We start from the raw sequence: 115,343 nt of genomic DNA, 5'->3' as shown, positions 1-115,343 counted from the left end.
GCTTCGACCTGATGCTCAAGGCCTTTGAACACACCGCGGCCTACGACGGCATGATCGCCAACTACATGGGCACCGTGAACCAGGCTGCCGAGACCCTGAGCACAGAAGGCCGCAGCGAGTTCCCGCGGACCTTCAACAGCCAGTTCATCAAGGCCCAGGAAATGCGCTACGGCGAGAACCCGCACCAGAGCGCGGCGTTCTACGTGGAAGCCAAGCCGGCCGAAGTCGGCATCGCCACCGCCACCCAGCTGCAAGGCAAGGAGCTGTCGTACAACAACGTGGCCGATACCGATGCCGCGCTGGAATGCGTCAAGAGCTTCGTCAAGCCGGCTTGCGTGATCGTCAAGCACGCCAACCCGTGCGGCGTTGCCGTCAGCCCGGACGCTGAAGGCGGCATCCGCCAGGCCTATGAGCTGGCTTACGCCACCGACACCGAATCGGCCTTCGGCGGCATCATCGCCTTCAACCGCGAGCTGGACGCAGCCACTGCCAAGGCGATCGTCGAGCGTCAGTTCGTTGAAGTGATCATCGCCCCTTCCGTGACTGAAGAAGCCCGCGCCATTGTTGCTGCCAAAGCCAACGTGCGCTTGCTGGCCTGCGGTGAATGGTCGGCTGATCGCGCTGCCGCCTGGGACTACAAGCGCGTCAACGGCGGCCTGCTGGTACAGAGCCGCGATATCGGCATGATCAGCGCCGATGACCTGAAGGTGGTGACCAAGCGCGCACCTACCGAGCAGGAAATCCACGACCTGATCTTCGCCTGGAAAGTTGCCAAGTACGTCAAGTCCAACGCCATCGTCTACGCCAAGAACCGCCAGACCATCGGGGTCGGCGCCGGCCAGATGAGCCGCGTGAACTCCGCCCGGATCGCCGCCATCAAGGCCGAGCACGCCGGTCTGCAGGTAGCCGGTTCGGTAATGGCCTCCGACGCGTTCTTCCCGTTCCGCGACGGCCTGGACAACGCCGCCAAGGTCGGTATCACCGCGGTGATCCAGCCAGGCGGCTCGATGCGTGATGCCGAAGTGATTGCCGCTGCCGACGAAGCCGGCATCGCCATGGTCTTCACCGGCATGCGTCATTTCCGTCACTAAGCACTCGCCACAGTAGGAGCCGGCTTGCCGGCGAAAGCGGTCCCGCCCAACAAGCGAGGCGCCCCGATCGCCGGCAAGCCGGCTCCTACTTTTGCTTTCCTGAATTAGCGTCATCCGAGGTTTTTGAAATGAATGTACTGATCATTGGTAGCGGCGGTCGTGAACACGCCCTGGCCTGGAAAGTCGCTCAGGACCCACGGGTTCAGAAAGTGTTCGTTGCCCCGGGCAACGCCGGCACCGCCATCGAAGCCAAATGCGAGAACGTCGCCATCGACGTCCTGGCCCTGGAACAGCTGGCAGATTTCGCTGAGAAAAACGTCTCCCTGACCATCGTTGGCCCGGAAGTGCCGCTGGTGGCCGGCGTGGTCGACCTGTTCCGCTCCCGTGGCCTGGACTGCTTCGGCCCGACCGCCGGCGCCGCGCAGCTGGAAGGCTCGAAGGCCTTCACCAAGGACTTCCTCGCGCGCCACAAGATCCCGACTGCCGACTATCAGAACTTCACCGAGATCGAGCCGGCCCTGGCCTACCTGCGGGAAAAAGGCGCGCCGATCGTGATCAAGGCCGATGGCCTGGCCGCCGGCAAAGGCGTGATCGTCGCCATGACCCTGGCCGAAGCCGAAGAGGCCGTGCGCGACATGCTGGCCGGCAATGCCTTCGGTGACGCCGGCTCGCGTGTGGTCATCGAGGAGTTCCTCGATGGCGAAGAAGCCAGCTTCATCGTCATGGTCGACGGCAAGAACGTGCTGCCCATGGCCACGAGCCAGGACCACAAGCGCGTCGGCGACGGCGACACTGGCCCCAATACCGGTGGCATGGGCGCTTACTCGCCAGCACCGGTGGTCACCTCAGAAGTACACCAACGGGTGATGGACCTGGTGATCTGGCCGACCGTGCGCGGCATGGCCGAGGAAGGCAACGTCTACACAGGCTTCCTCTATGCCGGGCTGATGATCGACAAGGCCGGTAACCCGAAGGTCATCGAGTTCAACTGCCGCTTCGGCGACCCAGAGACCCAGCCGGTCATGCTGCGCCTGCAATCGAGCCTGGTGCTGCTGGTGGAAGCCGCCCTGGCCCAGGCCCTGGACAAGGTCGAAGCGCAATGGGATCCACGCCCGAGCCTGGGTATCGTGCTGGCCGCTGGCGGCTATCCTGGTGACTACGCCAAGGGCGCAGCGATTACCGGCCTGGACGCCGCCGCTGAACTGGAAGGCAAAATCTTCCACGCCGGCACCGCGCTCAAGGACGGTCAGGTTGTAACCTCCGGCGGCCGGGTACTGTGTGCCACCGCCATGGGCGACAGCGTGGACGCAGCCCAGCAGCAAGCCTACCGCCTGGCGGCCAAGGTCGATTGGCAGGGCTGCTTCTACCGCAACGACATCGGCTACCGTGCCATTGCTCGCGAGCGTGGCCAGGAGTAAAGCCTGCCCTGACTCCGGCAAGGGCCTTGCGCCCTTGCCGGGCGGTCATTACGCCGCGCATAGTTATAATCAGGCATCAACCAATGAAGGGATTTCGCCGTGCGCTGGCTCAGGACTGCCCTAGGTCTCACTGTCACATTGCTGACTCTGCTCTGCTTGAATTCGGCCCTGGCCGCTCAAGGCAGTGGCTGGGCGGTTTTGCTCGACGAACAGGCCGACCTGCAACTCAGTGACATCCGCTCCCCACGCTACATCAACCAGTTCAGCCCGATCGAACTGGACAAGCTGACCGCCGCCGAGCCTGACGGCGCCCTGTGGTTACGCTTCAAGCTCCAACCAGGGACCCACGAGCAGATCCTGCGGATCTTCGCCCCCGACCTGTCCCACCTGAATCTCTACGTGCTCGACGGTGACAAGCTGATCGAGCAAGTGAACACCGGTTCCAGCCAGGCACAAACGGAAAAGCCCCTGCCCAGCAGAGACTTCATGCTGCCGTTGCCGCAAAGCGCCAAGCCGCTGGATGTGTATGTACGGCTAGTGTCCGAGCACGAACTGCGCCCCTACATCACCCTGCAATCGGCAGTGATGAGCGCCGCCAACCAGAGCCAGACGCTGATCTACGGCCTGCTCTTCGGCTGCCTGGCAATGCTGATCCTGCACAACCTCACACGCTTCGCCTACACCCGCTCTCGCAGCAGCTTGTGGCTGGCGGCCTGCGAGGGCCTGCTGACCCTCAGCCTGTTGATGCTGCTGAACCTGCTAGGCCCCTGGCTACCAGACTTGCAGCCGCTGCAGACCCCGGGAGCCTATGTGGCCCTGCTGCTGACTGCGCCCTGCGGGATGATGTTCGCCTACCGCTTTTTCGCCCCGCTGGGTCCGCACCCGCTGAATCGCCTGCTGCTGGGCAACATCCTGGTGATCGGCCTGTTCGGCCTGTTGCTGCTGTTCGTCAGCACCCTGCCGCTGAACATCATCACCTATGGCCTGGTGGCCCTGGCCGGCCTGAGCATGCTGTTCGTCGGCGGCTATCACTGGCACAAGGGCTATCGTCCGGCCCGCTTGTTCGTCGCCGCAATGGTGATCTTCAACCTCGGTACCCTGGTGATCCTCCCGGCCCTGCTGGGCCTGACCCTGGTCGCACCGCAAGGGCTGATCATCACCCTGATGAGTGTGGTGTGCATCGCCGGCCTGCTGATGAGCATTGCCCTGGGCGAACGCCAGCGCAACATCACCGAGAACCGCTTCAGCGTCAGCCGCGACCTCGCCGCCAGCACTGCCGAGGTCAATGCCAAGGCTGAATTCCTGGCCAAGATCAGCCACGAGATCCGCACCCCGATGAACGGCGTGCTGGGCATGACCGAACTGCTGCTGGGCACCCCGCTGTCGGTCAAGCAGCGCGACTACGTGCAGACCATCCACAGCGCCGGCAACGAACTGCTGACCCTGATCAACGAGATCCTCGACATCTCCAAGCTGGAATCCGGGCAGATTGAACTGGACGACGTACAGTTCGACCTCAATGCCCTGATCGAAGACTGCCTGAGCATCTTCCGCGCCAAGGCCGAACAGCAGAATGTCGAACTGATCAGCTTCATCCAGCCCCAGGTGCCGCGGGTCATCAGCGGCGACCCGACGCGCCTGCGCCAGGCCCTGCTGAGCCTGTTGGAAAACGCCCTGAAGAAGACCGACGAGGGCGAAGTGCTGATCGTCGTCGCCCTCGACGAACGCAGCAGCAAGCCGCGCCTGCGCATTGCCGTGCAGGACAGCGGCCAGCCGATGGACGCCGAAGAGCGCGACGCCCTGCTGCACACCGAGCTGCACAGCAAGAACTTCCTCGCCACTACCCGCCTGGGAGGCAATCTCGGGCTGGTGATCGCGCGCCAGTTGATCCTGCTGATGCACGGCGAATTCGGCATCAAGAGCGGCGCTCAACAAGGCAGCACCCTGTGGCTGACCCTGCCCCTGGACGCCGAGCGCCTGGAGCAACCCACCGCCGATCTCGACGGCCCGCTGCAAGGTGCCCGGGTGCTGGTGGTTGATGACAACGACACCTGCCGCAAAGTCCTGGTGCAACAATGCAGTGCCTGGGGCCTGAACGTCAGCGCTGTGCCTTCGGGTAAGGAGGCGTTGGCACTGCTGCGGACCAAGGCCCATCTGCGGGACTATTTCGACGTGGTCCTGCTGGACCAGAACATGCCCGGCATGACCGGCATGCAACTGGCGGCGAAGATCAAGGAAGACCCGAGCCTGAACCACGACATCCTGTTGATCATGCTCACCGGCATCAGCAATGCGCCGAGCAAGGTGATTGCACGCAATGCCGGGATCAAGCGCATCCTCGCCAAGCCGGTGGCCGGCTATACCCTCAAGACCACCCTGGCCGACGAACTCAGTCAACGGGACAAGGCACCCGCCGCGCCCTACAACCTGCCCTTCAATACCCCGCCGAGCCCGGCGCCGGTCACTGTGCCCAGCGACTTCCGCATCCTGGTGGCCGAAGACAACAGCATCTCGACCAAGGTCATCCGCGGCATGCTCGGCAAGCTCAACCTGCAGCCCGACACCGCCAGCAACGGCGAAGAGGCCCTGCAGGCAATGAAAGCCCAGCGCTACGACCTGGTGCTGATGGATTGCGAAATGCCGGTGCTGGACGGGTTCTCCGCCACCCAGCAACTGCGCGCCTGGGAAGTCGGCAACCAACGGGTGCGCACCCCGGTGGTGGCCCTTACCGCGCACATCCTCGCCGAGCACAAGGAGCGCGCGCGCCAGGCCGGCATGGACGGGCACATGGCCAAGCCGGTGGAGCTCTCGCAACTGCGCGAACTGGTGGAACACTGGGTCACCCAGCGCGATCTGCGTGAGCGCAGCGCCGCACACACCAGTTGAGCCGACAGCCCGGGCGGCGCCTGTTAAACTCTGGCTCGCCCTCCTTAGTCGTGAGCTCCCACCATGCTCCACGTGCTGTTCAGCGTTTACCTGAAGATGCTGGTGCTCTATAGCCCATTCTTCGTGCTCTCGTGCTTCATCAGCCTGACCCGCGGCTATTCCCCCAAGGAGCGGCGGCGCCTGGCCTGGAAAGTCGCCTTGGCGACCCTGGTCTCCAGCATCCTGCTGTACCTGTTCGGCCGGGTGATCTTCAGTGTCTTCGGGATCACCGTGGATGCCTTCCGCATCGGCGCCGGCAGCGTGCTGTTCATCTCCGCCCTGGGCATGGCCCAGGGCAAGTCCGCGGTCCAGACCGACAACGTGCAGCAGGACGTGACCATCGTCCCGCTGACCATTCCCCTGACCGTGGGCCCCGGCACCATCGGTGCGCTGCTGGTGATGGGCGTCAGCCAGCCCCACTGGGACGACAAGCTCACCGCGATCCTGAGCATCGCCCTGGCCAGCTTTACCGTCGGCGTGGTGCTGTACCTGTCGAACCGCATCGAAGGCATTCTTGGCGAGCAAGGCTTGCAGATCGTCAGCCGCCTGATGGGGCTGTTCGTCTGTGCCCTGGCGGCGCAAATCATCTTTACCGGGGTTCGAGGGTATCTGGTGCCCTAGGCAGCCGGGATGCCCCCAGCGCCCTTACATGGAATCACAGGCAACGGAATGCAGATGCCCCAAAGACCTCCCGGCAAGCACCGCTCCCGGATGCCGTGCTCAGCTCTGGCCCCCCTACGATTCCTGATCGACCAGCGCCTGGGTTACCTGCTGGCATTGCTGGTATTGCTCGCGCAGCCGGCCATGGCGGCAGACCTGCCAAACGCAGAATCGAAGAAGCGCCTCGACTACCTCAGTGGCTACAGCGAGCAGTTTGGCGACTTCCACGTGTTTCGCGGCAGATCCTCCATCAGCACCTTGGAAATCACCTACAAAGGCCGGCCCTACCGGCCACTGAATGCCTGGCAGATCACCGATGTCAGGCCCACCGGCGCGATCCAGGGCGGCCAGCCGGTGCTGCTGGCGACCACTATCGAATGGATGGGCGTCGGCACGGTGGTGATTGCCGTGCAGAACGACACGCCGCTGGCCCGCATCCTCAGCCCGGTCAAAAGCGCGAGCGAACCCGACTGGGGCCAGCCGCAAGCAGGACGCAATGATCTGCTGCTGTTCCCCGAGGGCGCACGAGCCTTCGTGCCATCGACCGGGCAAGTGCTGTGGTTCGACAATCAACTGCCCGGCTGGGGTCTCTCGCACCACTCCATGCTGGTATCAGTCGCGCCGGACAATCGCAGCGCCGCGTTCCTGGGCAAGGAAAGCTTGCTGCTCAGCTCGGTGGACCAGGGGGTCTATGCCCATTGGCCGATCAGCAAGGAGCTGAATGCGAGTCAGATCTGGCCGCTGTTCAAGGAGTCCTACGCCCGTGCCCAAAAAGCCCTGGAGCAAGGTCGGAGCATCGACGGGAGGCGCCTGCAACATGCCCTGGAAGTGGATTGGGTCGCGCAGAATTTCAGTTGGCAAAAGGTTCAAGGGGTCTGGCAACTCAAGGGCCTGGGCCTGACCTCCAGCCCTATCAAGGGGAGCAGTGAGTGATGCCGAACCTTCTACCTCGACCTTTTGCATGGTCCACCCAGCGCCTGCTGCAGCTGGTTGTCGTGGCGCTCCTGAGCGGTTGCGCCAACCATGGTGCCGAACGGCCCAGCGATATTCGCACCGAAGACGCCAAGACCACGCAAGCGGTCCTGGAACTTCAAGTGACCTTCGCCAAGGCACCGGACTACAAGCCCGATACCTCAGGCCCCTATGCGTCCAGCAAGTACGTGAAAATAGACGGCTACCCGAGCATCCAGATTCCGTTCTACCAGAAGGGCATCGGTTTCGAACTGGGAGTACTCGGCGACCCACGAGCGCTGCTGGCGTTGCCTTATCCCTCGCCCAAGAGCGATTCGGCCACCAACTCCCTGCGGGTCATGGGCCAGAAACTGGACCCCACTCACTATCGCTTCCTGGTGTTGCCGATGTCGGGCTGGAACAGCCTCAACAGCTTCGAGGTGGCCTTCGCCCACAACGGTCGGCAAGAAGCCATGACCTTCAGCTACAGCACCAAGGACGTGTGCGAGAACAGCTTCGCGGTGACCACCCCGACCTATGGTTTCGCCCTTTCCGTGGCCGCGCGCTTTCCTGGCAACGCCCGAGGTTGCCTGAAACCCTGCGATGCGCGCCCAGGGTATGCGGGGCATTGCGCCTACTACTCCGGTTTCTTGCTGGTACCGAGCCTGTAAGCAAAGCCGCCCGTGCCCTCCTGGAAGGATAAGGAACAACACAATGCCCTACAGCGCCGACGCTGCTTTCGTACAGGAGCAATGGCAGGACGAGTGCTTCCCACGGGGAAACGCCCTGATCCTGAACAGCGGTTTCTACTGCCTGTTCGACCTGCCCTACGCACATTCCCAACCGCTCAACAAAGTCTGGATTCCGGCCCTGGATTATCCCCGCCCGGATGAACCTGACTTCGTCACGCCCCTGGGATTTTCCGCCGACGGCCCGCAGCCTTTTTACGCCAAAGGCGGCGAGACTGCCGGCTATGGCGGCGACGGCTTCCTGGCATTGCAGGAAAAGGGCTCGGACAAACTGATCTGGTTGATTACCTTCCGGGACACCAACCCCTTCAGCCGGGTAGAAATCCACGACCAGCACATCCAAGCCGAGTCGACATCCGGGGTCAGGGTACGAATCCCCATCGAGCGGCCCGACCAGTTGACTCTGGTCTGGCCATAAACTGAACACCCAGGCCGAGTGCCCATGGAAAAACTTACCCGCCTCGCCGCCATCGACCGCTTGAGCCGACAGCGCCTGCTGTCCCTCTCTGCGCTAGAGCGCTACGACCAGCTCTTGAACAGGTGGAGCATCGATGACGGCGACCCTGAGTTCGCAACGCTCCCGGCAACCCTGCGCCAAGAACTGTTGCAGCATCAGGAGCCCCCCGAAAACGTGCAAGACCCGCACTATGACCCACTGATACTGCTCAACCTGCGCGCGGAATACCGCAGCGTCACCGCCCAGTACTTGACCCGCTGCCTGCTTGAAGCCGGCTGTGGCGAACACCAGGTCGACGAGCCAGTCGAGCCGCTGCTCGCCTGCCCTTGCTGCGGTTATCTGACCTTGGGCGCGCGCGGCGAGTATGAAATCTGTGACCTGTGCCACTGGGAAGATGACGGCAGCAATGCCGCCGATGCACTGAGCGGGCCGAACCACATGACCCTGCGCCAGGCTCGGGAACAATTCGCCCGAAGCCGGGATACTTTACCCTTGGACAAATGGCCACGGGCCAGCGAGAACGCCCGATGATTCCCAAGCAACTGATGGCATTGATCGAAGCCCAGCCAAACCCCAGGCCCCGCATCGAAACCGCCAAGGTGACCCACGCACTGAAGACGCTGGGCATTGCCCTGGACAGCGAGTTCGCGCAGATCTACCTGGCCTGCCACCCCGCCGACTTCGAAAGCCGGGCGAGCTACGAAGTGCTGATGGACATCGCCGAGCCCACCGAGCAGATCCTCATCGGCACTGAATTCATCCATGAAGTGTGGGAGCTGCCAAAGAACTTTATCGCCTTCACCTCATTGCAAGCCGAAGGCGGCTACTTGCTGGACAAGGACTCTGGCGGCGTCTGGGATTTTGGCCTCGAGAACTGGGAGGACTTTGTCGCCGGACGCATGCCGGCCAGGTGGGGCAGCTTCTTCGAGTTTGTCACCTGGCTGCTGTCAGCCGATGCTCCGGATGATGACTAGCCCCTCCGCCGTACCGTAGGAGTCGGCTTGCCGGCGAAGGCGACCGCCAGATCGCTATCGCCGGCAAGCGGCTTCCAGCAGGGCTGAGTTCAGGGCTTCTGGCCGTACCAGCGCGGCGTGTATACCCACTCGCCGCCTTCTGCGCGTGGAAACACACAGGTGGTGGACGAGCCCACCAGCACCATGGTGCGCATATCCACTTGCTCCGGAGTCAACTCGCCCAGGGTGATCACCCGCAGGGTCTGCCCCGGACGGCCGATATCGCGCCCCAGCACCACCGGGGTTTGCGGCGTCCGATGCTGGCGCACGATTTCCAGGGCCCGCCCCAGTTGCCACGGCCGGGAGCGGGAGATCGGGTTATAGAAGGCCAGGGCCAGGTCAGCCTGGGATGCCAGGTCCAAACGTTTCTCGATGATCTCCCAGGGCTTGAGGTTGTCCGACAGCGACAGCACGCAGAAGTCGTGCCCCAAAGGCGCACCGGCCTGTGCAGCGGTGGCCAGGGAGGCGGAGACACCGGGGAGCATTTCCAGGTCGACGTTGTGCCAAGCCGGGTCGCTGGACTCGTGCAGCGCTTCCAGTACCGCAGCGGCCATGGCGAATACGCCCGGGTCACCGGACGACACCACCACCACTGAGCGGCCTTGAGCCGCCAGTTCAAAGGCATGCCGCGCGCGCTGCATTTCTTCGCGGTTGTCGGTGCAGTGCATGACCTGATCGGCGCGGAACGGGCCAGCCATGCGCACGTAGGTTTCGTAGCCGAGGATATCGTTGGCCCGGGCCAGTTCGGCCTTGACCGCTGGCACCATCAACTCCGCAGCCCCAGGGCCGAGACCGATCACCGCGAGGCGGCCACGCGGACGGCCGATCTGCTCGGGGTCCAGAGGCTGGCTGGCCACGGCAATAGCGATGTCGTCGCTCACGCTGAGGGCCGGCAGCAGTTGTGGCACGGCCTGTTGTGCCAGTTCCACAACGCTGCCCGGCGCCGAGGAAAAACGCAGGGGCACGCCCAGTTCAGCAGCGGCTTGATGCAGGGTGCGGTTGGCCATGTCGCTATCAGGGGCCAGCAAGCAAGCGAGGGATTGCACGGCAATTGTCTTCTGATGCAAGGCATCGCGCAGCGCATCGGCGCCGGTCAGTTTGCCGTTGCAGGCAATCAGCACACTGCGCGGGTAGATCAGCAGCTCATTGGCCGCAGCTTCACGCTCAGCGGAGCCGACGCGGATGGTCAGGCGTGCTTGCTGGTCTTGCGGCAACTTGGCTTGCGCCAGCCACGGTGCAGCGCCTTCGATGCGCACGCTTTCGCCGCCCAGCAGGTCGGAAACAAAGCGTTTGCCCAGTTCCAGATCGCCCAGGGCATAGCCACTCGGCGGGTTCAACAGGCAGGTGCCAAAGCGCAGTTCACCGCTGGTGGTGATGGCCGCCGCCACCCCCAGGCCCGCGGCGATTTCCCGGGCCATGAGGTTGACGCCGCCCAAGCCGCCGAGCAGTGGCACCACGGCACTGCCGTCTTCGGCCACCGCCAGTACCGGCGGCTCGGCGCCTTTTTCCAGCAGCAGCGGCGCCAGGGTACGGATGACGATGCCCGCCGCACACAGGGCAATGATCGGCGTGTCCTGTTGGTACAACTGGCGCAGGGTCGCACCAAATTCGGCGTAGACCCGGTCCGCGCCTTCGACCCGCTCCGCCAGGCCGTAAATCAGCGCATCGGGATACAGCTGCTGGATCTGACGCGCGGTATTCAGGCTGCCTTGGCCAAGGATCACGATGGCCGGAATCAAACGGGCCATCAGCCTTGCCACCTTTCGCCGGGAACGATGATCAGCGAGAAGTACGGCGAAGACATCGGCTCCACCTCATCCAGGGGCACGATCTTCTGGTTGGCCATGGTCGCGCGCTCGACATACAACGCTCGCTGCGCCAGACCCAGCTCCTGCAGTACCTGGCGCACCTTGGGGAAGTTGCGCCCCAGCTTCATCACCACCGCCGCATCGGCATCCGCCAGGCGCCGCTTGAGCTCGTCATGGGGCAGCACGCCGGAGAGCACCGACAGGCTCTGGTTGCGATACACCAACGGGGCGCCCAGTACCGAGGCACCACCAAGCATCGAACACACGCCCGGCACTACTTCGGCCTGATAGCGTTCGGCCAGGCGGTCATGCAGGTACATGTAGGAACCGTAGAAGAACGGGTCACCTTCACAGATCACCGCCACATCGCGGCCGGCGTCCAGGTGTACCGCCAATGCCTCGCTGGCACTGTCGTAGAAATCGCTGATTATCTGTTCATAGGACAGCGGCGCCTCCAGCACTTCGGTGGTCACCGGATACACCAGCGGCATCAAGGTCTGGGCTTGTTGCAGGTGCGCCTCGATGATACCGAAGGCGTTGCCCTTTTTGCCCTTGGCGACGAAATACGCCACCACCGGCGACTCACGCAGCAGGCGCAGGGCTTTGACAGTAATCAGTTCCGGGTCACCGGGGCCGACGCCGAGGCCGATCAAACGTCCAGGTTGCTGCATCATTCGATCTCCGTGGCCAGGGCATTGACGGCGGCGGCGGCCATGGCGCTGCCACCGAGGCGACCCTGCATGATCACGAAGGGCACGCCCCGGCTGTCCGCAGCGAGCATCGCCTTGGATTCGGCGGCGCCGACAAAACCCACCGGGAAGCCGAGGATCAGTGCGGGTTTCGGTGCCCCGGCATCGAGCATTTCCAACAGGTAGAACAACGCGGTGGGGGCGTTGCCGATCACCACCACGCTGCCTTCCAGGTGCGGGCGCCACAGCTCCAGGGCCGCCGCCGAGCGGGTGTTGCCCAGCTCCCGGGCCAGCTCCGGCACGCTGTCGTCGCGCAGGGTGCAGATCACCTGATTGTTGGCGGGCAAACGCGCCCGCGTGATGCCTTCGCAGACCATCCGCGCATCGCAGAGGATCGGTGCACCGGCGGCCAGGGCATCGCGCCCGGCCTTGCCTGCGCCTGCCGAGAACTGCAGGCCGTCGATGGCCTCGACCATGCCGCAGGCGTGGATCACGCGCACCGCGAGTTTTTCCAGGTCGGCAGGAATGCGATCGAGCCTGGCTTCTTCGCGGATGATCGCGAAGGAGTTGCGATAGATCTCCTGACCGTCGCGGATGTAATCAATCATCAAGGTGACTCCGTGGGCGGGCTTCAAGTACAGCCTCTGCCGCTTCAATAGAAAGGTTACGTGCGTGCAACGTGCCGAAACCCGGCTGCGCGGCATCGCGAAAATAAACGTCATAGCGCCCGGGGGCCACGGCCAGCAAGGTGGCCGCAGCCACATGGGCGGCAGCACAGGAGCGCGAACAGGCCGACAGGTGCACATCCAGGCAGCGGCCGTGACGTTGCAGCAAGGCTGCCAGCCTGACGGCATCGCCCTTGGTCTCGGCCAGGGCCTTGCCGCAACCATTGGAACCGGTGCAGGCAATCAGATGGGCCAAGGCCTGCCCAGGGCTGCACAGCAGGCCCAGTTGACTCAACTGCGCAGTGACTGCCGGAGCGTCCGCCAGGGCAATGAAGGGCAGCAGCAGGCTCTGCCAGGGGGTGAAACGCAGGCTGGCGTCGCCGTAACGCTGCGCCAACTGCGCGACGCCCTTGAGCATGTCGGGATCGAGGCGTCCCAAGGGCGTGACCGCGCCGACATACACCCGCCCGCTGTCGCTCTGTGGATAAGTTCCCAGGTGCAGGCCTTCGGCGGCGGCCGGGCGCTGCCAGCCATCGATGTTCAACAAGGGACGACTCAAACGCTGATCCAGCAGCGCGACAAAATCGCTCACCGGCATTTGCGCCAGCAAATGACGCATGCGCGTCTGCTCGGGCAGGGCCTGTTCGAGGAACAGCTCGAGCACCGCCACCAGCAGCTCGTGGCCCTGCTCCAGCGGCACCGCGGCTACAGGTTTATCCACAGGGCAACCGGCCAAGCCAAAGGCCAGCAGCAATTGTCCGTCGCGCTCAAGGGCCGCCAGCCACAGATCGTGGTGATGCTCGAGCATGGCCAGGGCCTCGCCGCCGTCGAGTTGCACGGCAAACTTGGCCGACAACTCGTGGAAGCGCGGATGGCTCTGCAAGGTCTCGAGGATCTGCCCGGCCAGGGGCCGGGTGTCCAGCAGCCGCAGCGGGTCAATCCCGGCGCTGGGGCTGAGCATCAGGTTGCGCACATCGTCGCCGGCGGCGGAGGTCGGTCCCAGGCCGGCCGCCAGCAGTTTGGCGATCAACGCCTGATGCTCCGCACCAATGCCGCGAATCTGCAGGTTGGCGCGATTGGTGGCCTCGATCACCCCGCCGGCATAAGCCTGCGCTGCATCGGCCACCGCCAGCGCCTGGGTCGCGCTGATGGCCCCGCCCGCCAGCTTGATCCGGCAGATGCCACCGTCCAGCGCCGGGACGATGCGCAGCAACCCCGGGCAAGCCGAGGGACGGATGGCAGTGGACATCGAGCGTTCGTTCAAAGGGGTGGCCGGCAGTGTGGGAAAAGCGCTTCGTCAGCGAAGGCGCGGTATTATGCCTGCTTTGTCCGAAGGCATGAAAAGCCTGCCTGTCGGAACATCAGGTTTTATGTTCGAGGAAAAGTGATGTCGCCCTGGCTGACAGTAGTGGGAATCGGTGAAGACGGCTTCAAGGGCCTGGGCAGGAATGCCCGTCACGCCCTGCTGGGGGCCTCGCGGATCGTCGGCGGCCAGCGCCAGCTGGATCTGCTGCCGGCGTGCATCCGTGGCGAGCGCCAGCTGTGGCCCAGCCCGTTTTCACTGGAGCCAGTGCTGAGCCAGCGGGGCACAGCAGTCTGCGTGCTGGCCAGCGGCGACCCGATGCTGTTCGGCGTCGGTGCCAGCCTGGCGCGGCAACTGCCGGCGCATGAACTGCAGGTGCTGCCCTTCCCTTCCGCTTATTCCCTGGCTGCCGCACGCCTGGGCTGGCCGCTGCAGGAAGTGGTCACCCTGTCGGTGGTGGCGCGGCCAATCGCCGCGCTCAATGCACAGCTGTTCAGCGGCGTACGCCTGCTGGTGCTGAGCAATGACGGCCACAGCCCGGCGGCCATCGCCGGTCTGCTGCGTGAACGCGGCTTCGGCCCGAGCCGGATCAGTGTGCTGGAGCACCTGGGAGGGCCACTGGAGCGACGGGTAGATGGCACTGCCAATGACTGGAGCGATCCACCGATTGCCGACCTGAACCTGCTGGCCATCGAATGCCGGGCCGAGCCCAATACGCTGCGTCTGTCGCGCCTGGCCGGCCTGCCTGACGCAGCCTTTCAGCACGACGGCCAACTGACCAAGCGCGACGTGCGCGCCATCACCCTGGCGCGCCTGGCTCCGGTGCCCGGTGAATTGCTCTGGGATGTGGGGGCCGGCAGCGGCTCCATCGGCATCGAATGGATGCGCGCGCACCCTAGCTGCCGAGCCCTGGCCATCGAGGCCGACACTGGCCGCCAACAGTTGATCGAACACAACCGCGAAGTGCTTGGAGTGCCCGGACTGCAACTGATTCGCGGCAGCGCACCCCAGGCCCTGGTCGGGCTGGAGCGTCCGGACGCGGTGTTCATCGGCGGCGGCGTGACCCGTGACGGCGTACTGCAGGCCTGCTGGGAACAACTCAAGCCTGGCGGACGCCTGGTGGCCAATGCGGTGACCCTGCAAAGCGAAATGACCTTGATGGACTGGCGTGACCGGCACGGCGGTGAACTGACCCGCATCCATATCGCCCAGGCCCAGCCCCTGGGGGAATTCGACACCTGGCGCCAAGCCTTGCCGATCACCCTGCTGGACCTGCAAAAACCCCAGGAATTGCCATGACCCTGGTAGCCGCGGGCTTGCCTGCGAACGCGTCCTCGTGCGGGTGCGCAAACGCTTGTTCACGGGCACGCTCGCCCTTGCAGGGTGTGCGCTATGCGTGAGGAAACGGCTGAGCAGCCCACGCCCCTGCGCAGTGGCCTGACCACCGGCAGTTGCGCCACCGCCACCAGCCTGGCCGCTGCTCGCCTGCTGTTGGCGGGCGTCAACGCGGATGCGGTGGATATCGTCCTGCCCAAGGGCAAGCAGGTACAGATGCGCCTGGAGTTCTGCCGCCACACCGTAGACGGCGCCGAAGCCGGAACCCTCAAGGACGCCGGCGACGATCCGGATGTTACCCACGGCGCCCTGCTGTACTCCCAGGTGTGCCTGACCCGCGAACCGGGAATTCGCTTCGTCGCAGGCTCAGGGGTCGGCACCGTGACCCGCCCCGGCCTGGTCCTGGCAGTGGGCGAGCCGGCGATCAATCCGGTACCGCGGCGGATGATCAGCGAGCATCTGCAGCGACTCGCCGAGGAGCAAGCCTACGCCGGCGGCTTCGAAGTCACGGTGAATGTCGAGGGCGGTGAAGCCCTGGCCCTGAAAACCATGAACCCGCGCCTGGGGATTCTCGGTGGGTTGTCGATCCTGGGCACCAGTGGCATTGTCCGGCCCTTCTCCTGCGCAGCCTATATCGCTTCGATCCACCAGGGCATCGATGTGGCCAAGACCAATGGCTACCAGCACATCGCCGCCTGCACCGGCAACGCCAGTGAGGACACCATGCGCCGGGTCTATGGGCTGCCGGAAATCGCCCTGATCGAAATGGGCGATTTTGTCGGCGCAGTGCTCAAGCACCTGCGCAAAGTGCCGGTGGCCAAACTCAGCCTGTGTGGTGGCTTCGGCAAGATCAGCAAGCTGGCGGCCGGGCACATGGACCTGCACAGCCGCCACTCCAGCATCGACTTGCCACAACTGGCGCAATGGGCTGCTGAAGTGGGCGCCGATCCGGCCCTGCAACAGGCCATCCGCGAGGCCAACACCAGCCAGCAGGCGCTGGCCATGGCCAGCGCTGCCGGGGTCGCCCTGGGCAACGCGGTGTGCCAGCACGCCCTGGACTTCGCCCGCAGCGTGGTGCCGCCCCAGGTCCAGGTGGAAGTCTTCGCCATCGATCGCCAGGGCGGCATCGTCGGCCACGCCGGAGCGTTGCAATGACCCGCATCCTGTTGTTGGGCGGGGTCACCGAGGCACTGGCCATCGCCCGCACCCTGGGTCCGCAACATATCTACAGCCTGGCCGGCGTCGGCCGGGTGCCCAGCGACCTGGCCTGCCAGGTGCGGGTCGGCGGTTACGGCGGTGCCGAGGGCCTGGCAGGCTTTATTCGCGAGCAACGGATCAGCCTGTTGCTGGACGCCACTCACCCCTATGCCGCGCAGATCAGCGCCAATGCCGTGGCCGCTGCAGCGCTCAGCGGCGTGCCCTGCTGGGCCCTGCGGCGCCCCGCCTGGCAACCCCAGGCGGGCGATGACTGGCGTGAAGTAGCCGACTGGTCACACCTGGTACAGACCCTGCAGCCATTCAAGCGCCCCCTGTTCACCCTCGGCCGCGAACCCTTGCAGCACCTGGATGAAATCCCTCCCGAACAGTTCTGGACCCTGCGCGCCCTGGAGGCGTACCCCGGCAACCCGCGCTGTGAAGTGATTGGTGCGCGCGGGCCGTTCCTGATCGCGGACGAGCGCGAACTGTTCGAGCGTCGGCAAATCGATGTGCTGATCAGCAAGAACAGCGGCAGCAGCGCCACCGAGCCCAAGCTGGAAGTGGCTCGCGAACGCGGGGTACCGGTCCTGGTGCTCAAGCGCCCCGACCTGCCCGAGGTCGACCGCAGCTTTGCCAGCGTGACCGAGGTCCTGGCCGCCCTGAGTCAACTGGCCTACGCCTGACAGACAAAGGCGTCGTACCCCACACACTCTTGGGAAACCCCTGGCAGCGACTGGCCCGGCAATATTTTAGCCTCCTTGGAAAGGTTCAGCAGCGACCGCACCCGCTTCAGGTCCGGTCGTCGCTCCACTGCGTTTAAGTCTGGCGAATGACTTGCCAGCTCGTATCCCAAGGAATACAGTCGCCATGTTCATCTTTGAGCAGACTCAGGAGTTCACCCGCTGGCTTGTACGTCTGAAAGACCCCCAAGGAAAAACCCGCGTGCTGGCCCGGATCAGGGCTGCACAACTGGGCCGGTTCGGCGACTGTGAACCCGTGGGTGAAGGTGTTCATGAGATGCGCATTCATCGCGGCCCGGGTTATCGGGTGTACTTTTCGCGCCGCGCCCAGACGATCTACCTGTTGTTGATCGGTGGCGACAAAGCCACCCAAAGTCGCGATATCCAACGGGCCAGGCAGCTGGCTCACGACCTCAAGAGCGAGGGCTGAAACATGCGTACCCCAGTGAGCCGCTTCGACGCGGCAGAATATCTCAAGACCCCTGAAGACATGGTCGCCTACCTCGACGCCTGCTTCGAGGAAGACAGCGGCGATGGCGTACTGATCCGCGCCGCACTCAACGACATCGCCCGAGCCCGGGGCATGACCCAGGTCGCACGTGACACCGGCCTGGGCCGCGAGAGCCTGTACAAGGCCCTAGGCAGCCAGGGCAATCCCGAGTTCGCAACGATCATCAAGGTCATGAAGGCCCTGGGGCTGAAGCTCCACGTCAGCCCTGCCTGAGCCGGCACTGCGACACCACACCGCACACGGTGTTTTTTTACTTATCCACAGCGATCAGGCTAAATACCCACCTGATCGCTCAACCGACGGATCGTCCATCATGTCCCGACAACGGCTCGCATTTGCCTGGATCGCCTGCTTCGCAGTGCTGTTCAACATGCTTGCCATGCCGCTTTCCGGGGCCATGCAGCGCACTGGCCAAGGGCTGGACGAACAACTGCTGTGGGGCAGCTTCTGCTCGGCCAGCGGCACCAAGCTGGTGGCCATTTCCCTGGGCAAGCTTGAGCAGAATGCGCCACAGAATGACGACCACTCGAACATGCAGCACTGCTGGTGCTGCTCCGGTTCGGCCCCTCTGGTGGCCTTGCCCGGCCATCCGCCCCAGCTGAATTTCGTTCGCTTCGCCGCCCTGCCGGGCGCCCCGCAACCGAAGATCGAAATGCTCACGCTGCGCCAGCAATGGCCCAGCCTGAACCCTGGTGCCCCACCTCTGGCATGATTCCCTTTCGCAAGTGATCTGCGTTTTTGAATCGTTCTGGAGAACCGCCATGTTGAAACCGTCCCTGGTCAAGCAATCCCTGCTGCTGGCCGCGTTGCTGCTGCCTGCCTGTTTCGCCACCGCCCATGACTACAAGGCCGGCGAGTTGCAAATCGCCCACCCCTGGTCCCAGGAGCTGCCGCCGAACGCGCCGACCGTCGCGGCCTACTTCGTGGTGCACAACCCGGGCAAGAATGCCGACACCCTGCTCAGCGTCGACTCCCCGATTGCCGGCAGGGCCGAGCTGCATGAGCACGTCATGCAGGGCGACCTGATGAAGATGCAACAAGTGGACAAGGTTGCCGTACCTGCCAACGGCGAAGTGAAGTTCGCCCCCATGGGCTACCACGTGATGCTGATGGAGCTTAAGGACCGCAGCCTGCTCACCGATGGCAAGCGCTTCCCGCTGACCCTGCACTTCGAGAAGTCCGGTGAGGTGACCGTCGAAGTGGCAGTGCAGAAGCAAGCGCCAGAGACCACGCCAGAGCATAAGCACGCCCAGTAAGTACTGACCGGCCTCTACCGTGAACGCCCCGCGTATGCCTGGCGTCAGGTGCCCCGTGCCGCGTCGAGACTCGCTCCGAGTCCGCCGCGGCAGCTGGCTCAGCCTGTTCGCCATGTTGATGATCTTTATCGGCCCGCTGATTTCCCAGTCGATGCCGATGGATCACGCGATGCCGATGAACATGTCCGTTGCGATGGACATGGGCGACAGTGCGCCCGGCTGTCACGGTGAAGCCCCGCAGCACTCGGAACACGGCAAGTCCCAGGGCGAGCAGCATGTGCTCTGGGAGAAATGCGGCTACTGCAGCCTGCTGTTCAACTGCCCGGCGCTGCCCTCGAGCCTGTCGTTCGCAGCCCTGTCGGCGCCCCCTACCCAGTCTTTCCTGATCCCCGCCACGCGCCTGGGCCACACCCGGCAGACCGTGTTCCCCGGCGCACTGACCCGCGCCCCACCGATCATCGCCTGAGTCTCCCGCTCAACTCACACGGCCGGCTGTCATCGCGACAACCGCGTATTCGCGGCCGTGTCATTCAAGACCGATCGATGGAACATCTATGTTTTCTGCTAATACTCGCCTGGGCGTTGCCCTGCCTTCCAAGTCCTTTGCCCTGAGCCCTTCGCGCCAGGGTTTCAACCGTGCCCTCGCCGTGTTCTGCGGCGTGTTGCTGACCCCCCTGGCCCTGGCCGACGACGCCCCGACGGACCATTCCCAACACATCAACGAACTGAGCCCGACGGTGATCACCGCCATCGCCCCCAGCTCGCCCCTGACCGTGGTCACCAACCCCAAGGACCCGCGCCAGCCGGTCCCGGCCAGTGACGGCGGCGACTACCTGAAGACCATCCCCGGCTTCGCCCTGGTGCGCAACGGCGGTACCAACGGCGACCCGGTGCTGCGGGGCATGTTCGGCTCACGGCTGAATATCCTGACCAACGGCGGCATGATGCTCGGCGCCTGCCCGGGTCGCATGGACGCCCCGACGTCCTACATTTCACCAGAAACCTACGACAAGCTGACGGTGATCAAGGGACCGCAGACTGTGCTCTGGGGCCCAGGTGCCTCCGCCGGCACGGTGCTCTTCGAGCGTGAGCCGGAGCACTTCGGCGAGCTCGGGACCCGAGTCAACGCCAGCCTGTTGGCCGGTTCCAACGGGCGCTTCGACAAGACCCTGGACGCCGCCGCTGGCGGGCCCCTGGGTTATGTGCGGGTGATCGGCAACACCGCACATTCCGACGACTACAAGGATGGCAACAACGACACCGTGGCCTCGCGCTACGACAAGTGGAACGGTGACGTGGCCCTGGGCTGGACCCCGGACGCCGACACCCTGCTGGAGCTCACTGCCGGCAAGGGCGATGGCGAAGCCCGCTACGCTGGCCGCGGCATGGACGGCTCGCAGTTCAAGCGCGAAAGCCTGGGCCTGCGCTTCGAGAAATCCAACCTCGGCGAGGTGCTGGACAAGGTCGAGGCCCAGGTCTACTACAACTACGCCGACCACGTGATGGACAACTACAGCCTGCGCACTCCGTCCGGCACCGGGAAGATGGCCGGCCCCATGGCCTCCAACGTCGACCGTCGCACCCTCGGCGCGCGGATCAAGGCCACCTGGCGCTGGGCCGATGTACAGCTGATCAGCGGCATGGATGCGCAGACCAGCGAGCATCGCAACCGCGCCAGCAGCGGCATCGATACCTACAAGCAACTGCCACGGACCAAGGACGCCGACTTCCACAATTATGGCGTCTTCAGCGAACTGACCTGGTACGCCGCAGAACGGGATCGCCTGATCACCGGCGCCCGGGTCGACCGCGCCTCGGCCAAGGACTACCGCCAGAACATCGGCTCGGGAATGATGAGCCGCCCCAACCCCACCGCAGGCGACACCCGCGCCGACACCCTGCCCAGCGGTTTCGTGCGTTACGAGCATGACTTGGCCGACAGCCCGACCACGGTCTATGCCGGCATCGGCCACACCCAGCGCTTCCCCGACTACTGGGAGCTGTTCTCACCGAAGATGGGCCCGGCCGGCTCGGTGAATGCGTTTGATTCGATCAAGCCGGAAAAAACCACCCAACTGGACTTCGGCCTGCAATACCAGACCGCCGACCTGGAGGCCTGGGCCTCGGGCTACATCGGCCAGGTACGCGACTACATCCTGTTCGACTACCGAACCGCAATGATGGGCATGACCATGTCCAAGGCCGAAAACATCAACGCGCGAATCATGGGCGGCGAACTGGGCGCGGCCTACAAACTGACCTCCAACTGGAAAGCCGACGCGACCCTGGCCTATGCCTGGGGCAAGAACAGCAGCGATGGCAAGGCCCTGCCGCAGATGCCGCCACTGGATGCGCGCTTCGGCCTGACCTACAGCGAGGACAACTGGAGCGCCGGCGCCTTGTGGCGAGTGGTGGCAGCACAGAACCGGGTCGACCTGAACAAGGGCAACGTGGTCGGCAAGGACTTCGGCAAGAGCGGCGGCTTCGGGGTGTTCTCCCTCAACGGTGCCTACCGGATCAACAAGAACCTCAAGGTCAGCACCGGCGTCGACAACCTGTTCGGCAAGGCTTACGCCGAGCACTTGAACCTGGCGGGCAACGCCGGCTTCGGCTACCCGGCCAATGACCCACAGGCCATCAATGAACCGGGGCGCACGCTCTGGACCAAGGTCGACCTGAGCTTCTGAACATCCTTCGCCGGCCAGCCGGCTCCTGCACCCAGGAGTCGGCTGGCCGGTGAACAGGCGGTAACAACCGCCCCATAAAAACAGATCCATTGCCCTGCGGAGCGTTCCCTGATGAATCGACCCAAAGTGTCTTTCTACAACCTGGCCTGGCGCTGGCATTTCTACGCCGGGCTGTTCGTCGCCCCCTTCATGGTGATGCTGGCCCTGACCGGTATCGTCTACCTGTTCAAGCCGCAACTGGATCCGCTGATGTACGGCAGCCTGCTCAAAGTCCCCGCCGGGCATCACAGCCTCAGCGCCGATGAGTTGCTGCAACGGGTGCAATCGGCCTATCCCAAGGGCCAGGTCAAACAGTACCTGCCACCCATCGACGCCGAGCGCAGTGCCCAGTTCGTGGTGCAGGACGCGGGCCACGAGCTCAACGTGTTCATCGATCCCTACCACGGGGACGTGCTCGGCGAGCAGGATGCCAAGCGCAACCTGCAGGCTGTGGCCCGGGCCATTCATGGCGAACTGATGATGGGTACCGTCGGTGATCGGCTGGTGGAACTGGCCGCGGGCTGGGGCATCGTCCTGGTGGTCTCCGGCCTGTACCTGTGGTGGCCCCGGGGCCAATCCTCGGCGGGGGTGCTGTGGCCGCGCTTCAATGCTCGCGGCCGCCTGTTCTGGCGCGACCTGCACAGCGTGCTGGGTTTCTGGGGCGCCGCCTTCCTGCTGCTGATGCTGCTGAGCGGCATGACCTGGACCGGCGTCTGGGGCAAGCAGTATGCCGATCTGTGGAACCGCTTCCCGGTGGCGATGTGGAACAACGTGCCAACCTCCAACCAGCAAGCCGGAGAGCTCAACAGCGCAACCCGTCAGACTGTGCCCTGGGCCTTGGAAAACACCCCGATGCCGCTCTCCGGCGACCACGCCGAACACATGGCACACAACGCCGCGGATGCGGCACCGGCAGCACCGGGCATCAGCCTGCAGGCGGTCCAGGATATCGCCCACCAGCGCCAGGTGGAGCCGGGCTACAGCATCACCCTGCCGACCACCGCGATCGGGGTGTTCACCATCGCCGTATTCGCCGATGACCCACGCAACGACGCCACCTTGCATGTCGACCAATACACCGGCAAGGTCCTCGCCGATGTGCGCTGGCAGCACTACAGCAACGTGGCCCGGGCCACCGAAATGGGAGTGATGCTGCATGAGGGCAAGATGTTCGGCCGCGTCAACCAGATCATCGTGCTGGTGGTGTGCCTGATGATCCTGCTCAGTGCCGTGAGCGGCATCGTCATGTGGTGGAAGCGTCGTCCTCAAGGTCGACTCGGCGTCCCGCCGCTGCGCCACGATCTGCCAAAGTGGAAAACCGCGATGCTGATCATGGCTCTGCTAGCCCTGGTCTTCCCGTTGGTGGGGGCTTCATTGATCGCGGTATGGCTGCTGGATCGGCTGCTGCTCTCACGCTTCAACCGTGGGCCTGAATCTGCCTCATCTTCAACATGAAGCAGCTGAGATGCGCGTTCTAGAGAGGTCTGTACAATTTCGGCGCTTAAGCCGCGCACAGTTATAATGTTACTTTATAACACTTAAGTGTAAGATCCTTGCCCGCAGTATCCCCCCACTGCGGGCAACCCTCTCGAAGAAGCGATTCACCGTCCCGATGAACAAGTACCTCCTGCCCAGCCTCTGCCTGCTCGCCCTACCGTCCCTGGCCCAGGCGACCGAGGCCGGCACCGCCCTGACCCTGCCCGCCGGCACCATCTCGGCCCCAGCCAGCGAAACCGCCGACCACATCAGCCTGAAGACGCCAACCAGCGCCGGCTCACGCCTGGGTCTCAGCGCCCTGGAAACCCCGGCCAGCACCGACAGCCTCAGTGGCGAGCAGATCCGCGCCCGGGGCGATCGCAGTATCCAGGACGCGGTCTCGCGCAGCGCTGGAATCAGCCGCACCGGCACCCCGGGGGACGGTGGCACCTCACTGTCGGCACGGGGCTTTACCGGGCAGAGCTCGGTGATGCAGCTCTATGACGGCAACCGCATGTACACCGGCATGGGTACCGTGACCTTTCCGGTGGACAGCTGGGCAGTGGAACGGGTTGACGTCCTGCGTGGCCCGGCCTCGGTGCTGTATGGCGAAGGCGCCACTGGCGCGGTGATCAACACCGTGCCGAAAAAGCCCTTCAGCGGCGAAATCGAAAACCACCTGCGCCTGGGCTACGGTTCCTTCGATCGCCAGCAACAGGCCCTGGACAGCGGCGGCTCCCTGAACGACACCTTGAGCTACCGGTTGAACCTCAATCGCCTGCGCAGCAACGGCTGGATCGACCGTGGCGATTCCTCCGGCGATTTCGTCAGCGCCGCCCTGCGCTGGCAGGCCCGCGATGACCTGGCCTTTACCCTGGCCCACGATTATGGCGACCAGAACCCGATGAACTACTTCGGCACGCCACTGATCGACGGACAATTCCACAAGAGCCTGCGGGACAAGAATTACAACGTCAGCAATAACAAGCAGCACTACAACGACCAGTGGACCCGCCTGACCAGCGAATGGCAGATTTCCGACAACGTCAGCGCCAGCAACGAGCTGTACTACCTCAAGGCCCAGCGCCGCTGGCAGAATGCCGAAAACTACAATTTCAACACTGCAGATCACCAACTGACCCGTAGCGGTTACTACGGCATCGGCCACCAGCAGGAACAGGTTGGCGATCGCCAGACCTTCACCTTCAAGCACTCGCTGTTCGGCCTCGACAGCCAGACCCTGGTGGGGATGGACTACAACCGAATCCGCTTTCATATGAAAAGCAATTCGCCGTTCAACGATGTGCTGAGCAGTGGCGATCCCATCGACCTGTATCACCCAGCCAAGGGCGGGTTTGTCAGCGCCAGCCCCTACATCGATCAGTTCAAGACCACCACCCGGCAAATCTCCGGCTTTGCCGAAAACCGCCTGCAGTTGAGCGAACGCTGGTCCCTGGTGACCGGTATACGCCGTGACTATGCGCATGTGGACCGTGATGACCTGGCGAAGGGCGGACGGGATGACAGGACCCTGACGGGCAACAACTGGAAAGCCGGGCTGGTATTCGCGGTGACGCCGGATACCTCCCTGTACGGGCAGTACTCCACCAGCACCGATGGCGTCGGCGGACTGATTTCCCTGAGCCCGAGCCAACAACAGTTCGACCTCTCCAATGCTAAACAGACCGAGATCGGCCTCAAGCAGGCCTTCTGGGACCAGCGCGGCGAATGGACCCTGGCCGCCTATCACATTGTCAAAAAGAAACTGCTGATCGATGTCCCGCAAATTGCCGGCGTCCCACAGCATAAGGATCAGGTCGGCCAGCAATCGTCCAACGGCCTGGAAGCCAGCCTCGACCTGCAACTGCCCCACGCCTGGCAGCTACAGGCCAACGCCGCCATCGTCCGTGCCCAGTACGACGACTTCACTCAGGTAGTAGACGGTCAGCAGGTTTCCCGCGACGGCAATCGCCCGATGGACGTCCCCCGCCGTACCGCCAACCTGTGGCTGAGCAAGGCCATCACCGATGACCTGCGGGCCGGTGCCGGGGTGCGTTACGTGGACGCGCGCTACGCCGACATGGCCAACCAGAATGAACTGCCTGGCTACACCGTGGTGGACGCGACCCTGTCGTGGAAAGCCCTGCGCAATACCACCCTGGGCCTGCAATTGAACAACCTGTTTGACCGCCAGTACGCGCAAAGCCAATACAATGACGGCCAGCAATGGATACTCGGCGAACCGCGCTCGTTCTTCGTCACCGCCGACTACACCTTTTAACTACTCCCGACGCCACGGCGCGGGGCTCACACGGACATGGCATGACCTCGCTGAACCTCACCAACCTGGCCTGGACGCCCCTGGGCCAGGGTCACTGTCATCACCAGTTCCAGCTGCGTGAGGCCAGCCTGCAGGTGGCGGCCGGGGAGTTTGTCGGCCTGATCGGCCCCAACGGCAGCGGCAAGACCAGCCTGTTGCGGTGTGCCTATCGCTTCAGCAAACCGCAGCAGGGCGAAGTGCAACTGGCCCAGCACAATGTGTGGAAGCAGTCGCCACGCTGGTGCGCACAACGCATCGCCGTGGTGCTCCAGGAGTTCCCCGACGCCTTCGGCCTGACCGTCGAGGAAGTGGTCGCCATGGGCCGCACCCCGCACAAGGGCCTGTTCGACGGCGACACCCTGGAGGACCGCCGTATCGCCCGCGAGGCCCTGGAGTCGGTGGGCCTGCTGGGCTTCGAGCATCACGCCTTCGCCACCTTGTCCGGGGGTGAAAAGCAACGGGTGATCCTGGCCCGGGCCCTGGCCCAACAGCCGCAACTGCTGATCCTCGACGAACCCACCAATCACCTCGACCCGCGCTACCAGCTGGAGCTTCTGCAACGGGTCAAGCACCTGGGCATCGGCACCCTGGCCAGCATCCATGATCTGAACCTGGCCGCGGCCTTCTGCGACCGCCTGTATGTCCTCGATCACGGGCGCATCGTCGCCAGCGGCACGCCTGCCGAAGTGCTCACTGTCGAGCTGTTGCGCGAGGTGTTCGGAGTCGCGGCACTGATCGACTCCCACCCCCTGTCTGGCTACCCACGAATCACCTGGATCACCCAACCATGACCTTGCGCTCCCTGCTTCGCTCCAGCCTGTTTATCGCCCTGTCGCTGGGGGCTGCCCAGGCCTTCGCCGAGGCCACTCGTTACCCGCTGACCATCAACAGCTGTAACCGCGAGGTGACCTTCAAGCAAGCACCGCAGCACGCCCTCAGCCATGACATCAACATGACCCAGATGATGCTCGCCCTGGGGCTCAAGCCGCGCATGGTGGGCTACAGCGGGGTCAGCGGCTGGAAAGCCGTGACCCCGGAAATGGGCGCCCTGCTGGACGGCCTGCCGGAGCTGGCGGCCAAGTACCCCTCGGTGGAAACCCTGCTCAACGCCAACGTCGACTTCTTCTTCGCCGGCTGGGACTACGGCATGCGCGTCGGCGGCGACCTGACCCCGCAGACCCTGGCTCCGCTGGGCATCAATGTCTATGAACTGACCGAATCCTGCGCCTTCGTGATGAAGCGCCCGGCGGCCAGCCTCGACGACACCTACAACGACCTGCGCAACCTGGGAAAAATCTTCAATGTGCAGGACCGCGCCAACGCACTGATCGCGCAGATGCAGCAGCAAGTGGCGCAGGTCCAGCAGGACCTGCCCAAGGACAAGCCCCGGGTGTTCCTCTATGACAGTGGCGAAGACCGGGCCATGACCTCGGGTCGCCTGGGCATGCCACAAGCGCTGATCGATGCCGCTGGCGGGCACAACATCCTCGATGACGTCGAGGCCAGCTGGACGCGGATCAACTGGGAGACCGTGGTCGAACGCAACCCGCAGGTGATCGTGATCGTCGACTACAGCGAAGTCACCGCCGAACAGAAGCAGCAGTTCCTGCTCGACAACCCGGCCCTGCAAGGGGTCGACGCGATCAAGAACCAGCGCTTCATCGTCATCCCCTACGTGCAGGCCACACCGGGCATCGACAACGTGCTGGCGGTGGAAACCCTGGCCAAGGGCTTCCACGGCGAATGATCAACGGTCGTTATGCCTGGCTGTTGCTGATCCTCGGCGCCCTGCTGCTGGTGTCCTGCGTGCTGTCCCTGGGCTTTGGCCCGGCGCGGGTGCCGGTGGATGTGGTCTGGCGGATTCTCCTGCACAAGGCCCTGGGCCTGGGTGCAGCAGACTGGAGCCCGGGCCAGGAACATATCGTCTGGCTGATCCGCGTGCCGCGCATGCTCCTCGGCGCCCTGGTGGGGGCCGGGCTGGCGCTGATCGGCGCGGTGCTGCAAGCGGTGACCCGCAATCCGCTGGCCGACCCGCACCTCTTGGGAGTGACCTCCGGTGCCACCCTTGGAGCAGTGATCGTGGTCCTGCATGTGGGGCAGATCATCGGCCTGCTGACCTTGCCCCTGGCAGCCTTTATCGGGGCCCTGGCGAGCATGCTCCTGGTGCTGGGCATCGCCGCCCGCAACGGCCGCCTCGACAGCGACCGCCTGCTGCTGTGCGGCGTGGCGGTGTCGTTCGTGATGATGGCGGCGGCCAACCTGCTGCTGTTCATGGGCGATCACCGGGCCAGTTCCGCGGTGATGTTCTGGATGCTCGGAGGCCTGGGCCTGGCGCGCTGGGAGCTGCTGGCGATTCCTGCCACCAGCGTGTTGCTGGGGCTGTTGTTGCTACTGGGCATGGCCCGCCCGTTGAATGCGCTGATGGCCGGTGAACAGACCGCCGTGACCCTGGGCCTGAATGCACGCAACGTGCGCCTGAAGGTGTTCCTGATCGCCTCGCTGATGACTGGGGTGCTGGTGTCCATCAGCGGCTCCATCGGTTTTGTCGGGCTGATGGTGCCGCACATTGCCCGGCGCCTGGTGGGCGCCGAGCACCGGCGCCTGCTGCCGGTATGCGTACTGCTGGGTAGCCTGTTCCTGGTCTGGGTCGATGTGGCCGCGCGCACTCTGATCGCCCCCGAGGACCTGCCCATCGGTGTGGCCACCGCAGCCATTGGCGGGGTGTTCTTCATCGGCCTGATGCGCCGCCGCTAAGCTCGCCCCTGTAGGAGCCGGCTTGCCGGCGAAGGCACCCGTGAGCCTTGTGCCAGGATCGAGGGCCTCTTCGCTGGCAAGCCAGCTCCTACAATCGTTGCCCGTGCTTTAAGATCTAGCCCTTCAATCTCTCAGGATGAGTCTCATGCTTAAAACCGCGCTCCTGGCAGTGCTGCTCGGTACCTCTCTTGGCGCCTTGGCCGCCACGCCTGTCGATGTCTCGAAAATCTACGGCAACATCCAGCTCGTCAACAGCTTCCCGGACTACAAGGTCAAGGTGGTGAACTCCTTTCCCGACCTGAAGGTGAAGCAGGTCAACGCCTTTCCCGACTCGGCGGGCAAGTGGAAGATCGTCAACAGTTTTCCCGATTACAAGATCCAGATCGTCGACTCTTTCCCGGACTTCACCATCAAGTATGTCGACGCCTTCCCTGGCGTGAATTGAAGCCTTCCTCCAGCCACGGCTGCCGCCCAGCGGCAGCACCACAATGACGCACCCCCACGCACCATCCTCCGCTCAAGGCCTCCTCTTGGGGCATCGCCGGCCCTGCGCCTGCCCGTAAAGCAAGGTTTTTCATGCCTTGCGCCGACTCGGCACACCCCTTGCAAAACAGCCCTTCAGTAGTCCGCATCTGCCTCTCAAAACAATTCAAGAGTTCATGGAGATCGCACAATGAAGCGTCGTAGCGTGCTCAAGGCTTTCACCCTCACGGCATCGATCGCCGCGATGGGCATGACCTGGACCGTCCAGGCCGCCGAGACCATCAAGGTGGGGATCCTGCACTCACTGTCGGGAACCATGGCGATCTCCGAAACGTCCCTCAAGGACATGGCGCTGATGACCATCGACGAGATCAATGCCAAGGGCGGGGTCAACGGCAAGCTGCTGGAACCGGTGGTGGTGGACCCGGCCTCGAACTGGCCGCTGTTCGCCGAGAAGGGCCGACAGTTGCTGACCCAGGACAAGGTCGCAGTGGTGTTTGGCTGCTGGACTTCGGTGTCGCGCAAGTCGGTGCTGCCAGTGTTCGAGGAACTCAACGGCCTGTTGTTCTACCCGGTGCAGTACGAAGGCGAAGAAATGTCGCCCAACGTGTTCTACACCGGTGCAGCGCCGAACCAACAGGCAATCCCGGCAGTGCAATACCTGATGAGCGAGGACGGTGGCAGCGCCAAGCGTTTCTTCCTGCTGGGCACCGACTACGTCTACCCACGCACCACCAACAAGATCCTGCGTTCGTTCCTGCATTCCAAAGGCGTGGCCGACAAGGACATCGAAGAGGTCTACACCCCGTTCGGCCACAGCGACTATCAAACCATCGTCGCCAACATCAAGAAGTTCTCCGCCGGCGGCAAGACCGCGGTGATCTCCACGGTCAATGGCGACTCCAATGTGCCCTTCTACAAGGAGTTGGCCAACCAGGGGCTGAAAGCCACCGATGTACCGGTAGTGGCCTTCTCCGTGGGTGAAGAGGAATTGCGCGGCATCGACACCAAGCCGCTGGTGGGCAACCTGGCGGCATGGAACTACTTCGAGTCGGTGGAGAACCCGGTCAACCAGAAATTCGTCGCTGACTGGAAGGCTTACGCCAAGGCCAAGAACCTGCCGGGTGCGGACAAGGCGGTGACCAACGACCCGATGGAAGCCACCTACGTGGGCATCCACATGTGGGCCCAGGCAGTGGAGAAAGCCAAGTCCACCGATGTAGACAAGGTCCGCGAAGCCCTGGCCGGTCAGACCTTCGCCGCCCCTTCGGGCTACACCCTGACCATGGACCAGACCAACCACCACCTGCACAAGCCGGTGATGATCGGCGAGATCCAGCCCGACGGTCAGTTCAACGTGGTGTGGCAGACCGAGGGCCCGATCCGCGCCCAGCCCTGGAGCCCGTTCATCCCGGGCAACGACAAGAAGCCGGACTACGCAGTCAAGAGCAACTGATCCAGCCCCAGGCCTGACGCCTTCCCTGTAGGAGCGAGCTTGCTCGCGATGAGGTCCGCAGGACCTCCAACGAAACCGCCCGGCTGGCCGCTGCGCGGATCGCGAGCAAGCTCGCTCCTACAGGTTACCCGGGTGTTTTCAAGGACATCGCCATGCCCACTGCCCTCTACCGTTTGATCCTCGCCTGCCTGTTGCTGCTGCCCATTGCAGCCCATGCCGGTGAAGCCGAAGATTTTGTTGCGGCCAATTCCAACCAACAGGCGCAACTGCTGGAAGCCTGGGCCGCGCAACCCGACCCAGCGCGCCTTGCGCTGCTCAACGCCCTGCAACAGGGCCAGTTGAACCTCGATGGCCAAGCCAAGACTCTGCGCCTGAACAACCGCCTGCGGGGGCTGATCGACATGGCCCTGGCCAGCCATCGACTGCTGGCCACCGACGCCCCAACCCGGCTCGATGCCGCCCGCCAACTGCAAAAAAGCGCCAGGCCGGCGCAACTGAAATTCCTCGATGCGCAACTGGCCGCCGAGCAAGACCCCGGTGTACACGATGCCCTGAGCCTGGCCCTGGCCAACCTGCAACTGGTGGACAACGACCCGGCGGTACGTCTGGCCGCCGTGCGCCTGCTGGGGGAAACCGGCGACCCGCTGGCCCGCACCCGCCTTGAAGGCTTGCTGGAACCGGGCGGCGAAGCCGACACGGCGGTACGTACCGCAGCAGAAACCAGCCTGGCCCAGGTCAAGCGCAAGCTGCTGGTCGGCGAAGTGCTGGGCCAGGCCTTCAGCGGCCTGTCCCTGGGTTCGATCCTGCTGCTGGCAGCCCTCGGCCTGGCCATTACCTTCGGCCTGCTGGGGGTGATCAACATGGCCCACGGCGAGATGCTGATGCTCGGCGCCTACGCCACCTATGTGGTGCAGTTGCTGTTCCAGCGCTACGCGCCCCAAGCCATCGAGTACTACCCGCTGCTGGCGCTGCCAGTGGCATTTTTCGTCACCGCCGGGATCGGCATGGTCCTGGAGCGCACGGTGATTCGTCATCTCTACGGACGCCCTCTGGAAACCCTGCTGGCCACCTGGGGCATCAGCCTGATGCTGATCCAATTGGTGCGCCTGCTGTTCGGCGCGCAGAACGTCGAAGTGGCGAACCCAGCCTGGCTTTCGGGTGGCATCCAGGTGCTGCCGAATCTGGTGCTGCCGTACAACCGCATCGTCATCATCGTCTTCGCCCTGGCGGTGGTGCTACTGACCTGGCTGCTGCTGAACAAAACCCGGCTGGGACTGAACGTGCGCGCCGTCACCCAGAACCGCAACATGGCGGCCTGCTGCGGCGTGCCTACCGGCCGTGTCGACATGCTCGCCTTCGGCCTCGGTTCGGGCATCGCCGGTCTCGGCGGCGTAGCCCTGAGCCAGATCGGCAACGTCGGCCCTGACCTGGGCCAGAGCTACATCATCGACTCATTCCTGGTGGTGGTGCTGGGCGGGGTCGGGCAACTGGCCGGCAGCGTGCTCGCGGCCTTCGGCCTGGGGATCGCCAACAAGATCCTCGAACCGCAGATCGGTGCCGTGCTCGGCAAGATCCTGATCCTCGCGCTGATCATTCTGTTCATCCAGAAACGCCCGCAGGGACTCTTCGCATTGAAAGGACGGGTGATCGACTGATGAATCAACCACTGCTGCTGACCGCCACCCAGAAAGCCGGGCCCAAAGTCACTGTCGCCATCGGAGCCGTGCTCCTCGTCCTGCTACTGGCCCTGCCACTGCTCTCCCTGCTGGCGTCGGACCATCCACTGCACGTCTCGGCCTACACCCTGACCCTGGTAGGCAAGATCCTCTGCTACGCCATCGTCGCCCTGGCCCTGGACCTGGTCTGGGGTTATGCCGGGCTGCTGTCGCTGGGCCACGGCCTGTTCTTCGCCCTGGGCGGCTATGCCATGGGCATGTACCTGATGCGCCAGGCCGCGGGGGATGGCCTGCCGGCGTTCATGACGTTCCTCTCGTGGAGCGAGTTGCCCTGGTACTGGACCGGCACCAGCAGCTTCCTCTGGTCCCTGTGCCTGGTGGTACTGGCACCCGGGCTGCTGGCCCTGGTGTTCGGCTTCTTCGCCTTCCGCTCGCGGATCAAGGGCGTGTACTTCTCGATCATGACCCAGGCCCTGACCTTCGCCGGCATGCTGCTGTTCTTTCGCAACGAAACCGGCTTTGGCGGCAACAACGGCTTTACCAATTTCCGCTCGATCCTCGGCTTCGGCATCACCGCACCCGGGACCCGCGCGGTGCTGTTCCTGGCCACGGTGCTGTTGCTGGTGGCCAGCCTGTACATCGGCTGGCGCCTGGCCCGGAGCAAGTTCGGCCGGGTCCTGACGGCGCTGCGCGATGCCGAGAATCGCCTGATGTTCTGCGGCTACGACCCCCGTGGCTTCAAGCTTTTCGTCTGGGTCTTGAGCGCAGTGCTGTGCGGCCTGGCCGGGGCCCTGTATGTGCCCCAGGTGGGCATCATCAACCCCAGCGAAATGTCCCCGACCAACTCCATCGAGGCCGCCGTATGGGTCGCCCTGGGCGGACGCGGCACGCTGATCGGTCCGTTGTTGGGGGCGGGGCTGGTGAACGGCATGAAGAGCTGGTTCACCGTGGCCTTTCCCGAATACTGGCTGTTCTTCCTCGGCGCGCTGTTCATCGTGGTGACCCTGTACCTGCCCAAGGGCGTGATCGGCCTGCTGAAGAAACGAGGTGAACAATGAGAGTCACGGCAACGGCTGATTTCATGCTCGAACCCATCCTCGAACCCAATAAGGATGCAGGTGCCAGCCGCGACGCCATCGGCCTCGGCCGTGCTGCCGGCAAGGGCCTCAACACCCGCCACGGGACCATCCTGACCCTGGAGGACATCAGCGTCAGCTTCGACGGGTTCAAGGCCCTCAACGACCTCAACCTGTACATCGGCGTCGGTGAGCTGCGCTGCATCATCGGCCCCAACGGCGCCGGCAAGACCACCCTGATGGACGTGATCACCGGCAAGACCCGCCCGACCCAAGGCAAGGCCTGGTTCGGCGAAACCCTGGACCTGACCCAGATGAGCGAAGTGCAGATCGCCCAGGCCGGGATCGGCCGCAAGTTCCAGAAGCCCACGGTGTTCGAGGCCCTGAGCGTGTTCGAGAACCTGGAGCTGGCACAGAAGGCCGACAAGTCGGTGTGGGCCAGCCTCGGCGCCCGGCTCAGCGACGAGCAGCAAGCGCGCATCGAACAGGTGCTGGAGACCATCCGCCTGACGGCCTCGGCGCAGCGCCAGGCCGGCCTGCTGTCCCACGGCCAGAAGCAGTTCCTGGAAATCGGCATGCTGCTGATGCAGGACCCACAGTTACTGTTGCTCGACGAACCGGTGGCCGGCATGACCGACGCCGAGACCGAGTTCACCGCCGAACTGTTCAAGACCCTGGCCGGCAAACACTCACTGATGGTGGTGGAGCACGACATGGGTTTTGTCGGCTCGATCGCCGACCACGTCACCGTGCTGCACCAGGGCAGCGTGCTGGCCGAAGGGTCCCTGGAGCAGGTGCAGGAAAACCAACGGGTGATCGAGGTGTACCTCGGCCGTTAGCGCAACCGCCGTTCGCCGGCAAGCCGGCTCCTCCCCCCTCCCGTAGGAGCTGGCTTGCCAGCGAAGGCCACCCCGCAATTCCCACAAGATTCGAGTACCCGACCATGCTCCAAGTCGACCAGCTGCACCAGTACTACGGCGGTAGCCACATCCTCCGCGGCCTGAGCTTCGAAGCGCAGATCGGCGAAGTCACCTGCCTGCTCGGGCGCAACGGGGTGGGCAAGACCACCCTGCTCAAATGCCTGATGGGCCTGCTGCCGGCCAAGGAAGGCGCGGTCAACTGGGAGGGCCGGACCATCACCGGCTACAAGCCGCACCAGCGGGTCCACGCCGGGATTGCGTACGTGCCACAGGGCCGAGAGATCTTCGCTCGCCTGACGGTGGAGGAGAACCTGCTGATGGGCCTGTCGCGCTTTCCAGGCGCCGAAGCCAAAGAGGTTCCGGCGTTCATCTACGAGCTGTTTCCGGTGCTGCTGCAGATGAAGCAACGCCGTGGCGGCGACCTTTCCGGCGGCCAGCAGCAACAGTTGGCCATCGGCCGCGCCCTGGCCAGCCGCCCGCGGCTGCTGATCCTCGATGAGCCTACCGAAGGCATCCAGCCCTCGGTGATCAAGGAGATCGGCGCGGTGATCAAAAAGCTCGCGGCCCAGGGCGACATGGCCATTTTACTGGTGGAGCAGTTCTACGATTTTGCCGCCGAACTGGCAGACCAGTACCTGGTGATGTCCCGCGGCGAAATCGTCCAGCAGGGCCGCGGAGAAAATATGCAGGCAGAAGGTGTACGCGGCCTGGTTACGATCTAATCTGTAGCCTCCTAACGATAACGACCCAGCATGAACTCACCTGCCGCCACCGCCCTGTTCACCCCCAGTTGGCACGCCGAGCTGGAGCTGGCCTATGCCCGGTTCGGCGCTACCACGCGCCCGGTACTGCGCCGCCATCTAGGTCCGCTGCGGGTGCAGAAGCACCTGTACGCCGAAGGCCCGGAGGTTTGCCAGCACATCATCGTCCACCCTCCCGGCGGCATTGCCGGCGGTGACCGGCTGACGATCAATGCCCGTGTCGACAACGGCGCCTGGGCGCAATTGACCAGCCCCGGGGCCGCCAAGTGGTATCGCGCCACCGGCAGCGCCAGCCAGACCCTGAACCTGCAGGTCGCGCCGGGGGCAACCCTGGAGTGGCTGCCCCAGGAGACCATTGTGTTTAGCGCCGCCCAGGCCGAGCTGACAACCCTGATCGAATTGCACGGGGATGCGCGGTTGTTCTATTGGGACATCGTTGCCCTGGGACGCCCGGCCAGTGGCGAGCGCTTCGAATACGGGCATTTCCAGGCGCAGCTGGATATCCGCCGCGACGGCCGACCGCTCTGGCATGAACGCCAGCGCATCAGTGGTGGCGATGGTTTGCTGGACTCGCCGATCGGCCTGGATGGCCAGCCGGTATTCGCCACCTTGCTGGTCACCGGCGAGGTCGACAGCCAACTGCTGGAACGCTGCCGCGCTCTGGAGCACCCGGTGCGCGGCGACCTGACACAACTGCCGGGCCTGTTGGTAGCCCGCTGCCTGGCCAGCGAAGCCCTGCAGGCCCGAGCCTGGCTGATCGCCCTGTGGCAGCTGTTGCGCCCGACCCTGCTGGGGCGCGAGGCCGTGCCGCCGAGGATCTGGAATACATGAAGCGACTGCGCCCCTTTTAACTGCCCAATGACGGATTGATCACGATGGACCTGACCCCACGCGAAAAAGACAAGCTGCTGATCTTTACCGCCGGCCTGGTAGCCGAACGGCGATTGGCCCGCGGCCTCAAGCTCAATTATCCGGAAGCCATTGCCTACATTTCCGCGGCGCTGCTCGAAGGTGCCCGGGACGGGCAGACCGTGGCCCAACTGATGCACTACGGCACCACCCTGCTCAGTCGCGAACAGGTGATGGAAGGCATCCCGGAGATGATTCCGGATATCCAGGTGGAAGCCACTTTCCCCGACGGCACCAAGCTGGTTACCGTTCACCAACCCATCGCCTGAGACCGTGCCATGACCTATCGCATCCGCGACGCGCTGCACGCTGACCTGCCGGCGATCCGCGACATCTACAACGACGCCGTACGCAACACCACGGCGATCTGGAACGAGCAGCCGGTGGACCTCGGTAATCGCCAGGCCTGGTTCAGCGCGCGCCAGGCCCAGGGCTATCCGATCCTGGTGATCGTCAACCCCGAGGAACAAGTGCTCGGCTACGCTTCTTTCGGCGACTGGCGCCCCTTCGATGGCTTTCGCCACACCGTGGAACATTCGGTCTACGTGCGCAGTGACCAGCGTGGCAATGGCCTGGGTCCGCAACTGATGACGGTGCTGCTGGAGCGCGCCCGCAGCGCTGACAAACACGTGATGGTGGCCGCTATCGAAAGTGGCAACAGCGCCTCGATCCGCCTGCATGAGCGCCTGGGTTTCATCAGCACCGGACAGATGCCTCAGGTAGGCACCAAGTTCGGACGCTGGCTGGACCTGACCTTCATGCAGCTGATTCTCAACCCTGGGGCGCAACCGCCCGCCCCTCACAAGGAGTGAAATCTCGATGAACGCCGCCCAACTGCGCCGAGTCCATGGAGAAAGCTTTGCCCATTACCGCCAGGGTTTGATCGACCTGCTGCTCGACTCGGTGCAACACGGTGCGTCCGTCGGCTTCATGGCTGACCTCGACGACAGCCAGGCCCGGGACTACCTCAGCACTGTGCAGGCCGGTGTCGAAGACGGCAGCCTGCTGTTGTGGGTGGTGGTTCACGATGAGAAGGTCCTGGCCAGCGTGCAACTGGCGCTGTGCATGAAGGCCAACGGACGCAACCGCGCCGAAGTACAGAAGCTCCAGGTGCTGCACAGCGCTCGGCGCCGGGGGCTCGGCCAGCAGTTGATGTCGGCGCTGGAGCAAGCGGCTCATCAGCACCAGCGCGGGTTGTTGTACCTGGACACCGAGGCCGGCTCGGCCGCCGAGGACTTCTACCGCTCGCTGGGCTATACAAGGGTCGGCGAACTGCCCAACTACTGCCAGAGCCCGGACGGCACCTACACCCCCACTGCCATATACTTCAAGACCTTGGGACAACCCTCATGATTCCTGGCCAATACCAGATCCAGCCCGGCGAGATTGAACTCAATGCCGGGCGCCGCACCCTGAGCCTGAGCGTTGCCAACAGTGGCGACCGGCCGATCCAGGTTGGCTCCCACTACCACTTCTTCGAAACCAACGACGCCCTGACCTTCGATCGCGCCGCCAGCCGCGGCATGCGCTTGAATATCGCGGCGGGTACCGCCGTGCGCTTCGAACCGGGACAGACCCGGGAAGTGGAACTGGTGGACCTGGCGGGGCATCGTCGGGTGTTCGGTTTTGCCGGACGCATCATGGGCGACCTCTGACCCCCTCGACGCCACGCGCGTAGGAGCCGGCTTGCCGGCGAAAAGGCCCGAAAAGTCGCCTTCGCTGGCAAGCCAGCTCCTACAGGTTTTGTTTTCTGTAAGGAGCTGCGATGAAGATTTCCCGTGAGGCCTATGCCGATATGTTCGGCCCGACAGTGGGCGACAAGGTGCGCCTGGCTGACACCGAGTTGTGGATCGAGGTGGAGAAGGATTTCACCACCTACGGCGAAGAGGTGAAGTTCGGCGGCGGCAAGGTGATCCGCGATGGCATGGGCCAGAGCCAACTGCTGGCCGCCGAGGTGGTGGATACGCTGATCACCAACGCGCTGATCATCGATCACTGGGGCATCGTCAAGGCCGACGTCGGCTTGAAGGACGGGCGCATCGCCGCCATCGGCAAGGCCGGCAATCCGGATATCCAGCCCGATGTGACCATCGCCATTGGCGCCAGCACCGAAGTGATCGCCGGCGAGGGCATGATCCTCACCGCCGGCGGTATCGATACCCATATTCACTTCATCTGTCCGCAGCAGATCGAGGAGGCGCTGATGAGTGGCGTCACCACCATGATCGGTGGCGGCACGGGGCCAGCCACCGGGACCAACGCCACCACCTGCACTTCGGGGCCCTGGCACATGGCGCGCATGCTCCAGGCGGCGGACGCCTTCGCGATGAACATCGGCTTTACCGGCAAGGGTAACGCCAGCCTGCCGGAACCGCTGATCGAGCAGGTCCGGGCTGGGGCCATCGGCCTCAAGCTGCACGAGGATTGGGGCAGCACTCCGGCGAGTATCGATAACTGCCTGAGCGTGGCCGACGCGTACGACGTGCAGGTTGCAATCCACACCGACACCTTGAATGAATCCGGCTTCGTCGAAACCACCCTCGGTGCCTTCAAGGGCCGGACCATCCACACCTACCACACCGAAGGCGCCGGCGGCGGCCACGCCCCGGACATCATCAAGGCCTGCGGCTTCGCCAACGTGCTGCCCAGCTCCACCAACCCGACCCGGCCCTTCACCCGCAACACCATCGACGAACACCTGGACATGCTCATGGTCTGCCACCACCTGGACCCGAGCATCGCCGAGGACGTGGCCTTCGCCGAAAGCCGCATCCGCCGGGAAACCATCGCTGCCGAGGATATCCTCCACGACCTGGGGGCGTTCTCGATGATCAGCTCCGACAGCCAGGCCATGGGCCGGGTTGGCGAGGTAGTGACCCGCACCTGGCAAACCGCCGACAAGATGCACCGCCAGCGCGGCCCGTTGCCGGGTGATGGCCCGGGCAACAGTAATTTCCGGGTCAAGCGCTACATCGCCAAGTACACCATCAACCCGGCGATCACCCACGGCATCAGCCATGAAGTGGGCTCGATCGAAATCGGCAAGTGGGCCGACCTGGTGCTCTGGCGCCCGGCCTTCTTCGGCGTCAAGCCGACCCTGATCCTCAAGGGCGGGGCGATTGCCGCGAGCCTGATGGGCGATGCCAACGCCTCGATCCCGACGCCACAGCCGGTGCACTACCGACCGATGTTCGCCAGCTATGGCGGCAGTCGCCACGCCACCAGCCTGACTTTCATCAGCCAGGCCGCGCTGGAGGCCGGGGTGCCGGAACAACTGGGGCTGAAAAAGCGCATCGCGGTGGTCAAGGGTTGCCGTAACGTGCAGAAGACCGACCTGATCCACAATGACTACCTGCCGAACATCGAGGTCGATCCGCAGACGTATCAGGTCAAGGCGGACGGGGTTCTGCTGTGGTGCGAACCGGCGGATGTACTGCCCATGGCCCAACGCTACTTCCTGTTCTGAGGCACACTCAGCCGCTGGATTAGGCGCTAAGATGCCTCTCGGTTTCCCCTCTCTGCCCAGTAAGGTGCCCGGCTATGCGCCTGTCCGATTTCATCGTGCAGCACGTTGATCGAATCGTTGATGAATGGGAGCAATTTGCCAGGACCCTGGCCCCCGAGCCCGGCACCATGACCCGCACCGACCTGCGCGATCACGCCAGGTCGATCCTGCTGGCCGCGGCCCGGGACATGCGCACCGTGCAGAGTCCCGGTGAACAAGTGGCCAAGGCCAGGGGCGAAGGCCCGGAAAAAACCCCCAGCCTGGATGTGGCCGCCGCCAGCCATGGCGAACTGCGCCATCACGTGGGCTTCGACCTGGTGCAAATGACCTCGGAGTTCCGTCACCTGAGGGCCAGCGTGATCCGCCTGTGGGTCGCCAGCCTGATCACGCCGGACCTGAACAATCTGCAGGACATGATCCGTTTCAACGAAGCCATCGACGAGGCCCTGGCCGAGTCCACAGCGGCCTATGCCGAACAGGTCAGCCGCTCGCGGGATATCTTCCTGGCGATTCTCGGCCACGACCTGCGGGCGCCATTGCAGGCGGTGAGCATGTCCACCGAGATGCTGGCGCGCAAAGTGGCGCTGGACAGCGATGCCCAGGCCTTTGTTTCTCGTATCAAGAGTGGCACCCGGCACATGGCGGCGATGGTCAGCGACTTGTTGGAGTTCGTCCGCAGCCGCCTGGGCAATGGCCTGCCCATCGACCCGGCCCCCATGGACCTGGCCAGCGCGGCCAAGGCCGCCATGGATGAAGCCTGCGCCGGGCAGCCCGATTGCACCCCGTTATTGAGTTTCGACGGTGATAGCCATGGCATCTGGGACCGTGGGCGCATCGAGCAGTTGCTGCAGAACCTGATTGGCAACGCCCTGCAGCACGGTAGCAACCGCCGTACCGTGACCGTGACCATCACCGGGGGTGCCGAACAAGTGCTGCTGACTGTGCACAACTACGGCACACCGATCCCCAAGGAAGCCCTGAACACCCTGTTCGACCCTTTGGTGCGCAGCGCCGACGAGGAACTGGGCAGTACCAGCACCAGTCTTGGCCTGGGCCTGTTCATCGTCAAGGAAGTGGTGACGGCGCACCAGGGCAGTATTGAAGTCAGCTCCAACGCCAGCGACGGCACCACCTTCACCGTGATCCTGCCGCGGGTTTCCCGCGCCACCTCGTAGGAGCTGGCTTGCCAGCGAAGGCGTCGGCACAGATTGCGCAAGGCCCAAGGGCCCTTTCGCCGGCAAGCCGGCTCCTACAACGAACGGATGGCAAACCGTAGGAGCTGGCTTGCCAGCGAAGGCGTCGGCACAGGTTGCGCAAGGCCCAAGGGCCCTTTCGCCGGCAAGCCGGCTCCTACGACGAACGGGTGGCAAACCGTAGGAGCTGGCTTGCCAGCGAAGGCGTCGGCACAGATTGCGCAAGGCCCAAGGGCCTCTTCGCCGGCAAGCCGGCTCCTACAACGAACGGATGGCAAACCGTAGGAGCTGGCTTGCCAGCGAAGGCGACGGCACAGGTTGCGCAAGGCCCGAGGGCCCTTTCGCCGGCAAGCCGGCTCCTACGGGGCGGTCAGTCCGCCAGCAGGCGCCCCAGGCGCTGCTTGAGCATCTGGTTTTCGGCGCGCAGTTGTCGCACCTCATCCAGCAGGTCCAGCGCCAAGGCGACGCCTTCCCACTCCAGGTCCAGGTCGCGGCGCAGCTTCGCCGCACGCTTGGCCAGGGACAACTCAAAATCGTTGAAACGCCAATCCTTGGGCGTCGAGCCCTGAGGTTCGAGGATGCCATGTTCGACGATTTCGATCACGTAGGCCGCCGACAGGTCGGCTACTTCACAGAACTCTTCCATGTCCAGCTGAACGATCAGGGTACTCATGATCAGCGCCTCCTAGTGTCGAATCAGAAATGTTCCCGAGGATCGAACGCAGCCTTTTTCGCCAGTGCCTGCCACAACGCCTTGACCTCATCCCCGTCCTCCTTGGGCATCACCGCCTTGAGCTGCACGAACAGGTTGCCACGGTGGCCGGCCTTGTTCAGCAGGCCGTGACCCTTGGCGCGCATGCGCTGGCCGTTCTGGCTGCCGGCCGGAACCTTGAGGTTGATCTTGCCGGTCAGGGTCGGCACCGCGACCTCGGTACCCAGCGCCAGCTCCCAGGGGGCCAGCGGCAAGGTGATGATCAGGTTCTCGCCCTCGACATCGAACTTCGGATGAGGAGCAAAGCGGATAGTCAGGTACAGGTCGCCATTGGCTCCGCCGCCAACGCCCGGTGCGCCCTGGCCCTTGAGGCGGATGCGCTCGCCGTCGCTGACCCCGGCCGGAATCTTCACGTTCAGGCTCTTGCTGGTATTGCTGACGTGCTGGCCCGCAGCGTTGTATTGCGGCACCTGGAAGCTGATCTTCTTCGACTCGGTCGACAAGGTTTCTTCAAGAAAAATCGGCAGTTCCATTTCCACATCCTGTCCACGACGGCCACTGCTGCGGCGCTGCTCCGGGCCGCCGAATCCTGGCCCCCGGTTACCAAAGATCGAACTGAAGAAGTCCGAGAAATCGCCACCATCGGCGCCATCGCCGCCGCCAAAACCGCCACGGCTCTGCCAGCCCGGCGGGCCCTGGAACGGCTGGCCGTGCTGGCCGTACTTGCGCAGGTCGTCGTACTCGGCGCGCTTGTCGGCGCTTTTCAGCGCTTCATAGGCTTCCGAGGCGTCCTTGAACTTGGCCTCGGCGTCCTTTTCCTTACTGACGTCGGGGTGATATTTGCGTGCCAGCTTGCGATAGGCGGCCTTGATCGCCTTGTCGTCAGCAGTCGGCTCGACGCCGAGAATCTTGTAATAGTCTTTGAAGTCCATCGCGGGATTCACCATCCGTTATCTAGGTCGCGCGGCGTGCAGTACAGCATGCCCGGTCTGGCAGCATGAAGATTGACCAATCTCAATCCTCTGACTGAACGGCGCATCAGAAGTTTATCGGCAGCCTCGGGCGGATCTTGCGATCCCTTGTAGCTGCCAGGCTCATGCCTGCAAGTTTGGGGGTCAAGGATAGTCTTTCAAGGCACAACAGGTTGCGATTTAGCAGATAGTCGGCCTTTGCAACGCGCGAGGACTGGCGTACGCTTCGCGGCCGTTTTTTTCACCGGATCGAAAGACATGAATAACGCCTCCCCGGCCCGTGCTTGCGGCATCGACTTCGGCACCTCCAACTCTACCGTCGGCTGGCTGCGGCCCGGCGAGGAGACGCTGATCGCCCTGGAGGACGATAAGATCACCCTGCCTTCGGTGGTGTTCTTCAATATTGAAGAACGCCGTCCGGTGTACGGCCGCCTGGCGCTGCACGAGTACCTGGAAGGCTACGAAGGCCGGCTGATGCGCTCGCTGAAGAGCCTGCTGGGCTCCAAGCTGATCAAGCACGACACCAGCGTGCTGGGCACTGCCATGCCGTTCAAGGACCTGCTGGGGCTGTTTATCGGCCAGTTGAAAAGCCGTGCCGAGGCCACCGCGGGTCGGGAATTCGACGAAGTGGTGCTGGGCCGCCCGGTGTTCTTCGTCGATGACGACGCCGACGCCGACCAGGAAGCCGAAAACACCCTGGTGGACGTGGCTCGCAAGATCGGCTTCAAGGAAGTGTCCTTCCAGTACGAACCGATCGCCGCGGCCTTCGACTACGAGTCGACCATCGAGCGCGAGGAGCTGGTACTGATCGTCGACATCGGCGGTGGTACCTCGGACTTCTCCCTGGTGCGCCTGTCCCCTGAGCGCCGTGGGGTCGACAACCGCCACGACGACATCCTCGCCACTGGCGGTGTGCACGTCGGCGGGACCGACTTCGACAAGCAACTTTCGCTCGCTGGGGTGATGCCACTGTTCGGTTACGGCAGCCGGATGAAGAGCGGCGCCTACATGCCCACCAGCCACCACATGAACCTGGCGACCTGGCACACCATCAACTCGGTGTACTCACAGAAGTCCCAGTTGGCCCTTGGCAGCATGCGCTATGACATCGAGGACACCGGCGGCATCGACCGATTGTTCAAGCTGATCGAGCAGCGTGCAGGCCACTGGCTGGCCATGGAGATTGAAGAAACCAAAATCCAGCTGACCCATGCCGATAACCGTCTGGTGCCCCTGGATCGCATCGAGCGCGACCTCAGCATCGATCTGAGCCGGGCCCTGTTCGAGTCGTCCATCGACAACCAACTGCAGCGCATCCGCAACAGCGTCACGCAGCTGCTCCAGGACGCCAACGTCAGCGAAAGCCAGGTCGATACGGTGTTCTTCACCGGTGGCTCCAGCGGCATTCCGGCACTGCGCCAGAGCGTGGCGGCGATGCTGCCCAACGCCCGGCATGTGGAAGGCAATATCTTCGGCAGCATCGGTAGCGGCCTGGCGATTGAAGCCAAAAAGCGCTACGGCTAAGCATCCCGCGCCCGACGTTCGTACCCCAGGGATGGGAAAAATTTTCGCAAGGAACCACAACGATGAACCTGTGCAAACTGCTGCCCCTACTGACCGCCCTGCTGCTGACCGGCTGCAAGGAAGACTTCATGTCCCTGCACTTCGAGCAGCCGGTGGGTTATCGCGGCCAGCAGATCAATGCCAAGGTCAGCACCCTGCTGAAGGAGGCGATTCGCTCCCGCGGCATCGCCCCTGAACAGATCGTGCTGGAGCTGGATGAGCAGGACACTCGGGTGGTCCATCTGGCCCTCGACGGCGAGTTGAGCCCTGAGCAGCGGACGGCCCTGCGCGCCCTGTTTGACGACATCATCAAGGCGCGGGCGGCCAGCAGCATGGCCATCGACCTGACCCTCCAAGCCCAGCCCGGGGCTGCCACCCCGCAGCCAATCACCCTGGACCTGGCCATCACGCCCGAGGTGCAGCTTTCGGCGCGCTACCAATATCTAGACCGGGCCATAGGCCTGTTCAACCAGAGCGGGGTTCCGGTGCAGATCATCTGCAGCATCGAGGGGCAATTGAACGGCGAGCTGCCCTTCAAGGGGCTGAGCGTGCGCCAGATCCCCGAGCAATCGCCCGAGCATGCCTACCTCAATTACCGAACTCAGAACTTCCAGAGAAAGACCATGCCGGTGCTGATGCAGGTCAAGGACGCCCAACTGCGCGAGAGCATGAGCAAAGGCGATATTCGCCTGTGGAGCGAAGAGCAGATCGCCGACGACCTGCTGCGGACCAAGCTGCAATTGTCGATTGAAATCGGCAACCTGGGCGACCAGGTGCTGGCCGCCGACTTCAGTGCCGACAGTCGCCAAGACACCTGGACCAGCGAATGTGCGAAGAAGATCGAGCACCTGGGCCGACCGTTCTCCTTCCATATCGGCTCAGGCCTCGATCGCCTGCAGGCGGTCACCTATGAGGATGCCGGGCGCGGTTGAGGCCCGGCAGGGTTCAGACCAGCCCCGCCAGCTTCAGCTCGCTTTTCAGATAGGCGTAGTAGATCGGCCCCGCCACCACCCCTGGCAGGCCGAACGCCGCCTCGAACACCAGCATCGCCAGCAGCAACTCCCAGGACTTGGCACTGATCTGCCCGCCAACAATCCGCGCGTTGAGAAAGTATTCCAGCTTGTGGATAAAGATCAGGTAGCCCAGAGCCGCCACCGCCACCCAGATCGACAGCGACAGGCCGACGATGGTGATCAGGGTGTTGGAGATCAGGTTGCCGATCACCGGCAGCAGGCCCAGCAGGAAGGTCAGCACGATCAGGGTCTTGGTCAACGGCAGCTTGACCCCGAACATCGGCAGGATCACCGCCAGGAAGATCCCAGTGAAGAAAGTGTTGAGCAGGGAAATCTTGATCTGCGCGAAGACGATGTTGCGAAAGGCCTGGACCAGCAGGTGCAGACGATCGAACAGCGCCGCCGCCAGAGGCTTGCGCTTGGTCAGGTCGGGGATGCGCTGCAAGGCGATGATCGCCCCCAGGACCATGCCGATCAGCAGGGTCACGAACATGTGCGCCGCGTCCTTGCCCACCAGTTGCAACTCGCTCAGGTGCTTGCTGGCCCAGGCGCCGATGGCGGCCTGGAACTCCGCGGCGCTGGCCGGCAGATAGGAATCGAGGAACGGCGGCAACTGGCCCCGGGCCTTGTCCACCACCACCATGAACTTGTCCAGTGAGGCGCCGGGATTCTCCGCCTCATGCAGCAGGAAACTGATGGCTCCGGCGAACAGCAGGGTCAGCAGGCTGACCACCAGGGTGCCGAGCAGGGCCACCGCCAGCCAGCGCGCACGCTGGCCTTCGATCAGCCGCTGCAACTGCGGCGTGAGCATGTTGACCAGCTCGAACACCAGCAAACCGGCCAGCAGGCTGGGCAACAGCCGCAACGGCAGGGCCAGCAGCAGGCCGCCAAAGATAATGATCCAACTGATGAACAACAGATGACGCTGTGAAAACGCTGGCATATAGCCTCAAGACAAACAGCGGGAAAAGACCGGCAGTCTGCCAGCCTTCACCGCAGAGGAATAGTGGCAGGCGCCGCAAGGGCGTGGGCTTACGGGGTACTGGAGTGTTGTGACGGCTGAAGGCTCAGTCGGTTTTGGCCTGGGGCTGCGGGGCTGAAAGGTCGGGCAACGGCACGGCGTAGCCGCAGTAGTGCAGTTCGGTCAGGGTCAGTCGCTGGTCCGGATAATCGGCCCCCCATGGCAACCCCTGATCGTAGCGGGACTTGGCATGAGCGCAGATCGCCTGCAGCTTTCGTTGCGACTCGACCAGCACCGGTACCGGCAAGGGATTGATCTTCAGACTCTGGAAAAACGGCTGGATAAAGGTCTGGTCGAGATCATAGCCCTTGGCTCCCAAGGGCATACGCTGCCCGGCATGCACATAAAAGGGTTGCTTGAGCCCACTCTCGCCCTCCCAGCACCAGTACTTGACCTCATCCTCCTGCAGCCCTACCGCCTGGCCCCTCCACGACTCGTAGAAACGCAGGCATTGATAACCCCCACGCGTGACCCAGTCCGCCTGATTGGGCTGGAACCCGCCACCGGGCAGCGCCAGGGCCGCCAGCTTGGCCTTGGCAAATACTTCCTTGGGGTACAGCAAGCCATCACCCTTGCCGCTCAGGAAGCTGTCGACCCCCATGTACAGCGACCCGGCCGTGACCTGGACAGTCCCGTAGCTGAACGAGCCCGAGGTTCCGACAGACAACGCATCATGGTCCTTGCGGTAAGTGAAGCCGCTGCTCAGCGTGCCACACACGGTGTGCCGGAAGGGTTCCGGCAGGTCGAAGGAATAACGCTGGGTCAGCGTCACCCGTTTCGCCCCTTCGGTGCACAGCATTCGGGTGTCCAAGCGATCATTTTCGTAAACCAGGGACGGCGCCATGCAACCGCTGATGGCAGCGAGAACGCCACAGGTCAGCGTGTTCTCGACACAACGGCGCACAAGCCTCGCCCGCCCGGGAGAACCCCTCACTTGTATTTGCTGATAAACGAATACTTGATGCCCGCAGCTTCGACGATGCCCTTCATTTCCTGCTCCTGCTCCGGCTCGCCAACAAAGAACAACCAGACCCGAGGAAAGCGCTGATCGCTCAATGCTCCGCCGACAATCGCCTTGTCCAGTGCCGGGTTGGCGCCGAACATCAGGAACCTGCCACTCTGGCTCTCGGAGACCTGGGCGAACATGTCACGCACATTGAAACGCTCACGCGCACCGCCCGCCACAATCACCAGGCGATCGGGAAGCAGCCCATGGCTGTTGATCCGCGTGGCAAGCAACTGCTGATCCTGGCCCCCGCCTTGTGCCGCACCGTTGCCGTCCCTCTGCACCCGAGCCGCGACCTCGGACAGGACCTGCTCTTCATCCTTGCGCTGTGGTTGCGAAGCACAACCACTCAAAAACAGCAGCAAGGCAATCCAAGCCCACTTTTTCATGCTCATCTCCCTATGTATTTATGTATGACAGACCTGTCGGCCACGCCCCCCCCAAAACACCTCCAAGGGCTCAGCGCGACGGTGCCTGGAGGTCGGGCAGTGGTACTTCGTAGCCGCAGTAGTGCAGTCGGGTCAGCGCCAGACGCTTGTCCGGATAGTCATCGCCCCAGGGCAGGTTCTGGTCAAAACGGGATTTGGCATGAGCACAAGCCGCTGAGGTTTTTGCACGAATCTCGGCCAGCGTCGAAGCGGGTAATGGGTTGATCGTCAAACTGCGAAACAGCGGTTCGATATAGAGCTGATCGAGATCGCCCCTGGGCTGACCGGCTTTACCGCTCTGACTGGCACTGACATAAAAAGGTATCGACAGGCCACTTTGATTCTCCCAGCACCAATACTCGACCTCATCACCTTGCATGCCTACCGCGGGCAAATCGTTCACGCGGTAGAACCGATAACAGGCAAAGCCGTGGACCTGACGTTTCTCCACACTGTTTGGCGGGCGTTGGGTTCCGGGTAGCGCCAGATACGCCAGGCGAGCGTCGAGAAACCCGTCTGGCGGATAGAGCAGCCAAGACCCCTTGCCATCCATAAAACTCTCGATCGACATCGCAGCTGATGTCGAACGAGCCTGTACACTGCCGTAGCTGATGACGGACTCAAGGCTAACTTCGACCGCCGCGGAGGACTTTCTATAGATGAACCCCGGTGCCAAGGTGGAGCAGGCAGCATGACGAAATGGCTCGGGTAGATCATAGGAAAGACGCGGGCTAAGGGTCACCCGCTCACCGCCAATCTTGCATAACAGACGAGCCTGCAGATTTTGATTCTCATACTCCTTGGAGAGGCCTGCGCAACCAGTCAGAGCACAGACTCCGATACAAACGATCAAGAATCTCTGCATCATTTCAACAACTCCGCATTGCCATGCTTGTCGATCAATGTCAGCACGATGTACAGATCCGGACGTTTTTTAAAGTCCGTCTGCATAAAGCTGCTCGTGCCAGCCCATAGCTTCTGAGTAATGCATACGCAGGCCTCCGATGATTCAAGGTGAAGGTGCCTTGAGATCGGGCAGTGGCACGTCGTAGCCGCAGTAGTGCAGGCGGATCAGGGTCAGGCGCTTGTCAGGATAGTCATCGCCCCATCTCAGGTTCTGGTCGTAGCGCGATTTGATATGGGCACAAGCCTTTTGAATACCGGCTCGAGCCTTGGCCAGCACCGACTCTGGCAGGGGGTTGATCTTCAGACTCTGGAACAACGGCAGGATAAACACCTGATCCAGGTCATAGCCCTTGCTCCCCAGGGGCAGGCGTTGGCCGGCATGCACATAGAAGGGCTGCTGCAGGCCGCTCTCCTGCTCCCAGCACCAGTACTTCACCTTGTCCTCGAGAATACCGACCGCCGCCCCTTCCCAACGCTCGTAAGAACGCAGGCATTGGTAGCCCTGCAGGGTCACCCAGTCGAGGCTGCTGGGCTTGACGCCGGTATGGAATGGCAACGCCTGCCTGGCCAGCAAATCATCAAGAAAGGCCTGCTTTGGATAGAGCAGCCCCACTCCTTGACCATCGAGAAAGCTGTCGACCCGCATGTAGAGCGCGGAGGCCGTCACCTGGGTGTCGCCATAGGAAAAGGACCCGGAAGTTCCCACAGACAGTGAGTCACTGGCCTTTTCATAATAAAACCCTCCGGTAACGGTTCCGCATTCGGCATGCCGGTAAGGCCCTGGCAAATCGAAGGAATAGCGCTGCATCAGGGTGACCCGCTTCGCGCCCTCCTGGCAGAGCAGCCGGTTGTCGAAGCGGGCGTCCTCATAGACCAGGGGCGGCGCCATGCAACCACTGATGATCCCCTGCAGCCCACAGATCAAGGTGATTTCGATACAGCGGCGAATGCTCCTGGCTACTCCGAGCAAGCTCATTCCTTGTACTTGTTGATAAACGAATACTTGATGCCTGCGGCTTCGACGATGCCGCGCATTTCCTGCTCCTGCTCCGGCTCGCCGACAAAGAACAACCAGACCCGAGGAAAGCGCTGATCGCTCAATGCTCCGCCGACAATCGCCTTGTCCAGTGCCGGGTTGGCGCCGAACATCAGGAACCTGCCGCTCTGGCTCTCGGAGACCTGGGCGAACATGTCACGCACATTGAAACGCTCACGCGCACCGCCGGCCACAATCACCAGGCGATCGGGAAGCAGCCCATGACTGTTGATCCGCGTGGCAAGCAACTGCTGATCCTGGCCCCCGCCTTGTGCCGCACCGTTGCCGTCCCTCTGCACCCGAGCCGCGACCTCGGACAGAACCTGCTCTTCATCCTTGCGCTGTGGTTGCGAAGCACAACCACTCAAAAACAGCAGCAAGGCAATCCAAGCCCACTTTTTCATGCTCATCTCCCTATGTGTTGGCTGCCTGACAGGCCTTTCGGCCAAAGCTCCAAGGGCTCAGCGCGACGGAGCCTGGAGGTCGGGAAGTGGTACATCGTAGCCGCAGTAGTGCAGGCGGGTCAGGGTCAGGCGTTTATCGGGATAGTCGGAGCCCCATCTCAAGTTTTGATCGTAACGGGACTTGACCAGAGCACAGGCCGATCTGATTTGCGAGTTCAAGTCAGCGATCAGCGAATGGGATAACGGGTTGATTTTCAGAGACTCAAACACTGGCATGATCAATGTTTTTTCTAGATCTATGCCAGAAACGCCTATTGCTAAACGCTGCCCCGCTTCGAGATAAAATGGCTGATTCAAGCCACTTTCTTGCTCCCAGCACCAATATTTGACTTCATCGTTCCAGATTCCGGCTGGCGTGCTTTTCCAGAATTCATAAAAGCGCACACACTGATATCCCTTGAAGCTGACCCGATCAACTTTATCGGGAAGACCCGGGCCATCCGGCAAAGCCGCATAAGCCAGGTACTCCTCAATAAACTTCTCTCTTGGATAGACACTTCCACGGCGATCACCGCCCAAGTACCCATCAACACTCAAATACAACGATGATGCATAGGCTTGGGTCGTTCCGTAGTTGAAACTGCCTGAGCGAGTCACCGAGACCTCATCACGTTTTTTGTCATAGCTGAAACCGCTGCTGATGGTTCCGCAAGGAGCACTCCTGAAGGGGTCCGGCAACTCGAAAGACAGCCGCTTGGCTACGGTGACTGGCTGATTACCCACTTCGCACAGCATCTTTTTGATCAGCCGATCATTTTCATAGACCAGTGGCGGTTGCACGCATCCCACAAGCAGTACCGCCGCTGACGCATATCCTATGACTCGCAAGTTCAAATCTCGCGCCCCTGAAGTACATTCCCCTTAGGACCCAATAAGGTGGGAGTAATATAGGCCTCACTCTTCTTGAACTGCTCCTGTAGAACACTGGCATTCCCACCACAGAGCTTCTTGGAGATGCACAGGTAATTGGAGTGGGCGCTGGGCGGCCCTAATCCAATCAAAGAAGGAAGTGACACAACGGCCCCCACATACTGCAATACCGGTGATGCCGAATGGCCCGCATTATTCCCCAGCAAGTCCGATACCGAGTCTGTAAACGGTACTAGCCCGAAAACCACCCTGGTATCAGGTCGATTGATTTGGAAGAACGCATTTTTCTCATCAAACCCAGACTTTTCCGCAGCTTTATAAAAATCCAGAACCCCGACAGGTGCACCGGAGAACTGAATAACACCGATATCTCCTCCTACATTGAAGTTCAAACCGTCAATGGCTCGGTAGGTTAACAATGCGCCTTGGCTATGCCCCACCGGGCTCAGGACAAACCCCTGTTTAATCCCATCTTCAAAGAAGTTGTGCAATTGCTGAGCATTACCCGACTTGATTGTCCCTCCCAGCAGTACATCCCATGCCGACTCCAGCAGGTCCCCCAGGAATCCATGCTCAGGGTTATAAGCCTGTATGAAAGTATCCTGACCGGTTTGCATTCCACCATTAACCAACGCCGCATCGCGGGAGTTTTGAATCCCGTTGGTTGCAATAGGCCCACTACCATCTGGTTGCGTAATTGACGTCAGGCTGGCAATGGTTTTAGCCAGGTCAAGCATTGGCTTCCCTTCAGCATCATTTTGGATATTTCCGTGTTCATCTTTCAGGTAAACCGCATGGGCCCGATAAAAGCTCATGTCTCCACTGAGAAGAACCGGCAACTGTGTCGCCACCCCTCCATGGCTCGCAACACCGGGCATCAATCCCAGAGTGCCATAGGATGTACTGTCCATTACTTTTTCCAGCGCCCCGGGAATCCATGCCAAAGGCCACAACCCGGGATTGTCAGCCAGCGCCTTTTGCGTCGCCTTGCTTAGATCCCCATATTGTGTGAACGCCGCCGAGGCGTTCTTCCCGTACTCGGACATCCCCTTCTGCCAATTGTCCAAGGTGACGCCCGGGTGGCTCACCGCGTCCAGCGAAGACTGGGTGACATACAGGTCGGTACGTTTCTCCTTGTCCTTGGTAATCTCATAAGCCTGTGACACATCACGGTTCAGACCCGCTGTAGAGTCCTGGCCAGTCTTGGCATCGTTACGGACCACAACGTTGCCCGCGCCAACGGTGGCACGTACTTCCTGCTCCCGCTCCTTGCGATAGTCATAGCCGCTGACACTCCAGCCCGAGGCGCCGGTCTTGCCCTTGCCTTCCAGGCTCTTGTCGTTGGTGAAGGCCACCTGCTTGCCAGTGGTTGCCTGATTGGCTCCGTCGCCACTGGCGCCCCAGCCGAAAGTGCCGCCAACGTTGAGGTAGTAGCTGTGCTCTTTGTCCTGGCCGGAGATATCGCGAAAGCCCAGGGTATTGGTGTCCAGCTTGAGGTTACCGTTGTCAGCTGCGACCAAGGCGCCGTCAATCTGAGTGTGGTTCTCGGTACGGATATCCACGCCGTTCTTGCCGGTGATGCTGGTCTGCTCCTGCACCCAATTGGTCTTTCCGGTGGTCTTACCTACACCGGCCGAGCCACTGACGCTGCCGCCACCGCCCAGACCAATACTCACGGTGACACTCAGGTCAGACTGTTTACCGCTGACTTTTCCGGTGTCCGGTACCGAAGACACCATCAGGTCGCCACCCACTCGACCGACCACCTCATTGCCACGCAAGGTTGCACCCGCAATGGTGGTGTCCTTGCCACTGGTAAAGCGCAGTTGATCACCAGCCACCAGTTGCGCGTTCTGCTGCTTCTGGTTTTCCCGTTCAAGTTTGCCCTTGCCCATATCGACACTGGCATAAACCGAGATAAAGTCCTTGCCACCCAAGGCCAGTCCCACTTCCCCCCCACCACTGCGGCGACTGGACTCGCTACTGGAGTCGTTCTGCGCCGCACGAATGGTCAGGTCCTTGCCAGCGCCGAGGTCGATGTCCCGGCCGGCTTGCACCTGGGTACCGATCAAGGTCAGGTTGTCCCGGGCCTCGAAGCTGACGTCGCGACCGGCCAGCAGCACCGAGGGGGAGTTGGTACCTTGGGTCAGCGATTCGCTGGCCACGCCATTGCTGCCGCCGATACCCGCGCGGGCGCTGCCACCTCCGCTCTGGCCATTGATGCCACCCTGGCTGCGGGCAGTCTTGCTTTCCTCGGATACCGAACCGCGAGCCACGTCCACGGTGACGTCGCGGCCGACCACAGTGATGTCGCGACCGGCATCGAAGTGGCTGCCTCGGATGCTCACGTCATTGCCGGCCACCGCACTGATGTCCCGTCCCGCCCCCAGGCTCGACGGGCTGCTGGTCTGCACTTGCTGCCGCGAACTGGTGGACTGGCTGGCCGAGCCGAAGTGAGTGGCTGAGGTCGGCCCGGAGGTGAACTGGTTGATCGCATCCACGGTACTCAGCACGCTGGAAGCCTTACTGACCCCGTCCTCGCCCTTGCCGGTGCCCTTAAGGGCATCCATGGTCTTGCCGTAGTTGTGGCTGACGTTGACCGTCAGGCCATTGCGATCACGGCTCTTGCTGGACTCCTGCAAGGAGTGCTCATCGCCCGCATTGATGTTGATGTCATGCCCAGCCTGCAGGTTGACATCGCGCTTGGCATCCACCCGCGAGCCTTCCACGGTGAGGTCGCGCCCGGCGTTGACGGAGACATCCTGCCCGGCCAGCAACTGGCTCGGCGCCACCGTCTCCTGGGCATTGCGGGATTTTTGCTTGAGGCCCTCGCTGCCCAGGAAAGCGGTAACACCATTGCGGTCGCTTTCCAGCGACAGGCCCACCTGCTTCGAGCTCTTCCAATTGCTCTGGTCCGAGCTGTTGCTGCCGGCCAGGACGTTGACGTCGCGCCCGGCACCGACGTTGAGGTTGCGCTCGGCGGCCGCCGTGCTGCCAATCATGTTGACGTCGCGCGCCGAATGCAGGGTGGTGTCGCGCCCAGCACTGACCACACCGCCAACACTCTGGCTCTGCTGGTTTTCCTGCCCCGACTTCTTCGATGAGGCCACAGAAATGAAGGTGCCGGAACTGGAGAACCCAACCTTGCTCTTGTACTTGTCACTCTGGCTGCTGGAGGTGTTGGCCGCATCCATCAGGTTGATGTCGCCACTCTTGTCGATCAACCCGGCACGCACTTCGGCATCACGCTTGGCCTCGATGCTGCTCGCCGAAAGGTTGACGTTGGTCCCGGCAATCACTACTGCGTCGTTACCGGCACTCAGCTCGCTGCCGACCTGGGTGGTGCTGCTGGAGGTGCGGCTGTTGCCACTCTTGTTGAGGCCGAAGCTGCCTTTCTTCTTCTGGCTGTAGGAGCTGTCCTGCTGCTCCTGGGCCGAGACCAGGCTGACGTCCCGGGCGGCACCCACCAGCAGGTCGTTGCCGGCATTGAGCTGGCTGCCGACCACGGTGACGTCGCGCCCGCCGTTGAGGCTGATGCGGCCGTCCTTGTCCTGGCTGACGTTGACCATCAGGTCATGCCCGGCGCTGATTTCAGACGCCACATTGGTGGTCGAGGAGTCGGCGCTGCGAGTGGTCTTGCTCTTGCCCCAGGAGCCTTTCTTCTTCTGGTAGAAGGTCGAGGACTGTTCGTCCTGGGCCGAGGCAATGACCATATCGCGCTCGGCCCCCAGCGACAGGTCATGCCCGGCGCTGACCTTGCTTGCCACCACGGCCAGGTCACGCCCGGCCTTGAGTTCGAGATTGCCGCCGGCGGTCACGCTGGAGCCCAGGGTCTGCACCGTGTCATTGGTCACCAGGCCGCGACGGATCGCATTCTGGGTGAAGGTGTGGTCCTGCACTGCCAGCAGGTCGATATCGCGACCGGCACTGAGCTTGGCATCACCCGCACTGGCGATCTGACCTTTGTTGGTCAAGTCGCGGCCGGCGGTGAGATCAAGCTGCTGGCGCGCACTGATCTGGCCACCCTGATCGAGGATGGTCCGAGTTCCAGCGCCATAACCCACAGCAACCGCTACGCGATCATTGAGGATGTCACCCTTGATCGCCGATACGCTAACCTGATTGCCGCGAATTTCGCCGGCCAGGGCATTGCGCACACTGTCCTGGGCCATCAGGCTGACGCGCTCGTTGGCTTCAATCAGCCCGCCCTGGTAGAGATTGCCGCCGACATCGGCCTTCAGGTCATTACTGGCGCGCAAGGTGCCGACGTTGGTCAGGTCGCCGCCGGCAACCAGAGTCATGTCGCGGCCCTGGATCAAGCTGCCGCCGCGCAAATTGCGCGAGTCGGCCTGGGCCAGGTAGAGCACCGGTACCAGTACCTTCTCGCCCTGCACCTCACGGGTTTCCATCCATACGATGTCATGGGTCAGCGAAGCCACCTGCGCGGATGACAGGGACACCCCGACGCTAAGGTTCAAACGGTCCTTGGAGGCGATGGCGTTATCCATCAGGTAGCGATACTGGTCGTAGTCGCTGGTCAACCCTGAGGCCAGGAAGCGCTGCCCGGTCTGGGCCAGCACCGCGTCGCGAATCAAGCGGGTTTCATACAGACCATCGCCCAGGCGACGCCAGGTCTGGTCGGTGCTGTAGTTCAAGTGCCCGAGCATGTAGTCCGAGCTCATGAAGCGCGAGAGGTCGGTAAAGGTCGGGTTGGTTTCGATCAGGTAGCGTCCCTGGGGATTCTGGCTCTTGATGAACAGACCGTACTCGCCCTGGGGAACTCTATAGCTCGACAAAGCGGTGGGGTCGACAGCCGCGAAAGGCACGCCGGAGAAATCCACCGGGACGAAACTGACCTGGGTCGTGCCGTCGGCGGCAACTCGCTCGATACGCTGTACATCCTTGGCCACTTGAGCTGCGGCTGCCGTGCTTTGCGCGTTGACCGTGATGGTCTGCCCGCCCACCTGGGAAAGGCTGTTCTGCAAGGTCTGGCCCGTAAGCTGGGCACGGGCCTGTTCGCTCAGGGTGCCGTTTTCCAGGGTGCCGCCAACCTGCAGGTGCAGGCGCTCTCCGGCCTGCAAGGTGGCGCTATAGCCGGTCTGTGTACCGGGAAGGATCACGTTGCTGCCAATCGAGGACTTGTACTGCAGCAGCGCTGCCGGCAGTGGGTCTTGCTGGTCCGGCGCACGCCCGCTGTTGCGTGAGTTCCAGGCCTTGGTCTCACGCTCGACAAAACGGTAGGCGCTTTTTTTCAGCCGGAACAATGTGTAGTTCACGGCCTCGACCCGCTGATCCAGAGTCAGGCCGCGGTTGTAGAAATTGTTGGCGGTGACAAAGGCATCACGGTTGGCGGCGATCAGGCTCAGCTGGTTCTCCACCGTATCGGCATTGATGGTCAGGTCACGGTTGGACACCAGTCGCGCGGCTGCGGAATGCTCGCCCATGGTGTTTTGATAGGTGGTGTTGACGGTGTAGACCGCCGAGTGGTGCTTGCCTGAACAGTCGGTGCAATTGATCGCGATACTGCGCCGGGCAATGCTCTCGCTGACGTCATACTTGTCCATGGCGTTGACCAGGGTCGCCACGTTGAGGTTCATGTCACCCTGGCTTTCGATGGTCCCGGAGCGGTTGCTGAGCAGCACGGCACGGCCGCCGTCGAGGGCGGCGAAACTCAGGTTGCCGGCGCTGTAGATATCGCCGTAGCTGTTGGCCAGGCCGTTGCCCCGCAGGAGCATGTCGGCGCCACTGTAGATCAGGGTATCGGCCGAGGTGGTGATGCCATTGCTGGAACGCAGTTGCATCTGCCCCAGAGCTCCCAGGGTCCCGCGGTTGTTGATCTGCGCCGCGGACACATTGAGGTTCTGGCTGGCGATCAGGCGCCCCAGATTGTCCAGGGTGCCCCGCAGGTTCAGCTGGGTATCGCCGCCACTGGCGATACGACCGCCGTTCTGGTTCAGGTCGGTGGCACCGACGGTGAGCTTGCCCCGGGACGAAAGCAGGCCGCTGTTGTTCAGGTTGCCACCCAGTTCCAGGGTCATGTAGCCGTCGCTGGCCAACTCGCCGGCATTGTTCAATGTGGCAGCCGCCAGGCGCAGGCCTGTAGCACTGGCGATGCGATCGCCGGCATTGAGATTGAGGTCGGCGCCGGTACTCAGGTCCAGCTCGCCGTTGAGTTGCATGAGCCCGCTGCGATTGATCGAGGCAATATCCCAGTCGCCACGTCCCAGGCCGGTCATGCGCCCTTGAAACCCGGAAAGCACGCCCAGGTCGAGTTTGAACAGGGCGTTGCCGGCGTGCTCGACAGTCCCCGACTCGTTGTTCAATTGCCCGGCGCTGAGGGCAAAGGCACTGCTGCCCGATGCCAGGGAGCCACCCTGGTTGTTGAAGGTTCCTCCCAGGGTGATCCGGCTTTGTTCGCCTGCAACGACCCGTACACGGCCACCGGCGCTGTTGTCCAGATTGCCAGCGGCCAGCAGCAGGCCGTTGGCCGACTCGACCAGGCCACCCTGGTTGGACAGATTGGCATGGGCGGTCAGGTCCAGCTGCTGGGCACTGATTTCACCGCCCCAACGGTTGTCCAGGGTCTGCCCGACGGAGCTGAGCAAACCGCTGGCGTAGAGCTTGCCCGCCTGGTTGGTGAGACGATCCACCACCAGCTTGAGTGCACCGGCCTGACTGCTGATCAACCCGGCCTTGCCATTCAAGGCACTGTTATCCACCGCTCCGGCGGTCACGCCAAGGGTCGCGCCCTGCAAGGTGCCGCCACGGTTATCCAGGGTTCCCTGCCCCAGGGCGACTTCGCCATGGCTGTCCTTGGCGAGGATCATGCCTTCGGCGTTATTCAGGCCTCCGGCCACCAGGTTCAAGCCGGCGCTGCCAGCGAGTAATTGCCCCTGGCGGTTATCCACCGCTGCGCCATCGATCTCCAGGCGCTTGCCCTTCAGGGTGCCTCCCAGATTGTCGAGCTGAGCCACTTGGCTGACCCGCAGTTTCTGCTCGCCGGCGTCGATCATCCCGGCATTGTTGTTCAGCGCACCGTTGTTGAGAGTCAGGTCGATCGTGCCATTGTTGGCCACCACTGCACCCTTGGTACTGTTGTCCAGGCCGGCAGCATTGATCCCGATGCTGTTACCCAGCAGGACGCCGCCACTGTTGTGCAACTGGCCACCGTCGATCTGCAGATGCCCGTCGCTTTGCAGGCGCCCCTGGCTGTTGAGCAGTTGGCCTGGGGTGACGCCGTCGGTGCTCAGGGTCAGGTGCAGACCGTCAGTGCCGGCTGCCAGCAACCCGGATGCCCGGTTGTCCAGGCGCTGGGTAGTAACCGTCAAGCGATCCCCCACCAGTTGCCCGCCACGGTTATCCAGCAACCCGCTGTTGGTCAGCAGCAATTGATTACCCACCACCACCCCGCCCTGGTTGGCCAGCCCGGCCGACTCGATCTGCACATCGCCCTGCTTGGCCTGCAGATGGCCCAGGGCGTTGTTCAAGTGCTGCTTGACGGTCAGCGTGAGCTTGCCGTTCTCGGCGCTCAGCGCTCCACCCTGGTTCTGGCTGAGGCTGTCGAGGCTGGCGGTCAATACATTACCGATCACCCGGCCCTGGTTGTTTGCCAGGTCCCGGGCTTCCAGCAGCAAGCGCTCCTTGCCTTGCAACAAGCCACTCTGGTTGTCGATATCTGCAGTGTGCAACTCCAGCCCGTCGGCATCCACGGTGCCACCCTGGTTGTCGAGCTTGCCGCTGCTATTGAGGGTCAGTTGCGGCGCAACCAACGTGCCGCTGCGGTTATCCACGCTGGCGGCCTTCAGGCTGAGGAGTGAAGTGGCCTGAAGCTTGCCGCCGGCATTGAGCAGGTCCTGATCGAGGCTGATCTCTAGCGCACCTTTCTCGGCACTGATCAGCCCCTTCTGGCTATTGTCCAGGCGCTTGCCTGTCACCTTGATCTGGTCGGCGAGCAACTTGCCCCCCTGGTTCAGCAACTCTCCGCCCTCAGTCTCCAGCAGGGTCAGGGCCTGGAGCTGGCCGGCGTTGTTGTTGAGTTGATCGCTAATCTTGAACGTCGCGCTGCCTTGGCTGGCGCCGATCAGGCCATGCTGATTGTCGAGGCGATCAGCACTGATCTGCACCTTGTCGGCAATGACCGAGCCCTTCTGGTTACTCACTTCGCCGGCGCTGAGGGTCAAGCTGGCGCCCGCCACTTCAAGGCGCCCGCCATTGTTGTTGAGGTTGTCGAGGGTCAGGGTTACGGCCTGCTGATCGCCAAAGCGGATCAGGCCGCCCAGGTTAGCGATGGCCGGGGTGTCGAGGACCAGTTCGTTGCGTGCCAGGACCCGGGCCTTGTCGCCCTGGTTGACCAGGCGGGCTGCGTTGATCTGTACCTTGGGCCCCTGGATCACCCCATTCTGGTTGCTCAGGGCCTCCCGCGCCTCAAGCTCCAGACTGCGGCTGGCCAGCACACTGCCCTGGTTCTCCAGGTTGTTGCCAGTCAGCTTGACCTCGCCGTGATCGTTGCGGCTGTTGTCTGCATTGACCCCGGCTTCGATGATGCCGTAGTTGACCACCTGCGCAGCGTCCACCACCCGCACCCGGTCCCGGGCCGCCAGGCTGGTCTGGACCTTGATCTGCTCCTTGGCCTGCAGCGTCGCCTCGGTACCGGCGTAAGCCTTGCCCTGGAGATCGATGCTCTGGGCGGTGACCGCAATCGCCTGCTTGGCCCCCATATTGGCCACGGTGACCTTGCCATTGGCATCGATCTGGATGTCGCCAGTGCTGGCGGCCATCTCTGCGGACATGTTCACACCCACGCCCTTTTCTGTGCCCACCAGGCGGATCGCCCCGGCGTACATACCGCCCAGTACCGAGCTGTCGATGGCCAGTTCCGGCTTGATGCTGGCGTCGGCTGCCCGGGCAGTGACGCTCAGGTCATCGGCCTTGACGTCGTTGCGCCCGGTGATGATGTTGAGCTTCTTGGCATACAGGTTGGCATTGAGCTTGGTACTGCGGGTGATCAGGTCGAACTGATCGAGATTGCTCGCGTTGAGGTCGGCACCTTCGATGCTGATATCGCCGCCATCGACCTGGAAACGATCAAGCCTCTGTCCCTCGAGCACCGGTTTGCCCGTGGTCAGCGTGGCCCGCGGGGTGTTGATGAAACCACAACCGTTACAGGTGATGCCGTGGGGGTTGGCGACGATCACCCGGGCGGCCTGCCCGGCCACCTCGGTGTAACCCGCCAGCTTGCTGCGATTGCTGCCGGTGACTTCGTTGAGGATGACCTGCGCCGCCTGCCCCTTGAGATTGGGGTTGCCGATGATGTAGCCACCCAGCTGAGTGCTCTGGGTCGAGCCGGTGGCGTTGTTGAGGATCAGGCCGTTGCTGCCGACGTTGTATTCGCTGAACTTGTTATGGGACAAGCCGCTGCCATTGGCCGCGTTGATATTGACGACGGGCACGCCATTGCCCGCAGCGCCAATGGTGGCGTTGCCGCCGGCTGCCGGGTCCAGGGTCAGGCCAGCGGCGACACTGACGATCGGGTTGAGAAACAGGACTCCCGACAGTGACAGGGCAATGCATTGGGCAAAGGGCTTGCGTACGTCCATGTGCAAATCATCCATCCATTAACGTTTGAGTCGAGTCAAAAGAACAGGTCTACCCGGAAGTACACCGGATGCTCTCGCCTCTCGATAATTGCCGGCCGCTCCAGGGAGCGCGCGAAGCTGACTGACGCGGCCAGGTACTGACCACGGGCATTGAGTTCAAAGGCATTGCCGCTCATGCGGCCCTTGGCGTCATGGTTGTAGCGATCGGCCTTGATCACCCCGACGTCGTAGGCGAAGGCCATGCCGTATTCCTGGACAAAGGGTTGCAGCGCCGGCCAGGTCACCGCGCGGCGCCAGCGCAGTTGGTTGCGCCAGTAGCCGCCACTGTTGCCGGACAGGCTCTGATCCTGGAAGCCACGCACCGAGTTGAGTCCACCCAGGCTGATGCGCTGGGGACTGAACAGCACATCCTCGCTACGCTGCCCGGTGACCAGGCTGTCGAAGCTGAAGTTCTCGTCCCATAGGCGCAAGGGCTGCAGGTAGCTCAGAGTCAGGCTGTACTTGTTGTAACGGGCGACCGGCTCGCTGCCCTGGGGCCGGCCACTGCCTTGAGCATCCAGGGCGCCGATGCCCTGCTGCCAACCAATATCGGCGTTGACCAGGGCGTTGCCGATGCGCCGTCCGTGATTGAAGCCAAGCTGGGTTTCGGTAATGCGGTTGCTGGAAACGTCGATCAGGTGGTCATTGAGGTAGTTGCGCGTACGCAGATGGCTCAGCCCAAGGCTCACGCCGGTCTTGCTCAAGTTGTCCCGGTGCAGCACGCGCTCGGCCCGGACTTGCTGGTTATTGCTCTCGCCATCGAGGACGAAATTGAACCCGGTGGCGTCATTGCGCGTGCGGTAGTAACTCTGGCTGTAGGAGTAGTTGAAGGTCCACCAGCCCCAGGGCAGGCTGTAGTACAGGCTCTGGTTGTCGGAATGGCGCCAGCGATCGCTGACCGCATCCTGATTGGCTCGCAGGTTCAACTGGTCGGCCAGCCCCAACGGGCTATCCCAGTCCAGGCCCAGGCCCATCTGCTGCTCACCGGTACTTTTGTCGCCATCGTTATTACGCGTCGCCGACAGCCGCCAGGGCTTCAGGCGCTGGCCCTTGAGCCCGACATGACTGCCGCCCAATTGGTCCCCTGGGGCCAACTCCATCTCGACCTGGCGCGAAGGCAGGCGGGTCAACTGATCCACCAGTTGTTCCAGTTCCCGCAAGTTCAGCACCTCGCCGGTGGTTCCGGGAAAAGCCATGGCCAACTCTCGGGAGCTGGCCAGGGCCGAGCTGTCCAGACTTTCCAGGCGGCCCTCGACGACGACAATGATCAGTTGCCCCGACGCCAGCTCCTGGGCAGGCAGATAGGCACGGGTAGTCACGTAGCCTCGTTCGAGGTAGTGATGAGTGATGGCCTTGAGCAGGGTATTGATCTGTGGGACCGACAGGCATTGGTCGCGGTACGGTGCCAGCAGCCGCTCACGATCAGCGGAGCCGAGGTGCTCGGCGCCCTTGAGCGTCACAGTCTTGATGGTGAAACAGCGCTGCTCGCCAGGTTGCTCGGCAGGTGCGGGAGGCAAAGGCTTGCCTGGCAACTGCTGGAGTTCATCAAGGCGCTTCTGCTGATCTTGCAGCAATTGCTGCTGACGATCGCGGATCAGGTCACGATCACCCGGTGTCTGCAGAGGCGCAGCAGCGACGGTGAACGAACCCACTAGAGCACAAAACGCTACAACAGGCCTTAAGCAGCCAAAACGCGACATGCCTTCCATTCCCTTGAAAAACAGACCCTCGATTGAGTGTCCGTACGGCGCGTCCAGGCACCTGTTTTCGAAGGGGGTAGAGTCTAATGTGAAAAATTGGTTACACAGAAAAAATAGACGAGTGGTATCACTTTGACATAAGTCATTGAAAAAAATGGATTTTGCAGGGGTGATCAGGCCATCAAATCGACGCGAGCCAGGGATCTGTATCCATCTTGATACCTTGGCCGCATCGATCCAGGCTTATTTTTTCTTCAGGCAATCACTCATGAACGCCTTGCGCGCATCGCCCTTCAGCGCCTGGCTGGTGGCGGTGGCGTTGCACGATTTCATTCTTTCCTGAGGCGTGGACGGTGTCGCGGCGGCGGCCGGAGCAGCCTTGAGGCAGGTACTCATGAAGGCCTTGCGCTCATCGCCCTTGAGGGCCTTGGCAGTGGCTTCGGCGTTACAGGTGGTCATCTTGTTCTGCTGGGCGGTGGCGGCAAAGCCTTGGGAACAGAGCAGCAGCCCCACCATCAACAAAGGAATACGCAACATCTTCATGGAGTTTTCTCCTTGTCACCGCACCGACGGGCACGGCCTCCAGCGCAGTGTAGACAAAGCCTGTTACACCTTCACCTGTTCTGCAGGCTGGCCCGGCGATACTGCTCGGGAGTACAGCCGGCTTGACGCTGGAACATGGCGATAAATGCCGAGGCGGTGCTGTAGCCCATGTCGAAGGCAATTTCCTGGATGCTGTGCGGGCTTTCCAGGGCTTCGATGGAAGCAAGGAAACGCTGGCGCTGGCGCCATTCGCCAAAACTCATGCCCAACTCGCGAACGAACTGCCGGGCCAAGGTCCGTTCACTGACATGCGCCTGCTGCGCCCAGTGGGCCAGCGGCTGGCTGTTGCCCGGCTCCGCCTGCAGGGCCAGGAGCACCCGCAGCAGATCGTGGCTGCTGGCATAGGGCAGATAACAGTTGTGGACCGGGGCCTGGCGCAGTTGGTCCAGTAGCACCTGGGCCAGGCGTTGGTCAGCCTCGCCTTCGGGGATCTGCACGTCCCTGGCGGCAAAATCCTTGAGGATCGCCTTGAGGATCTCGCTGATGGCCAGGGTGCTGCCCTGCTTTGGCAAGTCCTTGCACAACTCCGGTGCCAGCAGCACCGCGCGATAGTTGATCGGCTGGCTGGTGTAGAAACTGTGGGCGGTCTGCGGCGGCACCCAGATCGCATATTGCGGTGGCGACATGAACCGCTGGCCGGCGATGTCCATGTGCATCACACCGTGGGCCGAATACTCCAGGCAGCCCCAGGAATGCCGGTGTTCCAGGGCATGGCTGTGGGCGGCGAAGTCGGCATAGCGGAAGTACACGGGCGCGGGCAGCCCATGGAATTCCAGGAGGTCGATATGTTTTTTGCTCATGCTGTCCGGATGCAGGGGCGGGTTGTCTGTTTCGCAGTATAGGCATTGATCCGGACAAGAGGATAATCAACCTTCATCAACTCTATGGTTGTCTCCATGCAATACGCCTATCCATTACTGGCCATCTTCATCTGGGCCGGCAACACCGTAATCAACAAACTCGCCGTGGGTGCGATCTTCCCAGCGGAGATCGGCTTCTATCGCTGGTTGCTGGCGGGCTTACTGTTCACCCCCTTCATGCTCAAGCCGGTGCTCCAGCATTGGCCGGTGATCCGTCCCAACCTGGGTCGGATCTTCGTCCTCGGCGTGCTGGGCATGGCGGTCTATCAGAGCCTGGCCTACTACGCCGCCACCCTGACCTCGGCCACCAACATGGGGATCATTCTCTCGCTGATGCCGTTGATGTCACTGGCCATGGCCATCGCCGCCCTGGGCCAGCGCCTGACCGCCGGCGCCTTGGTGGGTGCCGTGCTGTCCTTCGCTGGGGTGCTGGTGGTGGTGTCTTCCGGCAGCCTTGCCGCACTGCTGCAACACGGGGTCAACCTGGGGGACGCGATGATGCTGATCGCCACCCTGGCCTATGCGATCTACAGCACCCTGCTGAAAAAGTGGCAACTGCGCCTGCCGCCGCTGGTGTTGCTGTACCTGCAGGTGCTGGTGGCGGTGCTGGTGCTGCTGCCGTTGTTCCTTGCTTCACCGAAGGTCGGCCCGACCCTGCAGAACATTCCGCTGGTTCTCTATGCCTGCTTGCTGGCATCGATGGTCGCGCCTCTGGCCTGGATGCAGGCGGTGGTGCGCCTGGGGCCGAGCCGAACCACGCTGTTCTTCAATCTGCTGCCGTTGATCACCGCGCTGATTGCCGCATTGGTGCTGCACGAACAACTGGCATGTTTCCATCTGGTGGGTGGGTTGTTGACCCTGGGCGGGGTGATTCTTTCTGAACGCTGGACCCGGGTACTGGGGCTCGGAAAGACGCTGGCCTGACGGGGTCTTTCGCCGGCAATCCAGCTCATACAGGTGCGGCCGTGGGCAAGTGTCAGACCCCCGCAGCCTTGAGCCGTCGGGCATGTTCGACAAACAGGCGGACCGGGTCGGCGCCCTTGCCCACCAGCCCCAGGGACTGGTTGATGATATCGAAGTGGTCCAAGGGGTAGTCATCGCCAATGACCTGGCCCAAGTGCGAGCTGTAGCGCCCCACCATGCCATCGCATTGGCCAGCTTCGCGGACAAAGGTGCGGGCGAACAGGCGACAGCTGCGATTGGTGCCGTCGAACAGATTGGCACCACGATCGGTCTTGCCCGGCTGCAAGGTGCCGGACCAGGAGTAGTAGCGCACGCCGTTGACCTGTTCCGGGCCTTGCCCACCCCAGGTTTGCGGCAGCCCCTGGGGGTACTGTTGATTGAACAGGGCCACCCCCTCGGTGGTCAGGGAATGGTGCGAGGCGTGGATATCCACCGGCAGCTTCGCTCCGCGATAGCCGGTTTCCAGCAGCGTCATCAAGGCCGAGATAGCGCGCAGTACCAGGCTCAGCACACGCCCCCGCATGCTGCTCGCAGGGGAACGTCGCTGCAGGTAATCCGCCAGTTCGGAACCGTGATTGGGGCCCGCCACCGAGGTCACCGAAGCCACCCAGTCCGGGCGCTTGGCCGCCGCGTAACGGGCGGTGAGCGAGCCCTGGCTATGGCCGATCAGGTTGACCCTGGCAGCCCCGGTCTGGGCCATGATCTGCTGGATCTGGGCCAGCAATTGCTCGCCGCGCACTTCGCTGGAATTGAGCGGCGAAACCTGTATCGCAAACACCCGGGCCCCGCCCTGGCTCAACGCCGGGACGATGCCGTACCAGTAGGGATACAGCAGCAGGCGGACAAAACCGAGCATCCCGGGCACCAGCACCAGGGGGTAACGCGTGGCAAGCTCTTGGGACATGCTCGGACATCCTTGCGGTGGACTCGTGAACCCAGGCTGAAAGCTAGACCATAACCAAGGGCATCGTCAGTACCTGTGACGATTCGACGACAGAGCCATGACAAGCCCCCGCTTCCCCGCCTATTTCAGCCCGATCACCCCCGCCACAATCAACCCCACCGACACCAGTTTGATCGCGGTGAGACTTTCCCCGAGCAATACGAAACCCAGCAGTACCGTGCCCAGGGTGCCGATGGCGGTCCAGATCGGGTAGGCCACGCTCACCGGCAGCTCGCGCATGGCCAGGGTCAGGAAGTAGATGCCCGCCACGGCTGCCACTACGGTCACCAGCGAAGGCCAGAACCGGGTAAAGCCCTGCGCATACTTCATGCCCATGGCGAACGTCACCTCGAAGGCCGCCGCCACCAGCAGGAACAACCAGGCCATGGCGCCTCCTCAGAACGTTTCAGCCAGTGCCAGAAGACGCCGTTGCGCCTCGGCACAGGATTGCTGGAAACGCTCCGGCGCCGACTCTTCGCCTTCCGCGGCGACCACCGTGACATCCTCGATGCCGATAAAGCCCAGGGCCGTGCGCAACCAGCGATCCGCATGATTGAGCGCCTCATGTTCACCGCCGGGACCAAAACCACCGTCACCGCGGCTGGTGACGATCAACACTTTCTTGCCCTGTACCAACGGTTGATATTGGGCGACACCGTTGTCTTGCCGGGTGTTGAAAGTCAGCCCCAGGCGCACGATGTGATCGACCCAGGCCTTGATCCCGCTGGGCACACTGAAGTTGTGCATGGGGGCCGAGATCACCAGGCGCTGGTGGCCGAGCAACTCAGCCACCAGCGCGTCACTCAGGGCCAGGTCGGCCTGCATCGACAACGGGCGTGCCTCAGGTTGTGGATAAAACGCCGCGGCGATAAAGGCTTCGCCGACGTGAGGCAGCGAACCTCGTCCAACCTCGCGCCGGGTCAGGACTGCCCGAGGGTTCGCCGCTTGCCAGGCCTGGAGAAACACCTCGGTCAAACGCCGACTGTGGGAGCGTTCGCCCCGTGGGCTGCCGTGAATTGCAAGAACTGTATTCATCCGAATTCTCTCATGTGATTTGCTCTTGATGGCCTTGAAGCTACAACTGCTTCGCGCTAAATCTAGAATCACAGCCACTCACCAACAAATGAGTAAAAATTCATTTGAATGAATAAATTTCATCCATGGAGCCCAGCATGTTCGCTCACCTGCCCCTCACCGCACTGCGCACCTTCGAATCCGCGGCGCGACTGTCGAGCTTCAAGGCCGCCGCCGAAGACCTGGCGGTAACGCCCACCGCGGTGTCCCACCAGATCCGCAACCTGGAGCACTGGCTGGGGGTGCAACTGTTCGAGCGCCTGCCGCGCCAGGTGCGCCTGACCGAACCCGGCGACCGATTGTTCCGCAGCCTGCATGGTGCCCTGCTGGATATAGCCCAGAGCGTCGACACCCTGCGCCCCAAGCCCAGTAACACGCTGTTGACCGTCTCCACCACCGCCGCCTTCGCCGCCCTGTGGCTGGTACCGCGGCTGGGACGTTTCTATGCTCGGTATCCCGGCATCAGCCTGCGCCTGGACACCCAAAGCGAAGTGGTCGACCTGCAACAGGACGCCAGCATCGACCTGGCAATCCGCTACAGCCAGGACGGCTACCTGGACCTTCACGGCCTGTGCCTGTTCGACGAACGCTTTGCAGTCTATGGCGCACCGCACCAGGTGGCCCTGGCGCAGCAACAGCGGCCGACGCTGATCAGCGTGCATTGGCGCAACTCCAAGCTCTATGCCGATGGTTGGCAGGCCTGGTGCACCCAGGCTGGAGAAAACTGGCTCGACGGCCAGCCGCAGATCCGCTCCTACGACGAAGAACAGTACGCCCTGCAAGCCGCCATCGCCGGTCAGGGCCTGGTACTGGCGAGCAATATCCTGGTGTCGCAAAGCGTGGCCAGCGGCCTGCTGGAGGCTTACCGGCCCGAGATTCAGGTAGACGGCGCGGGCTACAGCGCCCTGTGCGTACCAGGGCGCGAACGACACCCGCCGGTACGGGCATTTTTTGCATGGTTGCAGCAGGAATCATTGCTGGCCGGGCATCCCTTGCTGGCCCGCAGCTGAGCCACAACGCGAAAAACTCCCGAGCATTGCCACTGGGCACATCCGATAAAACTTTTTGCCTCGTCCGTCACTCACACCCAAGACAGGTCAGGCCAACAGAGCCTGGCGTGAAACGGATTAGCCTCCAGGAGACAGAGATGAGCGAGATGCATTTGTCTGATGTGAACAGCCTGCGCGAACGGGCTCGCCGACACGTGGAAAACGGCGCCGTGACCGAGGGTTACAACGCCGATCGCGAGGAGCTGCTGCGCCTGCTCAACGAATCGCTGGCCACTGAACTGGTCTGTGTCTTGCGCTACAAGCGCCACTACTTCATGGCCAACGGCCTCAAGGCCAGCGTGGCCGCCGACGAGTTCCTCGAACACGCCACCCAGGAAGCCGAACACGCCGACAAACTGGCCGAACGCATCGTCCAGCTCGGCGGCGAACCGGAGTTCAACCCCGACCTGCTGTCCAAGCACTCGCACGCCCAGTACGTGGCCGGCAACAACTTGAAGGAAATGGTCTACGAAGACTTGGTGGCGGAGCGGATCGCCATCGACAGCTACCGTGAGATCATCCAGTACATCGGAGACAAGGATCCCACCACCCGCCGCTTGTTCGAAGAAATCCTCGCCCAGGAAGAAGAGCACGCCGATGACATGGCGGACATCCTCAACGACCTGTAGCCCCTCGCCCAAGCCCGCTCCTGCCTACAGGGGCGGGCTCGCCCACGCAACGCTCGACCTTCGTGCTTACTGACTCGGCTTGACGGTGACCGGCGCCTTGCCTGAACGCATCTGTTGCAGCAACGGCGCACACTGGTTGGGTTCATCACCGCTAGGCGCCACCAACGCCAGCAGCCCCGCCGCTGGCCCGGCGATCAATCCCAGAGCCACCATACCGGCCCCCCGCAGCACCAACGGCACCGCCTTGACCCCAGCACTGGGCTTGATGAACTTGCCCTGCACGTAGAGCGGCGAACGCAGAGAGAACAGACGCAACCCCTTGGACTCAGGGGTGATGGTCAGGTCCAGTTGCTCGGAAGCCATGTTCGCGGTGCCATCGACGTAAATGATGGAGTTCTCGGTGTCGAAGACGAACAGCCGAGAGGTGGCCAGGCCCGACTTGATGCCGAAGTCGGCAGCGGCGCAATTGATCTTCACTTCCTTGTCGCCAAACATCTTGCCTACCACGTAGTTGCCGACATTGAGCCCGGCGATTTCCATCAGGCTGCGGCTGATGGCGCCGTCGTTGATCAACATTTTCAAGTCACCGTTGGCGCTACCCAGCAGGGCCGCCACCGAGTTGCCGCGCCCAGCAATATCGGCATCGCCATTAAGCTCGCCGAAGCTGGTCTTCATCGGCTCGAAGGTTGGGAACAACTGCTTGAGCTTGAAGTTGCGCGCGGTCAGTTTGGCCCGACCTTCCAACGGCGTGGTGTGACCATTGAGACGCACCTGGGCATCGAGCTTGCCCCCGGCCACGCCAAAGCGCAGGGGCTCCAGGCTGAGCTGGCCGTCGTTAAGCACCAGGTGGGTATAGAGATCGGTGAACGGCAGCTCGCTGCTGTGAACGATGCGCTTGCCGGTGAACTCGACGTCGGCATCCATATCCCGCCAACGCTCGGTGCGAAATTCCTCCACTGGCAGCACCTTGTCCGCCGGTTGCTTGCTTTCACCGCCCCGGGCCTTTTGCTTGGCGTTGGAGTCGGCACCAATCAGCGGTGCCAGGTCGCTGAGCAACAGTTGATTGGACACCAGCGTGCCACTGAGTTTGGGCCGCGGCTGGCTGGCGGCATAGGTCAGGCTGCCATGGATATCGCTGTCGCCGATCTTGCCGTTGAAGTCCTGATAGCTGAACGTCGCACCCGCCGGATCACGCAACTTGGCGGTCAAGTGCCCATCCGTGGAATACGGCGGCGAATCCGGCAGGGTGACCCCCGTCAACGGATAGAGATTGCCGAGGCTGGTGCCCGCCAGTTTCAGGCGCAGGTCCAAGGCGCCGAGGTTGAGCGGATCGGTCAGGCTGCCCCGCAGTTCGACCCGGGTGTCGCCGATCTGCGCCTGGGCCTGCAACGGGAACGGTTGGCGCCCGTCCTGCAGCGCCAACAGGCCACCGATCTTGCCGGTGCCCACCAGTTTCTGCCCGTGGTACTGGCCTTTGACCTTGAGGGCAAAGGCATAGGCCTGGGGGGCGGCGCCTTGCTCGGTGATCTTCTGCGCCTCGCGCTCACCGACGATGTCGCTGAAGGGAATCGGTTTGCCGAGCAACTCCACCTGCAGGTCCAGTTGGGTTTTCAGGCTCTGGTCATCCAGGGTCACGTGGCCCTTGTCGAAGCCGATGGCACCGATGTCCACCGTCCACTTGGAAGGTTCGGCAGCGGGGTCTTGGGGATCGAACGTGAAAGTCCAGTTGGCACGACCGTCAGCCAGGCGCTGCAAGGCGGCGTCGGGCTCGGTGAGATCGATGCGTGGAATGCTGACGCGTTGCGCCAGCAGGGCCAGGGGCGAAATACGCAACTCAACCCGCTTGAGAGTGACCATCTGCGGCGCCTTGGACCAGTCCGGATTGCCTAGGGTAAGGTCCTCGGCCACCACGTGGGGCCAGGGCACCCAGGCCCGCCAGCCGCCCTCGTCAGGCTCGCGTTGCCAGACCACCGACAAATCGCCATTGATCGCGAACGGCCGGTGCAACTCCTCGGACACCTTGGCATTGAGGGGCGGCTTGATCCGGTTCCAGTCGAAGAAAGCGATCACCAGCACCAGCACGGCCAGTAGCAGGATCAGGCTGGAAACAGACCAGGCGAGAATTTTACGAGTGCGCGTCATTGCACGAGGCTCCTGAAGACAACTGAGCGCCAGACCACGACGCATCGGTGACATGCCGATGGAAAATCACCGGCCATGAAAACTACGACTGACAAAGCCCGCGCAGGTTTAATTCGAGTACACGAAAGGATGGAAAAAACCGCATTCCTGATCACTCAGGCAGCTTTGTGTTACCTCGACCCGCCCTCCCGTGAAGCATGACTGGGTCGAAAATACCCACGTCGGTGCAAAAGCTATCGACGGAAAGGCCCGTTCTAGAGCCTTGACGGTAAACAATCAATTCTGTTGATTATTACCATTGCGTTTATGAACTTTCATATCGATTTAGCGGCGGTAACATTAGCTCCGTACCCAATTTATCGCCCTCCCAAGGAGCAACCCATCATGAAACGCCACCTCTTATTGAGCCTGACCTTATCGATCCTGGCTGCTAACGCTTTCGCCCTGCCGGCCGCTGAACAAGCCACTCCGCAGGTCAAGGCCAGCCACAGCGTGTTCACCCAGACCCTGGCTGAAGGAGGCTCGGACCGCCTGATCGAACGCAACAAAGTCGCAGCCGATGGCTATGACCGCACTCCACAGGGCCAGAGCGTTGCCGAAGATGGCTATGATCGCACCCCACAAGGCCAGAACGTTGCCGAAGATGGCTATGACCGTACTCCCCAAGGCCAGACCGTTACCGAAGATGGCTACGACCGTACTCCCCAAGGCCAGACCGTTACCGAAGATGGCTACGACCGCACCCCACAAGGTCAAAACGTAGCTGAAGGTGGCCGCGATCGCCTGGAAGAGAAAGGCCTGGTCGAAGACGGCTACAGCCGCACGCCTCAAGGTCAGACCGTTGCCGAAGGCGGTGCTGATCGCTTGGCCGAACGTCATCAAGCTGCGAGCTGAGGCCATGCTGGCCCTGGAGAAAAGCCCGATTCCCGAATCGGGCTTTGACTTTCATCAAGGCCCCGTTGCAACCGTCACATCCCCTGCCCTCGCCTGACTCCAGTTCGACTCCGGCAAAGTTGATTTGCTAGAGTGCGCCGCTCCTATTGAGCAAAGAATTTGCCCGCCGATGCTGCCCCGCGCCGAACAGAAGCAACAGACCCGCAACGCCCTGATGGATGCCGCCCGTCATCTGATGGAGTGTGGCCGTGGTTTCGGCAGCCTGAGCCTGCGGGAAGTGGCGAAAGCCGCCGGCATTGTACCCACTGGCTTCTACCGGCACTTCAGCGACATGGACCAACTGGGCCTGGAACTGGTCAGCGAAGTCGGCCAGACCTTCCGCGAAACCATCCGCCTGGTGCGCCACAACGAATTCGTCATGGGCGGCATCATCGACGCCTCGGTACGCATTTTCCTTGATGTGGTGGCAGCCAAGCGCGCGCAATTCCTGTTCCTCGCCCGCGAGCAATACGGTGGCTCGCTGCCGGTGCGCCAGGCCATCGCCACCCTGCGGGAAAACATCAGCTCGGACCTGGCTGCCGACCTGAGCCTGATGCCCAAGCTGCAACACCTGAATGTTGCCGACCTTGGCGTAATGGCCGACCTGATCGTCAAGAGCGTATTCGCCACCCTGCCGGACATTATCGATCCGCCAGCCCAGGCCCTGCCTGAACACCTGACACCCCAGGCCAAGATTACCCAGCAACTGCGCTTCATCTTTATCGGCCTGAAGCACTGGCAAGGCCTGGGCAGCACCGAGTAAACCGGCAAGCGTTACCTACCCGCCCCCTTCGAACCGCCCGCACCCCGCTCTGGGTTGCGCGTTTGCGCCTGCTTACCAAGCGCTAGCACCGTCTTGCAGCAAAAACATTTCACGCGCACCAACTCGGTGCTATAAATCAGCTCAGCGCGCCATTTTGTAACAAGATAAAACAAGGTCTTGCCCCTTTTTCAGGCGCAGTTCCTGGGCTGAACGGGCATTTTCTTTCCTACCGAGCGATTGGCAAGCCCCTTGCTCTGGCTTGTGTATCGCTCATAGCTGGAAGCTTTCCGATGCTGGTGATCCACCGCAGAACCGATGCCCAAGAGAGCTGGTCCGCCGAATTGCACCTCAACTACGAGGCTCGTAGCAAAAGCCGCTTGCGCTGCTTCAGCGCCGAGGGCGAAGACGTCGGGCTGTTTCTGGAACGTGGCCAGCCACCCTTGCATGACGGTGAGTTCTTGCAGGCCGAAGACGGGCGCCTGGTCAAAGTCTGCGCTCGTCCGGAAACCCTGTTGCACGTTACCTGCCGCAATGCCTTCGAGCTGACCCGCGCTGCCTACCACCTGGGCAACCGTCATGTGGCCCTGCAAGTGGGTGATGGCTGGCTGCGCTTGCTGGACGACTACGTGCTCAAGGCCATGCTCGAACAACTGGGCGCCAGCACCGAAACCCTCGAAGCACCGTTCCAACCCGAGCACGGTGCCTATGGTGGTGGTCATCACCATTCACGCCACGGCGATGAAGACTTCAACTACCCGCCGCGCCTGCACCAGTTCGGCGTCCGTCAATGAACCCAGCCTGGGCCCTATTGCGCCTGGCCAGCCCACAGCTGCCAATTGGTGGCTACAGCTATTCCCAGGGGTTGGAAATGGCCGTGGAGCAACAACGGGTAAATGACTCGGACAGTGCCCGACGCTGGATCAGCGATCAGTTACTGCTCAACCTCGCTCGCTTCGAAGCGCCGCTGTTGCTAGCCCACTGTCAGGCGGCCGCCGATCAGCACTGGAGCCGGCTGCAGCAACTCTGCGATGAGCAACGGGCCAGCCGCGAAACCCGCGAGCTGTACCAGGAAAGCCGGCAGATGGGCTACTCCCTCAAGCAACTGCTGGCCGGCTTGCCGGAGCTCGACGACGCCGCGCGGGAAGTGTTGGCGCAACAGGACGAACCACACCTGGCCCTGGGCTGGGCCTTGGCCGCCCGGGCCTGGAACATCGCCCCCGAAGACGCCCTGGCAGCCTGGCTCTGGAGCTGGCTGGAAAACCAGCTGGCGGTGCTGATGAAGACCCTCCCCCTGGGCCAGCAAGCGGCCCAGCGCCTGACCAGCGAATTGCTGCCACTGCTGCAACAGGCCCAGCGACACGCCGCGAAGCTTGACCCCAACCATTACGGCAGCGCCGCTTTCGGCCTGTCCCTGGCGAGCATGGCCCACGAGCGCCAATACAGCCGCCTGTTCCGTTCCTAGGAGAAACTCATGAACGCACAACCTCTGCGTGTCGGCATCGGCGGCCCGGTGGGCTCCGGTAAAACCGCCCTGACCCTGGCCTTGTGCCTGGCCCTGCGCGAGCGCTACAACCTGGCGGTGGTGACCAACGATATCTACACCCGTGAAGACGCCGACTTCCTGGTGCGCAACGAAGCCCTGGCGCCGGAACGGATCATCGGCGTGGAAACCGGCGGCTGCCCGCACACTGCCATCCGTGAAGATGCCTCGATCAACCTGGAAGCGGTGGATCAACTGAACCGGCGCTTCCCGGGGCTCGACCTGATCCTGGTGGAGTCCGGCGGCGACAACCTTTCGGCCACCTTCAGCCCCGAACTCTCGGACCTGACGATCTATGTGATCGATGTCTCCGCTGGCGACAAGCTGCCGCGCAAGGGCGGCCCGGGTATCTGTAAATCCGACCTGCTGGTGATCAACAAGATCGACCTGGCCCCCCTGGTGGGCGCCTCCCTGGAAATGATGGACAGCGACACCCAGCGCATGCGCAGCGGCAAACCGTTTGTCTTCAGCAATCAGAAAACCGGCCAGGGCCTGGAAGAAATCATCGCTTTCATCGAACGCCAGGGCCTGCTGACCGCGGCCTGATACCGAACCTGAAATCGCTCAACAAGGAAGCTACCCATGACCTTAAAACGCATCCTCGGGGCCCTCGCCCTGCTGCTGACCCCAGCCCTGGCCTTCGCCCATCCGGGCCACGGCGACAATGGCCTGATGGCCGGTATCAGCCACCCTATCAGTGGCCTGGACCACCTGCTGGCAATGGTCGCGGTTGGCCTGTGGGCCGCCCAGCAACAAGGCACAGCACGCTGGGCGCTGCCGTGCACCTTTGTCGGCACCATGCTGATCGGTGGCCTGCTGGGTTTCGAGGGCCTGGAGCTGCCGGGCCTGGAAAGCGGTATCGCCGCCTCGGTACTGGCCCTGGGCCTGGCAGTGGCCCTGGCGGTGCGTCCGCCGCTGAGCCTGGCCATCGCCGCCACCGCGCTGTTTGCCCTGTTCCATGGCGTGGCCCACGGCCTTGAACTGCCGGACATGTCCAGCCCCTGGGCCTATGCCGCCGGTTTCGTGGTCGCCACTGCCGCCCTGCACGCCGCCGGCTATGGCGTGGTGCGGGTCTTGCCCCAGGCCGCTGCGCCGCTGGTGCGCGTAGCCGGCGCCGCCTCCGCTGCCGCCGGGGTGTGGTTGCTGGCAGGCTGAGCGTTGCGCCTCGTGCAGGAGCGGCTGGACGGTGTGCCGTTTGCCGGCGAAGGCAATCTTGTTGACTGCATTGGCTGGCAAGCCAGTACCTGCACAAGCCTGCTCCTACGTCGGGCAATCTGCCGGGGCTTCTCTGTTAATATGTCGCGCATTCAAACCTGCCGTGACGACGCCAGCCAATGCCCGATGTATCCCGCTCCACCTCCTCGCCTGAATCGAGCGCTCTGTTCAACGCTGTGCAGCAGCATTTTCACCAGGTGATAGTGCCCATGTGGCAGGGGCCGGGCTGGAATCCGCAGTTGGCGCTGCCCTACGAGGCGCTGGACGCCGAACATCAACCGCTGCCACCGCAGCGGTATCGGGCCATGGCCTGCGCCCGGCAGCTGTATGTATTTTCCCAACTGATCGGTGACACCGCCACGCCCTTTGCCGAAGAACGCGCCGCCGCGCTGTTCCGCTCGCTGCAGCGGCACTTCCATGACGCCGAGCACGGTGGCTGGTTCTACAGCATCGATCCGCAAGGCGCGCCGCTGGATCGACGCAAGGACCTCTACACCCACGCCTTCATCGTCTTTGCCTGCGCCCATTACTGGGCCAAGGTCCGTGAGCCGCTGGTGGAGTCGGTGCTCAACGCCGCCCTGGAAGTCGTGGCCCAGCGCTTCGCCCGGGGTGACGACCTCTACGAAGCCAGCCTCGATGAGGATTGGTCGGCCCTGGGTTCCGGGCCATTGCAGAATCCGTTGATGCACCTGGCTGAAGCGTTCCTCGCGACCCTGACAGTGCGTGAAGACGTGCCGGTGCAAACGGCGCTGCTGAACCTGTGCCAGGCCATGCAGCAACACTTCATCGACCCGCAGCACCAAGTGATGATGGAAAAGCCCCTGGGGGCTGTGGATAACTGGTTCGAGCCCGGGCATCAGTTTGAGTGGTACTTCCTGCTCGCCTCTTCGCCCCTGCTGCGCGACAGTTCCTTGCACGCCTCACTGGAGCATGCGTTCGCCTTCACCGAACAGTTGGGGGTCGACCCGCAGAGCGGTGCCGTGTGCGCCATGCTCGATCTGCAATCGGGGACGAGCGCCAAGGACGCCACCCAGCGCATCTGGGCCAAGGCCGAGTACCTGCGTGCCCTGACCTTGCGTGGGGACAGCCAGGCGCCCCTGCAGCGCCAGCTAAAAGCACTGCAAGAGCATTTCCTGCATGTCGGGGGCTGGAATGAATGCCTGGATGCCGACGGCGCGATCAGCCGCCGGGATATGCCGTCGACCACGCCCTATCATCTGGCCACCTGTTATCGCGGGCTGGCGGAATATTTCGCCTGAACCTTGCGCCGGCCAACCGGCACCGACACAACAACTGCAGGTGCGGGCTTGCCAGCGAAGAAGGCAGCGCCGATCAGGCAATCCACTTGCGATCCCCGGTAAAGCTGATGGTCAGCCAACGAGCTGCATCGGCTTTGCCAAGCTGCTGCGAAATCTCCTCGCGCAACCGATCCAGGGTCGCCACGTCCTGCAGCGGATAATCCGCCGGCAGCACGATATGGATCTCGATAAAATGCGCCCGACCGTGCTTCTGCACGTAGCTGATGTAGTCATCAAAACCATGGGCGGCCTTGGCCTCCTCCATCACCTTGCGGACCTTTTCGTCCAACTGGTCCGGGGCGATCCCCAGCACATCGCGCAAGGCCGGCCGTAGAATCTTCAACGCCGGCGGCAGCATGCTCAAGGCCAGCAGGATCAGGATCATCGGGTCGACATACACCGCCCACTGGCCATGGCCGTACTGCTTGAGCAGCAAGGCGACGATGAAACTCACCAGCAGCCCCACTGACAACATCGCGTCCACCAGCCAACTGATGTTGTCGAACTGGATCAGCGACGACTTGAGCGTGCGGTTACGCCGGCGCACGTAGAAGAAGTAGGCGAACTCCGCCACGGCGAAAAACGCCGCATAGAAAATCACCAGCCCCAGCTCGACCTCGCGGCCACCATTGATGATGCCGAACACCCCATTGAGGAAGGCGTAGATGGCGATCAGCATCAGGAAGCTGCCTTCGATCAGCAGCACCATGGGTTCCAGGTGCCAAAAGCCGAACTGGAAGCGCTGGTTGCTTTGCTTGGCAATCAGCTTGGCGGTGATCAGCATCAAGACCTTGATAAAGGTGGCGATCAGGGAAAAAAATCCATCGAACAAGATGGATTGGGCGCCAGAAACAAAACCCGTGACGATACCGGCGATCGCCACGGCGAACATCAATACAGTCGATTGTTTGAGCAGAGACTGCTCACCTCGGTTACTCACGATTCCTCCTATCGAACTTCAAAAACGCCACCTCGTGTGAGGCGGCGGCGAAATTTCTGGCGGGAATTCTAACCTGTCAGGGCTGACCACAAGCTGAAACGAATCAGCTTATGTGTATCCGAGTACAACTGTAGCGGCTGCCGAGCCATGGCGAGGCTGCGACTGCCTCCGCAGGAGGCACAGGCTCTTGCGACCGCTGGAGGGCCCGAAGGCCCTGTCGCAGCCTGCGGCAGCGGCTACAGAGGATGGCGATCAATGGATCAGGACTTGGCGTTGCGCTCGATGGCGAAGCCGGCCCAGGTCTGGCTCACGGGCATCAGTTCCAGGCTGTTGATGTTGATGTGGGCCGGCGTGTTCAGGACCCAGAAGATGGTGTCGGCGATGTCCTGCGGCTGGATCGGCTCGGCGCCGGCATAAGTGGCGTCATAACGCGCCTGGTCGCCGCTGAAGCGCACCAGGGAGAACTCGCTTTCGCACAGGCCCGGCTCGATATTGGTGACCCGCACACCAGTGCCCTGCAGGTCGCAGCGCAGGTTCAGGGAGAACTGTTTGACGAAGGCCTTGCTCGCGCCATACACGTGGCTGCCCGGGTACGGGTAATTGCCGGCGATGGAGCCCAGGTTGACGATCCCGGCGCCACGACCGTGGGCGATCAGCCGTGGCAACAGCAGGCGGGTGCTGTACAGCAGGCCCTTGATGTTGGTGTCGACCATGGTGTCCCAGTCATCCAGGTCGCACTTGGGCGCCGGGTCCACGCCCAGGGCCAGGCCGGCATTGTTGATCAGCCCGCGCAGTTTGCTGAAGGACGGTGGCAGGTTGGCAATCGCCTCTTCCATGGCCTTGCGGTCCCGCACATCAAGCACCAGGCCATGCACCTCGGTCTGCTTGGAGAGCTCCGCGCACAAGGCATTGAGGCGCTCCTCGCGACGGCCGGTGAGCACCAGCGACCAGCCGGCCTCGGCAAAACGCCGGGCGCAGGCTTCGCCAAAACCGGAAGTCGCGCCCGTGATGAACAGTGTGGAAGTCATGGTGTTCTCCTTGCTGGGCTTCGAGCAGCCATTGAGATGAAAATTCAGGGCATCAACGTACACGCAATCTGCGCAAAACTGCCACCGTTGAGAGTAACCACCGTGGCGCTGGTTTTCTCAATCTGGGTGGGCGGCGTCAAGTGCAAATCGTGGGCGGCACTCTGCGGGTTCTGCCACAAGATCTCCTTGTAGCGAACATAGCCAACGGCCTCACCGCCGCCATTGACCAGCCGCACCGAACTACCGCCGGGGCGGTAATACAAGGTGGCGGTGGCACCATCGCACTGATAGACGTTGTCCTGGTGCGGCGTGGGCAACAGACTGCCGGAGATGCCGCCGATCAGGCTGTAGAGCAGACCGCAGAACAGCACCATCACCGCCAGGCTGGCCAGCACCCGCACCACCCCGCCATAGACCGGAAACCAGCGCCCGGTGGCCGGAGGAAGCACGGCGGGCTCAAGCGCTTCAGCCAAAGGCTCCGGCTCCGGCTCCGGGGCAACGATAAGCGGCAAGGCGCGAACCATGGCCGGCCGCTCAAGCACAGGCTCGGCCAGGGGAACCTGGACCGCGGGGGTGGGCGCCTCAAAGTACGACAATGGCTTGGGTACAATTGCACGCCGTCGACGGATGATCCGCGACTGCAGCAGGACAAAGGCCGCCAACGCCATGGGAACCACTTGATTCAAGGCCGGCGACTGACTGTTGAGCCAGTCGACCAGCACCGGATCGGACACGGCGATGTTCCCTGCAACATACCCCAGCAGGCCCCCACCGACCGACACCAGCCATGGCTGGCTGTGCATCAGTCGGGTCAGCCGCAGGCTGCCAAACATCAACAGCGGCACACTCAACAGCAACCCCAGCAACAGATAGAACACCTGCCCCTGGGTCACCGCTGCCAGGCCCACCACGTTGTCCATGCTCATCACCAGGTCGGCAATCAGTACGGTCACCACTGCTGCACTCAAGGTCTGCGGCGAGCCGCGAGCGTCATCGCCCTGCTCATCCACTCCTTCGTCGCACAGCAGGCGCAGGGCAATCACCAGCAGCAGCAACGCGCCAATCAACTTCAACCAGGGCACCAGCAGCAGCCAGCCGGCCAGGGTAGTCAGCAGCACCCGCAGGAGGATGGCACCGCCGGTACCGATCAGAATCGCCCGTCGCGCCTGCTCGGGAGGCAAGCCACGACAGGCCAGGGCAATCACCAGGGCATTGTCGCCGGACAGGATCAGGTCCAGCACCAGGACCTGGAACACCATGCTCAAGGCGTACAGCGCACCGTCAAATAACATGCGGCAATTTCCCCACGACACAAGGATTGGTCACGACTTCACCCCAACACACCGCTCAAGGCGCAATAGACGCCAAGTCCTCCCATCAGGAGAAACGTGACGAGAACCAGCACCCCATAGGGCCCGCGCAGACGCAGGTTCGCTGGCAGCACATTGCGCGCCAGCAGGAGCAACAGCAGCAACATCATCGGAATCAACAAGGCATTCAGCACCCCGACCGCCAACGACAGGCGGATCAGGTTGATCCCCGACCCCACCAGCAGCGCTCCGGCGATCAGCAGCACCGCGAAAGCGCCATAGAACCAGGGGGCGTCCAGAGGGTGCTGCTCCAGCGAGTGGCGCATCCCCAAGGCTTCACCCATGGCCCAGACCGCACTCAGGCAAACCACAATGGTCGCCACCAACGCCCCGCCGGCCAGGCCGACCACGAACACCGCCTGCCCCCAGGTCGGGCCGATCAGGGCGCCGAAGGCTTCGCCGATCTGGGCGATGCTGTCCAGCCCGGCGCCATGTCCGCCGAGGGTGGCCGCCGCCGCGATGACGATCGCTGCTGTCAGGACCTGACAAAACACCGCGCCGACCAGGGTATCCAGGCGCGCCAGGCGCAAATGGGCCGGCCCCAGGCCTTTATCCACCAGTGCCGACTGCTGGTAGAACAGGGTCCAGGGCATCACGCTGGTGCCCAGGTTGGCCGCCGCCAGGTACAGGTAGTCGGGCTCCTTGAGCGGGATCTGCAAGATCTCGTGCAGCATCTGCTGCGGATCAGGATGCGCGTTGTACGCCATGACCAAAAATGCCAGGCCGAACAGGCCTAGCACCAGGGTGATACGCTCCACCGACCGGTAGGAGCCGGTCAGGACCATGGTCAGGATAAACAGCACCAGGGTCACCAGGATCGGCCACGGTGCGATAGCGAACAGGCTGCCCGCCCCCACCAAGCCGCTGATTTGCGTCAGCAGCGCGCCCAGGCAACTGAGCAGCAGCACCAGTGCCGAGGCCATCGCCAGCCCACGCCCCCAGCGTTGACGCACCAATTCGATATAACCCTTGCCGGTACACAGCCCCAGACGCACAGTCAGCTCCTGGGCCATGAACATCAACGGCACCAGCACCAACTGCAGTAACAGCAACCGATACCCCCACTGCGCACCGCTTTGCGCGGCGGTGATGACACTGCCCGCTTCGGTATCGGCCATCATCACCACCAGCCCCGGGCCCATGGCAGCCAACAGACGGCGCAGCCGATGTGCAAGCGGCCTGCGTTCCGGCACCAGGCCGTGAACCGTCATGCTATTGCGCGCGCTGGGCTGTCGGGCCATGGCGGAACTGCTTGAGGAACTCCGCATCAGGGGTCAGCACCAACATCGGCTGGCTCTCGGCCATGGATTGCCGATAGGTCTGCAGGGAGCGGTACAACCTGTAGAACTCAGGGTCCTTGCTGAAGGCCGCCGAGAGAATCTGGTTGGCCTCGGCATCCGCTTCGCCATGGGTAATCGCCGATTGCCGCTGGACCTCGGACAACAGCACCGTACGATCGCGGTCGGCCTTGGCCTGGATCTGTTGCGCCCACTCGAAACCCTGGGCGCGCAGTTCCTTGGCTTCACGCTGACGCTCGGACTTCATGCGCTCGTAAATCGCCTGGCTGGCTTCCAGCGGCAGATCAGCACGGTGCAGGCGCACCTCTGTCACCTCGACGCCCAGCGCACGGGCCTTGTCCGCCACATCCCTCTCGATCACCGATACCGCCTGCTGGCGGGAGGCGGAGAGCAACGAACGCAGGGAAATCTCGCCCAGGGTACGGCGCAACGAGGAACTGACCATTTGCGTCAACTGGGCATTGGCCTGCTCCAAGGTGCCCACCGCTTGATAGAAGCGCAGCGGATCACTGATGCGAAAACGCGTGTAAGTGGCGACCTCGATGCGTTTCTGGTCGCCAAGGATCACCTGCTCGGAAGAGGACGCCAGGGTTTGCAGGCGGCTGTCGTAGAACACCAGCGAGTCACTGAAGGGCACCTTGAACTTGAGCCCCGGCTCCCCCGCCACACCCATCGGCGCACCAAAGCGGATGATCAGGGCCTGCTGCGCTTCATCGACCACATACGCCGAAGCCGCCAGCCCCCAGAGGGCGACGCTGACCACCCCCAGGCCCAACCATTTGAATGAGCGGCTCATGGTCGAACGTCCTTCTGCGCAGGTTTGCCCGGGTCATTGAGCGGCATGTAAGGCACAACGCCGGACATGCCCTTGCCGGAGGTGTCGATGATGACCTTGGAGGCTTTCTTCAGCACCTCATCCATGCTCTCCATGTACAGGCGCCAGGCGGTGACATCCTTGGCTTGTGCATAGCTGGCATAGACCGAGAGAAAACGCTTCGCCTCGCCCTCGGCCAGGTTGGCAACCTGCGCCTTGTAGGCTTCTGCCTCCTGGGCGATCCGCGCCGCGTCACCTCGAGCACGGGGAATCACATCATTGGCATAGGCTTCCGCTTCGTTGCGGGCTCGTTCCTGGTCGGCCCGGGCCCGCTGCACGTCGTTGAACGCGTCGATGACCTGGGGCGGTGGATCGACCCGCTGCAACTGCACCTGGGTCACCAGGATCCCGGCCTGCTCGCGGTCCAGCAACTGTTGCAACAACTCCCGGGTTTCATCGGCGATCTGGGCGCGCTTGTCAGACATCACCGACTGAATCGGTGTGCGTCCAATGACCTCGCGCAACGCGCTTTCTGCCGCCAGCTTCACCGAACGCTCCGGGTCGCTGATCTCGAAAAGATAGCGACGTGCGTCCTTGATCCGCCAGAACACCGTGCAATCGGCTTCGACGATGTTCTCGTCGCCGGTCAGCATCTGTTTGTCCCGTGATCCGCTGGCGGAGGCACCCTGCAAGCCAACACTGCCCAATTGCAGCTGATTGACCTGAGTGATTTTCGGCAACAACACCCGCTCGATGGGGTACGGCAGGTGGTAATGCAGCCCGGGTTCGGCGGTCTGTTGCCAGCGACCAAAGCGCAGCACAATGCCCTGCTCATCCGGCTGCACCTTGTAGATTCCGGAACTGGCCCAAGCCAGCAAGAACAGCCCGCCGATCAGCAGCAGCCCTCGCCCGCCGAGGTCCAGCAGGGCCAGGCGATAGAAGACCCGCTCACGCAGCCGCAGCAGCGGGCTTGCGGGTTTGACGGGAACAAACGCGGGACTATCGGTCATGCCAGTGCTCCAGATCGCCAGAGGGCGCTCACCCTTCCGGGCGCGTCAAGGCGCGCAGAATACCCGAACCTATATCCCTGCTCATAGGGGGGTTATCAAGCGCCGCTGTATAAAAAATAGCCACTCTCGTCTACGCCTTGCGGGCTCTGGCCTGCAGCCATATGCCCGCACCTTATCCACAGGCCGGTCCACAGTCTTTGGGGGCAAGTACAGATGCCGCAAAGCCGCTGTCCACAGGGCTTGCAGGCGATCATCGGAAGTTTTTTGCTTGACCCCGGCAGGCGGTCCATGCAGCCGACCTCATAAAAGATGACCGCGCGGTCAAAGTGCATAAGGCCAGAGGCCAGTAACTACGCTGCTCAGGGCAGTCTTTCCAGAGTTTAGTCACAGACTTATCCACAGGCTGAGCGAAGCCTTTTAGCAGGTCCGCCTGCGACAATAAAAAGGTTGACAAGTGCGCCCAAGGCTTGCCCAAAAACACCTGATCAAAAAACAACCAACAGCCTGCAGGCCACGCAATCAAAGGCTTCCAGCCAGCTACTCCCACGTTACCCACAGCCAGTTCCACAGCAAACGGGGACAAGTCAAAACAGTGGAAAAACAACTATTTGCAGCGTCTTTATGCCGCGCCTTAGCAGCTTGCGAATAATGTTTTCCACAATTGTCGGACGCGGGCGGTCCTTCTGCGAACGCGCGGTTGCCAATGCGCGCACTGAGTCCGTAGGAGCCGGCTTGCCGGCGAATCCGGACGCACAACAGAATCTGCATAAGCGGCCATCGGAGACACCGTTTCGCTGGCAAGCCAGCTCCTACAGGGCGGGTGGAGCTGTGGATAAAAATGCCCCGGCGGCGGGCGCCGGCGGGGCATGGCTTATCCACAGAGCGGGCGGTCAGTGGCCGCCCAGGTAAGCGTTGCGCACCTCCTCATTGACCAGCAATTCCTTGCCGGTGCCGCTGAGGCGGATCTCGCCGTTGACCATCACATAGGCCCGATCCGACAGTTTCAGTGCATGGTTGGCGTTTTGCTCCACCAGGAAGATGGTCATGCCGGTGGCCGCCAGTTCCCGCAGGGTGGCGAAAATCTGCTTCACCACAATCGGCGCCAAGCCCAGGCTCGGCTCATCCAGCAGCAGCAACTTGGGCCGGCTCATCAGGGCCCGAGCGATGGCCAGCATCTGCTGCTCGCCACCGGACATGGTCATGGCCCGCTGGGTACGCCGCTCCTTGAGCCTGGGGAACAGTTCGAACATGCGCTGCATGTCCTCGCTGGCGTACTTGTCGCCAATGGGGATAGTGCCCATCAGCAGGTTCTCTTCCACGGTCATGTCAGGGAACACCCGGCGCCCTTCCGGGGATTGGGCGATGCCGTTGGAGGCGATGTAGTGAGACGACTTGTGGGTGATATCCACACCGCGGTAGAGGATCTGACCGGACTCGGCCCGGGGCTGGCCGAAGATCGACATCAGCAGGGTCGACTTGCCGGCACCGTTGGAGCCGATCAGGCTCACGGTTTCCCCTTCGTTGATGTGCATCGAGACTTTCTTCAAGGCCTGGATCGGGCCGTAGTACACGTCCAGGTCCTTGAGTTCGAGGATGGCTTGCGTCATACCAGCTCCTCTTCGTCGGCACCCAGGTAGGCGGCGATCACTTTCGGATCGCTGCGGATCGCTTCCGGGCCGCCCTCGGCAATCACGTTGCCGTGGTCGAGCACCACGATGTGGTCGGAAATACTCATCACCATGCCCATGTCATGTTCAATCAGCACCACGGTCAGGCCGTGCTCGTCGCGCAGCAACCGGATCATCGCGCTCAGCGCTTCGGTTTCCTGAGGGTTGAGGCCGGCAGCCGGCTCATCGAGGCAGATGATCTGTGGCCGGGTGCACATGGCCCGGGCGATCTCCAGGCGGCGTTGCTGGCCATAGGACAGTTCACCGGCCAGGCGGTTGGCACAATCCACCAGGTCCACCACTTCCAGCCAGTAGAAGGCATGGTCCAGGGCCGCACTCTCCGCCTTGCGGTAGCCCTTGGTGTTGAGGATCCCGGCCAGCATGTTGCGGTTGACCCACATGTGCTGGGCCACCAGCAGGTTCTCCACCACGGACATTTCCTTGAACAGGCGAATGTTCTGGAAGGTCCGCGCCAGCCCGGCACGGTTCACCAGGTGAGTACCGCCGAACATCTTGTAGTAGAGGCGGCTGGCGAAGCTCTTCGGCGACACGAAGTCAGTGCCGCGAAAAGGCTCGCCCAGGAGCTTGATCACGTTGGTCTGCTGGCCTCGGGTGTTGAGCTCGATGCGCCCGCCGGAGGCCTTGTAGAAACCGGTCAGGCAGTTGAACACCGTGGTCTTGCCGGCACCATTGGGGCCGATCAGGGCAAAGATCGAGTTGCGCTTGACCTTCAGGCTGACGTCGCTGAGGGCCTTGATGCCACCGAAGTGCATCATCAGGTTCTCGACCGACAGAATATATTCGCTCATGGCGCGTTCCCCTCAGTCAAAGCACCTTTACGCGGGGTTACGCCGGTACGGCTGATGCGGATCAGCCCTCGCGGTCGCCAGATCATCATCAACACCATGAGCACGCCGAACAGCAGCACCCGGTACTCAGAGAAGCTGCGCAGTAGCTCCGGGGCCACGGTCAGTACAAAGGCCGCGATCACCACACCCACGGTCGAGCCCATGCCGCCGAGCACCACAATGGCGAGGATCAGCGCCGACTCGAAGAAGGTGAAGGACGATGGGTTGACGAAGCCCTGGTAGCTGGCGAAGAACACCCCCGCCAGACCGGCGGTGGAGGCGCCGATGGTAAACGCCGAAAGCTTGACCAACACGTGGTTCAGGCCCATGGCACGGCAGGCGATCTCGTCTTCACGCAGGGCTTCCCAGGCGCGACCGACCGGCATCCGGGTCAGCCGGTGCTTGATGTACAACACCAGCAGCACCACCAGGAACAACACGATGTAGATGAACAGGAATTTCAGGTTGGGGTTGTAGTCCATGCCGAAGAATTCATGGAACGGCACTCCGCCGTCCTTGGCCTTGCGGCCGAATTCCAGGCCGAAGAAGGTCGGCGACGGCACCGGCATGCCATTCGGACCACCGGTGAAAGACAGCCAGTTGTTGAGCACCAGGCGGATGATCTCGCCAAAGCCCAGGGTCACGATGGCCAGGTAGTCGCCGTGCATTCTCAGCACCGGAAAGCCCAATATGCATCCCGCCAAGGCCGCAGCAAGCGCCGCCAGGGGCAGCACCGTCCAGAACCCCAGGCCCAGGTACTGGTAGCCCAGCGCCAGGCCGTAGGCGCCAATGGCGTAGAAGGCCACATAGCCCAGGTCCAGCAACCCGGCCAGGCCCACCACAATGTTCAGCCCAAGCCCCAGCAGGACATAGATCAGGCCGAGGATTACCACCGTCAGCAGGTACTTGTTGGCGAAAAACGGGAACACGATGGCAATCACGATCAGCGCCGGGATGATCCAGCGCAACTGCGACTTGTAGTCCGGCGCCAGCACGTGCACCCCGGAGCTAGTGCTTTCGAAGCCCTGGAGAATCTTCAGGCCCTTGGGGGTTTGCAGGAACAGGCTCAGGGCCAGGCGGCCGACCATCACGATCGCTACCAGCCAGCCCACCCGGGCCGGTTGCAGGTTGAAGCTATAGCCATCCAGCACCACGCCCACGATGGGCCCGAACACGATCAGCGAGATCAGCCCGGCAAGCACGGCGTCGATGACACTCTTTTTGAGATCAATCGGTTTATTGGCAGCAGACATACTTATACCTTCGCCACGAGTGGGCGACCCAGCAGGCCTTGGGGACGGAAGATCAGGATCAGCACCAGCAGCGAGAAACTGAACACGTCTTTGTAGTCGGAGTTGATCAAGCCGGAGAACAGCGACTCGGAGATGCCGAGGATGATCCCGCCGAGCATCGCTCCGGGCAGCGAGCCGATGCCGCCAAGGACTGCCGCGGTGAACGCCTTGATGCCGATGACGAAGCCGGCATAGAAGTCGAAAGTGCCGTAGTTCATGGTGATCAGCACCCCGGCCAAGGCCGCCATGGCCGCGCCGATGACGAACACGTAGGAGATCACCCGGTCGGTGTTGATCCCCAGGATCGAGGCCATCTTGCGGTCTTGCTGGGTGGCTCGGCACATGCGCCCGAGCTTGGTGTACTTGATGATGTAGGTCAGCAGCGCCATACCGGCGAACGCCGCCACCAGGATGAAGATCTTGGTGTAGGTGAGCTGCACGAAGCCCGTGCCGATGTCGACCTTCCAGGCCCCGGCGAGCAAGGTCGGAACCCCTTGCTGCTTGGCGCCCTGGCTGATCTGCGCGTAGTTCTGCAGGATCAGCGAAATGCCGATGGCGCTGATCAGCGGTGCCAGGCGAGTGGAGTTGCGCAGGGGTTTATAGGCGACACGCTCGATGACCCAGCCGTAGATCCCCGTCACCACGACGGTGAACACCAGGGTGCCGAGAATGAGTAGCGGGAAGGATTCAATGCCGAAGTAGGCCAGCAGAGCCAGACTGATTGCCGCGAGGTAAGCGGAAATCATGTAAACCTCGCCGTGGGCGAAGTTGATCATGCCGATGATGCCATAGACCATTGTGTAGCCGATGGCGATCAGACCATAGACGGACCCGAGGGTCAGCCCATTGATCAGTTGCTGCAGGAAAATACCATCCATAACGCAATCTCACGGACTTGAGAGACGGCACAGGGCGTCAACGCCAGACAGGGATCACCCGTCCGCGCAACACGTCCGTTGTGCAGCTCTACGAGAAAAGGCAAGTACTGCACGAGTACGGGTCGACACCTGAGGGCAGTGTCGACCCGTTCGGACTCATGTCACTTCTGTTTTTCCAACTGGTGGTATTTGCCGTCCTTGTCCCACTGATAGACCACGTAGTCGGAGACTTTCAGGTCGCCCTTGGCGTCCCAGGACTTCTCGCCCATCACGGTTTTCACCGGGTTGGCCTTGAGCCATTTGGCCGCGTCTTCGCCTTTGTTGGACTTGGCGCCGCCGAAGCCGGCAGCCAGGGCCTGGATCGAGGCATAGGCGTACAGGGTGTAGCCTTCGGGCTCGGTACCGGCTTTGCGGAAAGCGTCGACCACAGTCTTGCTGTCTGGCAATAAGCGCGGGTCGGCGCCGAAAGTCATGTACACGCCATCGACGTACTGCGGACCGCCGGCAGTGGTCACCAACTCGTCGGTAACGATGCCGTCGTCGGACATGAACTTGACGTCTTTCAGGCCCTGCTCACGCAGTTGACGCACCAGCGGGCCGGCTTCCGGGTGCAGGCCGCCGAAGTACACCACGTCGGCACCGGCGGCGCGGATCTTGGTCACCACGGCGCTGAAGTCTTTCTCGCCACGGGTCAGGCCTTCGTACAGCACCGGAACCACGCCACGCTTGGTCAGCTGCGCCTTGGTCGCGTCTGCCAGGCCCTGGCCGTAGGTGTCCTTGTCGTGCAGCACCGCCACTTTCTTGCCCTTGAGCACATCGACGATGTAGTCGCCGGCAACAATGCCCTGCTGGTCGTCACGTCCGCACATGCGAAACATGGCACTCAGGCCACGCTCGGTGACCTGGGGGTTGGTGGAGCCCGGGGTAATGGCAATCACACCGGCGTCGCTATAGACCTCGGAAGCCGGGATGGTCGACGAGGAACAGAAGTGCCCGACCACACCGGCCACCTTGTCCTGGTCCACCAGGCGGTTGGCCACCGCCACCGCCTGCTTGGGTTCGCAAGCGTCATCGCCTTTCACCAGGACGATCTTCTCGCCGTTGACCCCGCCCTTGGCGTTGATCTCGTCAGCCGCTGCCTGTGCACCCTTCATGTACTGCTCGCCAAATGCCGCATTGGCACCGGTCATGGGACCCGCAACACCGATCTTCAGGTCGGCTTGAGCAAACGCAGAAACACCCAGCGCAGTTGCCACTGCGAGGGCCAGAAAGCCTTTCTTGTAAAACGTCTGGGACATGAGGTGGTGCTCCAAGGTTTTTTTAGTTGGCACTGCGACTTCACTTAATTGCTCAGAGCAAGCGCCGTGCCAGTGGTTTTTTATTCTGAAAAAAGTCGCTGTCTTATTGTTATTTCGACTGTTTCGAGCCCTTTTTCATTGGGCGTGCAACCGTCTAAACCGCGGAAGGTAAAACCCTGCTTTTTAATGGGCGCAACCCATGCGTGCCATCATTGCAACCGCGACACAATTCAACGTGCAACCCTGCTGTAACAGCTCGCGTCACCGAACTGCACACTGCTGGTGCGCAACTGCTACGAGCCGCACCATTACAGGCTAGTCGCTGCATCGAAAAGCGTCGTCGCTGGCCGTTTATTTCCTCTTTCAGATAACGATCCGCAGGCACTGGCCTGCGTGGTACAGGGAGAATCCGGCCTCGTACAGGCAACTGCGCAGGCTCACGCCGGCCAAGGGCTGCATGGGCGCGAAGGGAATCGGTAGGGCCTGAGGATTTCCGTTACACAGGTAGTCGGCGAAGGCCTTGCCCACCACCGTGCCAGTGGTCACGCCCCGGCCGTTGTAACCGGTCACTGCCACCAGGCCGGGCGCAGGCTCGAACAAGCGCATCAGGTGATCGGGGGTGAAGGCGATGCAGCCGGTCCAGGTGCACTCCCACTCCACAGGCTTGAGGTAGGGGAAATAATGCTGCTGCACCCGGTCGGCCCAGGCTTTGAGGAACCACTGGGGTTTCTGGTTGCCGTTGCCCAGGCTGCCTAGCAACAAGCGGCCCTCGGCATCCCGGCGAATGCTGCTCAGGACCTGGCGGGTATCCCAGGAACCCTGGCCACCGGGGAGGATCTGCCGGGCCGCCTCTTCGGTCAGCGGCGCGGAGGCCACCTGATAGTAATAACCAGGAAAGAAGTTACGCCGCAGCTCGGTCCAGTCACCCTCGGTGTAGGCGTTGGAGGCGATCACCACCTGTTCGGCCAGCACCGAACCCTGCGCGGTCTGCACCGACCAGCGCTGCCCCTGGCGCTCCAGGCGGGTGACCGGGGAGTGATCGAACAACTGGCCGCCAAGCTTGATTGCGGCCTTGGCCAGCCCCGTGGTGTAGGCCATCGGGTTGAGGGTGCCAGCACGCCGATCGAGCAAGGCGGCAGCAATTTTCTTGGTGCCGGTGGCGGTTTCGCAGGCGCTGCCGGTCAGCAGTTCCACCGGCGCACCACGACGCTTCCATTGTTGTTCACGACTGCGCAGGTCAGCCTCGCCACGGGCATTGTGAGCCATGTGCAAGGTGCCTTCGCGGCGCAACTGGCAATCGATCTGATACTTGTCCACCAGGCTGAACACCAGGGACGGCGCAGCCCCGAGCATGCGGTTGAGCTGGCTGCCCACCTGTTCGCCGAAACCGGCTTCGATCTCGTCTGGCGGGATCCACATGCCGGCGTTGACCAGTCCGACATTGCGCCCCGAGCCGCCGTGCCCCGCGCGGTGAGCTTCGACGACACAGACCCGCTTGCCCTGCTCCAGCAGGTGCACGGCCGCCGACAACCCGGTGAAACCGGCGCCGATGATGCATACATCCGCCGTCAGCTCGCCCTTGAGCGGTGCGTTGTCAGGTCTTTGCGGGGTCAGTTTTTCCCATAGACACTCTTCTCGTAACGCCATTGCCGGACTCCAAAATCAACCAACCACAAACGATGAAGCGCATTTACCGCGGATCGCGAGCAAGCTCGCCCCTGCAAAGGTTTACAGGTCCTTCTGCAGGGGCGGACTGGCTCGCGGTAAAAGCCCGAATGGCCGCCTGCTCAGTCGAAGGTGATGCCCTGGGCCAGCGGCAATTCCTGGGAGTAGTTGACGGTGTTGGTCTGGCGGCGCATGTAACCGCGCCAGGCGTCGGAACCGGACTCGCGACCGCCACCGGTTTCCTTCTCGCCACCAAAGGCGCCACCGATTTCCGCGCCGCTCGGGCCGATGTTGACGTTGGCGATGCCGCAGTCGCTGCCCACCGCCGACATGAACTGCTCGGCTTCACGCACGTCGGTGGTGAAGATGCACGACGACAGGCCTTGGGGCACGGCGTTGTTGAGGCGCAGCGCTTCTTCGAAGTCGTTGTAGCCGATCACATACAGGATCGGGGCAAATGTCTCGCTACAGACCACGTCGCTCTGTTCCGGCATTTCGACAATCGCTGGCGCCACGTAGTAGGCGTTGGGGAAGGTGTCCTGCAACTGACGCTGGCCGCCAAAGACCCGGCCGCCTTCGCTCAAGGCCTGCTCCAGGGCATCCTGCATGGCATCGAAGCTGTGTTTGTCGATCAGCGGGCCGATCAGATTGCCCTGCAGCGGGTGGCCGATGCGCACCTTGGAATAGGCCGCCTTGAGCCGGACGACGATTTCCTCTTTCACCGATTCGTGGGCAATCAACCGGCGCAAGGTAGTGCAACGCTGGCCGGCGGTGCCGACGGCGCTGAACAGGATGGCACGCACGGCCATGTCCAGGTCCGCGCTCGGGCCGAGGATCATCGCGTTGTTGCCCCCCAGTTCGAGAATGCTCCGGGCAAAACGCGCGGCGATCTTCGGCGCCACTTCACGGCCCATGCGGGTACTGCCGGTAGCGCTGATCAGTGCCACACGCGGGTCGTCCACCAGGGCGGCACCGGCGTCACGGCCGCCGATGATCACCTGGCTCAGGTACTCGGGGGCGTCCTGGAAGTTGTTCAGCACGCGCTCGAGCAACGCCTGGCAAGCCAGGGCAGTGAGCGGCGTCTTCTCCGAAGGTTTCCAGATCACCGGGTTGCCGCACACCAGCGCCAGGGTGGTGTTCCAGGCCCAGACCGCCACCGGGAAGTTGAACGCGCTGATCACTCCCACCACCCCCAGCGGGTGCCAGGTTTCACGCATGTGATGGCCTGGGCGCTCGGAGGCGATGGTCAAGCCGTAGAGTTGACGGGACAGGCCGACGGCGAAGTCGCAGATGTCGATCATTTCCTGCACTTCCCCCAGGCCTTCCTGGGTGATCTTGCCGGCCTCCCATGACACGAGTTCGCCAAGATCGGCCTTGAACTCGCGCAGCACCTCACCCAATTGCCGTACCAGCTCACCGCGACGGGGCGCCGGCACCTTGCGCCAAAGGGCGAATGCATGCTCTGCGCGACTGACCTGCTGCTCGACTTCGGCAGCGCCCTGCCAGTTCACCGCGGCTATCCGGCTGCCGTCGATGGGCGAATGCACAGGCTGGGAGCCCGACTGGTACAGGGCCGGGTTCACACCCAGACGATCAAGCAATACGGCAACCATGGGGGTCACTCCTTACAGGTTAAAAGCGAAAAATCCCGACCGCTGCGACGGCCATCAAGGCCTGTAGTTGTAGCTGGCCTGAGACTTGCCAACAAACGACCTTTAAGCGAGATATCATTCCGTTTATTCATGCTGAGCCGGCATCCAGCACCGATAAGAACAAGGACAAGCCATGCTGAACAAACGCTACCTGCCGTCGATCACTGCCTTGCAGTGCTTCGAGGCCGTGACCCGGCACCTGAGCTTCACCCGCGCGGCCGAGGAACTCAACCTGACCCAGAGTGCGGTGAGCAAGCAAGTCGCGCAGTTGGAAGAACTGCTGCAACACCTGCTGTTTCGCCGGGTGCGCCGGCGCCTGCAACTGACTCCGGCCGGCGACCTGTACCTGGTGGAGGTGCGCAAGATCCTCACCCAGGTGGAGATGTCCACCCATTACCTGCGCTCCTACGGCGGCGAGACCGAAGTGTTGCGGGTCTCCACGCCCTACACGTTCGGCGCGCGCTGGCTGGTGCCGCGACTCAAGGGCTGGCGCCTGCGCCATCCGCATATCCACCTGGACCTGTGCAACGAGCAGGAACCGGACGAACTGCTCCAGGGCCACAGCGACTTGGCGTTCTACTTCGGCCAGGGCTCGCGACCCGGCACCGAGAGCCTGAAATTGTTCAGCGAGGAACTGGTGGCGGTCTGCGCCCCCGACAACCTGCCCGCCACGCCCTTGACCGACCCCAGGCAGCTGACCGACCTGGTGCTGTTGCAGAACGCCTCGCGGCCCCAGGGCTGGCACGAGTGGTTCGACCAGCAGGGTTACCAGACCGAGCACAGCTATCACGGCCCGCGTTTCGAGACCTTCTATATGTGCATCCGTGCGGCTCAGGTTGGTTGTGGCGTAGCGCTGCTGCCCAGGTTCCTGGTGGAGGAAGAACTGGCCGAAGGCAAGCTGGTGATCGCCTGGGAGCACGCCATGCCCAGCCAGGACGCCTACTACCTGGCCTACCCCGAGCATTCGGCGGAGGTGCCCAAGGTTCGCGACTTCGTGCGCTGGATGCTCGAACACAACGATTCCCCCCTCCCGTAGGAGCCGGCTTGCCGGCGAACAGGCCCTTGAGCCCTGCACAAGGCTGAAGATTGATTCGCTGGCGAGCCAGCTCCTACGGCCGGACAATCACCCACCACGAAAAAACACTGGCAAAGCGCCGGGCGTCTATGCGCCACTAGCGCCTTCACAGAAAGAGCTGAAGCCGCCGCTGTCTGTTGCGGCCAGCATGGAGATTCCCGTTATGAGCGAGAGTGTGTTTGCCGATCGCATCGTGCAGAACCTGCTCGACACCGACTTCTACAAACTGACCATGATGCAGGCGGTGCTGCACAACTACCCCAATGTGGAAGTGGAATGGGAGTTTCGTTGCCGTAATAGCGAGGATCTGCGGCCCTATCTGGCGGAGATCCGCTATCAGTTCGAGCGCCTCGGGGAGTTGAACCTGAGCGCCGACCAGTTGGGCTTTCTCGAACGCATCAGCTTTCTCAAGCCAGACTTCCTGCGTTTTCTCGGGCTGTTCCGCTTCAACCTGCGCTATGTACACACCGGCATCGAGAACGGCGAGCTGTTTATCCGCCTGCGCGGCCCCTGGCTGCACGTGATCCTGTTTGAAGTGCCGATGCTGGCCATCATCAGTGAAGTGCGCAACCGCTATCGCTACCGCGAAATCCAGCTGGTGCAGGCCCGGGAGCAGCTGTATCGCAAGTTCGACTGGCTAAGCGCCAACGCCAGCAGTGAAGAGCTTTCCGAGCTGCAGGTGGCGGATTTCGGCACCCGCCGACGCTTCTCCTACCGGGTCCAGGAGGAAGTGGTGAACGTGCTCAAACACGACTTCCCCGGGCGCTTTGTCGGCACCAGCAACGTGCACCTGTCCCGGGAGCTGAACATGAAGCCCCTGGGCACCATGGCCCACGAGTGGATCATGGCCCACCAGCAACTGGGCCCACGGCTGATCGACAGCCAGATCGCCGCCCTCGACTGCTGGGTCCGCGAATACCGCGGCCTGCTGGGCATCGCCCTCACCGACTGCATCACCACCGAGGCCTTCCTGGGTGATTTCGATCTGTTCTTCGCCAAGCTGTTCGACGGCCTGCGCCATGACTCCGGGGACCCAATCCTCTGGGCGGAGAAGGCCATCGCCCACTACCACAAACTGGGCATCGACCCGATGAGCAAGACCCTGGTGTTCTCCGACAGCCTGACGCTATCCCGCTCCCTGGAAATATTCCGCGCACTGCGGGGGCGGATCAACGTCAGCTTTGGCATAGGCACCAACCTGACCTGCGATATTCCCGGTGTCGAGCCGATGAGCATCGTGCTTAAAATGGCCGCCTGCAATGGCCAGCCCGTCGCCAAGATCTCCGATGAAGCGGGCAAGACCCATTGCAAGGATCCGAACTTCGTCGCCTACTTGCGCCACGTTTTCCAAGTACCTGCCCAACCTGGCAAGGAGTGAATCATGCAAGCCGTACAGCGTGAGATTGCTGAACAGCTCAAGGTCCAAGCACCTTTTCCCGACCACGCGGCGCTGGAGGCGGAAGTCGCCCGACGCGTCCGTTTCATCCAGGATTGCCTGGTCAATTCCGGGCTCAAGTCATTGGTGCTGGGCATCAGCGGCGGTGTCGACTCGTTGACCGCCGGGCTGCTGGCCCAGCGGGCGATGCGTGAGCTGCGCGAGCGCAGCGGCGATGACAAGTATCGCTTCATCGCCGTGCGCCTGCCCTACGAAACCCAGTTCGACGAGCACGACGCCCAAGCCTCGGTGGACTTCATCAACCCGGACGAGCGCCACACGGTGAACATCGGTCCGGCGGTCAAGGCCCTGGCCAATGAAGTGGCGGCCTTCGAAGGGCAGCACGCGGTGTCCAGGGACTTTGTCCTCGGCAACACCAAGGCGCGGATGCGCATGGTCGCCCAGTACACCATCGCCGGCGCCGCCCACGGCCTGGTGATCGGCACCGATCACGCTGCCGAAGCGGTGATGGGTTTCTTCACCAAGTTCGGTGACGGCGCCTGTGACCTGGCCCCCCTGAGTGGCCTGGTGAAACACCAGGTGCGAACCATCGCCCGGTATTTCGGCGCCCCGGAGTCGCTGGTGGAAAAGATCCCCACCGCCGACCTTGAAGACCTGTCGCCGGGCAAGCCGGATGAAGCCTCCCACGGTGTCACCTACACCGAGATCGATGCCTTCCTCCATGGCCAGCCGGTGCGTGAAGAAGCGTTCAAGATCATCTGCGACACCTACCGCAAGACTCATCACAAACGCGTGATGCCCTTCGCCCCCTGACCCGCCTCGCTCTGTAGGAGCCGGCTTGCCGGCGAAAGGGCAGCTTGATGCTGCACAAGGCTCAAGGGCCTCTTCGCGGGCAAGCCCGCTCCTACGGATGCACACAAAAAAAGCGCCCCTCGGGGCGCTTTCTTGGTGCAGCCGGGTCAACCTGTTACTTCAGGACCACAGCGCCTTTCATCATCGAGTTGTGACCTGGGAACGAGCAGAAGAACTGGTAGCTTTCGCCTGCGGTCAGCTTCGACACATCGAAGGTCACCGAGTCTTTCTCGCCAGCACCAATGATCTTGGTGTGGGCGATGACGCGGGTGTCGCCTTCTTTCAGGTAGCTCTTGTCGATGCCGGCAGCCATGCCGTCGGTGGCAATGCCAGCCATGTCTGCGGTTTTGCTCAGTACCCAGTTATGGCCCATGACGTTCTTCGGCAGGCTGCCGGAGTGGGTCAGGTTCACGGTGAAGGTTTTGCAGCTCTTGTCGATGGTGATCTCCTTGGTGTTGAAGGACATCTGGTCGGTAGAGTCGACATCGACCTTACATTCGGCGGCCATCAATTGGCTGCTGGCCAGTGTCAGCAGGGATACCGCAACGAGTTTGGCAAACATGGTGAATCTCCAAGGCAGGGTTAACAAAATCCATCTGAATCCATGGAACGGAAGACTGCCTGAATTTTCGCCAAGTTCCTATGATTTGCATCAAAGAACTGTATACAACTCTCTGCTATCAGGCCGATCAAGACAATCTAACAGCCGCCCACCGCCCCACGCCCTAGAATCGCTCCGTCCCCCTCTATTGGAGCTTTGGTCATGCCGTTCAACAGCCTGTTTCGCAGCTTGCTCGCCGCCTACGCCTGTGGTGCCAGCGGTACTTATGCAACCGCGCAACGCGAGGTTTAGTACTTGGAGTCAGTTGTTTCAGCCTTTATTCTGAGGCCATCAATGAGCTCGGAGTAAGGCATGTCGTTAACTTCTGTCTGTGTATTCTGTGGCGCCAGCACCGGCACCAACCCTCTTTATCGCGAAGCCGCCCAAGCCTTGGGCCGCACTCTGGCCGAGCGCAAGTTGACCCTGGTCTATGGCGGCGGCGCAGTGGGCCTGATGGGCATCGTTGCCGACGCGGCCCTGGCAGCCGGCGGTCAGGTGATCGGGATCATCCCGCAAAGCCTGAAAGACTCGGAAATCGGCCACAGTGGCCTGACCCGCCTGGAGGTGGTGGACGGCATGCACGCGCGCAAAGCGCGCATGGCCGAACTCAGCGACGCCTTCATCGCCCTGCCCGGCGGCCTCGGCACCCTGGAGGAGTTGTTCGAAGTCTGGACCTGGGGCCAATTGGGCTACCACCGCAAGCCCCTGGGGTTGCTGGAGGTGAACGGTTTCTATGAAAAACTCAGCGGTTTTCTCGACCATATCGTCGGCGAAGGCTTCGTCCGAGCCCCGCACCGTGACATGCTGCAAATGAGCGAGTCGCCCGCAGGCCTGCTGGATGCCCTGGACGCTTGGCAGCCTTCGGTTCCGGCCAAATGGGCCGAGAGTAAACCCGACTAACCCTCCGTGCCCGATAACAGGCAGAATACGCGCCGCTCAACCTCACCTTCGACCCCAGAGGATCGCCCATGGCTAAACCCAATTACTCCTTCGCCAAACGTCAACGCGATTTAGCCAAGGAACAGAAGAAAGAGGAAAAGCTGCAACGCAAGAAAGCCGCCGCCGACGAAGCCAACCCACTGCCCTCGGATGCCGAAGGTGAAGTGAGCGTCGACGACGCCGAGCCTCAGGCGCCCCAGGCCTGACTGCAATGGGCCTGAGGATCCACTCAGGCCCACAGGGTGGCGGTAGGCGCTGGCTTGTCAGCGAATACCTCCTCAAGCCCTGCGCAACATCCCCCCTTCGCCGGCAAGCCGGCTCCCGCGTTATTCCAATGGCATCACGGTAACCCGGACTTCCGGATCATGGCTGCCGCCGCCGAGAATCACCCCGCGCAACGGTGAGACGTCGGAAAAATCCCTCCCCCAAGCCAGAGTGATGTGCTCTAACGCCGGCTGCACGTTGTTGGTGGGGTCGAAATCCACCCAGCCAAGCACCGGGCAAAATACCGAAACCCAGGCATGGGAGGCATCGGCACCGATCAGCCGAGGTTGGCCTGGCGGTGGCTGGGTCAGCAGATAACCACTGATGTAGCGTGCCGCCAACCCACGCGAACGCAGGCAAGCCAGCATCAGGTGGGCGAAGTCCTGGCACACCCCGCGCCGGCGCTCCAGCACCTCCACCAACGGCGTCGCCACCTGGGTGGCTTCGGCGTCGAAGGTGAACTCGCTGAAAATCTTTTCCATCAATGCCTGGACGCCTTGCAACAGTGGCCGCCCCGGGGCAAAGCAGCTTTCGGAAAACGCTACGAAGCTGTGTTTGAGGTGCACATAGGGTGATTCGAAACGGTAACGGCAGGCCTCCAGCAAGGCCATGGACAGCGGCCGGCCGCTATAGGTCAGGGTGCTACGAGCGGCATCCCAGGCCAGGGAGGCGGCGAAATCCAGTGACGGCCGATCCAGCACTTCGACACTGAGCTGGGCATTGACCAGCAGTTCATCATGGGGCCGCTCGAAAGCCAGGCGGGTCAGCGGATTGCCGAACACATCCCGCTCATCGCGGCGGGTGGTGGGCTCGGGACTGATCAGCAGTTGCCGCTGAGTGCAGTGTTGCCAGGCACAGGCCCGAGGCCACAGGTGCGCCAGTTGCTGGGCCAGGGACACCGGGCTGTCATAGCGATAATGCGTGTCATGGAAAATCTGGTAACGCGCGCTCATCAGACCGACACCGTTTGCTGGCTGACATCATCCACATGGGCGAAATGCCGCAAGGCCAGGCGATCGGAAACCTGGCCGCTGACCTCGGCGATCTCATGCAACAGGTCCGCCAGCCCATCCAGCGCGGCCCGCACGCTGGCCTCGCCGAACAGGGAGTTCTCCAGGCAACCGAGGTCGAAATGCGCCAGGCGCTCCACCAACCTCGGCAGCGTCAGCTCACGGGGCACGCCGAAGTCGTCGTTGAGACGCTTGAGGGTGCGCGTCACCAGCTTGAGCTGGAACAGCACCGCATGGGGGTTCTGCTCATCCAGCAGCAGCAGGTCGAGAACCGGGATCAACTGCGCCACCGCCAGATAACGCGAGCGATAGGTGATGCTGCTGTTACCCAGTTCCAGTAACCATTCCAGGCCGGCCTGATCGAAGGCTGCGGTGCCCCGCAGGAACGCTGCGAGGCTGCTGCTGAGAAACTGCAGGCGTTCGATGCGCCGGCCTATCATCAGAAAACGCCAACCTTCGTCCCGGGTCATATCGTCCAGAGCGAACCCCGAAAGCGCCGCCAGGGACATCACCAGACGGTTGAGAAAATCCAGGAGCTCACCGAAATCCGGCTCAGGCGTATCCAGCTCCTGGGCCTCGCGCTGCAACTCCACCAGGGCCTGCCAGTTTTCCCGGGACAGCTTGCCGCGCACCTGGGAGGCAGCCCACTGCAGGCGCTGCAGGTTGGAGCGCAGGCTGAACGACCAATCCTCGCCGAGCAGGGCTGCCAGCAGCCGTTCGGGCAACTCGCCCTCGTCCGGCAACAGCATCAGGCTTTCCCCCAGGTCCACTGCTGCCAACAAGGCTTGTGGATCGTCGCCGTCGACGTAACGCGCCAGCATGATTCGCAGCAGCCGTGCACTGCCGTCACAACGTTCGCAGTAACGACCGAACCAGAACAGGTTCTCCACCACCCGCGACGGCAGGTAGGGATCACGCCGTACCAGGTCATAGACGCCAAGGGTGCGCTGGGCTTTCCATGGCTCGCCGCTGGGCGCTCGCTCGCCTAGCACCCAGGTGTCCTTGCTGGCACCGCCGCGCTGCATCGACACCACCTCGGCGTCGGCATCCGCAGCGACCCGGGTCAAGCCACCAGGCAGCACTCGATAGCCTTCATCACTGGCCACCGCATACACCCGCATACCGATGGCCCGGGGTTGCAACAGGCCGTCCTCGGCATGCCAGACTGGCGCCAGGGACAGCTGCGGCAACTCCTGGGCGACATAGGCGTAAGGCCGCGCACGCATACGCTCGGCGAGGCTCGCACGCTGCTCGGGGCTCAGGTCGCGACCCAGCACCGGGGTGAAGCTCTGGGAGGCAAAGGCCGGTTTGATCAGCAACTCCGGGAGCTTCTCCAGGGCCTGTTGCAGCACTGCTGGCTCGCCACACCACCAAGTGGCAATGGAGGGCAGGAGCAGCTCCTCACCCAGCAGGTACTGGCTGATTTTCGGCAAGAAGCCCAGCAGCCCGGGAGACTCCAGCACCCCGCTGCCCAGGGCATTGGCCACCAGCACCCGCCCCTGGCGCACGGCGTCCAGCAGCCCGGGAACCCCGAGAGCGGAATCGGTGCGCAGTTCCAGGGGATCGCAGAAATCATCGTCCAGGCGACGCATGATCGCGTGCACCCGCCGCAGCCCGCTAAGGGTCTTCAGGTACACCGTGGCATCGCGCACCGTCAGGTCGCCGCCCTCCACCAGCGGGTAGCCCAGCTGTCGTGCCAGGTACAGGTGCTCGAAGTAACTCTCGTTGAAGCGCCCCGGGGTGAGTAGCACGATCAGCGGCGCCTCGGTATCCCGCGGCGCTTGGCGGGCCAGGGTTTCCTGCAAGGCACGGAAGAACCGAGACAGGTGCTGCACCTGCAGGTCGCGGTACAGATCCGGGAAGGCCCGAGACACGATCATGCGGTTTTCCAGGGCATAACCGGCCCCGGATGGCGCCTGAGTGCGATCGGCGGTGACCCACCAGCGCCCATCGGGGGTACGCGCCAGATCCACCGCATACAAGTGCAGAAAGATCTCCTCTGGTGGCTGGATGCCCTGACACGGCCAGAGAAAATTGTTGTGCCCGAACACCAGCTCCGCCGGCAGCAAGCCCTCACGGACCAGCCGTTGCGGGCCGTACAAATCCGCCAGCACGGCATTCAGCAAGCGGGCCCGCTGAGCGATCCCGGCGGACAATCGCTGCCACTCATCGGCCGGGATCACATGGGGCAGCAAATCCAGCTCCCAGGGCCGGTCGGCGCCCTTGGGGTCGGCATAGACGTTGTAGGTGACACCGTTCTCGTGGATCTGCCGGGTCAGCAGTGCCTGGCGCTGGGCCAACTGTGTGGGACTGCTGCGCTGCAACTGTTCGAGCAGGCGCTGCCAGTGCGCCCGGACTGTCCCCTGGTGATCCAACAGCTCGTGGTAGGGACCCGCCGTCAGCGGGTAACGGTCTAGCAAGTCAGGCATGGAACACTCGTGCAGACGGCAGGGAAAGTCAGATTAACGCACAGCCATGACGCCCGGATATGGCTATCTCTCAGGCGTCGCAGGTGGATTAGAAACGTCGCAAATCCAGGGTCATGGGCAGCTCGTCGTTGACCACCAGGGGCGGCACCGCCAAGCTGCCGGGGCTGTGACCGAGACGGAAGAAACGCGCCATGCGCCGGCTCTCCGCCTCATTGGCATTGACCGGCAGGCTGTGGTAATTGCGCCCGCCGGGATGGGCCACATGGTATTGGCAACCGCCCAGGGATCGCTGCATCCAGGTATCCAGCAGATCGAATACCAGCGGCGCATGCACCGGGATGGTCGGTTGCAGGCAGTTGGCCGGCTGCCAGGCGCGATAACGCACCCCGGCAACGAATTCCCCCACCCGCCCGGTAGGCTGCAACGGTAGCGCCACACCGTTGCAGGTCAGCACATGACGCTGGGCCACTAACCCGCTGACCTTGACCTGCAGGCGTTCCAGGGAAGAGTCGACATAACGCACGGCGCCCCCGGGCGCGCCTTCCTCCCCCAGCACATGCCAGGGCTCCAGAGCCTGGCGCAACTCCAATTCAATGCCGCTGACCGCGTAGTCGCCCACCTTGGGAAAACGGAACTCCAGGTGCGCGGCAAACCATTCGGCGCGCAGCGGATATCCCGCGACGTTCAACTCGACCAGCACATCGGCGAAATCCTGTTCGATGAAATGCGGCAGCAGGAAACGATCGTGCAACTCGGTGCCCCAGCGCGCCAGCTTGGCCGGGGCATAGGGCTCGCGCCAGAAACGCGCCACCAGTGCCCGTAGCAACAACTGCTGGACCAGGCTCATACGTGCATGGGGTGGCATTTCAAAGGCCCGCAGTTCCAGCAGGCCGAGGCGCCCAGTGGGGCCGTCCGGCGAGTACAGCTTGTCGATGCAGAACTCGGCGCGGTGAGTGTTGCCAGTGACGTCGATCAGCAGGTTGCGCAACAGCCGGTCCACCAGCCAAGGGGCGCACTCTTCTCCGGACTCGGGCATCTGCGCGAAGGCTATTTCCAGTTCGTACAGCGCATCGTTGCGCGCCTCGTCGACCCTTGGTGCCTGAGAGGTCGGGCCGATGAACAAGCCGGAAAACAGGTAGGACAGCGACGGGTGATTGTGCCAGTAGCTGATCAGGCTGCGCAGCAGGTCGGGGCGCCGCAGGAACGGCGAGTCCGCCGGGGTTGCCCCACCAAGAACAAAATGGTTGCCGCCACCGGTACCGGTATGACGCCCATCGATCATGAATTTCTCACTGGTCAGGCGAGTCTGCCGAGCCTGCTCGTAGAGGAACTCGGTGCGCTCTACCAACTCGTCCCAGCTAACGGAGGGCTGCACGTTGACTTCGATTACCCCCGGATCCGGGGTCACCCGGAAGTTGCACAGGCGCGGGTCCGCCGGCGGCTCGTAGCCCTCCAGCAGCACCGGACAGCGCAGCTCGTCGGCGGTGGCCTCGATCACGCCGACTAGCTGCAGATAATCCTCAAGCCGTTCCAGAGGAGGCATGAACAGGTACAACCGCCCCTCGCGCGCTTCGGCACACAGGGCGGTGCGGGTCAGCCAATCCGCAGATTGATCGACCTGCGGCACGCGCTCATCCAACGCCGCCGGTTCACTGACTGCGTGCAATTGCGCACGGTCCGGCAGTTCGGCGAAGTCCTGGTTCGGATCGGTGGGATGAATGAACGGATACTCCGCCGCCGTCACCCAAGGCTGGGAAGCCAGGGGCAATCGATAACCCAGCGGCGAGTCCCCGGGCACCAGGCGGCAATGGCTGTCTCGCAAGTACCAGCGCCCGCTCTGCCATTGATCGCCCTGGGCTGTGCGGGCCAGGGGCAGCACCTGGCCAATGACCTTGTCCAGCCCCTGACTGAAGACCTTGCGCAGGCGCTGACGCTCCTGGGCATCCTCGAGTCGCGAGTCCTCGGCGCTGACATTCAACGGCAGGCAGCCCTCGCGCCACAGGTAGTAGAAGTTGTCCTCATAGGCGGGAAACACAAAGCGCGCTGGCAGCTTCAGGCGCTCGGCGACGCTGGCGAGAAAGCGCTCGGCCAACTGCGCGTCGGCGCCGTAATCCTCATGTTCGTCGGCGATCAACGCACTGTTCTGCCAGATCGGCACAGCGTCGCGCCGCCAGTGGCAGTTCAGCGACCAGCGCGGCAGCTGTTCCCCCGGGTACCACTTGCCCTGGCCAAAGTGCACCAGGCCATTGGGGGCGTAGTGCTGGCGCAGGCGCTGGAACAGTTCGCCGGACAGGCGCCGTTTGTTAGCCCCCAGGGCCGCGGTGTTCCACTCGGCGCTGTCCGGGTCGTCGATGGCGACAAAGGTCGGCTCGCCGCCCATGGTCAGGCGCACATCGCCCTCCAGCAGATCGGCATCGATCTTCCGGCCCAGGGCCTGGATCGCCAGCCATTGCTCGTCGGTGTAAGGCTTGGTCACCCGAGGGGCTTCCCAGATTCGCTCCACACTCATTTCATGGCTGAATTCGCACTCGCAAGGCTCCACCAGACCAGTGATAGGCGCCGCTGAAGACGGATCGGGGCTACACGCCAGGGGAATGTGCCCTTCTCCAGCGAACAGCCCGGAGGTGGCATCCAGGCCAATCCAGCCGGCACCGGGCAGATACACTTCGCACCAGGCGTGCAAGTCGGTGAAATCCACCTCGGTGCCCGAAGGACCATCCAGGGATTTGACGTCCGCCGTCAGCTGGATCAGGTAACCAGAGACGAAACGCGCCGCCAGGCCCAGATTGCGCAACAGTTGCACCAGCAACCAAGCCGAGTCGCGGCAGGATCCGGAAGCATTGAGCAGGGTTTGCTCCGGGGTCTGCACGCCAGACTCCATGCGGATCAGGTAGGCGATGTCGGCACTGAGCCGCTGATTCAAGCCCACCAGGAAGTCCACTGCCGGCAGCGGCGTGCGTGGGATGCCGTCCAGGTAGGCCTGGAACCTCGGCGTCAGGGGCAAGGTTTGCAGATACGGCGCGAGTTCACGCTGCTCATCGCCAGCGTAGGCAAAGGGAATCTGTTCCGCGTAAGGCTCAAGGAAGAAGTCGAACGGATTGAACACCGCCATCTCCGCCAGTAGATCCACCTCGATCCGTAGCTCAGCGGTTTTCTCCGGAAACACCAGGCGCGCCAGATAGTTGCCCTGGGGGTCCTGCTGCCAGTTGATGAAATGCTGCTCGGGCTGGACCTTCAGCGCATAGGAGAGGATTCGCGTGCGGCTGTGGGCAGCCGGGCGCAGGCGGACGATCTGCGGGCCCAGTTCGACGGCGCGGTCGTAGCGATAGTGCGTGACATGGTGCAATGCGACATGAATCGACACGGCGTGCCTCCTGCGGGCCTGAGCGGTGGAGCAACCCGCGCAAGAGTTATGCCAGCGCACAAGTCCGCAGGTTTGCTCAGCGACTCAGCGCAGTACAGCACTAAAATCGCGCACCGGTGCATCGGCGTGCAAGCTGCCGCACTCAAATGCACCGGGCTCTGCCGGACTCATCGGCGCCGCTACCGGGCGGCTTTCTTGACACGTTGTCGCTCGTGGCGGACTTCCAGCAATTTCTCGCGCATTTCCCGGTGCCGCTTGCTATTGAGTAGCAGCAACCCAAGCAACGGCAGCAGGATTGCGAACAGATACACACCCTGATGAGGGCGGTACTGGATCATCGGTATGGTCATTGCCAGGCAGCCAAGAAAATACCCGGCCACCACCCACACCGCCCAGGAGCGGCCACGGATGATCAACAGATTGCCAAGGACCAGCAGCGGCATCAGCACCATCAGGGCAATCCCCAGATAGTCGGTGCGCTGAGCTGGCAGCAGATCACGCCAATAGGTGGTGCCCGCCAGGGACAGCAAGGCCGAAGCGCTGAAACAGCCCAACAGCACCGTGAACATGAAAATCGGGAAGTAGCGCGCGAGGAACGCCCGCATCGATCCGCCGCCGAGCATTTTCATTCGTCGAACTCCTCATACAGGCCCAAGGCCAGGGTCTTGCCTTCCTTCAGCAGGCCGCTCCTGTTGCTGCCCCAGACCGATAGGCCGGCGCCCACGGAGTCCTTGATCTGAGTCAGCGTGGCATGGCGGATCTCGGCCGAGCTGTAGCGCTTGGGCAACGCTCCTGCGCGTTGTCGCAGCTTCAGCAGCTTGGGCGTCAGGCCAGGGTCGCGCAGGGTCAGCAGTTCGCGGGTGAGCTTGGCTCGCTCCTGGCGATTGAGCCCACGCAGCAGCTGGTACCAGCTCTTGCCGATGCCGGAGGCCTTGTTGGCCTTGAGCAGCTTGACCGTGGTCAGCGCCGAGCCGCCCACTCCCACCAGGGATATTCCATCGAGAATCGGTGACACGGTGGTGTACCACTCGGCATCGTCCATCTCGTCGTTGGCATCGGGGTTGTGGATTTCATTCAGCACCCGCAGGCCACCGATTCCGCACTGGGCGGTACCGGCTGACGCAGCGGCAATCCCCAGGCCGACCATGAACGCACTGGCCCCCGCCGTGAACGGCACCGCAATGCTGCCGCTGAACACCACGATCCAGCCCAGCAGCGCGGCGCCACAGGACAGCGTGGTATTCACCGCCTCAGTGGTCAGCCGCGACTCGCGGGGGTTCTTCTTCACCTGTTCGATAAACTGCTGGGGCGTGATGTACTTCTTGGCCTCACGCAGGATCAGCCGCTTGGGGGTAATGCTGCAGATCGGCTTGAACTCGCGCAGGGTCACCACATTGAAGTCGGCGTCGATGTACACCACCCCGGCGCCGACAATCGCCGGATCGGAATCGATGGCGGCGAACAGCCGTGGCAGGTCAATCTCGCTTTCGATGCGTTGGCGGGCGAAAAACTGCGAGCGATTGGAATCCATGCCGATGCCGGCTAACAGGCTGGTCACGCTATTCATCCTTGAACTGAAGAAGACATCTACCACCGGTGCCAAGCACCAACCTGGCGGTAGCCTGTTGAAAAACCGCGCCACCTTAACAAAGCTCAGGGTGTTTGTTGACCGCCCGCCGGCAAATAAAACCAGTCGCCATAACGGCAAAACGCCAGCTCTGCGGCTGGCGTTTTGGGGGTTTAGCGCGGTACCACCGGCTTGCGGGTCGGCTTGTTGCCTTTGCCCTTGGCCGCGTCGGCACGCTCTTTAGCGGCCTGTTTGTTACGAGCAAATGCCGCAGCCTTGGCCTGTTCACGCTTGTCCCAGGCGTTGCCGCCGTCACTGGCCCGCGGCGGCAGGCCGGTGTGCTGGGTAAGGATCTTGGTTTCCTTGCCCACCTTGTGGCTGCCGGCCGGCGTCGAGTTCTTGCGCCGGGCGCTCTGGTAGCTATCGGTCGCCGGCTGGTGGGTCGGAATCAGCTGATTCTTGCCCGGGCCGATCAGGTCGCCACGGCCCATGCGCAGCAGGGCCTCGCGCAGCATCGGCCAGCCTTTCGGATCGTGATAACGCAGGAACGCCTTGTGCAGGCGACGCTGTTCCTCACTCTTGACGATGGTCACTTCGCCACTCTTGTAGGTGACCTTGCGCAGCGGGTTCTTGCCCGAATGGTACATGGCGGTGGCGGTGGCCATCGGCGACGGGTAGAAGGCCTGTACCTGATCGGCACGGAAACCGTTGCCCTTGAGCCACAGGGCCAGGTTCATCATGTCTTCATCGGTGGTGCCCGGGTGGGCGGCGATGAAGTATGGAATCAGGTACTGCTCCTTGCCGGCTTCCTTGGAGTACTTCTCGAACATCCGCTTGAACCGGTCATAACTGCCGATGCCCGGCTTCATCATCTGGTTGAGTGGACCTTCCTCAGTGTGTTCCGGGGCGATCTTCAGGTAGCCACCCACGTGGTGGGTCACCAGTTCCTTGACGTACTCCGGCGATTCCACCGCCAGGTCGTAGCGCAGGCCCGAAGCGATGAGGATCTTCTTCACCCCCGGCAGCGCACGGGCGCTGCGGTACAGCTGGATCAGTGACGAGTGGTCGGTGTTCAGGTTCGGGCAGATGCCAGGGAACACGCAAGACGGCTTGCGGCACGCGGATTCGATTTCCGGGGTCTTGCAGGCAATGCGATACATGTTCGCGGTCGGGCCGCCGAGGTCGGAGATCACCCCGGTAAAACCCGGGACCTTGTCGCGGATTTCTTCGATCTCGCGAATGATCGACTCTTCGGAACGGTTCTGGATGATCCGCCCTTCGTGCTCGGTAATGGAGCAGAAAGTACAGCCACCGAAGCAGCCACGCATGATGTTCACCGAGAAACGAATCATGTCGTACGCCGGGATCTTTTCCTTGCCATAGACCGGGTGCGGAATGCGCTGATACGGCATGCCGAACACGTAGTCCATTTCCTCGGTGGTCATGGGAATCGGCGGCGGATTGAACCAGACATCGACCTCGCCATGTTTCTGCACCAGCGCGCGGGCGTTGCCCGGGTTGGTTTCCAGATGCAGCACGCGGTTGGCGTGGGCGTACAGGACTGGATCGTTGCGCACCTTCTCCATGGACGGCAGGCGGATCACGGTCTTGTCCCGAGTCATCCGCGGGCTGGCAAGAATCTGCACCACCTTGGCTTCCTGAGGATCTTCAACCGGTCCCTTGTCCTGCTCGATGGCGCAAGCCTGGGTGTCCTGGGCATTCACGTAGGGGTTGATGATCTTGTCGACCTTGCCCGGACGGTCAATACGCGTGGAATCCACTTCGTACCAGTCTTTAGGCGTGTCGCGGCGAATGAAAGCCGTACCGCGCACGTCGGTAATGTCTTCGATCTTGTGGCCGTAGGACAGGCGCTGGGCGACTTCGACAATCGCCCGTTCGGCGTTGCCGTAGAGCAGGATGTCGGCGCTGGCATCGATCAGGATCGAGTTGCGAACCCGGTCCTGCCAGTAGTCGTAGTGGGCGATGCGGCGCAGGGAAGCCTCAATGCCGCCAAGGACGATTGGCACATTCTTGTAGGCTTCCTTACAGCGCTGGCTGTACACCAGGCTGGCGCGATCCGGACGCTTGCCCGCCAGGCCACCCGGGGTGTAGGCGTCGTCGGAACGGATCTTCTTGTCGGCGGTGTAGCGGTTGATCATCGAGTCCATGTTGCCGGCGGCGACGCCGAAGAACAGGTTCGGCTCGCCGAGCTTCATGAAGTCGTCTTTGGACTGCCAGTTGGGCTGGGCGATGATCCCGACGCGAAAGCCCTGGGACTCCAGCAGCCGGCCGATGATCGCCATGCCGAACGACGGGTGATCGACGTAGGCATCACCGGTGACGATGATGATGTCGCATGAATCCCAGCCGAGCTGATCCATCTCCTCCCTGCTCATGGGCAGGAATGGCGCTGGCCCGAAACATTCGGCCCAGTACTTTGGATAGTCAAATAACGGCTTGGCTGCTTGCATGTCGATGACCGGTGTTGGCGTAGAAGAGGACGCGTGGATTTACGGGAAATTCGCGGGCGCGGAATATAGCACAAAAAATAACCAATTCCGACCGCAATGGTCGGAATTCAGTGTGACCCGCTGCACCGGCATGCCGGCACCAGGAGAGCCCAGACGGGTTATTCGTCGTCGTCGAAGTTGTAACTGCCCGGCGCGAGGTTCTCGAAGCGCGTGTACTTGCCGATGAAGGCCAGGCGGACAAAGCCGATGGGGCCGTTCCGCTGCTTGCCGATGATGATCTCGGCGATGCCTTTGTGCTCGGTTTCCGGGTGATAGACCTCGTCCCGGTAGACGAACATGATGACGTCGGCGTCCTGCTCGATCGCTCCGGATTCGCGCAAGTCGGAGTTGATCGGGCGCTTGTTCGGCCGTTGCTCCAGGGAGCGGTTGAGCTGTGACAGCGCCACCACCGGGCAATTGAATTCCTTGGCCAGAGCCTTCAAGGAACGGGAGATCTCGGAAATTTCGTTGGTCCGGTTGTCGCCGCCCGAACCCGGGATCTGCATCAATTGCAGGTAGTCGATCATGATCAGCCCGACGTCACCGTGCTCGCGGACCAGGCGCCGGGTCCGTGCGCGCATTTCCGACGGGCTGATGCCCGCGGTATCGTCGATGAACAGTTTGCGGTCATTGAGCAAGTTGACCGCCGAGGTCAGGCGCGGCCAGTCGTCATCTTCCAGCTGACCGGAACGGACCTTGGTCTGGTCGATACGGCCGAGGGACGACAACATACGCATGATCAGCGATTCACCTGGCATTTCCAGGGAGTACACCAGCACCGCCTTGTCGCTGCGCAGTACCGCGTTCTCCACCAGGTTCATCGCAAAGGTGGTCTTGCCCATCGACGGACGGCCAGCAACGATGATCAGGTCGGCCGGCTGCAGGCCACTGGTCTTCTCGTCGAGATCGGTGTAGCCGGTGGACAGGCCGGTAATCGCGTTGTCGGTGTTGAACAAGGTGTCGATACGGTCGATGGCCTTGGTCAGCAGGTCATTCACGCTCACCGGGCCGCCGGTTTTTGGCCGGGCCTCGGCGATCTGGAAGATCTGTCGCTCAGCTTCGTCGAGAATCTCTTCCGCCGTACGGCCTTCGGGGTTGAATGCACTGTCGGCGATCTCGGTAGCGATGCCGATCAATTGCCGCAAGGTTGCCCGCGCACGCACGATCTGCGCATAGGCCTTGATGTTGGCCACCGACGGGGTGTTCTTCGCCAGCTCGCCGAGGTAGCCCAGGCCACCCACCTGGGACGTCTGGCCTTCCTTGTCCAATTGCTCGGACAGGGTGACCACGTCGATCGGCATGTTCTGATCGGCCAGCTTGGCGATCGCGCGGAAGATCAGGCGGTGGTCATGCCGATAGAAGTCGCCGTCCGAGACTTGATCAAGCACACGCTCCCAGGCGTTGTTGTCCAGCATCAGACCACCGAGCACGGCCTGTTCGGCCTCGATGGAATGCGGCGGCACCTTCAGGGCAGCGGTTTGCAGATCGTATTGCTCGGGAGCGGAGATATCGTTCATGGCCACTTGGAATTCGGGGGGGTGTGGAAATCAGGATCAGCAGAAAGACAAAGGGCACGACCTGTAAACAGGATCGTGCCCGATGTTACCGACAAGCACCCGAGGGTGCCAGCCGACAAGTGCTGCTTAAGCAGCCACCACAACAACGCGTACGGTTGCTTCAACTTCAGCGTGCAGGTGCACGGCTACGTCGAATTCGCCTACGTTGCGGATGGTGCCGTTCGGCAGACGAACTTCGCTTTTTGCAACTTCAACGCCAGAGGCGGTCAGTGCATCAGCGATATCGTGGGTACCGATCGAACCGAACAGCTTGCCTTCGTCACCGGCGGTGGCAGTGATAGTCACTTCCAGCTCAGCCAGTTGGGCAGCGCGGCTTTCAGCCGAAGTTTTACGGTCTGCAGCCAGTTTTTCCAGCTCAGCACGACGCTCTTCGAACGCAGCCAGGTTGGCAGCGGTCGCAGCAGTGGCTTTGCCGTAAGGCAGCAGGTAGTTACGGCCGTAACCAGCCTTAACATTCACTTTGTCGCCCAGGTTGCCCAGGTTGGCGACTTTTTCCAGAAGGATCAGTTGCATGTGAAAATCCTCTTAACTTTTAACCTTCACCGTTCGCAGAGCCGTCATCGGCGTCTTTCGGCGCCAAACGACCGCGAAAATCAATCAGGCTGTCAACAATGGTCAGGACCACGAGCAACGGGACGAGCAGGTGCATCAAAGGCAGCAGCGTGACGTAAACCCCGACCAGCCAGAAATTGGCCAGTCTTTTCTGCGCCACCAGCCCGTGCATCAGGGCCAGCCCGGCGAGGACCAGTGGTACGCTGCAAAACGGCACCAGAATCCACATTTGCGGGCTCAGAATCGGCCCCACAAACATCAATGCCAGCAGCAACATCAAGGGTCCCTTGGGGATTCTGATCTGGCGAAATTCGCGACCAAAACCACCGGGGTTGTACAACGACGCTTGCCAGTAGCGCCCAAGAATCAGGCACAGCACGCTGAAGACCTGGAACATCATCGCAATCGAACCGATCACCATAGGTGCAACGAGTGAGGCGAGGTTGGCTCGCTGATCTACCGAAAGCTGCTGGTAGACCTCACCCAACATCAGTGGCAGGACCTTTACAAGTTCCTGCGTCACCGCATCGACAAAGGGACTGAACAACGTCCCCAATATCGCTACACACAACAGCGCAATCGCCACGCTCGCCAACAGCACACGATTCCAGGAGTGGCCGGCGCGCAACACCAGCGCCAGACCGCAAGACCCAAGCAGCACCAACAGTGCACTGGGGTCTTTCTGGAAGTGCCAGCAAATCAATGCTGAAAGCACCCCGACTCCGAGGACGCCAAGGGCGTCCGAACCGCGCCGAAGGAGCACAAGGCAACCCGCAGCGGCACTCAACCAGAACAACAGCGGCAATGCCGCAGATCCGGCCACGACTAACGTGGCCTGCACACGACCGCGCATGATGAACTCAGCTAAGGCGCGCATGCATTCAATCCCTTACTACTTGTCGACTGCCCGGTCTCAGCGGCCGTGGCTGTCGGTGTAGGCCAGCAGGGCCAGGAAGCGGGCGCGCTTGATAGCGGTGGCCAGCTGACGCTGATAACGAGCTTTGGTACCGGTGATGCGGCTTGGAACGATTTTGCCGGTCTCGGATACATAAGCTTTCAGAGTGTTGAGATCTTTGTAATCGATCTCTTTCACGTCTTCAGCGGTGAAGCGGCAGAATTTACGACGACGGAAGAAACGTGCCATGTAATTGGCTCCTCAAAAGGTCCGTGGATTACTCGTCAGCGTTATCGCTGGCGTCGCTGTTATCGCTGTCATCGCCATCGGCGCTGTCAGAATGCTCAGGACGGTCACGACGCTCACGGCGCTCACTGCGGTTTTCTTCAGCCTTGAGCATCTCGGATTGGCCGGTAACGGCTTCTTCGCGACGGATGACCAGGTTACGGATCACTGCATCGTTGTAACGGAAGTTGTCTTCCAGTTCAGCCAGGGCTTTACCGGTGCACTCAACGTTCAGCATCACGTAGTGAGCCTTGTGAACATTGTTGATTGCGTAGGCCAGTTGACGACGGCCCCAATCTTCCAGACGGTGGATTTTGCCGCCGTCTTCTTCGATCAGCTTGGTGTAACGCTCAACCATGCCGCCGACTTGCTCGCTTTGATCCGGGTGGACCAAAAAGATGATTTCGTAATGACGCATGAATGCTCCTTACGGGTTGTAGCCTGCCGCCTATAAGCGGTCAGACAAGGAGTGAATGACACTGGTGTGTCTTGCCAGAGATAGGCACATATGCGCCTGCCGTCACGGCAAGGGGCGTAATTGTAGAGAAGGGGGAACAGCGGCGCAAGGCAATTGGTGATTATTTGAACAACAACCTATAGGAGCCTGCTTGCCGGCGATGGACGGTAGCATGCGGTCCGCCGGCAAGCCGACTCCTATAGAAGAGCGTCAGGACTTCTTGGTCTTGGCGCTGCGTTGACGCATGGCTTCAAAGAGACACACGCCAGTGGCCACGGACACGTTGAGACTGCTGACACTGCCAGCCATTGGCAGGCGCACCAGGTAGTCGCAATGCTCACGAGTCAGGCGACGCATGCCCTTGCCTTCCGCCCCCATGATGATGATGGTCGGGCCAGTGAGGTCCTGATCGTACAACTCCTGCTCAGCCTCGCCGGCAGTGCCGACGATCCACAGACCACGCTGCTGGAGTTTTTCCAGGGTGCGCGCGAGGTTGGTCACGGCCACCAACGGAATCACTTCCGCAGCACCGCAGGCCACTTTACGCACGGTCGGCGTCAAGGTTGCCGACTTGTCCTTGGGCACCAACACAGCCAAGGCACCTGCCGCATCGGCGGTGCGCAAGCAAGCGCCGAGGTTGTGCGGATCGGTCACGCCATCGAGCACCAACAACAGCGGCGCGCCTTCGGTGCGATCCAATAGCTCATCGAGCATGGCTTCGCCCCACACCTGGCTCGGACTGACCTCCGCCACCACGCCCTGATGCACACCCTCAACCCAAGCGTCCATTTCACGCCGCTCGGCCTGACCGACAGAAACCCGGTTCTGCGCCGCCAGATCCACCAACGCCTGAACCCGAGGCTCACTGCGCCCTTCAGCCAACCAGATCTGCTTGACCCGCTTGGGATGGTGACGCAGCAATGCTTCCACAGCATGCACGCCGTAGATCTTTTCCAACTGACTCATGACTTGGCCTTAGGTTTACGCGCCCCAGAGCTTTTCGCACCGGAAGCGGAGCCCGCCTTGGGCGGACCTTTACGATGTTTGCTCGGTTTGGCGGGCTTGTCGCTATTTCTTGCAGGAGCCGACTTGCCGGACTTTCCACCAGAAGCCGCCTTGCCACCGCTTTTCGCTTCAGTCAGCAGCGCCTGCTTCATTTCACGACTTTTGCGCAGTTCGGCATTTTTCGCCGCAGCATCGCTCGGACGATAAGCCTCACCGGCCTTTTCCTTGGTGGAGCTGCGACGTCCGGCCTTGGCCGGAGCAGACGCCTCGACAGTTTTGCTCACTGGCGCATCCGCAGTGCCGCGTTTTTTTCGACCGATCGGGGCGCTGATGGTTTTTTCTGCCATCTCGAAATCGATCTTGCGCTCGTCGAGGTCGACGCGCATCACCCGCACTTCCACGGTGTCACCCAGGCGGAAGCTGCGACCGGTGCGCTCGCCCGCCAGGCGGTGATGCACAGGATCGAAGTGGTAGTAGTCACCCGGCAAGGCGGTGACGTGCACCAGGCCTTCAACGTAGATATCGGTCAACTCGACGAACAGACCAAAACCGGTAACGGCCGTGATCACACCCGGGAAGGACTCACCCACGCGATCCTTCATGAACTCGCACTTGAGCCAGTTCACCACGTCGCGAGTAGCCTCGTCGGCGCGGCGCTCGCTCATCGAGCACTGCTCGCCGAGCTGCTCCAGAATTGCCTCATCGTACGGATAGATACGCGCCTTCGGAATCGTCATTGCTCCAGCGCGACGCACGTGTGGCGTGTCCTGCTTGGAGTGGATGACACTGCGAATGGCCCGGTGGGTCAGCAGGTCTGGGTAACGACGGATCGGCGAGGTGAAGTGGGTATAGGCTTCGTAATTCAGGCCGAAGTGCCCCTGGTTATCGGCGCTATACACCGCCTGACTCAGGGAGCGCAGCATCACGGTCTGGATCAAGTGGTAATCCGGACGGTCCTTGATGGTTTCCAGCAGAGCCTGATAGTCCTTCGGCGTTGGACCATTCTTGCCCTTATGCAGGGACAAGCCCAGTTCGCCAAGGAAAGCACGGAGCTTTTCCAGACGCTCCGGCGGCGGACCATCGTGCACCCGGTACAGAGCCGGAATCTCGTGCTTCTTGAGGAACTCGGCAGTGGCCACGTTGGCCGCCAGCATGCATTCCTCGATCAGCTTGTGAGCATCGTTGCGCGTGGTCGGACGAATCTCGGCAATCTTGCGCTCGGAACCGAAGATGATCCGGGTTTCCTGGGTTTCGAAGTCGATGGCACCACGGGCATGCCGGGCACCGAGCAGGACCTTGTACAGCGCATACAGCTGCTTGAGGTGCGGCACGACGTCAGCGTATTCACCACGCAACTGCTTGGCTTCGGTGGTTTTCGGCTGTTCGAGAATAGCGCTGACCTTGTTGTAGGTCAGACGCGCCTTGGAGTGGATCACCGCCTCATAGAACTGATAGTCGGTCATCTCGCCGGACTTGGAGATGGTCATTTCGCAGACCATGGCCAAACGATCGACTTTCGGATTCAGCGAGCACAGTCCGTTGGACAACTGCTCGGGCAGCATCGGGATCACCCGCTCAGGGAAATACACCGAGTTGCCGCGCACCTGAGCCTCAGCGTCCAGGGCCGAACCGATCTTCACGTAGCTGGAGACGTCGGCAATCGCCACGTACAGTTTCCAGCCGCCACCGAACAGGCGCAGCTTGCCAGGCTTGGCTTCGCAGAAGACCGCATCATCGAAGTCGCGGGCGTCTTCACCGTCGATGGTGACGAACGGCAGATCACGCAGGTCGATGCGCTTCTCTTTGTCCTTGTCTTCCACTTCCGGCTTAAGCTTGGCAGCTTCCTTGAGCACGGCTTCAGGCCATACATGAGGAATATCGTAGGTGCGCAGGGCAACGTCGATTTCCATGCCGGGGGCCATGTAGTTGCCCACCACCTCTACCACGTCGCCTTGCGGCTGGAAGCGCGGCGTCGGCCAGTGAGTGATCTTAACCTCAACGAACTGACCGACCTTGGCATTGGCGTTGCGCCCCGGAGTCACCAGCACTTCCTGCTGGATCTTCGGGTTATCCGCCACCACGAAGCCGATACCGCCTTCTTCGAAGTAACGACCAACAACGCTTTCGTGAGCACGGGACACCACTTCGACGATCACGCCTTCGCGACGACCACGGCGGTCCAGGCCAGAAACCCGGGCCAGAGCGCGATCGCCATCGAACACTAGGCGCATTTGCGCAGGGCTCATGAACAGGTCGTCGCTGCCGTCGTCCGGCACCAGGAAACCAAAGCCATCGCGGTGACCGCTTATGCGGCCGAGAATCAGGTCGAGCTTGTCTACCGGCGCATAGGTACCGCGACGGGTGTAGATCAGTTGAGCATCGCGCTCCATGGCGCGCAGGCGGCGGCGCAGGGCTTCGAGCTGGTCCTCTGTGGTCAGACCAAACTCTTCTACCAACTGCTCGCGACTAGCAGGCGAACCCCGATCAGCAAGGTGCTGGAGGATAAGTTCGCGGCTAGGAATAGGGTTTTCGTATTTTTCCGCTTCACGAGCGGCCTCGGGATCGAGGGACTGCCAATCGGCCATTAGATAAATTTCACCTTGTCTATATGCGGGTTAGTTTGGCATACGCGTATTGAAACGGGAAATTTCAGGCTCAGACAACGCTGGAAAATCCTCCGTAGCACTCCAGAAACGTCCTTAAGCATGATCCCATCAACTTTTTTCAAGATTTTTTGATCCTTGGGGTTTACAGCTTAAAAGAGCGTCCGTATAGTGCGCGCCATCGACGACGGAGACGTCAGCGATGCTGCCCAGATGGTGAAATTGGTAGACACGCCAGCTTCAGGTGCTGGTGACCGCAAGGTCGTGGAAGTTCGAGTCTTCTTCTGGGCACCAATTCAAGAGCTTGAGATTAGAACAATTTCAACGCTCAAACAAAAACCCGCGAAAGCGGGTTTTTGCATTCTAAGTGTTTGATTTAATAAAACCAAAACAGGGGTTTACAGATCAAAACGCTCTCCGTATAGTGCGCTCCATCGACACGGCGACAACGTCGATACTGCCCAGATGGTGAAATTGGTAGACACGCCAGCTTCAGGTGCTGGTGACCGCAAGGTCGTGGAAGTTCGAGTCTTCTTCTGGGCACCAATTCAAAACTTGAAAGCAGCGCTTTCAAGTCTCACAAAAACCCGCGAAAGCGGGTTTTTGCGTTTACGCCCTCCCTATATCTCTCCGCCTCCTGCTACCTCCGCAAAACCCACATGAGAAACGATATCGTTTATGATTGTTACAAGTTTTTGCGACGCTACAGTGAGGAAACCTGCGAATGATGTTCAGAAATACCCTCCTTCCAACATCCCTTCTGCGCGGCTTGACCATCACTTTGCTGGGACTGACCCTGGCTTCCCCACCCACCCAAGCAGCTGATCCAGTCTCTCTGACCC

General features: G+C 62.3%; 102 protein-coding genes, 2 tRNA genes and 1 pseudogene (1 of these 105 running past the window's edge). 57 read left to right on the top strand and 48 right to left on the bottom strand.

What is annotated here, in order from left to right; translation table 11 throughout:
• The 9 genes from purH to GV818_RS18225 form a co-directional block, all read left to right on the top strand.
• A protein-coding gene (purH, locus tag GV818_RS18265) for a bifunctional phosphoribosylaminoimidazolecarboxamide formyltransferase/IMP cyclohydrolase (RefSeq protein WP_161758726.1) crosses the window boundary here: on the top strand, positions 1–1,091 show its 3' portion. Its footprint begins 517 nt before the window's first position; 1,091 of the gene's 1,608 nt are visible here — the last part of the coding sequence; its start codon lies beyond the left edge, outside the window; it ends in the stop codon at positions 1,089–1,091.
• Positions 1,092–1,219: 128 nt separating this feature from the next.
• Complete coding sequence (gene purD / locus GV818_RS18260) at positions 1,220–2,509, top strand: phosphoribosylamine--glycine ligase (RefSeq protein WP_161758727.1); 1,290 nt, start codon at positions 1,220–1,222, stop codon at positions 2,507–2,509.
• A 99-nt stretch (positions 2,510–2,608) separates the two neighbouring features.
• Positions 2,609–5,395 (top strand): hybrid sensor histidine kinase/response regulator, encoded by a 2,787-nt coding sequence (locus GV818_RS18255; protein ID WP_161777151.1) that lies wholly within the window; start codon positions 2,609–2,611, stop codon positions 5,393–5,395.
• Between the two features lie 63 nt (positions 5,396–5,458).
• The gene (locus GV818_RS18250; RefSeq protein ID WP_161758729.1) at positions 5,459–6,055 is read left to right on the top strand and encodes a MarC family protein; all 597 of its coding nucleotides are present in this window, start codon (positions 5,459–5,461) and stop codon (positions 6,053–6,055) included.
• A gap of 54 nt (positions 6,056–6,109) precedes the next feature.
• On the top strand, positions 6,110–7,027 hold the full coding sequence (locus tag GV818_RS18245) for a hypothetical protein (RefSeq protein WP_256679486.1): 918 nt from the start codon (positions 6,110–6,112) through the stop codon (positions 7,025–7,027).
• Positions 7,027–7,716: a hypothetical protein gene (locus GV818_RS18240; RefSeq protein ID WP_161777150.1), complete on the top strand. Its 690-nt coding sequence runs from the start codon at positions 7,027–7,029 to the stop codon at positions 7,714–7,716. The genes GV818_RS18245 and GV818_RS18240 overlap by 1 nt, the downstream gene beginning before the upstream one ends.
• Positions 7,717–7,759: 43 nt before the next feature.
• Positions 7,760–8,212: a hypothetical protein gene (locus GV818_RS18235; protein ID WP_161758731.1), complete on the top strand. Its 453-nt coding sequence runs from the start codon at positions 7,760–7,762 to the stop codon at positions 8,210–8,212.
• A gap of 24 nt (positions 8,213–8,236) precedes the next feature.
• A complete protein-coding gene (locus GV818_RS18230) occupies positions 8,237–8,782 on the top strand; it encodes a CPCC family cysteine-rich protein (protein WP_161758732.1) in 546 nt (181 codons plus the stop codon).
• Positions 8,779–9,225, top strand: coding sequence for an SMI1/KNR4 family protein (locus GV818_RS18225; RefSeq protein WP_161758733.1), 447 nt, complete (start codon positions 8,779–8,781; stop codon positions 9,223–9,225). Before GV818_RS18230 ends, GV818_RS18225 begins: the two co-directional genes overlap by 4 nt.
• Before the next feature lie 89 nt (positions 9,226–9,314).
• On the opposite strand, the gene cobJ is transcribed toward GV818_RS18225, so the two are convergent.
• From cobJ to cobG, 4 genes are read right to left on the bottom strand one after another with little or no spacing between them, the layout of a single operon-like run.
• Complete coding sequence (gene cobJ / locus GV818_RS18220) at positions 9,315–11,012, bottom strand: precorrin-3B C(17)-methyltransferase (protein ID WP_161758734.1); 1,698 nt, start codon at positions 11,010–11,012, stop codon at positions 9,315–9,317.
• Positions 11,012–11,743, bottom strand: a complete 732-nt coding sequence (locus tag GV818_RS18215) for a precorrin-2 C(20)-methyltransferase (RefSeq protein ID WP_161758810.1) — start codon at positions 11,741–11,743, stop codon at positions 11,012–11,014. The genes cobJ and GV818_RS18215 overlap by 1 nt, the downstream gene beginning before the upstream one ends.
• Positions 11,743–12,369 (bottom strand): precorrin-8X methylmutase, encoded by a 627-nt coding sequence (locus tag GV818_RS18210; RefSeq protein WP_161777149.1) that lies wholly within the window; start codon positions 12,367–12,369, stop codon positions 11,743–11,745. The genes GV818_RS18215 and GV818_RS18210 overlap by 1 nt, the downstream gene beginning before the upstream one ends.
• Positions 12,362–13,675: a precorrin-3B synthase gene (cobG, locus tag GV818_RS18205; protein ID WP_161777148.1), complete on the bottom strand. Its 1,314-nt coding sequence runs from the start codon at positions 13,673–13,675 to the stop codon at positions 12,362–12,364. The genes GV818_RS18210 and cobG overlap by 8 nt, the downstream gene beginning before the upstream one ends.
• On the opposite strand from cobG, the gene GV818_RS18200 reads away from it, so the two are divergent.
• The 28 genes from GV818_RS18200 (at position 13,668) to GV818_RS18065 (ending at position 40,005) form a co-directional block, all read left to right on the top strand.
• Entirely contained in the window at positions 13,668–13,814 is a 147-nt protein-coding gene (locus GV818_RS18200) for a hypothetical protein (protein WP_161758737.1), read from the top strand. The genes cobG and GV818_RS18200 overlap by 8 nt on opposite strands.
• Positions 13,814–15,028 carry a precorrin-6y C5,15-methyltransferase (decarboxylating) subunit CbiE gene (cbiE, locus tag GV818_RS18195; RefSeq protein ID WP_161777147.1) on the top strand — a complete coding sequence of 405 codons (1,215 nt, stop codon included), beginning with the start codon at positions 13,814–13,816 and terminating at the stop codon, positions 15,026–15,028. Before GV818_RS18200 ends, cbiE begins: the two co-directional genes overlap by 1 nt.
• Positions 15,029–15,121: 93 nt before the next feature.
• A complete protein-coding gene (locus tag GV818_RS18190) occupies positions 15,122–16,219 on the top strand; it encodes a cobalt-precorrin-5B (C(1))-methyltransferase (RefSeq protein WP_161777146.1) in 1,098 nt (365 codons plus the stop codon).
• A complete protein-coding gene (locus tag GV818_RS18185; protein WP_161777145.1) occupies positions 16,216–16,944 on the top strand; it encodes a cobalt-precorrin-6A reductase in 729 nt (242 codons plus the stop codon). The genes GV818_RS18190 and GV818_RS18185 overlap by 4 nt, the downstream gene beginning before the upstream one ends.
• Before the next feature lie 184 nt (positions 16,945–17,128).
• The gene (locus GV818_RS18180) at positions 17,129–17,431 is read left to right on the top strand and encodes a type II toxin-antitoxin system RelE/ParE family toxin (RefSeq protein ID WP_161777144.1); all 303 of its coding nucleotides are present in this window, start codon (positions 17,129–17,131) and stop codon (positions 17,429–17,431) included.
• 3 nt (positions 17,432–17,434) lie between these two features.
• Positions 17,435–17,725 carry an addiction module antidote protein gene (locus GV818_RS18175; protein ID WP_161758741.1) on the top strand — a complete coding sequence of 97 codons (291 nt, stop codon included), beginning with the start codon at positions 17,435–17,437 and terminating at the stop codon, positions 17,723–17,725.
• 100 nt (positions 17,726–17,825) lie between these two features.
• Entirely contained in the window at positions 17,826–18,224 is a 399-nt protein-coding gene (locus GV818_RS18170; RefSeq protein WP_161777143.1) for a DUF2946 domain-containing protein, read from the top strand.
• A 49-nt stretch (positions 18,225–18,273) separates the two neighbouring features.
• Positions 18,274–18,768: a copper chaperone PCu(A)C gene (locus GV818_RS18165; protein WP_161777142.1), complete on the top strand. Its 495-nt coding sequence runs from the start codon at positions 18,274–18,276 to the stop codon at positions 18,766–18,768.
• Between the two features lie 34 nt (positions 18,769–18,802).
• On the top strand, positions 18,803–19,234 hold the full coding sequence (locus GV818_RS18160; protein WP_178124988.1) for a DUF2946 domain-containing protein: 432 nt from the start codon (positions 18,803–18,805) through the stop codon (positions 19,232–19,234).
• 88 nt (positions 19,235–19,322) lie between these two features.
• Positions 19,323–21,455, top strand: a complete 2,133-nt coding sequence (locus tag GV818_RS18155; protein ID WP_161758745.1) for a TonB-dependent copper receptor — start codon at positions 19,323–19,325, stop codon at positions 21,453–21,455.
• Between the two features lie 111 nt (positions 21,456–21,566).
• Entirely contained in the window at positions 21,567–22,949 is a 1,383-nt protein-coding gene (locus tag GV818_RS18150; RefSeq protein WP_161777140.1) for a PepSY-associated TM helix domain-containing protein, read from the top strand.
• Positions 22,950–23,106: 157 nt separating this feature from the next.
• On the top strand, positions 23,107–25,251 hold the full coding sequence (locus GV818_RS18145; RefSeq protein WP_161777139.1) for a TonB-dependent receptor: 2,145 nt from the start codon (positions 23,107–23,109) through the stop codon (positions 25,249–25,251).
• Between the two features lie 41 nt (positions 25,252–25,292).
• Entirely contained in the window at positions 25,293–26,081 is a 789-nt protein-coding gene (locus GV818_RS18140; protein ID WP_161758748.1) for an ABC transporter ATP-binding protein, read from the top strand.
• A complete protein-coding gene (locus tag GV818_RS18135; protein WP_161758749.1) occupies positions 26,078–27,037 on the top strand; it encodes an ABC transporter substrate-binding protein in 960 nt (319 codons plus the stop codon). The genes GV818_RS18140 and GV818_RS18135 overlap by 4 nt, the downstream gene beginning before the upstream one ends.
• On the top strand, positions 27,034–28,044 hold the full coding sequence (locus tag GV818_RS18130) for a FecCD family ABC transporter permease (protein WP_161758750.1): 1,011 nt from the start codon (positions 27,034–27,036) through the stop codon (positions 28,042–28,044). The genes GV818_RS18135 and GV818_RS18130 overlap by 4 nt, the downstream gene beginning before the upstream one ends.
• Positions 28,045–28,189: 145 nt before the next feature.
• Positions 28,190–28,489: a hypothetical protein gene (locus GV818_RS18125; RefSeq protein ID WP_161758751.1), complete on the top strand. Its 300-nt coding sequence runs from the start codon at positions 28,190–28,192 to the stop codon at positions 28,487–28,489.
• 228 nt (positions 28,490–28,717) lie between these two features.
• Positions 28,718–29,983 (top strand): urea ABC transporter substrate-binding protein, encoded by a 1,266-nt coding sequence (gene urtA / locus GV818_RS18120; protein WP_161777138.1) that lies wholly within the window; start codon positions 28,718–28,720, stop codon positions 29,981–29,983.
• Positions 29,984–30,135: 152 nt separating this feature from the next.
• Entirely contained in the window at positions 30,136–31,638 is a 1,503-nt protein-coding gene (urtB, locus tag GV818_RS18115) for an urea ABC transporter permease subunit UrtB (RefSeq protein WP_161758753.1), read from the top strand.
• Positions 31,638–32,717: an urea ABC transporter permease subunit UrtC gene (urtC, locus tag GV818_RS18110; RefSeq protein WP_161777137.1), complete on the top strand. Its 1,080-nt coding sequence runs from the start codon at positions 31,638–31,640 to the stop codon at positions 32,715–32,717. The genes urtB and urtC overlap by 1 nt, the downstream gene beginning before the upstream one ends.
• Entirely contained in the window at positions 32,714–33,574 is an 861-nt protein-coding gene (gene urtD / locus GV818_RS18105) for an urea ABC transporter ATP-binding protein UrtD (protein WP_161758755.1), read from the top strand. Before urtC ends, urtD begins: the two co-directional genes overlap by 4 nt.
• Before the next feature lie 104 nt (positions 33,575–33,678).
• Complete coding sequence (gene urtE, locus GV818_RS18100) at positions 33,679–34,377, top strand: urea ABC transporter ATP-binding subunit UrtE (RefSeq protein WP_161758756.1); 699 nt, start codon at positions 33,679–33,681, stop codon at positions 34,375–34,377.
• Between the two features lie 30 nt (positions 34,378–34,407).
• The gene (locus GV818_RS18095) at positions 34,408–35,247 is read left to right on the top strand and encodes an urease accessory protein UreD (RefSeq protein WP_161777136.1); all 840 of its coding nucleotides are present in this window, start codon (positions 34,408–34,410) and stop codon (positions 35,245–35,247) included.
• 44 nt (positions 35,248–35,291) lie between these two features.
• Positions 35,292–35,594: an urease subunit gamma gene (locus tag GV818_RS18090; protein WP_161758758.1), complete on the top strand. Its 303-nt coding sequence runs from the start codon at positions 35,292–35,294 to the stop codon at positions 35,592–35,594.
• Positions 35,595–35,603: 9 nt separating this feature from the next.
• On the top strand, positions 35,604–36,137 hold the full coding sequence (locus GV818_RS18085; RefSeq protein ID WP_161777135.1) for a GNAT family N-acetyltransferase: 534 nt from the start codon (positions 35,604–35,606) through the stop codon (positions 36,135–36,137).
• Positions 36,138–36,144: 7 nt separating this feature from the next.
• The gene (locus GV818_RS18080; protein WP_161758760.1) at positions 36,145–36,678 is read left to right on the top strand and encodes a GNAT family N-acetyltransferase; all 534 of its coding nucleotides are present in this window, start codon (positions 36,145–36,147) and stop codon (positions 36,676–36,678) included.
• The gene (locus tag GV818_RS18075; RefSeq protein ID WP_161758761.1) at positions 36,675–36,980 is read left to right on the top strand and encodes an urease subunit beta; all 306 of its coding nucleotides are present in this window, start codon (positions 36,675–36,677) and stop codon (positions 36,978–36,980) included. The genes GV818_RS18080 and GV818_RS18075 overlap by 4 nt, the downstream gene beginning before the upstream one ends.
• Before the next feature lie 110 nt (positions 36,981–37,090).
• Positions 37,091–38,791, top strand: coding sequence for an urease subunit alpha (gene ureC, locus GV818_RS18070; protein ID WP_161758762.1), 1,701 nt, complete (start codon positions 37,091–37,093; stop codon positions 38,789–38,791).
• Between the two features lie 74 nt (positions 38,792–38,865).
• A complete protein-coding gene (locus GV818_RS18065) occupies positions 38,866–40,005 on the top strand; it encodes a sensor histidine kinase (protein WP_161777134.1) in 1,140 nt (379 codons plus the stop codon).
• A 388-nt stretch (positions 40,006–40,393) separates the two neighbouring features.
• On the opposite strand, the gene GV818_RS18060 is transcribed toward GV818_RS18065, so the two are convergent.
• Positions 40,394–40,696: a chaperone modulator CbpM gene (locus GV818_RS18060; RefSeq protein ID WP_161758764.1), complete on the bottom strand. Its 303-nt coding sequence runs from the start codon at positions 40,694–40,696 to the stop codon at positions 40,394–40,396.
• Between the two features lie 23 nt (positions 40,697–40,719).
• Positions 40,720–41,667, bottom strand: a complete 948-nt coding sequence (locus tag GV818_RS18055; RefSeq protein WP_161758765.1) for a DnaJ C-terminal domain-containing protein — start codon at positions 41,665–41,667, stop codon at positions 40,720–40,722.
• 297 nt (positions 41,668–41,964) lie between these two features.
• On the opposite strand from GV818_RS18055, the gene GV818_RS18050 reads away from it, so the two are divergent.
• The gene (locus GV818_RS18050; protein WP_161758766.1) at positions 41,965–43,230 is read left to right on the top strand and encodes an Hsp70 family protein; all 1,266 of its coding nucleotides are present in this window, start codon (positions 41,965–41,967) and stop codon (positions 43,228–43,230) included.
• Positions 43,231–43,292: 62 nt separating this feature from the next.
• On the top strand, positions 43,293–44,201 hold the full coding sequence (locus tag GV818_RS18045; protein WP_161777133.1) for a hypothetical protein: 909 nt from the start codon (positions 43,293–43,295) through the stop codon (positions 44,199–44,201).
• 13 nt (positions 44,202–44,214) lie between these two features.
• Here GV818_RS18045 and GV818_RS18040 read toward each other — a convergent pair whose 3' ends face one another.
• From GV818_RS18040 to GV818_RS17990, 11 genes are all read right to left on the bottom strand, one after another.
• Positions 44,215–45,225 carry an AI-2E family transporter gene (locus GV818_RS18040; RefSeq protein WP_161758768.1) on the bottom strand — a complete coding sequence of 337 codons (1,011 nt, stop codon included), beginning with the start codon at positions 45,223–45,225 and terminating at the stop codon, positions 44,215–44,217.
• A gap of 124 nt (positions 45,226–45,349) precedes the next feature.
• Positions 45,350–46,102: a hypothetical protein gene (locus GV818_RS18035; protein ID WP_256679485.1), complete on the bottom strand. Its 753-nt coding sequence runs from the start codon at positions 46,100–46,102 to the stop codon at positions 45,350–45,352.
• Between the two features lie 131 nt (positions 46,103–46,233).
• Positions 46,234–46,698 (bottom strand): hypothetical protein, encoded by a 465-nt coding sequence (locus GV818_RS18030; RefSeq protein WP_161777131.1) that lies wholly within the window; start codon positions 46,696–46,698, stop codon positions 46,234–46,236.
• A 70-nt stretch (positions 46,699–46,768) separates the two neighbouring features.
• Positions 46,769–47,605, bottom strand: coding sequence for a hypothetical protein (locus tag GV818_RS18025; protein ID WP_161777130.1), 837 nt, complete (start codon positions 47,603–47,605; stop codon positions 46,769–46,771).
• A gap of 141 nt (positions 47,606–47,746) precedes the next feature.
• Positions 47,747–48,619: a hypothetical protein gene (locus tag GV818_RS18020; protein WP_178124980.1), complete on the bottom strand. Its 873-nt coding sequence runs from the start codon at positions 48,617–48,619 to the stop codon at positions 47,747–47,749.
• Positions 48,616–49,083 (bottom strand): hypothetical protein, encoded by a 468-nt coding sequence (locus GV818_RS18015; RefSeq protein WP_161758772.1) that lies wholly within the window; start codon positions 49,081–49,083, stop codon positions 48,616–48,618. Before GV818_RS18015 ends, GV818_RS18020 begins: the two co-directional genes overlap by 4 nt.
• 57 nt (positions 49,084–49,140) lie before the next feature.
• Positions 49,141–49,923, bottom strand: a complete 783-nt coding sequence (locus tag GV818_RS18010) for a hypothetical protein (RefSeq protein WP_368668939.1) — start codon at positions 49,921–49,923, stop codon at positions 49,141–49,143.
• A 50-nt stretch (positions 49,924–49,973) separates the two neighbouring features.
• The gene (locus GV818_RS18005; RefSeq protein WP_161777129.1) at positions 49,974–59,609 is read right to left on the bottom strand and encodes a hemagglutinin repeat-containing protein; all 9,636 of its coding nucleotides are present in this window, start codon (positions 59,607–59,609) and stop codon (positions 49,974–49,976) included.
• A gap of 35 nt (positions 59,610–59,644) precedes the next feature.
• On the bottom strand, positions 59,645–61,348 hold the full coding sequence (locus GV818_RS18000; RefSeq protein ID WP_178124978.1) for a ShlB/FhaC/HecB family hemolysin secretion/activation protein: 1,704 nt from the start codon (positions 61,346–61,348) through the stop codon (positions 59,645–59,647).
• Positions 61,349–61,591: 243 nt separating this feature from the next.
• Entirely contained in the window at positions 61,592–61,891 is a 300-nt protein-coding gene (locus GV818_RS17995; protein WP_161758775.1) for a PsiF family protein, read from the bottom strand.
• A 71-nt stretch (positions 61,892–61,962) separates the two neighbouring features.
• Positions 61,963–62,751, bottom strand: coding sequence for an AraC family transcriptional regulator (locus GV818_RS17990; RefSeq protein WP_161777127.1), 789 nt, complete (start codon positions 62,749–62,751; stop codon positions 61,963–61,965).
• Between the two features lie 96 nt (positions 62,752–62,847).
• On the opposite strand from GV818_RS17990, the gene GV818_RS17985 reads away from it, so the two are divergent.
• On the top strand, positions 62,848–63,735 hold the full coding sequence (locus GV818_RS17985) for a DMT family transporter (RefSeq protein WP_161777126.1): 888 nt from the start codon (positions 62,848–62,850) through the stop codon (positions 63,733–63,735).
• A 52-nt stretch (positions 63,736–63,787) separates the two neighbouring features.
• Here GV818_RS17985 and GV818_RS17980 read toward each other — a convergent pair whose 3' ends face one another.
• The 3 genes from GV818_RS17980 to GV818_RS17970 form a co-directional block, all read right to left on the bottom strand.
• Positions 63,788–64,678 (bottom strand): esterase/lipase family protein, encoded by an 891-nt coding sequence (locus tag GV818_RS17980; protein ID WP_161758778.1) that lies wholly within the window; start codon positions 64,676–64,678, stop codon positions 63,788–63,790.
• A gap of 120 nt (positions 64,679–64,798) precedes the next feature.
• On the bottom strand, positions 64,799–65,104 hold the full coding sequence (locus GV818_RS17975) for a DMT family transporter (protein ID WP_161777125.1): 306 nt from the start codon (positions 65,102–65,104) through the stop codon (positions 64,799–64,801).
• 9 nt (positions 65,105–65,113) lie between these two features.
• Complete coding sequence (locus GV818_RS17970) at positions 65,114–65,752, bottom strand: FMN-dependent NADH-azoreductase (protein WP_161758780.1); 639 nt, start codon at positions 65,750–65,752, stop codon at positions 65,114–65,116.
• Between the two features lie 125 nt (positions 65,753–65,877).
• Here GV818_RS17970 and GV818_RS17965 point away from each other — a divergent pair, with 125 nt between their 5' ends.
• Positions 65,878–66,801: a LysR substrate-binding domain-containing protein gene (locus GV818_RS17965; protein WP_178124977.1), complete on the top strand. Its 924-nt coding sequence runs from the start codon at positions 65,878–65,880 to the stop codon at positions 66,799–66,801.
• Positions 66,802–66,938: 137 nt separating this feature from the next.
• A complete protein-coding gene (locus GV818_RS17960) occupies positions 66,939–67,469 on the top strand; it encodes a ferritin-like domain-containing protein (RefSeq protein WP_161758782.1) in 531 nt (176 codons plus the stop codon).
• A 66-nt stretch (positions 67,470–67,535) separates the two neighbouring features.
• On the opposite strand, the gene GV818_RS17955 is transcribed toward GV818_RS17960, so the two are convergent.
• Positions 67,536–69,611: an AsmA family protein gene (locus tag GV818_RS17955; protein WP_161777124.1), complete on the bottom strand. Its 2,076-nt coding sequence runs from the start codon at positions 69,609–69,611 to the stop codon at positions 67,536–67,538.
• A gap of 384 nt (positions 69,612–69,995) precedes the next feature.
• Here GV818_RS17955 and GV818_RS17950 point away from each other — a divergent pair, with 384 nt between their 5' ends.
• The 7 genes from GV818_RS17950 (at position 69,996) to GV818_RS17920 (ending at position 75,321) form a co-directional block, all read left to right on the top strand.
• Positions 69,996–70,505, top strand: a complete 510-nt coding sequence (locus GV818_RS17950; protein ID WP_161777123.1) for a hypothetical protein — start codon at positions 69,996–69,998, stop codon at positions 70,503–70,505.
• A gap of 169 nt (positions 70,506–70,674) precedes the next feature.
• Entirely contained in the window at positions 70,675–71,307 is a 633-nt protein-coding gene (locus tag GV818_RS17945; RefSeq protein WP_161758785.1) for a TetR family transcriptional regulator, read from the top strand.
• Positions 71,308–71,597: 290 nt separating this feature from the next.
• The gene (gene ureE, locus GV818_RS17940) at positions 71,598–72,098 is read left to right on the top strand and encodes an urease accessory protein UreE (protein WP_161777122.1); all 501 of its coding nucleotides are present in this window, start codon (positions 71,598–71,600) and stop codon (positions 72,096–72,098) included.
• On the top strand, positions 72,095–72,769 hold the full coding sequence (locus tag GV818_RS17935; RefSeq protein ID WP_161777121.1) for an urease accessory protein UreF: 675 nt from the start codon (positions 72,095–72,097) through the stop codon (positions 72,767–72,769). Before ureE ends, GV818_RS17935 begins: the two co-directional genes overlap by 4 nt.
• A 9-nt stretch (positions 72,770–72,778) precedes the next feature.
• Positions 72,779–73,393, top strand: coding sequence for an urease accessory protein UreG (gene ureG / locus GV818_RS17930; RefSeq protein WP_161758788.1), 615 nt, complete (start codon positions 72,779–72,781; stop codon positions 73,391–73,393).
• Between the two features lie 36 nt (positions 73,394–73,429).
• Positions 73,430–74,002: a HupE/UreJ family protein gene (locus GV818_RS17925; protein WP_161758789.1), complete on the top strand. Its 573-nt coding sequence runs from the start codon at positions 73,430–73,432 to the stop codon at positions 74,000–74,002.
• Positions 74,003–74,181: 179 nt separating this feature from the next.
• Positions 74,182–75,321 (top strand): AGE family epimerase/isomerase, encoded by a 1,140-nt coding sequence (locus GV818_RS17920; protein ID WP_161777120.1) that lies wholly within the window; start codon positions 74,182–74,184, stop codon positions 75,319–75,321.
• Positions 75,322–75,394: 73 nt separating this feature from the next.
• Here GV818_RS17920 and GV818_RS17915 read toward each other — a convergent pair whose 3' ends face one another.
• The 13 genes from GV818_RS17915 to amaB form a co-directional block, all read right to left on the bottom strand.
• Positions 75,395–76,300: a cation diffusion facilitator family transporter gene (locus tag GV818_RS17915; protein WP_161777119.1), complete on the bottom strand. Its 906-nt coding sequence runs from the start codon at positions 76,298–76,300 to the stop codon at positions 75,395–75,397.
• Between the two features lie 260 nt (positions 76,301–76,560).
• Positions 76,561–77,328 carry an SDR family oxidoreductase gene (locus GV818_RS17910; RefSeq protein ID WP_161758792.1) on the bottom strand — a complete coding sequence of 256 codons (768 nt, stop codon included), beginning with the start codon at positions 77,326–77,328 and terminating at the stop codon, positions 76,561–76,563.
• A gap of 44 nt (positions 77,329–77,372) precedes the next feature.
• Positions 77,373–78,620: a YjbE family putative metal transport protein gene (locus tag GV818_RS17905; RefSeq protein ID WP_161777118.1), complete on the bottom strand. Its 1,248-nt coding sequence runs from the start codon at positions 78,618–78,620 to the stop codon at positions 77,373–77,375.
• Between the two features lie 38 nt (positions 78,621–78,658).
• On the bottom strand, positions 78,659–79,939 hold the full coding sequence (locus GV818_RS17900) for an NRAMP family divalent metal transporter (protein ID WP_218586306.1): 1,281 nt from the start codon (positions 79,937–79,939) through the stop codon (positions 78,659–78,661).
• Positions 79,911–80,792 (bottom strand): protease modulator HflC, encoded by an 882-nt coding sequence (gene hflC / locus GV818_RS17895; RefSeq protein WP_161758795.1) that lies wholly within the window; start codon positions 80,790–80,792, stop codon positions 79,911–79,913. Before hflC ends, GV818_RS17900 begins: the two co-directional genes overlap by 29 nt.
• Positions 80,789–81,820 carry an FtsH protease activity modulator HflK gene (hflK, locus tag GV818_RS17890; RefSeq protein ID WP_161758796.1) on the bottom strand — a complete coding sequence of 344 codons (1,032 nt, stop codon included), beginning with the start codon at positions 81,818–81,820 and terminating at the stop codon, positions 80,789–80,791. The genes hflC and hflK overlap by 4 nt, the downstream gene beginning before the upstream one ends.
• Positions 81,821–82,710: 890 nt before the next feature.
• On the bottom strand, positions 82,711–83,427 hold the full coding sequence (locus GV818_RS17885) for an ABC transporter ATP-binding protein (RefSeq protein ID WP_161777117.1): 717 nt from the start codon (positions 83,425–83,427) through the stop codon (positions 82,711–82,713).
• Positions 83,424–84,296: an ABC transporter ATP-binding protein gene (locus GV818_RS17880; RefSeq protein WP_161758798.1), complete on the bottom strand. Its 873-nt coding sequence runs from the start codon at positions 84,294–84,296 to the stop codon at positions 83,424–83,426. Before GV818_RS17880 ends, GV818_RS17885 begins: the two co-directional genes overlap by 4 nt.
• Positions 84,293–85,588 carry a high-affinity branched-chain amino acid ABC transporter permease LivM gene (livM, locus tag GV818_RS17875; RefSeq protein ID WP_161777116.1) on the bottom strand — a complete coding sequence of 432 codons (1,296 nt, stop codon included), beginning with the start codon at positions 85,586–85,588 and terminating at the stop codon, positions 84,293–84,295. Before livM ends, GV818_RS17880 begins: the two co-directional genes overlap by 4 nt.
• A 2-nt stretch (positions 85,589–85,590) precedes the next feature.
• Positions 85,591–86,505 (bottom strand): ABC transporter permease subunit, encoded by a 915-nt coding sequence (locus GV818_RS17870; protein WP_102862931.1) that lies wholly within the window; start codon positions 86,503–86,505, stop codon positions 85,591–85,593.
• A 161-nt stretch (positions 86,506–86,666) separates the two neighbouring features.
• Complete coding sequence (locus tag GV818_RS17865) at positions 86,667–87,803, bottom strand: branched-chain amino acid ABC transporter substrate-binding protein (protein ID WP_161777115.1); 1,137 nt, start codon at positions 87,801–87,803, stop codon at positions 86,667–86,669.
• A 363-nt stretch (positions 87,804–88,166) separates the two neighbouring features.
• Complete coding sequence (gene amaA / locus GV818_RS17860) at positions 88,167–89,450, bottom strand: L-pipecolate oxidase (RefSeq protein ID WP_161758801.1); 1,284 nt, start codon at positions 89,448–89,450, stop codon at positions 88,167–88,169.
• A gap of 140 nt (positions 89,451–89,590) precedes the next feature.
• Positions 89,591–91,081, bottom strand: coding sequence for an L-piperidine-6-carboxylate dehydrogenase (amaB, locus tag GV818_RS17855; RefSeq protein ID WP_161777114.1), 1,491 nt, complete (start codon positions 91,079–91,081; stop codon positions 89,591–89,593).
• A 172-nt stretch (positions 91,082–91,253) separates the two neighbouring features.
• Here amaB and GV818_RS17850 point away from each other — a divergent pair, with 172 nt between their 5' ends.
• From GV818_RS17850 to nadE, 3 genes are all read left to right on the top strand, one after another.
• Positions 91,254–92,156: a LysR family transcriptional regulator gene (locus tag GV818_RS17850; RefSeq protein ID WP_161777113.1), complete on the top strand. Its 903-nt coding sequence runs from the start codon at positions 91,254–91,256 to the stop codon at positions 92,154–92,156.
• Positions 92,157–92,358: 202 nt separating this feature from the next.
• Positions 92,359–93,573: a nicotinate phosphoribosyltransferase gene (gene pncB, locus GV818_RS17845; protein WP_161758804.1), complete on the top strand. Its 1,215-nt coding sequence runs from the start codon at positions 92,359–92,361 to the stop codon at positions 93,571–93,573.
• 3 nt (positions 93,574–93,576) lie between these two features.
• On the top strand, positions 93,577–94,404 hold the full coding sequence (gene nadE / locus GV818_RS17840; protein ID WP_161758805.1) for an ammonia-dependent NAD(+) synthetase: 828 nt from the start codon (positions 93,577–93,579) through the stop codon (positions 94,402–94,404).
• A 154-nt stretch (positions 94,405–94,558) separates the two neighbouring features.
• On the opposite strand, the gene azu is transcribed toward nadE, so the two are convergent.
• Positions 94,559–95,005: an azurin gene (gene azu, locus GV818_RS17835; protein WP_011058960.1), complete on the bottom strand. Its 447-nt coding sequence runs from the start codon at positions 95,003–95,005 to the stop codon at positions 94,559–94,561.
• A 351-nt stretch (positions 95,006–95,356) separates the two neighbouring features.
• Here azu and GV818_RS17830 point away from each other — a divergent pair, with 351 nt between their 5' ends.
• Both GV818_RS17830 and GV818_RS34135 read left to right on the top strand, forming a co-directional pair.
• Complete coding sequence (locus GV818_RS17830) at positions 95,357–95,944, top strand: TIGR00730 family Rossman fold protein (protein WP_161758806.1); 588 nt, start codon at positions 95,357–95,359, stop codon at positions 95,942–95,944.
• A gap of 68 nt (positions 95,945–96,012) precedes the next feature.
• The gene (locus GV818_RS34135; protein WP_178124976.1) at positions 96,013–96,189 is read left to right on the top strand and encodes a hypothetical protein; all 177 of its coding nucleotides are present in this window, start codon (positions 96,013–96,015) and stop codon (positions 96,187–96,189) included.
• Between the two features lie 120 nt (positions 96,190–96,309).
• Here GV818_RS34135 and GV818_RS17825 read toward each other — a convergent pair whose 3' ends face one another.
• The 13 genes from GV818_RS17825 to rnr form a co-directional block, all read right to left on the bottom strand.
• Positions 96,310–97,200, bottom strand: a complete 891-nt coding sequence (locus GV818_RS17825) for a transglutaminase family protein (protein ID WP_161777112.1) — start codon at positions 97,198–97,200, stop codon at positions 96,310–96,312.
• Positions 97,200–99,686, bottom strand: coding sequence for a circularly permuted type 2 ATP-grasp protein (locus tag GV818_RS17820; RefSeq protein WP_161777111.1), 2,487 nt, complete (start codon positions 99,684–99,686; stop codon positions 97,200–97,202). Before GV818_RS17820 ends, GV818_RS17825 begins: the two co-directional genes overlap by 1 nt.
• Before the next feature lie 88 nt (positions 99,687–99,774).
• The gene (locus tag GV818_RS17815) at positions 99,775–103,050 is read right to left on the bottom strand and encodes a DUF2126 domain-containing protein (RefSeq protein WP_161777110.1); all 3,276 of its coding nucleotides are present in this window, start codon (positions 103,048–103,050) and stop codon (positions 99,775–99,777) included.
• A 179-nt stretch (positions 103,051–103,229) separates the two neighbouring features.
• Complete coding sequence (locus GV818_RS17810) at positions 103,230–103,673, bottom strand: hypothetical protein (protein ID WP_161777167.1); 444 nt, start codon at positions 103,671–103,673, stop codon at positions 103,230–103,232.
• A 2-nt stretch (positions 103,674–103,675) separates the two neighbouring features.
• A complete protein-coding gene (locus GV818_RS17805; RefSeq protein ID WP_178124975.1) occupies positions 103,676–104,617 on the bottom strand; it encodes an NAD synthetase in 942 nt (313 codons plus the stop codon).
• A gap of 173 nt (positions 104,618–104,790) precedes the next feature.
• The gene (locus GV818_RS17800; protein ID WP_161777108.1) at positions 104,791–107,088 is read right to left on the bottom strand and encodes a YgiQ family radical SAM protein; all 2,298 of its coding nucleotides are present in this window, start codon (positions 107,086–107,088) and stop codon (positions 104,791–104,793) included.
• Between the two features lie 158 nt (positions 107,089–107,246).
• Positions 107,247–108,644, bottom strand: a complete 1,398-nt coding sequence (dnaB, locus tag GV818_RS17795) for a replicative DNA helicase (RefSeq protein WP_161758986.1) — start codon at positions 108,642–108,644, stop codon at positions 107,247–107,249.
• Positions 108,645–108,770: 126 nt separating this feature from the next.
• The gene (gene rplI / locus GV818_RS17790) at positions 108,771–109,217 is read right to left on the bottom strand and encodes a 50S ribosomal protein L9 (protein ID WP_161758985.1); all 447 of its coding nucleotides are present in this window, start codon (positions 109,215–109,217) and stop codon (positions 108,771–108,773) included.
• A 19-nt stretch (positions 109,218–109,236) separates the two neighbouring features.
• Positions 109,237–110,133 (bottom strand): hypothetical protein, encoded by an 897-nt coding sequence (locus tag GV818_RS17785; protein WP_161758984.1) that lies wholly within the window; start codon positions 110,131–110,133, stop codon positions 109,237–109,239.
• A gap of 36 nt (positions 110,134–110,169) precedes the next feature.
• Positions 110,170–110,400 (bottom strand): 30S ribosomal protein S18, encoded by a 231-nt coding sequence (gene rpsR / locus GV818_RS17780; protein ID WP_002551829.1) that lies wholly within the window; start codon positions 110,398–110,400, stop codon positions 110,170–110,172.
• Positions 110,401–110,428: 28 nt separating this feature from the next.
• A complete protein-coding gene (gene rpsF, locus GV818_RS17775; RefSeq protein WP_020299424.1) occupies positions 110,429–110,854 on the bottom strand; it encodes a 30S ribosomal protein S6 in 426 nt (141 codons plus the stop codon).
• A 249-nt stretch (positions 110,855–111,103) separates the two neighbouring features.
• On the bottom strand, positions 111,104–111,859 hold the full coding sequence (gene rlmB, locus GV818_RS17770) for a 23S rRNA (guanosine(2251)-2'-O)-methyltransferase RlmB (RefSeq protein WP_161758983.1): 756 nt from the start codon (positions 111,857–111,859) through the stop codon (positions 111,104–111,106).
• Complete coding sequence (gene rnr, locus GV818_RS17765) at positions 111,856–114,483, bottom strand: ribonuclease R (protein WP_161777107.1); 2,628 nt, start codon at positions 114,481–114,483, stop codon at positions 111,856–111,858. The genes rlmB and rnr overlap by 4 nt, the downstream gene beginning before the upstream one ends.
• 225 nt (positions 114,484–114,708) lie before the next feature.
• Between rnr and GV818_RS17760 the strand changes: the two genes are divergently transcribed.
• From GV818_RS17760 to GV818_RS17750, 3 genes and pseudogenes are all read left to right on the top strand, one after another.
• Positions 114,709–114,795 (top strand) — tRNA-Leu (locus GV818_RS17760).
• Positions 114,796–114,960: 165 nt separating this feature from the next.
• Positions 114,961–115,047: transfer RNA gene (locus GV818_RS17755), tRNA-Leu, on the top strand.
• Positions 115,048–115,225: 178 nt separating this feature from the next.
• Positions 115,226–115,343 (top strand): annotated as a pseudogene (locus GV818_RS17750) (iron ABC transporter substrate-binding protein); the annotation flags it as partial.

Source organism: Pseudomonas sp. Fl4BN1 (assembly GCF_009908285.1).
Classification (GTDB): Bacteria; Pseudomonadota; Gammaproteobacteria; order Pseudomonadales; family Pseudomonadaceae; genus Aquipseudomonas.
This window is presented reverse-complemented; position numbering and strand designations above follow the sequence as displayed.

Excerpts from the sequence above, each read along its gene's own strand:
- purD (WP_161758727.1), top strand. The coding sequence starts at position 1,220 with ATGAATGTACTGATCATTGGTAGCGGCGGTCGTGAACACGCCCTGGCC.
- GV818_RS18250 (WP_161758729.1), top strand. The coding sequence starts at position 5,459 with ATGCTCCACGTGCTGTTCAGCGTTTACCTGAAGATGCTGGTGCTCTAT.
- GV818_RS18245 (WP_256679486.1), top strand. The coding sequence starts at position 6,110 with ATGCCCCAAAGACCTCCCGGCAAGCACCGCTCCCGGATGCCGTGCTCA.
- GV818_RS18240 (WP_161777150.1), top strand. The coding sequence starts at position 7,027 with ATGCCGAACCTTCTACCTCGACCTTTTGCATGGTCCACCCAGCGCCTG.
- GV818_RS18235 (WP_161758731.1), top strand. The coding sequence starts at position 7,760 with ATGCCCTACAGCGCCGACGCTGCTTTCGTACAGGAGCAATGGCAGGAC.
- GV818_RS18230 (WP_161758732.1), top strand. The coding sequence starts at position 8,237 with ATGGAAAAACTTACCCGCCTCGCCGCCATCGACCGCTTGAGCCGACAG.
- GV818_RS18225 (WP_161758733.1), top strand. The coding sequence starts at position 8,779 with ATGATTCCCAAGCAACTGATGGCATTGATCGAAGCCCAGCCAAACCCC.
- cobJ (WP_161758734.1), bottom strand. The coding sequence starts at position 11,012 with ATGGCCCGTTTGATTCCGGCCATCGTGATCCTTGGCCAAGGCAGCCTG.
- GV818_RS18215 (WP_161758810.1), bottom strand. The coding sequence starts at position 11,743 with ATGCAGCAACCTGGACGTTTGATCGGCCTCGGCGTCGGCCCCGGTGAC.
- GV818_RS18210 (WP_161777149.1), bottom strand. The coding sequence starts at position 12,369 with ATGATTGATTACATCCGCGACGGTCAGGAGATCTATCGCAACTCCTTC.
- cobG (WP_161777148.1), bottom strand. The coding sequence starts at position 13,675 with ATGTCCACTGCCATCCGTCCCTCGGCTTGCCCGGGGTTGCTGCGCATC.
- cbiE (WP_161777147.1), top strand. The coding sequence starts at position 13,814 with ATGTCGCCCTGGCTGACAGTAGTGGGAATCGGTGAAGACGGCTTCAAG.
- GV818_RS18190 (WP_161777146.1), top strand. The coding sequence starts at position 15,122 with ATGCGTGAGGAAACGGCTGAGCAGCCCACGCCCCTGCGCAGTGGCCTG.
- GV818_RS18185 (WP_161777145.1), top strand. The coding sequence starts at position 16,216 with ATGACCCGCATCCTGTTGTTGGGCGGGGTCACCGAGGCACTGGCCATC.
- GV818_RS18180 (WP_161777144.1), top strand. The coding sequence starts at position 17,129 with ATGTTCATCTTTGAGCAGACTCAGGAGTTCACCCGCTGGCTTGTACGT.
- GV818_RS18175 (WP_161758741.1), top strand. The coding sequence starts at position 17,435 with ATGCGTACCCCAGTGAGCCGCTTCGACGCGGCAGAATATCTCAAGACC.
- GV818_RS18170 (WP_161777143.1), top strand. The coding sequence starts at position 17,826 with ATGTCCCGACAACGGCTCGCATTTGCCTGGATCGCCTGCTTCGCAGTG.
- GV818_RS18165 (WP_161777142.1), top strand. The coding sequence starts at position 18,274 with ATGTTGAAACCGTCCCTGGTCAAGCAATCCCTGCTGCTGGCCGCGTTG.
- GV818_RS18160 (WP_178124988.1), top strand. The coding sequence starts at position 18,803 with ATGCCTGGCGTCAGGTGCCCCGTGCCGCGTCGAGACTCGCTCCGAGTC.
- GV818_RS18155 (WP_161758745.1), top strand. The coding sequence starts at position 19,323 with ATGTTTTCTGCTAATACTCGCCTGGGCGTTGCCCTGCCTTCCAAGTCC.
- GV818_RS18150 (WP_161777140.1), top strand. The coding sequence starts at position 21,567 with ATGAATCGACCCAAAGTGTCTTTCTACAACCTGGCCTGGCGCTGGCAT.
- GV818_RS18145 (WP_161777139.1), top strand. The coding sequence starts at position 23,107 with ATGAACAAGTACCTCCTGCCCAGCCTCTGCCTGCTCGCCCTACCGTCC.
- GV818_RS18140 (WP_161758748.1), top strand. The coding sequence starts at position 25,293 with ATGACCTCGCTGAACCTCACCAACCTGGCCTGGACGCCCCTGGGCCAG.
- GV818_RS18135 (WP_161758749.1), top strand. The coding sequence starts at position 26,078 with ATGACCTTGCGCTCCCTGCTTCGCTCCAGCCTGTTTATCGCCCTGTCG.
- GV818_RS18130 (WP_161758750.1), top strand. The coding sequence starts at position 27,034 with ATGATCAACGGTCGTTATGCCTGGCTGTTGCTGATCCTCGGCGCCCTG.
- GV818_RS18125 (WP_161758751.1), top strand. The coding sequence starts at position 28,190 with ATGCTTAAAACCGCGCTCCTGGCAGTGCTGCTCGGTACCTCTCTTGGC.
- urtA (WP_161777138.1), top strand. The coding sequence starts at position 28,718 with ATGAAGCGTCGTAGCGTGCTCAAGGCTTTCACCCTCACGGCATCGATC.
- urtB (WP_161758753.1), top strand. The coding sequence starts at position 30,136 with ATGCCCACTGCCCTCTACCGTTTGATCCTCGCCTGCCTGTTGCTGCTG.
- urtC (WP_161777137.1), top strand. The coding sequence starts at position 31,638 with ATGAATCAACCACTGCTGCTGACCGCCACCCAGAAAGCCGGGCCCAAA.
- urtD (WP_161758755.1), top strand. The coding sequence starts at position 32,714 with ATGAGAGTCACGGCAACGGCTGATTTCATGCTCGAACCCATCCTCGAA.
- urtE (WP_161758756.1), top strand. The coding sequence starts at position 33,679 with ATGCTCCAAGTCGACCAGCTGCACCAGTACTACGGCGGTAGCCACATC.
- GV818_RS18095 (WP_161777136.1), top strand. The coding sequence starts at position 34,408 with ATGAACTCACCTGCCGCCACCGCCCTGTTCACCCCCAGTTGGCACGCC.
- GV818_RS18090 (WP_161758758.1), top strand. The coding sequence starts at position 35,292 with ATGGACCTGACCCCACGCGAAAAAGACAAGCTGCTGATCTTTACCGCC.
- GV818_RS18085 (WP_161777135.1), top strand. The coding sequence starts at position 35,604 with ATGACCTATCGCATCCGCGACGCGCTGCACGCTGACCTGCCGGCGATC.
- GV818_RS18080 (WP_161758760.1), top strand. The coding sequence starts at position 36,145 with ATGAACGCCGCCCAACTGCGCCGAGTCCATGGAGAAAGCTTTGCCCAT.
- GV818_RS18075 (WP_161758761.1), top strand. The coding sequence starts at position 36,675 with ATGATTCCTGGCCAATACCAGATCCAGCCCGGCGAGATTGAACTCAAT.
- ureC (WP_161758762.1), top strand. The coding sequence starts at position 37,091 with ATGAAGATTTCCCGTGAGGCCTATGCCGATATGTTCGGCCCGACAGTG.
- GV818_RS18065 (WP_161777134.1), top strand. The coding sequence starts at position 38,866 with ATGCGCCTGTCCGATTTCATCGTGCAGCACGTTGATCGAATCGTTGAT.
- GV818_RS18060 (WP_161758764.1), bottom strand. The coding sequence starts at position 40,696 with ATGAGTACCCTGATCGTTCAGCTGGACATGGAAGAGTTCTGTGAAGTA.
- GV818_RS18055 (WP_161758765.1), bottom strand. The coding sequence starts at position 41,667 with ATGGACTTCAAAGACTATTACAAGATTCTCGGCGTCGAGCCGACTGCT.
- GV818_RS18050 (WP_161758766.1), top strand. The coding sequence starts at position 41,965 with ATGAATAACGCCTCCCCGGCCCGTGCTTGCGGCATCGACTTCGGCACC.
- GV818_RS18045 (WP_161777133.1), top strand. The coding sequence starts at position 43,293 with ATGAACCTGTGCAAACTGCTGCCCCTACTGACCGCCCTGCTGCTGACC.
- GV818_RS18040 (WP_161758768.1), bottom strand. The coding sequence starts at position 45,225 with ATGCCAGCGTTTTCACAGCGTCATCTGTTGTTCATCAGTTGGATCATT.
- GV818_RS18035 (WP_256679485.1), bottom strand. The coding sequence starts at position 46,102 with ATGCTGTGCACCGAAGGGGCGAAACGGGTGACGCTGACCCAGCGTTAT.
- GV818_RS18030 (WP_161777131.1), bottom strand. The coding sequence starts at position 46,698 with ATGAAAAAGTGGGCTTGGATTGCCTTGCTGCTGTTTTTGAGTGGTTGT.
- GV818_RS18025 (WP_161777130.1), bottom strand. The coding sequence starts at position 47,605 with ATGATGCAGAGATTCTTGATCGTTTGTATCGGAGTCTGTGCTCTGACT.
- GV818_RS18020 (WP_178124980.1), bottom strand. The coding sequence starts at position 48,619 with ATGAGCTTGCTCGGAGTAGCCAGGAGCATTCGCCGCTGTATCGAAATC.
- GV818_RS18015 (WP_161758772.1), bottom strand. The coding sequence starts at position 49,083 with ATGAAAAAGTGGGCTTGGATTGCCTTGCTGCTGTTTTTGAGTGGTTGT.
- GV818_RS18005 (WP_161777129.1), bottom strand. The coding sequence starts at position 59,609 with ATGGACGTACGCAAGCCCTTTGCCCAATGCATTGCCCTGTCACTGTCG.
- GV818_RS18000 (WP_178124978.1), bottom strand. The coding sequence starts at position 61,348 with ATGTCGCGTTTTGGCTGCTTAAGGCCTGTTGTAGCGTTTTGTGCTCTA.
- GV818_RS17995 (WP_161758775.1), bottom strand. The coding sequence starts at position 61,891 with ATGAAGATGTTGCGTATTCCTTTGTTGATGGTGGGGCTGCTGCTCTGT.
- GV818_RS17990 (WP_161777127.1), bottom strand. The coding sequence starts at position 62,751 with ATGAGCAAAAAACATATCGACCTCCTGGAATTCCATGGGCTGCCCGCG.
- GV818_RS17985 (WP_161777126.1), top strand. The coding sequence starts at position 62,848 with ATGCAATACGCCTATCCATTACTGGCCATCTTCATCTGGGCCGGCAAC.
- GV818_RS17980 (WP_161758778.1), bottom strand. The coding sequence starts at position 64,678 with ATGTCCCAAGAGCTTGCCACGCGTTACCCCCTGGTGCTGGTGCCCGGG.
- GV818_RS17975 (WP_161777125.1), bottom strand. The coding sequence starts at position 65,104 with ATGGCCTGGTTGTTCCTGCTGGTGGCGGCGGCCTTCGAGGTGACGTTC.
- GV818_RS17970 (WP_161758780.1), bottom strand. The coding sequence starts at position 65,752 with ATGAATACAGTTCTTGCAATTCACGGCAGCCCACGGGGCGAACGCTCC.
- GV818_RS17965 (WP_178124977.1), top strand. The coding sequence starts at position 65,878 with ATGGAGCCCAGCATGTTCGCTCACCTGCCCCTCACCGCACTGCGCACC.
- GV818_RS17960 (WP_161758782.1), top strand. The coding sequence starts at position 66,939 with ATGAGCGAGATGCATTTGTCTGATGTGAACAGCCTGCGCGAACGGGCT.
- GV818_RS17955 (WP_161777124.1), bottom strand. The coding sequence starts at position 69,611 with ATGACGCGCACTCGTAAAATTCTCGCCTGGTCTGTTTCCAGCCTGATC.
- GV818_RS17950 (WP_161777123.1), top strand. The coding sequence starts at position 69,996 with ATGAAACGCCACCTCTTATTGAGCCTGACCTTATCGATCCTGGCTGCT.
- GV818_RS17945 (WP_161758785.1), top strand. The coding sequence starts at position 70,675 with ATGCTGCCCCGCGCCGAACAGAAGCAACAGACCCGCAACGCCCTGATG.
- ureE (WP_161777122.1), top strand. The coding sequence starts at position 71,598 with ATGCTGGTGATCCACCGCAGAACCGATGCCCAAGAGAGCTGGTCCGCC.
- GV818_RS17935 (WP_161777121.1), top strand. The coding sequence starts at position 72,095 with ATGAACCCAGCCTGGGCCCTATTGCGCCTGGCCAGCCCACAGCTGCCA.
- ureG (WP_161758788.1), top strand. The coding sequence starts at position 72,779 with ATGAACGCACAACCTCTGCGTGTCGGCATCGGCGGCCCGGTGGGCTCC.
- GV818_RS17925 (WP_161758789.1), top strand. The coding sequence starts at position 73,430 with ATGACCTTAAAACGCATCCTCGGGGCCCTCGCCCTGCTGCTGACCCCA.
- GV818_RS17920 (WP_161777120.1), top strand. The coding sequence starts at position 74,182 with ATGCCCGATGTATCCCGCTCCACCTCCTCGCCTGAATCGAGCGCTCTG.
- GV818_RS17910 (WP_161758792.1), bottom strand. The coding sequence starts at position 77,328 with ATGACTTCCACACTGTTCATCACGGGCGCGACTTCCGGTTTTGGCGAA.
- GV818_RS17905 (WP_161777118.1), bottom strand. The coding sequence starts at position 78,620 with ATGTTATTTGACGGTGCGCTGTACGCCTTGAGCATGGTGTTCCAGGTC.
- GV818_RS17900 (WP_218586306.1), bottom strand. The coding sequence starts at position 79,939 with ATGGCCCGACAGCCCAGCGCGCGCAATAGCATGACGGTTCACGGCCTG.
- hflC (WP_161758795.1), bottom strand. The coding sequence starts at position 80,792 with ATGAGCCGCTCATTCAAATGGTTGGGCCTGGGGGTGGTCAGCGTCGCC.
- hflK (WP_161758796.1), bottom strand. The coding sequence starts at position 81,820 with ATGACCGATAGTCCCGCGTTTGTTCCCGTCAAACCCGCAAGCCCGCTG.
- GV818_RS17885 (WP_161777117.1), bottom strand. The coding sequence starts at position 83,427 with ATGACGCAAGCCATCCTCGAACTCAAGGACCTGGACGTGTACTACGGC.
- GV818_RS17880 (WP_161758798.1), bottom strand. The coding sequence starts at position 84,296 with ATGAGCGAATATATTCTGTCGGTCGAGAACCTGATGATGCACTTCGGT.
- livM (WP_161777116.1), bottom strand. The coding sequence starts at position 85,588 with ATGTCTGCTGCCAATAAACCGATTGATCTCAAAAAGAGTGTCATCGAC.
- GV818_RS17870 (WP_102862931.1), bottom strand. The coding sequence starts at position 86,505 with ATGGATGGTATTTTCCTGCAGCAACTGATCAATGGGCTGACCCTCGGG.
- GV818_RS17865 (WP_161777115.1), bottom strand. The coding sequence starts at position 87,803 with ATGTCCCAGACGTTTTACAAGAAAGGCTTTCTGGCCCTCGCAGTGGCA.
- amaA (WP_161758801.1), bottom strand. The coding sequence starts at position 89,450 with ATGGCGTTACGAGAAGAGTGTCTATGGGAAAAACTGACCCCGCAAAGA.
- amaB (WP_161777114.1), bottom strand. The coding sequence starts at position 91,081 with ATGGTTGCCGTATTGCTTGATCGTCTGGGTGTGAACCCGGCCCTGTAC.
- GV818_RS17850 (WP_161777113.1), top strand. The coding sequence starts at position 91,254 with ATGCTGAACAAACGCTACCTGCCGTCGATCACTGCCTTGCAGTGCTTC.
- pncB (WP_161758804.1), top strand. The coding sequence starts at position 92,359 with ATGAGCGAGAGTGTGTTTGCCGATCGCATCGTGCAGAACCTGCTCGAC.
- nadE (WP_161758805.1), top strand. The coding sequence starts at position 93,577 with ATGCAAGCCGTACAGCGTGAGATTGCTGAACAGCTCAAGGTCCAAGCA.
- azu (WP_011058960.1), bottom strand. The coding sequence starts at position 95,005 with ATGTTTGCCAAACTCGTTGCGGTATCCCTGCTGACACTGGCCAGCAGC.
- GV818_RS17830 (WP_161758806.1), top strand. The coding sequence starts at position 95,357 with ATGTCGTTAACTTCTGTCTGTGTATTCTGTGGCGCCAGCACCGGCACC.
- GV818_RS34135 (WP_178124976.1), top strand. The coding sequence starts at position 96,013 with ATGGCTAAACCCAATTACTCCTTCGCCAAACGTCAACGCGATTTAGCC.
- GV818_RS17825 (WP_161777112.1), bottom strand. The coding sequence starts at position 97,200 with ATGAGCGCGCGTTACCAGATTTTCCATGACACGCATTATCGCTATGAC.
- GV818_RS17820 (WP_161777111.1), bottom strand. The coding sequence starts at position 99,686 with ATGCCTGACTTGCTAGACCGTTACCCGCTGACGGCGGGTCCCTACCAC.
- GV818_RS17810 (WP_161777167.1), bottom strand. The coding sequence starts at position 103,673 with ATGCTCGGCGGCGGATCGATGCGGGCGTTCCTCGCGCGCTACTTCCCG.
- GV818_RS17805 (WP_178124975.1), bottom strand. The coding sequence starts at position 104,617 with ATGAATAGCGTGACCAGCCTGTTAGCCGGCATCGGCATGGATTCCAAT.
- GV818_RS17800 (WP_161777108.1), bottom strand. The coding sequence starts at position 107,088 with ATGCAAGCAGCCAAGCCGTTATTTGACTATCCAAAGTACTGGGCCGAA.
- dnaB (WP_161758986.1), bottom strand. The coding sequence starts at position 108,644 with ATGAACGATATCTCCGCTCCCGAGCAATACGATCTGCAAACCGCTGCC.
- rplI (WP_161758985.1), bottom strand. The coding sequence starts at position 109,217 with ATGCAACTGATCCTTCTGGAAAAAGTCGCCAACCTGGGCAACCTGGGC.
- GV818_RS17785 (WP_161758984.1), bottom strand. The coding sequence starts at position 110,133 with ATGCGCGCCTTAGCTGAGTTCATCATGCGCGGTCGTGTGCAGGCCACG.
- rpsR (WP_002551829.1), bottom strand. The coding sequence starts at position 110,400 with ATGGCACGTTTCTTCCGTCGTCGTAAATTCTGCCGCTTCACCGCTGAA.
- rpsF (WP_020299424.1), bottom strand. The coding sequence starts at position 110,854 with ATGCGTCATTACGAAATCATCTTTTTGGTCCACCCGGATCAAAGCGAG.
- rlmB (WP_161758983.1), bottom strand. The coding sequence starts at position 111,859 with ATGAGTCAGTTGGAAAAGATCTACGGCGTGCATGCTGTGGAAGCATTG.
- rnr (WP_161777107.1), bottom strand. The coding sequence starts at position 114,483 with ATGGCCGATTGGCAGTCCCTCGATCCCGAGGCCGCTCGTGAAGCGGAA.